A 113,618-nucleotide genomic window follows, 5' to 3' on the forward strand; every position below is an offset into this window, starting at 1 on the left:
TAGGCGGCGCCGTACTCCCGGCGGGCGAAGCCGCCCAGTTCGATGCGCGACAGGTAGTCGCCGCTTTCGGCGTCGCGGCTGAACCAAAAATCGGGATGAGACGCCATCTGCTCCAGCCGCTGCTCAATGCCGAGCCGGCGGAAAATCTTCAGGACGTTCGGCCCCATGTGAATGCCGGCGCCGAGGCGCGAGAACGCCGGGCTCTGTTCATACAGATCGACGGTAAAGCCGGCTTTTTGCAGCAGCCCGGCGGCGGCGGCGCCCCCCAGCCCGGCGCCGACGACGGCGATGCGTGGTTGTTTGCTCATCATGTTTCCCCTGTCTGTTGGCTTTTTCAGCGTAGGTCCAACGCATGGCTGGACGATCGATTTATAGTGTATGCACTAGATAACGCAAAGTTGCAAAAGTGTTAAATCAGATCTTGCTCACGCTAATTGACAGCGCTTTACTGTTAAACTCATGTTAATCACAGGATTGACAAGGGATGAAATAGGACTTTCTTATGGTGGATATTCGCAGCTTGCTTTCCTTTGATTTTTTGACTTAGATAAAAATGAGTGTGTTCGCTTTAAATTGTTTGAAAAATCACCGCCGCCTTGCGGGCGTCGGACACCCTTGACGAGACAGGAGACAGGCCATGGCGGTCAATGAAACCCAGTTGGTACAGCTGTTCGAGCAGGTGCTTACGCTGTCGAAGGTCGATGCTTCGCAGAGCGTGGCGATTTTGAAAAGCCATTATTCCGATGCGCGCACGGTGCGCGCCGCGACCGACGCGGCGCTGCGGCTGGGCGCCAGGGTGTATGCCGTCGAGCTGCCGGCGTTCAACCATCCGCGGGCGATGGGCAACGACATGACCGCCTATTGCGGCGATACCGCGCTGACCGGCAACCTGGCGGCGCAGCGTGCGCTGGAAGCCGCCGACCTGATCGTCGATACCATGATGCTGCTGCATTCGCCGGAGCAGGAGCAGATCCTGAAAACCGGCACCCGCATCCTGCTGGCGGTGGAGCCGCCGGAGGTGCTGGCGCGCATGTTGCCTAACGCGGAAGACAAGGCGCGGGTGCTGGCCGCCGCCGCCGTGCTGGAGCATGCGAAGCTGATGCAGGTGACCTCCGCCGCCGGCAGCGATTTCCGCGCGCCGCTCGGGCAATACCCGACGGTGACCGAGTACGGCTATGCCGATGAACCGGGGCGCTGGGATCACTGGCCGAGCGGTTTCCTGTTCACCTGGCCGAATGAGGAGCAGGCGGAAGGGGTGCTGGTGCTGGAGGTCGGCGATATCTTGCTGCCGTTTAAAAGCTACGCGCGCGAACGCATCACGCTGGAGATCGAACAAGGCTTCGTCACCCGCATTCACGGCGGCTTCGAGGCGGAATACCTGCGCGAATACATGAAATACTTCGACGATCCGGAGGTGTACGGCATCTCGCATATCGGCTGGGGCCTGCAGCCGCGCGCCCAGTGGACGGCGATGGGCCTGCACGACAAGAACGACGGCATGTGCATGGACGCGCGCGCGTTCTACGGCAACTTCCTGTTCTCCACCGGGCCGAATACCGAAGTGGGCGGCACGCGCAAAACGCCTTGCCATATGGACATCGCGCTGCGCCGCTGCGACATCCGCCTCGACGGGCAAACGGTGGTGGCGGATGGGGAAGTGGTGGCGCCGGAGGCCTCGCGCGCGCGTCGGGCTTAATCGTTGCTGCCAACGGCGGGGGTTTGTACTATTCTCGTGAATTCCATAGATGGTGAGAGTAACGCAATGACGCCCCCCGAATACCCGTCAGCCGTGAGCGGCCAACCCGAAAATTATCATTTTACCGAGCAAGTCGGGCACCTGTTGCGCAAGGTTTATCAGCGCCACCTGGCGATTTTTCAGCAAAACGTCGGCGATTCGCAGCTGACGGCGGTGCAGTTCATCACCCTGTGCGCGGTGCGCGATATGGGGCCGAGCTCGCTGACCGAGCTGGTGCAGGTGACGGCGGTGGATCAGGCCACCATACGCGGCATCGTCGAGCGGCTAAAGGCGCGCGATCTGATCACGGTGACGCCGGATCCGGTGGATCGGCGCAAGGTGGTGGTCGGCCTGACCGACGCCGGCGCCGTGCTGCTGACGGAAACGGTGCCGCAGGCGGCGAAAATCACAGAGCTGACGTTCGGCACGCTCAACCCGGCCGAACGGATAGCGCTGATATTCCTGCTGAATAAAATGCTGGAAGATCCGCCCACCGGCTGATTCGCCCGCGCAACGTCGGTTGCCTGGTGGTCGGTGGCGAGAGGCCAGCCCATAAGACCATCAAGTGCAGGCGGAGACGCGAACAATGGCGATATCTGAAGTGCAGTCGCCCAGGGAAGGCGCGAAAACCACGCTGACGGAGCATCCGCTGATGCTGTCGGTGAACGGCGAACAGCTTCATGCGCAGGTGATGGCGGATACGCCGCTCTTGCTGGTACTGCGCAACGATCTGGCGCTCAACGGCCCGAAATACGGCTGCGGCCTGGGCGAATGCGGCGCCTGTACCGTGTTGATCGACGGCGTGGCGGCGCGCTCCTGCGTGATCCCGGCGCTCGGCGTGTCCGGCCGGGCGATCGTGACTCTGGAAGGCCTTGGCGATCGCCAGCGCCTGCATCCGGTGCAGCGCGCCTTTATCGAAGAGCAGGCGGCGCAATGCGGCTACTGCCTCAACGGCATGATCATGACCACCAAAGCCCTGTTGGATCGCAATCCCGCCCCGAGCGAGGCGGAGATCCGTCAGGCGCTGTCCGGCAACCTGTGCCGCTGCGGCACCCATCTCGAAATCCTGCGTGCGGTTCAGCGCGCCATCATTCTCTGCCGCGATGAGGGCGCCCACGCTTATGACTGATTCCCGTCCCTCATCGCCGAGCCAGGCCGAATTGCTGCAGCGCGACGGCGTGCTGCTGATCGTCGACAGCGTGCAACCGCCTTCGGGGCCGGTGCCCAAAGGGCAAACGCCGGTGCTGAAGCCCAGGGAGCAAGGGCTGTTTATCGCCCTGTGCGACAGCGGCGAAATCTATGCCTTTAACGGCCATGTCGATCTCGGCACCGGCGTGCGCACCGCGCTCGGCCAGATCGTCGCCGAAGAGCTGTACCTGCGCATGGATCAGGTGCGCATGGTGTTGGGCGATACCGAGCGCGCGCCGAATCAGGGCGCCACCATCGCCAGCGCCACGCTGCAGATCTCCGCCGTGCCGCTGCGCAACGCCGCCGCCGAAGCGCGCCGTTGGCTGTTGCGCCAGGCGGCGCAGCGCTTCGATGCGCCGGTGGAACAGCTGACGCTGGAGGAGGGCGTGATCCGCAGCCCGCAGGGGCAGGCGCTGAGCTACGCCGAGCTGGTGGCCGGCGGTCATGTCGAGCTGTCGATTTCCGGCGACGCGCCGCTCAAACCGCAGGCGGAGTATCGCCTGGTGGGCACCAGCGCCGCGCGCGTCGATATTCCGGCCAAGGCGACCGGCGAAACCACCTATGTACACGATATGCGCCTGCCGAATATGCTGCACGGCCGGGTGGTGCGGCCGCCCTATGCCGGGTATGACAGCGGCGAATTTGTCGGCACCAGCCTGCTGGCGGTGGATGAAACCTCGATCGCGCATATTCCCGGCATCGTCAAACTGGTGGTGATCGGCGATTTCATCGGCATTGTCGCCGAGCGCGAAGAGCAGGCGATCAAGGCGGCGCAGGCACTGCAGGTCAGCTGGAAAGACTGGCGGCGCAATTTGCCGCAGATGACCGACGTGGCGCAGGCGCTGCGCGACAACCCGCACTCGACCCGGGTGGTGCACGATACCGGCGATGTGGACGCGGCGCTGGCGACGGCTGACAGGCGTTTCACCCGCAGCTACCTGTGGCCGTATCAGCTGCATGCCTCGATTGGCCCTTCCTGCGCGCTGGCGGACTACCGGCCGGAGCGCCTGCAGGTCTGGTCGGGCAGCCAGAACCCGCACCTGCTGCGCGCCGATCTGGCCTGGCTGCTGGAATACCCGGAAGCGCAGATCGAGATCGTTCGCATGGAGGCGGCTGGTTGCTATGGCCGCAATTGCGCCGATGACGTCTGCGCCGACGCGGCGCTGCTGTCGCGCGCGGTGGGCAGGCCGGTGCGGGTGCAGCTGACCCGCGAGCAAGAGCATGTGTGGGAACCGAAGGGTACCGCGCAGCTGATGGAGGTGGACGGCGGGCTGGACGCCGCCGGGCATCCGGTCGCCTATGATTTTCGCACCTATTATCCTTCAAACGGCGCGCCGACGCTGGCGCTGCTGCTGACCGGCCGGGTTGAACCGCTGCCGGTGGCCTATGAAATGGGCGACCGCACCTCGGTACCGCCTTACGAATATCCGGCGCTGCGCGTCAGCATCGAGGACATGGCGCCGATCGTGCGCGCCTCCTGGATGCGCGGTGTTTCCGCCTTGCCGAACACCTTCGCCCACGAATCTTATATCGATGAGCTGGCCCACGCCGCCGGCGTCGATCCGCTGGAATATCGGCTGCGCTATATCGATGATGAACGCGCCAGTGAACTGATGCGCAGCACGGCAGAACGCGCCGGCTGGACGCCGCATACCGAACCGATGCAGACCCCGGCGGAAGACGGCGTGCTGCGCGGGCGCGGCTTTGCCTACGCCCGTTACATCCACAGCAAGTTTCCCGGCTTTGGCGCGGCCTGGGCCGCCTGGGTGGCCGACGTGGCGATCGACAAAGCCAGCGGCGAAGTGGCGGTGACGCGTATCGTGGTCGGCCACGACGCGGGCATGATGGTCAACCCGGACGGCGTGCGCCACCAAATTCACGGCAACGTGTTGCAATCGACCAGCCGGGTATTGAAAGAGCGCGTGACCTTTGAGGAATCGACGGTCTCCGCCAAAGAATGGGGAGCTTACCCGATCCTGACCTTCCCGGAGGTGCCGGAAGTGGACGTGGTGATGATGCCGCGCCCTTACGATCCGCCGCTGGGCGCCGGGGAATCGGCGTCGGTGCCCAGCGCGGCGGCCATCGCCAACGCGGTATTCGACGCTACCGGCATTCGTTTTCGCGAGCTGCCGATCACCTCGGACAAACTGCGCGAGGCGCTGAACGGGCCGGACGCCGAGCGGCAGACCGCCCCGCCCAAGAAAAAGAAGCGCGGCAAATGGTGGTTCGGCGGCGCGGCGGGGCTGTTCGGCGCGGTGCTGGGCATCGCCGGCAGCGCCTTGCCGTGGCGGGCGGAGATCGCGCCGGTGGCGACGCCCGGCGCCGGCACCTGGTCGGCGGCCACGCTGGAGCGCGGCCGCCAGTTGGCCGCCGCCGGAGACTGCGCGGTTTGCCATACCGCGTCGGAAGGGGCGACCAACGCCGGCGGGCTGGCGATGGCGACGCCGTTCGGCACGCTCTACAGCACCAACATTACCCCGGACGTGGTAACCGGCATCGGCAACTGGTCGTTTACCGCGTTCGATCGGGCGATGCGCCAGGGCATCGCCCGCGACGGCCGCCATCTGTATCCGGCATTTCCTTACACCGCCTTCAGCAAAATGACCGACGGCGACATGCAGGCGCTGTACGCTTATCTGATGTCGCAACCGGCGGTGCGCCAGAGCAATCCGGCCAATCAGATGCGCTTCCCGTTTAACCTGCGGCCGCTGATGGCCGGATGGAACGCGCTGTTCCTGCGCCAGGGGGAATATCAACCCGATCCGCAACAAAGCGCGCAGTGGAACCGCGGCGCCTATCTGGTCAACGGGCTCGGCCACTGCGCCGCCTGCCATTCGCCGCGCAATCTGCTGGGGGCGGAAAAGGGCGGCGCGGCTTTCCTGGCGGGGGGAATGGTGGACGGGTGGGAAGCGCCGGCGCTGAATCAATTGGCCAATGCGGACAAGCCCTGGACCGAGGAACAGCTGTTTCAGTACTTCCGCAGCGGGCATTCCGCCGAGCACGGCGTGGCGGCCGGGCCGATGGGGCCGGTGGTCAGCGAACTGGCGACGTTGCCGCAGAGCGATCTGCGGGCGATGGCCAACTATGTGATGTCGCTGAGCACCAAGGCGACGCTGAATGTGGAACCGCAGGCGCAGTTGGCGGCCCGCGCCTTGCCGGCGGTAGGGCAACTGGCCGGCGAGCGGTTATTTCAGGGCGCTTGCCAGGCCTGCCACAGCGCCGCCGCCGGCGGGCCGCAGCTGTTCGGCGTCAGTCCCGATCTGGCCAATAACACCAATATCTTCAGCGATCGCCCCGATAACCTGATCAAGGTGATCCTGCAAGGGATCCCCAAACCGGCTACCGCCGAATTGGGCTTTATGCCGGGCTTTAAGGACAGCTTTTCCGATCGGCAGGTGACGGCGCTGGTGAATTATCTGCGTCAACGCTATGCCGGCGACAAACCGGCCTGGCGCGACGTGGAGGCGCAGGTGGCGCGGCTGCGCGCGGAGCCGGGGAATCATTAACATTGTAAATTGTTACATTGGGTTATTGACTGGCGGCGCTCATTTGGTGATTAATGTTAGCCTGATTTTTACCTTACCTATAAAAAACAGGAAGTTAACATGGCATTAACCACGCATAAAATGGAAAGCGGCCTGGCCGTAACAGTTCGTTTACCTGAGAATCAGGCCAAGGTTCCGGCGATTATTCTGTGTCACGGCTTCTGCGGCATTCAGGAGCTGTTGCTGCCGGCCTTTGCCGAGGCCTTCGTCAACGCCGGTTTTGCGGCGGTGACGTTTGACTATCGCGGCTTCGGCGCCAGCGAGGGTGAACGCGGGCGGCTGGTGCCGGCGCTGCAGATTGAGGACATTCTGGCGGTGAGCCGTTGGGTGCAAACGCAGCCGCAGATCGACAGTGAGCGCATCGGCCTGTGGGGCACATCGTTTGGCGGTTGCCACGTGTTCGGCGCTGCCGCGGCCGATCCGGCCATCAAGTGCATCGTTAGCCAGCTGGCCTTCGCCGACGGGGAAACCATCGTGACGGGGAAAATGGCCGCCGACGAAAAACAGGCGTTCATCGCCACGCTGGACAAAATGGCGGAGAAGAAACAGGCCACCGGCAAAGAGATGTTTGTCGCCGTCACCCGGGTGTTGAGCGATGACGAGTCGAAAGCGTTCTTCGAGGAGAACAAGGCGCGCTACCCGGCGATGGACATCAAGATCCCGTTCCTGACCGTGCGCGAAACGCTGCGCTATCAGCCGCGCGACAATGCGGCGCGCGTCACATGCCCGGTGCTGGTGGTGGTGGCGGGCAACGATACCGTCAACCCGCCGGAGCAGGGCATCGCGCTGTATGAGGCGGTAGGCAGCGCGAAAAAGGCGCTGCACGTCGAGCAGAATGCGAAGCACTACGACATGTACACCGGCCCGCATTTCGCCGGCATCATCGGCCGTCAGATCGCCTGGTTCAACGAGCACCTGTAATACCGTCCTCCTCCTGGCGCAGAAATGCCACCAGCCGCTGCGCCGGCAATGGCAGCTGCGCCCGTTCGCGCACCACGATCGACAGACGGCGGATCGCCCAGTCGTCCGTCAGCGGCAGGGCGTTGCGCAGGATCTCGGGCAGCCGCCGGGCGCTCTCTTCCGGCACCACCGCCAGCCCGGCGCCGCGCAGCACCATGCGGCAGATGGCGTCGAAATTGGCGGCGCGCGCCCGCAGCCGCATCGGGCCGCCGCTGCGTATCGCCAACTGCTCCAAATGCTGTTGCAGCGCGCTCTGTTCCGGCAGGCCGATAAAGTCGAAAGGCAGGGCGTCCGCAAAGCTGAGCTGGCGGCGGCCGCTGAGCGCATGCCCCGGCGGCAGCGCCAGCACCAGACGATCCTGCCGGAAGGGGTAGCTTGCCAGCCCGCGCAGATCGGCATGATCCGCCACGATGCCGATATCCGCCGCCCGTTCGGCGATCGCCTGCGCGATGGCTGGGCTGGGCAGCTCCTCCAGCGCGATGTCGGTGTACGGGTGCAGCACCAGAAAATCGGCCAGCAGTTCCGGCAGAAAAGCGTCGGCGGCGACGGTATTGGCGACGATGCGCAGCTGGCTGCGCTGGCCCGGTGCGAACTCGGCCATGTCGCCGCGCAGCCGGTCGCGCTGCTGCAGCAGCACGCGCGCGTGTTGCAACAGGCGTTCACCGGCGGGCGTCGCCTGGACGCCGCGCGGATTGCGCGTCAGCAGCGCCACGCCAGCCTGTTGCTCCAGCCCGCGCATGCGTGCGCTGGCGGCGGCCAGCGACAGCCCGACGCGCTCGGCGCCGGCGGTGATGCTGCCGGTCTCGAGCACCGCCGCCAACAGCCGCAGATCGATAAAGTCAAAATGCATGCATTCTTCCTCTGTCTTTGCCGCAGGCAGGCTCTGCCATTGCCGCATTGTGCCGCGGCGCGGCGCCGGCCACAATCGGGCCGTTGATTCGCCATAAGGATAGACGCATGTCGCTGACGTTACTCGAAATTGTCGCCCTGACGGGCATTTTTACGCTGGCCGGCACGGTCAAAGGGGCGATCGGTTTGGGATTACCGACGGTGTCGATGGGGCTGCTCAGCCTGATGATGCCGCCGGGGCAGGCCGCCGCGCTGCTGCTGTTGCCCTCATTGATCACCAACCTGTGGCAACTGCTGTGCGGGCCGCGGTTGGGGGCGCTGTGCCGTCGGCTCTGGCCGATGATGCTGTGCGTCACGCTGGGCACCTTGCTGAGCGCCGGCACGCTCACCGCCATCGACGGCCGCCTGGCGCCGCTGGCGCTGGGCATTTGCCTGACCGGCTATGCGCTGTTGGGTTTTACCCGTTTCGACTGGCGCGTTTCCGCTGCGGCGGAGCCTTGGCTGGGGCCGCTGTGCGGCCTGTTGACCGGCGTGCTGACCGGCGCCACCGGCGTGTTCGTCATACCGGCGGTGCCCTATCTGAACGCATTGGGCCTGGCGCGTGACGATCTGGTGCAGGCGCTGGGGCTGTCGTTCACCGTCTCGACGCTGGCGCTGGCCGCCGGATTAGCCTGGCATCAGGCGCTGCCCGGCGCGCTGCTCGGCGTTTCGCTGTTGGCGCTGCTGCCGGCGTTGGCCGGCATGTGGCTGGGCGGGATCGCGCGTCGTCACAGCAGCCCGCTGATTTTTCGTCGCCTTTTCTTTATTGGCTTATTCATCTTGGGCGTTGAGATTATTTGGCGTTCAATTAATTGAATCGATAGCATCTACGTGTAATCAGGTTCGGTATATTATTCTGGGTTTTATTCTAATATGATGGTTTTCGATATTTAAAATACACTTTGCTTATTGGTTTGTTTATGAAATACAGAGTAGTTATGGATTGTTATTAGTGTATTTTACTTTTGCAACTACAACCCGTTTTAAACAGGGTAACCCCAGTGAATCCATAGGAGAATATTGATGAAGGAAATTTTAAGCAGCCAACTCGATGCGGTGTCGGGTGGATGGCAGGATCGAGATGGGAGTGGAAAAAGATCGTCTGATAACGGAGGCTCCGGTTCTTCAAGTCGCGGCGGAAATAACGGCGGTGACCGCGGGCTTCAGTCATTCCTGTCAAAAAATAGCCCGTATGGCAGTGGTTCCGGCGCCAGTGGTTTCTGGGGGAATGGCGGTTCTGCAAGAAATGGGTATGGCGGCAATGGCACTGGGCCGAGAGAAGCCAGAGAATTCGGAACCAAACGCTAATTAACTGATGCAATCCCAGCACAGAAGTAAAATTCTGTGCTTTTATGGGGTATATGATGAATAGATATGTTGTTTTTATAAAGAGTGATGAATCAAGAGTGCTAAGGAAGGACGTGGTTACACGCGAAATCATTAAGGATATGAAGCTGAAGGGCTTCAGAAAGCATCATGTCGAAGTAGAGGCTGATAACGAAAGCGATGCCATTAACAAATTAAATAAGAACAGCAATGACTATTTGGATTCATTGAAAAATTTTTCCGGTGATTTATTGCTCTGTTCTATTTGTGTTATTGTGATGGCGATCGTCTATTTTTTTTAGCTAAGCCATAATCCAGCATTGAATCATTCAAGTTTTCCATACTATAGTTTTCGTGGTGATTTAAATGAGCCATCAGGCATTGGGTATTGATTTATCAAAGGTAGAAAGGTCATCCGTTCCAAATATCCTGCATTTTGTATGGATTGGTGACTTAAATGAAGTAAATACGCATTATATCGACATATGGAAAAAAACAAACAAAGATAAGCAGATATTCTTTTGGTATGACCAAGACTCTTCACTGTGCCATTTGCTAAACAATGCCATACGCGATTTCGTCAGCGTCAAAAAAATTAAAAATAAAGTTAAGGCTGAATTAAAAATAAAAAATCAAGCCTTCAAATATATATATCCAAAAATAAAGGCAGGTTTTTCTTTTGATGAGCTCGTTATTGAATTCTTAACCAAGCATAAAATCCCTTATCAGAGACCGCCAAAAGCGATTGAAGACGCATGGTTTGGCAACAGAGGTTTTATAAAAAAGTCTATAACGGAGCTTTTTTGCAATGATTTCGATGATTTTATGAGGTATTATCACTATGAGATTATACTAAGGCATAACATTGCCAGTGCAAGTGACATTGTCAGGCTTTTAATTATCTATCAGTATGGCGGTACTTATATAGATGTTGATACGCTCCCATACATTGACAATATATATCATAAATTAAATGAATATATAAGAAAAGAGGGCATTGTCGAGAGTGACTCGTTTCTATTGTTTAAAACCGTATGTTTTTTAAAAAAGATAAATTCAGAAGGGGGGCTGCCTGAAGCCGTGATCGGCTGCGATGAAAATGAGTTAGGGCTAGATGCTGTTGGATTTGAAGAAATAAAAAGGCTTATCGAACTGGACCTCACTGATTTTTCTCTGGATATGATATTGCCATTGGGGGAGACATACGTTCATAAAAATTTATTGGCGCTAGGATCACTCAGAAGATTTAAAGGTGTTTATTTTAATAACTTCATATCCTCTCACCAAAAATCCAAGGCGGTAAGGATCATTCTTAGAGTAATGAAAAAAAGATACCGCTTTTTAGAAAGAAACAATTGCATATTTGACTGTTATATTGATGATGGGTCAAGGTGTTATCTGACCAGGATATTACCATGGAGGAGCGAGTTAACAACAAGGAACTATTGCGTTACCTCGGTCTTAACGGGGCCGGGTTTAATTGTTGAGGTTTTATTGGGGTTGGCTTATAAGGCCTTTAATATTGGGTGTCTGATAGAGCCCTCCAGCATTGCGGAATATATGCAAAATCCTGATTTTGGAATTGCATTGTTTCAACACACCATAGATACCCCTGATGGCGCCTATTCCACGTGGCGCAAATAAAAAGGGATGGTTTGTAATGCAGATTAACTGACGTTCCGCTTGTTTGATTACCAATGCAATAGCCTGTGAATTTGAATATTAGCTTTCAATAAGGGACGCTGATCATGTTTCGCCAGGAAGCGATCGATAATCAGAAAATGAAATGGCGTGGTCGGGCCATCCTGCTACCCGGTATTCCCTTTTGGCTCACGGCAGGGCTCTGCCTGTTTTTTCTCATTGCTTTTCTCACCTTCGCAATCGCCGGCACCTATACCCGGCGGGTCAACGTGACCGGCGAAATCAGCACCTATCCCCGGGCCGCCAACGTCTATTCCGCCGTCCAGGGGGTGGTGGTCAAACAATTCGTCACTGAAGGGCAGGTGATCGCCGCCGGCGCGCCCATTTACCAGATTGACGTCAGCAAAAGCACCCGCAGCGGTGTAGTCAGCGATAACCAGCAGCGGGATATCGACGGCCAGCTGGCGCGCATTGCGCAAATCATCAGCCGGCTGGAAAGCAGCAAGCAGGCCACGCTTACCATGCTGGAACAGCAGAAGGCGCAGTATACCGCCGCGTTCACCCGTTCAACCGACATCCTCAAACGCGCCCAGGAAGGGATACGCATCATGAAGGAAAATATGGAGAATTACCGGCACTATCAAACCAAGGGATTGATCACTAAGGATCAGCTCACCAACCAGGTGGCGCTGTATTACCAGCAGCAGAACAACCTGCTGGGCCTGTCCGGCCAGAACGAACAGAATGCGCTGCAGATCACCGCGCTGGAAAGCCAGATCCATATCCAGGCCGCCAACTTCGACAACCAGATTTACCAGATGGAGCTGCAGCGCCACGAGCTGCAGAAGGAGCGGCTCAACATTGATGCCGGCGGGGCGATCATCGTTCGCGCGCTGGCCGACGGCCGCATCGATTCGCTGAGCGTCACGGTTGGCCAGATGGTCAACGTCGGTGACAGTCTGCTGCAAGTGATCCCTCACAATATCGCTCACTACGCCCTGGTGCTATGGGTGCCCAACGACGCCATCCCCTACATCGCCGCCGGTGACAAAGTCAATGTGCGTTATGACGCCTTTCCGGCGGAGAAATTCGGCCAGTTTGCCGCTACGGTATCCGTCATCTCCAAAGCCCCGGCCTCACCGCAGGAAATGCTGACCTACCAGGGAGCGCCCAAAGCGGCGCTGACCGCCGCCGTGCCGTACTACAAGACGATCGTCATTCCGGAAAAACAGGTCATTGCCTATGACGGTAAACGTCTGAGCCTGGAAAACGGCATGAAAGCGCAAAGCACCCTGTTTTTGGAAAAAAGGCAGATTTATCAGTGGATGTTGTCACCGTTCTACGACATGAAACACAGCGCGACGGGGCCGATCAATGAGTAAGCCCACGTTCAAACAGCGGATCAGCCAGCTGGATCTGCGGCTGCGCCACCGGGTTCCGATGGTGCACCAGACCGAGTCGTCAGAATGCGGGCTGGCCTGCCTGGCGATGATCTGCGGTTACTATGGTAAAAACGTCGACCTGATCGCGCTGCGTCGGCAGTTCAGCCTGTCGACCCGCGGCGCCACGCTGGCCGGGTTAACCGGTATAGCCGAACAGCTGGGCCTGGCCACTCGCCCTCTATCACTTGATATTGACGAGCTCAGCGCGCTGAAACTCCCCTGTATTTTGCACTGGGAGTTCAACCATTTCGTGGTGCTGGTCAGTATCAAGGGGCACCGCGCGGTGCTGCATGATCCGGCGCGCGGGCGCCGGGCCGTCAGCCTGACGGAACTGTCGCACAGTTTTACCGGCGTGGCGCTGGAGGCCTGGCCCGGCAGCGCCTTCACCGCCGACAGCGTCCGCCACCGCATTCACCTGCGCACGCTGATTGGCAGCGTACACGGTCTTAAGGGGGCCCTCGGCAAAATCTTTTGCCTGTCTCTGGTGTTCGAAACCATCAACCTGGTGATGCCCATCGGCACGCAGCTGGTGATGGATCATGCTATTCCCGCCGGCGATCGCGGGTTACTGACGCTCATCTGCGTTGGTCTGATGCTGTTCATCCTGCTGCGGGCAGCTGTCGGCATGGTGCGCGCCTGGTCCGGGCTGGTCATGTCGACGCTCATCAACGTGCAGTGGCAATCCGGGTTGTTTACCTACCTGTTGCGCCTGCCGCTGGGCTACTTTGAACGACGCAAGCTGGGTGACATTCAGTCGCGTTTCGGCTCGCTGGATACGCTGCGCAGCACCTTCACCACGAGCATTGTCGGGGCCATCATGGACGGCATCATGGTGATCGGCGTGCTGGTGATGATGGTGCTGTATGGCGGCTGGTTGACCTGGGTGGTGATTGCGTTCACCGCGCTCTACGTGCTGATGCGGCTGCTGACCTACGGCTATTATCGCCAGCTGTCCGAAGAAGCGCTGGTCAGGGAGGCCCGCGCCGGCTCGTATTTTATGGAGACGCTGTACGGTATCGCCACCGTCAAGATGCAGGGCATGGCGGAACGTCGCATTGCCCATTGGCTCAACCTTGAAATCGACACCATCAATACCGGTATCCGGGTCACCCGCATGGACATGCTGTTTGGCGGGATCAACACCTTCATTGCCGCCTGCGATCAGGTCGTTATTCTTTGGCTGGGAGCCAGCCTGGTGATCGATAACCAGATGACACTCGGCATGTTTGTGGCGTTCGGCGCCTTTCGCGGGCAGTTTTCCGACCGCATCGGGTCGCTGACGGAATTTCTGTTGCAGCTGCGTATGATGAGCCTGCATAACGAGCGCATCGCCGATATCGCCTTGCACCCACGAGAAAACCGTAAACCGGACCTTCCTTACGCGGCGGGCCTGCAACCTTTGGGATTGTCGACCCATGCCCTGAGCTATCGTTACGACAGCCAGTCACCGGCGGTCTTCGATGCCTTGGACATCAGTGTTGCGCCGGGCGAGAGCGTGGCCATCGTGGGCCCGTCGGGCGCCGGCAAGACCACGCTGATGAAGGTGCTGTGCGGGTTGTTTCCCCCGGACTCAGGGCGGGTTGAGGTGAACGGCGTCGATATCCGGCAGCTTGGCATCAACAACTACCACAAGATGATCGCCTGTGTGATGCAGGACGACAAACTGTTCTCCGGCTCGATCCGGGAAAATATCTGCGGGTTCGCGGACGAGGTGGACGACGCCTGGATGGAAGCCTGTGCCCGTGCCAGCTATCTGCACGACGTGCTCATGCGTATGCCGATGGGATATGAAACTCCGATCGGCGAGCTGGGGGAAGGATTGTCCGGCGGGCAGAAGCAACGCCTGTTCATTGCCCGGGCGATTTACAAGAAGCCGGCGATTTTGTTCCTGGATGAGGCCACCAGTGCGCTGGATAAGGAGAGCGAAGCTGTGGTGAATCAGGCCATCAAGAGACTCAATATCACGAAGGTGATCATTGCCCACCGTGAAACGACCATTGCGTCGGCAGATCGGGTCATCCATTTTGGATAAGGGGGGATATCACCCGCGGCACCGGCCGTTAACCCTGTTTTGCCCCCTAAAAACCCAATATGCTCAGGCCTGCGGGCCGCCCAAAATGGTCCCCCACATGCCGGCGAGTTGGTCCGAACGGCGATGGGGCAAGGCTATTTTTTCTGCCCGCTCCGGTTTTCAATTTACTGGGCGCTTACATTGCGCGATATTCTGGTTTTCTGATGGGCTAAGGCGGATGAGGGAACCATGACGGACAGCCAGGCGTTTGAACAACAAAGCCTCGACAATCTGCTGAGCTATTGGCGGCGCCATCGCCGCCTGCCGGGCGCGCGCTATCCGGCCGGCCCGACCGACACCCTGTGCGACGTGCCGGGCGTCAGCGTCGGGCATCACACCTTGGCCGACGGCGAATGCCAGACCGGCGTTACCGCCATCGTGCCGCCGGGCGATCTGTTCAACCAGCCGTTGCCGTGCGGCAGCGCGGTGCTCAACGGCTTCGCCAAACCGCTGGGGCTGGTGCAGCTGAACGAGCTGGGGGTGCTGCAAACGCCGATCCTGCTGAGCAACACTTTCGCCGTCGGCACGCTGTTCAATGCCATGGTGCGGCGCAGCTGTCTGCGCTACCCGCAGATCGGCCGCGGCAGCGCCACCATCAACCCGCTGGTGCTGGAGTGCAACGACGGCTACCTCAACGATATTCAGGCGATGGCGGTGCGTGAGGAGCACGTCTTCAGCGCGCTGGATAACCATTCCACCCGCTTTGCGCGCGGCAGCGTCGGCGCCGGGCGCGGCATGAGCAGCTTCGGCCTGAAAGGCGGCATCGGCACCGCCTCGCGCTATTGCCCGGGGCTTGGCACCACGCTCGGCGTGCTGGTGCTGGCCAACTTCGGCACCCTCGACTCGTTGACGCTGAGCGGCGTGCGCGTTGGCCAGGCGCTGGGCAGGCTGCTGGCGGATCCGCCGCCGCAGGTGGACGCCGGTTCGGTCATTATCATCATCGCCTGCGATCGGGCGCTGGACAGCCGCCAGTTGAACCGCATCGCCCGCCGAGCGGGCGCGGGCCTGGGGCGAGTGGGCAGCCATTGGGGGCACGGCTCCGGCGATATCGCGCTGGCGTTTTCCACCCGGTTGCTGGGGGCGACGCTGCCGGACGAACGGCTGGAGCCGCTGTTTGCGGCGGCGGCGGACGCCACCGAATACGCGGTGTTGGATGCGTTGCTGAGCGCCGAGGGCGTCAGCGGTTTCCAGCGGCACGATCGCATGGCGCTGGGGCCGCTGCTCGATCGGCTGGCGGAAAATTAAATAACGGGAGCGTGACGTGAAAGTCTTTATCTCTGCGGATATCGAAGGTATCGCCGGCGTAATGCGGCCGGAGCAATGCAACCCGGCCCATGCCGACTATGCGGCGGCGCGCGAGCTGATGGAGCAGGAGGTCAACGCGGCCATCGACGGCGCTTTCGCCGGCGGGGCCACCGCGGTGACGGTGGCCGACAGCCACGCCATGATGCAGAATCTGCGCGCCGATCGCCTCGATGGGCGCGCGCGCCTGGTGCAGGGTAAACCGCGTGGGCTGTCGATGGTGGAAGGGCTGCAACACCAACGTTACGACGGCCTGATGTTCATCGGCTACCACAGCGCCGCCGGCGAGCATGGCGTGCTGGCGCATACCATCAACGGCCGGGCCTTTTACCGCGTCAGCCTGAACGGCGAAGCGGTGGGCGAAAGCGATCTGTACGCGGCGGCGGCGGCCGAGTTGAACGTGCCGCTGTGGCTGGTGAGCGGCGACGACGAGCTGCAACGCTGGGTAGCGGAACGTTACCCGCACGTCGGCTATGCCTGCGTCAAGCGTGCGATCTCGCAAACCGCCGCCGAATCGCTCAGCCCGCAGCGGGCGCGCGCCGAGATCCGCGAACGGGCAATGCAGCAGGTGCGCCAGGGCGGGAAGCTGCCGGTGGAGCGCCGCTTCATGCCGCCTTACCGGCTGACGCTGATGGCGGCCAAACCGGTATTGGCGGATCTGTTCAGCCTGGTGCCCGGCGTGGAGCGCCAGGACGCGCTCACCGTGGCCTTCGACAGCGACAACATGGCGGCGCCAATCCGCCTGCTCAGCGTCTTTTCGTATCTGGCGACGACGCAGAATTGATGCACGATGTGCGGGCTACCCGCCCGCAGCGCACGATTCCTCAACGAAAAAATCCCTTATCAAGATTAGGCCTGCTGGATAATAGGCTACGCTAATTATTGCTCTGTTGCGCTATGTCACCCGACGGGCGCAACAACCCATTCCCATAACAAGATTTGTTTCGCCGAAGGCAGTGACGCCTTCGGCTTTTTTGGAGTCATGAGCAATGAGCATATCCCAAGTTCCGCTTTCGCGGCGGCGGTTTATCGTCGGTGCCGGGGCGTTGGTGATCGGCGCCTATCTGCCGTCCACCGGCGCGCTGGCGCGGTCGAATGCCCCGGCCGCCTCCGGCGCGGCGGCGTTTGACGCCAACGCCTTCGTTCAGATCGGCGCCGACGGCGTCGTCACCGTCATCAGTAAACACACCGAAGTGGGCCAGGGGGTCTATACCGGCATGGCGACGCTGGTTGCCGAAGAGCTCGATGCCGACTGGGCGCAGGTGCGGGTCGTCGCCGCGCCGGTGGACACCAATATCTACAAAAACCTGGCCTTCGGATTCCAGGGCACCGGCGGTTCCAGCTCGGTGGCCAATGCCTATGAGCAAATGCGCCGCATGGGCGCCATGGCGCGTGCGCTGCTGGTGCAGGCCGCCGCGCAGAGCTGGAAAACCTCGGCGCAGGAAATTACCGTGCAGGCGGGCAAGATTCGCCATGCCGCCAGCGGACGCGAAGCGGGCTTCGGCGAATTCGCCGCGCTGGCCGCCACGCTGCCGCCGCCCGATCCCGCCAGCCTGACGCTGAAGGAACCGGCTAATTTCACCCTGATCGGCAAAACGCGCGGCCTGCATCGCGTCGATTCGCTGGCGAAAACCAACGGCAGCGCGCAGTTCTCGCAGGATATCCATGAGCCGGACATGCTGACCGTCACCATCAAGAAACCGCCGCGTTTCGGCGGCAAGGTGGCGGCCTTCGACGCCGAACGGGCGCTGGCGGTGCCGGGGGTGGTAGCGGTGAAGCAAATCGCCACCGGCGTGGCGGTTTACGCCAAAAATACCTGGGCGGCGATCCAGGGGCGGGAGCGGCTGAAGGTGACGTGGGACGATGCGCAGGCCGAACGGCGCAACACCGAGGAGATCTACGCCGAATTCCGCCAGGTGGCGCAGAAAACCGGCGTGGTGGCGAAGAGCCACGGCAAGCCGGACGAGGTGTTCGACAAGGCCGACAAGGTGATCGAGGCCGAATACACCTTCCCGTACGTCGCCCACGCGCCGATGGAGCCGCTGGACGGCTATCTGTTCTGGGACGGCGAGAGCGTCAAGGCGCGCTACGGTTGCCAAATTCAAACGCTCGATCACAAGCAGCTGTGCGATCTGTTCGAGTTGCCGCCGGACAAGGTGCAGATTGAAACCATTCTGGCGGGCGGCAGCTTCGGCCGGCGCATCGATTTAGGCAACCCGACGCTGGGGCCGGATCTGGCGGCCGACATGGCGGCGGCGGCCAAGGGCATCGGCCCCGGCCACGGTGTGAAGGTGGTATGGACGCGCGAGGACGACATCCGCAACGGCTGGTATCGCCCGATGATCCTGCACCGCCTGCGCGGCGCCATCCGCGGCGGCAAGGTGGTGGGCTGGACCGATACCGTGGTCGGCCACTCCTGGACGCGGCACAGCGCGATGGATGCGCTGGTGGTCAACGGCCTCGATCAGATGATGGTCGAGGGCGCCAGCGAGGTGTCATACAGCTTTGAAGCCTTCCGCTGCGATGCGCACATCGTGCCGGGCAAGGTGCCGACCACCTCGCTGCGGTCGGTCGCCAGCACCCACACCGGCCACGCGGTGGAGAGCTTTATCGATCAACTGCTGCAGGAAACCGGCCAGGATCCGATCGAAGGGCGGCTGGCGCTGATGGGCGACGCGCCGCGCGCGGCGGGCGCGCTGCGGGCGGTAGCGAAAGCCGCTGACTGGCAGGGCGCCAAGGTGGTGGACGGGCGCGCGCGCGGCGTGGGCGTCGCCAAGGCGTTCGATACCTATGTGGCGCAGGTGGCCGAGGTGTCGATCGGCGAAGGCGGCATCCCGAAAGTGCACAAGGTGTGGTGCGCGGTGGACTGCGGCGTGGCGGTGAACCCCGATGTGATCCGCGCGCAGATCGAGGGCGGCATCGGCTACGGCCTCAGCATGGCGCTGTACGGCAATATCACGCTGAAAGACGGCGTGGTCGAACAGTCCAACTTCAATAACTTCCGCCCGCTGCGCATCGATGAGATGCCGGAGATCGAAGTGATCATCGTGCCCTCGAGCGAGAAACCGACCGGCGTGGGCGAGCTGGGGGTGCCGACCATCGCCCCGGCGGTCGGCAATGCGCTGGCGCTGCTCGGGCGGCCGCGCACCTCGCTGAGCCTGCCGCTGCATAATCCCACCGCGAACCCGGCGTCTGACAAGGAGAGAACCTGATGATTCAATTAACCGTAAACGAGCAGCCGCTGACCTTCGAGGGCGATCCGCACATGCCGCTGCTGTGGTTCTTGCGTGACGAAGCCGGCCTGACCGGCACCAAGTTCGGCTGCGGCATCGCCATGTGCGGCGCCTGCACCGTGCATCTGGACGGGGTGCCGGTGCGGTCGTGCATGACGCCGATTTCGGCCGCCGTCGGCAAAAAAATCACCACCATCGAAGCCGTGGGCGCCACGCCGGAAGGCAAGGCGGTGCAGGAGGCCTGGCTTGATCTGGACGTGGTGCAGTGCGGCTACTGCCAGTCCGGCCAGATCATGAGCGCCAGCGCGCTGCTGGCGCAAAGTAAAAATCCGAGCGATGCGGACATCGACGCGGCGATGGGCGGCAACGTCTGCCGCTGCGCCACCTATGTGCGCATTCGCGCCGCCATCCACCAGGCCGCCAAGGCGTTGGGTTAGGGAGAGATGCGATGAGCAACGCCTTGAAAGGGCTGTTATGGCTGATTATCGTCGTGGTGGTGTTGGCGGGAGGATACGCGCTGTACACGCTGCTGCGGCCCACCGGCGCGGAGCCTGCGGCGCCGATCGCCGGAGCGCCGGCCGGCATCACCGATAAACTGGCGCGCGGCGAGTACCTGGCACGCGCCGCCGACTGTGTGGCGTGCCACACCGCGCCGGGCGGCACGCCTTATGCGGGTGGCTTCGCCTTCAAGCTGCCGTTCGGCACCATTTACGGCACCAACATCACCGCCGACAAGGAGACCGGCATCGGCAACTGGAGCGACGATCAGTTCGTGCGCGCGGTGCGTGAGGGCATCGGCCCGCAGGGCAACCTGTATCCGGCGATGCCGTACACCTCCTACACCGGGCTGAGCCGCGACGACGTGCTGGCGATAAAAGCCTATCTGTTCAGCCTGCCGCCGGTGAAGCAGGCCAACCCGCAAAACGATCTGTCGTTCCCGTTCAATCAGCGTTGGGGCATGAAATTCTGGAACCTGGTGTTCTTCCATGAGCAACGCTTTACGCCGGATCTCAACAAGGACGAGCAGTGGAACCGCGGCGCCTATCTGGCGACCGCGCTGGGCCACTGCGGCGAGTGCCACACACCGCGCAATCTGGGGTTCGGCCTCAACCAGAGCAAGCACCTGAGCGGTGAAGTGGTGCAGGGCTGGTTCGCCGCCAACATCACGCCGGACAAACAGACCGGCATCGGCGGCTGGAGCGACCAACAGCTGTCGCAATATCTGGCCACCGGCCATGCGCCGGGGCGCAGCAGCGCCGCCGGCCCGATGGCGGAAGCGGTGGAAAACAGCCTGCAGTTCCTGACGCCGGAAGATAATCTGGCGCTGGTGAAATACCTGCGCGATATCGAACCGATCGCCGGCGACGCCGCTGCGGCGGTGAATCTGCAGCCGAAGGGCGCGGGGGCTTCCACCCCGATCCTGCCGGGCGGGCAAGAGCAGTCGCTCGGGCGGCGGGTGTTCGCCAACGACTGCAGCGGCTGCCACCAGTGGAACGGGCCGGGCCGCCAGAGTGAGTACGCCTCGCTGGTGGGCAGCACGGCGGTGAACGATCCGCAGGGGCGCAGCGTGGTGCAGGCCATCCTGAAGGGGACGAGCATCAGCATCGGCGATCGGCATGAAATGATGCCGGCGTTCGGCAGCGCCTATTCCGACGAGGAAGTGGCGGCGGTCGCCAACTTCGTGGTCGGCCATTTCGGCGATAAGCAGGGCAAAGTCACCGCCAAACAGGTGGCGGAGCAGCGCAAGCAGTAGCGCATCGCGGCCGCCACGGTGGCGTGCAGGGTAAAGGCGGCGATATCGGTGATGTCGCCGCTTTTTTTATAAAACAGGACAGAGCAGTTTATTCCTTCTGCATAGAAGGATCGACGTCATACGCGAAGGCGCAATTTCATTCTATCTCTCCCTCTCGCTTTCTGTTTTTCTCATCATGAACGTTGTGCGCATTTATGCACGTGCGATTGCGATAAAGACAATAACCGAACGCAAAGAGGCGGGTATGACAGGGAATATGATTGATTTGGTTTCATACACTTTTGCAACTGCCTTCACGCCTGGCCCCAACAATATCGTTGCGTTGGCATCGGTCATGGCGCTCGGCCTTAGGCGCAGTGTCCCCTTTTTATTGGGAATAGGCGCCGGAATGGGCGTGACCATGTTGGTCACGGGTACATTGACCTCTTGGATCTTGCTCACCTTTCCGGCGGCTGTCGTTTATTTAAGAGGGCTGGGTTTTATTTATCTGGTCTGGCTTGCGTATAAAATTGCCACCAGCCGCCGTTTTGACGAGGAACAACGTGAAGGCGGTTATGGTTTCCTCAGCGGTTTTGTTCTTCAGGTTATCAATGCAAAAATCATACTGTTCACCATAACGGCCATTTCCGCTTTTATCATTCCGGTCGGTAGCGGCCTGTTGTTCATTTTAGGGGCATGCCTGGTCACTGCATTGATAGCGTGTTTGGGCACGCTGACCTGGGCGGTCGCAGGGGCGTTTCTCAAAAAAGCTTATCTGAGGCACTTTAGAGCGGTAAATATCACCATGGCCGCCGTACTGATCTATTTCGCCTGCAAAATGATTATTTAAGCCGCTTGGGGCCTGTAGGTGAGCCGCGGTTAATCGCCCTGGCTTAATTGATTGAAAAGATAGTCAAAGACTACGCGCACGCGCGCCGGGCAGGCATGCTGATGCGTATGATAGAGGTTGACCGGCCAGGGCGGCGGAGCGTCGCCCGGCAGAACGGCCACCAGCTCACCCGCGGCGAGGTGTTTTTCAACCAAATACCCGGCCAGTTGGCCAAAGCCTAAACCGGCGAGCACCGCTTTACGCTCTATATCGGGCGTATCGGTGACGAAGGCGGCGGACTTCGGGTAGAAATAACGTTTTTGGCTAAACTCCCAGGGCCAGTAGCGCCCGGTTTTGCGGTTCACCAGCGCGACAATCGGCAGATGGGCAAGCTGGTCTACCTGCTCCGGCGGCGGCAGGCGATCAAGCAACGCCGGCGAAGCAACCAGATGGAAAGGCATGGTTCTGGGTTGGCGAACGATGCAGGTTTGGTCGTGCAGAAAACCGATGCGAATGCCGATATCAATTCTTTCTTCGACGAGATCGCTGTGGATATTCGACAGGTGGAACTCGATCGTGATCGCGGGATACTGGCGCGCGAATTCCGCCAGTATCGGCATGACGACCTCGCTGCCATAGGTATGCGGCGCCGTAATGCGCACCACGCCGCCGAGATCTTCCGCCGCTTTCCCCTGCGGCTGAAACAGCCTGTTCAACTGATCCATCGCCGCTTTAGCCTGCTCAAGAAAGCCGAGGCCGAAATCCGTGATTCTCACGCTGCGGGTATTGCGGTGGAACAGCTGCTCACCGAGCACCGACTCGAGCTCTTTGATGGCTCGGGTGACTTTTTGCGGGGAAATGCCGAGCCTGGTCGCCGTGTGTTTAAAGTTCATCTCCTCGGCGGCGGCGCAGAAAATGCGCAAGGCTTCTTGTCTGTTTTGCACGTTGACCTCTTTGTTCCAAAAGATGGAATTCTCAAAGCATAACACTTCCATTTACCGGGCGAAAACGGTGGGTAAAGTATTCGCACTGACCCTAACAAAAGGAACGAGAGATGAACCGTATTTCAGGCAAAGTGGTGGTGATTACCGGCGCCAGCAGCGGGCTGGGCGAGGCGACCGCAATACATCTGGCCGCGCAGGGGGCAACGATGGTGGTGGCGGCGCGCAGGAAAGATCGTCTTGACGCACTGGTTCGGAAAATCGTTGGCGACGGCGGCACCGCGTTGGCGCTGCAGGCGGATGTGACGAAGCGTCAGGAGGTCGAAGCGATGATCGCCCAGGCCGTCAGGCAGTTTGGCAAGATTGATGTCTTGGTCAACAACGCGGGGCTGATGGCGATCGCACCGCTGAGTGCCGTGAAGGTCGATGAATGGGAACGGATGATCGATATCAATGTGAAAGGCGTACTGTACGGCATCGCGGCAACCTTGCCGCTGTTCGAAAAGCAGCAATTCGGTCATTACATCACCATTTCCTCCATTGCCGGCAAGAAGGTGTTCAGCCCCGGCGGCACGGTCTATAGCGGCACGAAATTCGCGGTCAGCGCGATCGCCGAAGGTTTGCGTCACGAAGTCGGCGGGAAGATCCGAACCACGACGATCGCCCCCGGCCTGATCGACACCGAACTGAAACAAGGCAGTTCGCACGCGGAAAGTTTGCAGGCCGTCGGCGAACTCTACCAGAGCCAGGCAATTTCCGCCGATGCCATCGCGCGCGCTATCGCCTATGCGATCGAGCAGCCTTCGGACGTGGACGTGAGTGAGATTGTCATCAGGCCGACCGTGCAGGAGTTTTAAATCGCCAGGGGCATTCCCGGAATTTTTAGCCGTATTTTCTTACCGTTACGAGGTTTTCTATGCGTATGCGTCGCAATCTGCTTATTGGCGCCTTTTTCGCCGCTTTTTCTGCCGCTGCAATGGCCGCGGCGCCTTTTTCTGCAATAGACAATCCCGGGTTCTACCGGATCATGCTGGGCGATGTGGAAGTGACGGCCCTGTCTGACGGCATCAGCCCGATGCCCGCCGATAAAATCTTGATCAACACCCGGCCGCAGCAGCTTGAAAAGGCGATGGCGGCCAACAACCTGTCGCTGCCGTTGCCGACCTCGGTGAACGCCTACCTGATCAATACCGGAAACAAGCTGGTTCTGGTCGATGCCGGCACCGGCGCGCTGCATGGCGAAACGCTGGGCAAAATGATGAAAAACCTGAACGCTTCCGGCTATCAGGCGGAGCAGGTGGATGAGATTTATTTGACGCACCTGCATCCCGATCATGTGGGCGGGTTGATGGCGGACAAGCGTCTCGCCTTCCCGAACGCCACCGTCTGGGTGGAAAAAGACGAAGTCGCCTTTTGGCTGAGCGAAGAGAAAAAACGGCAGGCGGAAGAGAAAGATAAACGTTTCTTCGATGCCGCCATCGCCTCACTGCAGCCTTACGTCACGGCGGGGAAACTGAAAACGTTCGAAGGCAATCAGGCGCTCACCCCGGGGATTTCGGCTATCGATACGCGTGGGCACACGCCAGGGCACAGCGTGTTCGCCGTCGAAAGCAAAGGGAAAAAGATGGTGATTCTGGGGGATATAATCCACGTCGCCTCCGTGCAGTTTCCCGATCCGAATGTCGCCATCGCCTATGATATCGACGTCCCCGCCGCCGTTGTGCAGCGCAAGCGGCTGTTCGATGACCTCGCGCAGCAAAGGGCGCTAGTCGCAGGGGCGCATTTGTCCTTCCCGGGCCTTGGCTACATCAATAAACAGAGGAAAGGTTACGACTGGCAGCCGTTGAACTATGGCGCGATGAGTCCTCATTAATCGGCATGAGAGCAAGGCAAGAAGGCAAATAAACAATGTGAAGGGGCCAGGCGGCCCCTTTTTTCTGACGTTCAGAAAGCCGCTTCCGTGCAGAGCGCAGGGCTTTCACGCCGTACGTTGTGTGTTATTTTGGCCGCTGTGGATAACCGGCAATCGGGTAAAAGAGGATGGGCAATTCGGCATTTATGCATCGTTTTGACGCATTGGGCGGGCTTGAACTGCTCGTCGCGGACTTTTCAGACCATCGGTTTGACGTGCATTGGCATGATACCTGGTCGATTGGCGTTGTCCTGCGCGGCGCCAATAACAACAGCGCTAAAGGCGATGCCGACGGTATCGTCAGCCGTGGGCAAGTCAGCCTCATCGCGCCGGGGCAGATGCATGCCGGGACGGTGCTGGGTGAAGAAGGATGCCATTATTTCATGTTTTATCCCAGCCACGAGATGCTGCTGGACGCGGCGGAAAACATGGAGATGCCTCTGCCGCCGGCAGTGAAGGGGAAGCGCATCGACCATGCGCCTTTCGCCACCCGGTTGTGTGAGGCCGCGACGGTATTGACCGCGGCGCAATCCAGCCGTTTCGACCGGGAGGTGGTCTGGAGCCACTGTGTGGCGGATCTGCTGGCGGTGTGCTCCCCGCGGCGCGCGTCATTGGCAGGCCCCGGCATCGCGCCGGGCTTGCGCAGGGCGAAAGAGTATCTGCACGATAACCCGGCGCGGGAAGTGCGTCTGGAGAGGCTGGCGCAGGCCGCCGGTCTGTCCAGGTTTCACCTTTGCCGCCAGTTCTCGGCAACATTCGGCTTGTCGCCGAGCCGCTATCAGCGGCAGCTTAGGCTGCAGCAGGCGAAGGCCTTGCTATCCCGGGGCGGCGACATCGCGGAAATTGCCGTCGCCTGCGGGTTCGCCGATCAGTCGCACCTGGGCAGGGCGTTCAAGTCGAGTTACGGCGTGACGCCGCGCGGCTATCGCGATCGTTGCCTGTGAGCAATATCGTTCTATCTCGCCGACTTACGGGGGCCGACAATACGCCTATTTACGACGCGAGAAAATCATGGTCATCGAATTATCCACGCTGGGTTTATTTGCCCTTTCGGCCGCCGTCTTAACGCTTATTCCCGGCGCCGATATGCTTTGCGCACTGTCCAACGCCGTCAGCCAGGGAACGAAAGCGGGGCTGATTACCGTATTGGGGGCGGTGACCGGGGTGATATGCCATATCTGTTTTGCGATTGTCGGCGTCACGGCGCTGATCGCCTCTTCGCCGCTGCTGTATCAGCTTTTCGTTATCGGCGGCGCGCTGTACATCATGTGGGTCGGGTTGGGCATTTTTACCCAGGCAAATGCGATTGGCCTGGAAAGCCACGGCGAGCGCAAAAGCCGCAAAAGGCTCTATTCGCAAGGATTCCTGACCAATCTGCTTAACCCCAAGGCCATTATTTTCATGCTGGCGTTTATTCCGCAGTTTATTCGGGTGGAGGCGGGCAGGCCGGGAATGCAGATGCTGATATTAGGCATTGAACTCATCGTCATCATGTTTCTGATTGAAATTCCCCTGGTATTTCTGGCGGGAAAGATCGCGCTGAGGATAAAACGGCGTCCGGTCATCGGGATTTATATCAATAAATGCTTCGGTAGCGTCATTCTGTTATTAGCCTGCGCCATTTTGGCCGCGCGGTTATGCTAAAAAATTAAATTCGCTTTTGGGCAAGGTTGTTCGATCGATAAGGTTTTATGTTCGCCCCGCTATGCTGCACGGCGAGCATTTACCGTAATCTTCTCTCGAGTTTCACAAACACTGAGGAGAATGACTAATGAAACGCTTTGAAAATAAAGTTGCCCTGGTGACGGGCAGTTCAAAGGGAATTGGCGCAGCCATTGCTAAACGCCTGGCGGCGGAAGGCGCCGTGGTTTTCATTAACTATTCCCGCGGGCGTGAAGATGCCAACCGGTTGGTTAAAGAGATCAATGAGCAGGGCGGCGTCGCTTTTCCGCTGCAGGCCAATGTCGGCATTGAGGCCGAAGTCAACGGCCTGATGCAAAACATTGTCGAGCAGTATGGTCGCCTGGACGTGCTGGTCAATAACGCCGGGGTTTATGCCACCAATAGCCTGGAAGCCTTCAGCGACGCGGAATATGAAAGGCACTTCAATTTAAATGTCAAAGGGCTGATTTATTGCTGCAAGGCGGCGGTCGCCGCTATGCCTGAATCGGGCGGCAGCATTGTCAATATCAGCTCCAGCGTGACCTCGTTTACGCCGGCCAATTCGCTGGTTTATACCGCTTCCAAAGCCGCGGTGGACTCGATCACCAAGACGCTGGCCAACGAGCTTGGCGGGCGCAAGATCCGGGTCAATGCGGTCAATCCTGGCTTGGTCATCACGGAAGGCGTACATGACAGCGGCTTTTTCGATACCGATTTCAAAACGCACATTGAATCCATCACCCCGCTGGGGCGCATCGGCACACCGGAGGATATCGCCCCGGCCGTGGCCTATCTCGCCTCTGACGAGGCGGGTTGGGTGACCGGTGAGAGCCTGATCGTCGGCGGCGGTTTGCATTAATTTAGCGAAGAATGGAACAGAAATGACATTAGACAAAGCCTACGGGCCACTGATTAACGGCGTATTCGAACTGGATGGCACGGACATTCATCCCGTTATTTCCCCCTCGAGCGGGGAGCGCCTGGCGGATTTGCACTACTGCAACGAACGGGACGTCGAGCGCGCCGTGTTGGCGGCGGAAGCGGCTTTCCCCGCCTGGAAGGCATTAGGGCAGCAGGCCCGCGCTCGCCTGGTGGCGCAGCTGGCGGATGTGCTGGAAAGCGATCTGGAAAGAATGGCGCAAATCGACGCGCGGGATGTGGGCCGCTGTATCAGCGAAGTGCGCCGCGATTATCAAACGGCGGTCAGACACTATCGCTATTTCGCCGCGGTTGTCATGGGGCACGAAGACAGCGGCAGAAGCATCGCGGACGGCTACAGCCTGGCGAAACGCGAGCCGCTCGGCGTCTGCGGGCAAATTATTCCCTGGAATGCGCCGGCGATCATGGCGGCGTTCAAGCTGGCACCGGCGCTGGTGACCGGCAACACTGTGGTGCTGAAGGCCGATGAAAACGCCTCGCTCTCCACGCTGGAGCTGGGCAAGATGATCGCCAATATTTTCCCTGCCGGCGTCGTCAACATCATTACCGGGCTCGGGAGCGTGGCGGGGGCGGCACTGACCGGCAACCGCAAGGTGCGCAAGCTTTCGTTCACCGGCAGCACGGAGGTGGGCAAGCGGGTGGCCAAGGCCGCCGCGGAGCGGCTGGTGCCCGTCACGCTGGAGCTGGGCGGGAAGAGCCCCAATATTGTGTTCCCGGACATCGAAGACCTGGACGCGGTGGTGGACAACGTGACCTTTGCCGCCATCCACAATAACGGTCAGTCCTGCCTGGCGGGCACCCGGCTGTTCGTTCACGCGGACATTTACGACCGTTTCAGCGCCAAACTGGTGACGGCTTTCGAACGGGTGCGCGTCGGTTCACCGCTGGCCGAGCAATCCCGGGTCAGCTGCCTGGTTTCTGAGAAGCAGGGCGAGCGGGTGCTGGCTTATATTCGGACCGGCCTCGAGGAGGGCGCTACCCTGCTGACCGGCGGCAAACGCCGCGCCGTTGCCGGCTGCGAGCACGGCTACTTCATTGAGCCGACGATTTTTGCTGCGGAAAATGGCATGCGCATTTGTCAGGAAGAAATTTTCGGGCCGGTGCTGACGCTGATCAAATGGTCAGACTACGACGAGATGATCGCCCAGGCTAACGACAGCGAATATGGGCTGGCGTCGGGGATTTACACCCGCAGCCTGAAAAACGCCCTGGCGACCGCAGACCGGCTGGAGGCCGGGTCCGTGTGGATCAACCGCTATTCAAACATTACCGATGGCACCGCGTTTGGCGGTTACAAGAACAGCGGGATCGGCCGCGAGTTCTGCAAAGAAACGCTCAATGCCTACACGCAAATAAAAACCATCACGCTGCAGACGGATCTGCCCGCGGCCTGGTTTGCAGAATAAGGACAAGACCGGCACAGGGATGAGCCGCCGTCGGCCGCTTCAGGAAATATGGCTGCCGATATAACTCCTTGGCGACGCGCCCATGCTTTTTTTGAACGCGGTGCTGAAGGCGCTTTCCGATTCATATCCCAGGTCAAAGGCGATCTGGGATATTTTTTCTTTATTGGCGACCATTCGCTCAATGGCCAGGCTAAAACGCCAGATGCGAATGTATTCGTTGACGCTGTAGCCGGCCAGCTTTCTGAAGCGGGTGGTGAAGGCGGTGCGCGACATGCCGGCCACGCCGGCGAGCTCGTCCAGGCGCCATTTCCTGCCCGGCTGGTCGTGTATGCGGGTCAGCGCCAGGCCGATATGTTTGTCCGCCATCGCGTAAAACCAGCCCTCGCCGCGGACGAGCGCGCCGGAAGAGAGCAGCATGCGCAGCGCCTGCGTCAAAATGATCTGCAGCAGATGCTCGGTGATGAGCTCACTGCCCGGGCCGGGATTTTCTATCTCCGACGAGAGACGGCTCAGGAAATCCTTGATGCCGGCGTTCTCCTCCCGCTGCGTTTTGATCACGATGGGTTCGGGCAGGCTGGTGATAAAGCGGAAGGTATCGTTGATCTGAAAGACGAAGCGGCAACCCACAAAGGAGAAATCGCACCCGCCGTTGCTGAAGCAGGAAGAGCGGTCTTTCATCACGTGAATTTTTGTTATATCGATGGCCGGCGCATTAGGGTTATCAAAAATGCTGAATTCGCGCCCGCTGGATAAGATCAGCACATCGCCTTGTTCAATCGGGTAACTATTGGCGTCGCCCGCCAATTTAATGAAAAAAGATCCGCGCTTGGCGATATAAATTTTCATCCCGGAATAGTCGGGAAACAGCGCTTTGGTATTGGCGCTCATGTCAAACGTCACAATTTTCTGGCTGCTGATTTTTAGCCTGGAAACAATATCGGATAACGGATCCATTATTACCTGCTTGTTTGATGCGTTTACTGTTGAGCATAGTCGCTATTGCGCCAGCGTTATGCACGATCCCGACAGTGCGGCGAGATGAACGCATTATGGGTGAGGCGCCAGCCGGTGTACAGGCTAACCCGCCGTCCTGTCCGAATGATAAGAAAAAAAGTGCGAACGCGAAAGTTCGCGATCCGGCCGGGTGCTACGATCGGTATTTTCCATGATGGTGGCATAATGACTTCTGACCAGACAAACCGCAGCCAGGTGAGCCTATTGGCGGCGTTGACGATCGCTTTATTTTTTATCTTGTTGAACAGCGGCTCCCCCACGCCGTTATATCCCCTCTATCAAGAAACCCTTGATCTGAGCAATATTGACCTGACCTTCATTTTCTCTTCCTACGGGTTTGGCGTATTGCTGGCCTTGTTTTTATCACGCAGGCTCACCATCACCGATAAAAATGCCCGGTTGCTGGTGGTGGTGTCGCTGATGGTGGTGGTGGTGCCAACGCTGTGTTTTTCCTTTGCTCGTTCTTTGCAGGCGCTGTGCCTGTTCAGGTTTATTTCCGGGTTAGGGGCCGGTACGGCCACGGCCATCATCAACATCCTGTTGATTAACGTCAGCCGCGGCGACAGCGCCAAACGCGCCGCGCTGTTGGGCAGCTTGGCTTTGGTGACCGGCCTGGCGCTGGGCCCGGTGATCAGCAGCGTTTACGCCCAGTTGGCGTTTTACCCGCTCACTTCGCCGGCGGTGACCATCGCCGCGTTGGTTTTCCTCTCCGCGATCGCCATCGTCCTGCTTTGGCCGAAGAAGGGATTGCCTACCCTCGGCGTTGCGGACACGAAAACGGCAGAAAAGGGCGCCGGTTTTAGCCAACCGCTGTTCTATCTGCTTGCGCTGTGCGTGTTTATCTCCTGGTCATACGCCGCGCTGATCCTGTCGTTGGGGCCGACGGCCGCGATCCAGGTCTTCGGGCTTCAGTCACCCGCGGGCTTTGGCTATATCGCCACCGGTTATTTACTGGTGGCCGGCGTGGTGCAGTTCACGATCCCGCGTTTTCTGAAGCCTGAGTTTTCTTTGGTGTTAGGGCTGATTGCGCAGGTTTTCTCCATGGTGATGATGACCATGGCGCTCGAAAGCAGTTCTGTGGCCAGCGCGGCGGTGAGTCTGGTGCTGTCCGGCTTCTCGTACGGCGCGGTTTTTGTGGGCGGTGCCATCCTGGTCAATAAGCTCTCTCTTGCGGCGCCAGGGTGGAACGCGGTGTCGAAGTTTTACTTTATCGTCTATTTGTTCAATATCATGCCGCCGGCCGCAGGTTGGCTGGCGGATAAAATAGGGGTAGTGAGCGCCTTGTTCGCCGCCATTGTCCTTTTTATGGCGATATACATCGCCTTTGCCGTGCTGGCGCTGTGGGTGCTGTTGCTGAGAAAGGCCTGACGTTCCCAGCGTTGGGGAAGGGCTTTACAAGCCCCCCTGGCTTCCATAAGCTTGGCGGCGTGTTTTGGCGCTGATTGCTGGCGATTACCGCGCATAACAGCGGCTGCCCGGCGACTCTGCTTTAACACGCCATGTTTTACATAGGTTCAGGTAAGAGAACGGCCCCATCGATGATTGCCGGCGCCCACGGAAATCGGGCGTTGCAGTGAGGATGGGGTGATGCCGTGTCGGCTTCGGTGATGAGAGGTGTGTCCGCCTTCACCGGTTGCCGCATGCATAGGTTACTGACCTGTTGATGAATTTTTGGATGGCCTGCCGTCTGACTCATTACAGGATTAACATATTGTGATGCTTACCCTAGATCATTCCTCGTCTCACCGCGTTTTTTACCGCATTCACTCCTCCTTCAACGAGGCCTTCGCACCCATGCCGTCACTCACGGTGCGCGAAAACGTGCTCGTTGGCCTGCATAAATAACCCTTGGGAGCCATTTTATGGAATGGAATGTAAACCAAACCACGCTCTCTCGAGCGCAGATGGTTTCCCTGCCGAAGGCGGAAGTGCATGTGCATCTGGAGGGCTGCTTTGAGCCGGAACAGCTCTCGGCCTGGGCGTTATCCTCGGGGATACCGATGCCCAGAAAGCAGGACGAGCTGCTGAATTTTAACGGGCTTGCCGACTTTCTCGATTTCCTCGATTGGTCCTGCAGCCTGGTGAGCAGCCGTGAACGCCTGGCGCAGTTAAGCTACTCCTATGCACAACGGCTGTCGCGGGATGGTGGGCTGTACGCCGATCTGATTTTCAACCCGACCCATTGGAAAGCGTGGCGCGGCAGGCTCGGTGACATGATCGACGCGATTGACGCCGGTTTGCGCGCGGCCGAAGAAGATGGATTGGCGTCCGTTGGGCTGTGCGTCAGTTTGCTCTGCCGGCAAACCGCCGCCGAGGCGAGTGAGCTGGTGGATTTTTTAACCGCGCTGCGGCACCCCAGAGTGGTCGCGCTGTCCGTCGATGGCAATGAGGCCGTCACCAAAGGCAGCGGTGCGCGTTTCGCGCAGGCTTTCGCCCAGGCGGGCAGGGCCGGGTTGAAGCGAACCGTGCATGCCGGGGAGTCGAGCGGCGCAGAGGGCGTGCGCGACGCCATCTTGCTGCTGGGGGCCGACCGCATCGATCACGGCGTTCGGGCGATAGACGACCCGGCCGTCGTGGAACTGTTGGCTGAACGGCGTATCCCCATCGGCGTATGCCTGACCTCGAACATCAAACTGGGCGTCTATCCCGGCTACGCGGAGCATCCGCTGCGCCGGCTGCGGGATGCCGGGGTCATCGCGACCATCAATACCGACGACCCGGTCTTATTGCACACCACGTTGGTGGATGAATATCTGATCTGTCAGAGCGAATTTGCATTTTCCACCCAGGATATCGTCGATGTGGCCCTGAATGCTTTTGCCGCCAGTTTCGCCGGCGACGAGGCAAAAAAGGAGTATCGAAAGAAAATGGCCCCTTGGGTTGCTTCTCTTAATACAGAAAATGGAGACAAGCGGTGAGCGAGAAGAAAATAAAATTATATTTTGATTGCGATACCGGCATCGATGATGCGATGGCGCTGGGCTATTTGCTCGCAGAAAGCGACAAGGTGGATATTCTGGCGATCGGCACGGTTTGCGGCAACGTCGCCGCCGATGCCGGGGCCAGAAATACGCTGGAGCTTGCCCGCCTGGCCGGTTTTCCCGCGATCCCCGTCGCCGTGGGGGAACGGGATTACCTGCGCCAGGCGTATCTTTGCGATGTGCAGCATATACACGGTGACAACGGCATCGGCGACATCGCGCTGGAAGCCTCACACGCCAAGCTGGCGCCGCTGTCGGCCCCCGACCTGTTGGTTGAGCTGGCCAGAGCGCACCCGGGGGAGCTGGACATCTTGGCGACCGGCCCGCTGACCAACATCGCCAAAGCCTTGCAGCTTGAGCCCGCGTTAGGGGAGCTTATCGGCACGCTGACGATCATGGGCGGTGCGGCACTGGCGCCCGGCAACCGAACGCCCGTTGCGGAGGCGAATATTGCCTGCGATCCGGAGGCGGCGGCCATGGTGTTTAAGGCGATGAAGAATATCGTGATGGTGCCGCTTGATGTCACCATGTCGCATACTTTTGAAGAGGCGGATCGGCTCAAACTGCTGTCGGCCGAGAGCCGGTTTGCGCAGGCGATAGGGCAAATGCTGGAGCGGTATATCCAGTTTTATATCAATACCTACGGCCGCAAAGCCTGCGCGCTGCACGATCCGGTGGCTGCGGTGTTGGCGGTGCAGGGCATCGGCGCCTGCCTTGCGCCTAACGTGAAGGTGACGATCGATGATTCTGACGGGCCAGGCCGCGGGCAAACTCTGTGCGATATGCGGGGACGATATATGAACTATCCGCCGCAGCGCGATGCCAACTGCCATGTGGTATTAAGCACCGAGCTTAATATGTCGGAGTTGCTGCTCGCGAAGCTGCTGTCGTTGGCGTAATTCGTCTCTATCGACAACGTCTGAGTGTATAAGAGGCCTTTCCGGAGGCCTCTGAATGAGCACTGAAGAAGGGGGAAAGAGATCTGGCTGGATTTATCGATCCGCAGGCGTGCGAATCCAAATCGATAGATGTGTTTGCTGTTTGTTTAGCGAATATTGAGTACAGTGTTTCCCCTGTGCAGCCTGATTATTGATGCGTTTTGCCGAATTCAGCCGGGCCATAAAGTATTAACCAATCCTCCTTTTTTATTTTATATATGCGGAACACGTTGTGGAAAATGAAAATTTAACGTTGCATTATGACAATGATGCACGCTCCTTTCTGGAGGGCCAGCTCGATAGATTTAATTCAAAGTTCATGGGGTTAAATGCTCACGAGTATGGTGTTTATTATAAAGACGGCGATGAGAAAATAATCGCGGGACTTTATGCAGAGTCTTACGGGGCCGTTTTTTACATCCATTATCTTTGGATTGATGAAGCGCAGCGCGGCCGTCGTTTAGGCCACCGTCTGCTGGAAGCTGCAGAGGCTCATGCCAGACAGTTGGGATTCGCCAGCGTCTCCGTGGACACGTTTAGCTTTCAGGCGCCCAATTTCTACCTGAAACAGGGTTTTCAAATGATTGGCGAGTTGGATTGCGGCAATGAAATAACACGCTCCTATCTGAACAAACAACTGTAATATCTGTTTTTTATAAAAGGAATTCGGTTAACTCACTGAGATCAATGTATTGTTCTTAATATGAAATATGACGCTTTGGCCGATGTGACGGAGGCGAGGGAGTCTCTCCCTCGCCGTGGCGTCAGCGGCTGCGGCGCGACATCACCCGTTTGTCTTTCGGTCTATCCTGCCAGTCCTCAATCTGATTATTGAAGTTGTCCGCCAGCAGGTAGGCCGGGGTTTTCGCCAGCCAGTCGGATAGCGAAATGTCCTGATAAATGCCGTTGTCCATCACGATCAATACCTTCAAATCCTCATCGCCGATGTTCTCGATGTAATGGCCGAAGCCCTGCGGCACGTAACCGACGTCCGAAGGGGCGTACTCTTCCGTCTGCGCGTGGCCGTGTGAGCTGAACACCGTCATCCGGCCTTTGCCGGCAATATAGTATTGCCATTCGTTGGCATTGGGGTGCCAGTGCAATTCCCGGATCGCGCCGGGTTTCACGATCTCGATGATGCCGGTCATGGTGGTGGAAATGGGAAATTCTTTCGATGACACCAAATGGACGCTGCCGGCGTCATTTTCAAAGAACGGTTTTTGCTTCATTAATTCATAGCGGTGGGTCAGCGGGGTGTTATTTAATCCGCCGTCGTTTTTCGGCAATGGCAAGGTGGGCGGAACGGCGCCGTCGACAATATAAGCCTCGCCCTGTTTGGCCTTGGAAAATACCGCCGCCGGCATGTTGACGCTTTTTTCCAATACCTCTTTCGGCATATGCGCCACCCAATCGGTAATGCTGAAGGTGCCGAACTCGGAGAAATGGCCGTTATCGAACGCCAGAATAAAATGCGCGCCATCTGCCAGCGCCTGAATGGAATGGCCATAGCCTTTCGGGAAATACCACACGTCACCGGGGCCGAAATCCGCCACTTCGCATTTGCCCTCGGGATCGAGGATGGTGATGCGCGCATGGCCTTCCAGCATAAACGCCCATTCGGCGGCGATGGCGTGCCAGTGCAGCTCGCGCACGCCGCCCGGCTCCAGCGTCATGTCCACGCCCGCCACGCCTTCGGAGATCGGGAATTGCTCGACGGTGGCTTCGCGCGCCCAGCCGCTGGGCAGGCTGCGTTTCTTGCTGTCGGTGAATTTGTATTTATAGAGATGCTGCGCATCGGCAGGCGGCTGATAGCTGCTGGGGGGGACGATATTGCGATGATCGTCGGCAGCGGCATTTTTTACGATGCCGCCGATCATGCCGGCGGCGGCCGCGCTGACGGCGGAGACTTTCAATATATCACGACGCGATAGCATAGCATTTTCTCCAATATAAAACCGCGCGTCTGAATAGGCAGGCGCAGGGAAGGCATAATTGCTCTTGAAAGGTGTTTTGTCATCGGCGAAATAGGCGGCGACCCTTAAATCCTAGCGGCTGGAATGTATTGGGTAGGCGTTTATTTGTTTGCGTTTGTTACTAAGTGAGTGCAGGTTTAATTAATTTATCTGAAGTTGAATAGTCATTAAGTGGAATTAAATTTAGTCGCCGAATAGTTTAAATAAATAATAAACGAACTTCATTTATTATTGGCCGTTCGGGCTTTTTATGACTGCGCCACGGTCTCCAGCACCAGCTGACGAAAGCGTTCGACGAGGCTGAACGGTGACAACAGCCTGAAAACCCGTTTCAAGTCATTACGTAATGCATTAATTTGTGTAAAATCAGAGTTAACCCAATACCGTTGAGAACTTTGCTATGGCTGGCGTAAACAAAACACATCTGACCGAAACGGACATCATCACCAAATTTATTCTGCCTGCGGTCAAGGAAGCCGGTTGGGATGTGATGTCACAGATTCGGCAGGAAGTGAAACTCCGGGATGGTAAGATCGTGGTGCGCGGAAAACTAGCTTCCCGTATCAAAGTCAAATCCGCCGATATCGTTCTCTACCACAAGCCAAACTTGCCATTGGCGGTGATCGAGGCAAAAGCCAATCAGCACGCCATCGGCAAAGGGATGCAACAGGGGCTAGATTACGCCGGTCTGCTTGACGTTCCCTTCGTGTTTACTTCCAACGGCGACGGTTTTATCTTCCATGACAAAACCAATCCGCAGCAGTTGGAGTCCGAAATTGCACTTAGCGATTTTCCGACGCCTGAACAGCTATGGCAGAAGTACTGTGTCTGGAAAGGGTTCACGCAGGAGCAATTGCCGGTCATCAGCCAGGATTATTACGATGACGGCAGCGGCAAGTCCCCCCGTTACTATCAGATGCAGGCGGTGAACCGGACGGTCGATGCTGTATCTGCGGGGAAAAATCGCGTTTTGTTGGTGATGGCGACCGGTACGGGCAAAACCTATACCGCGTTTCAGATCATCTGGCGGCTGTGGAAAGCGAAAAACAAAAAACGCATTCTGTTCCTGGCGGATCGCAACATTCTGGTCGATCAGACCAAAAATAACGATTTCCAGCCGTTTGGCAACGCCATGACCAAAATCACCGGGCGCACCATCGATCCGGCCTATGAGGTTCATCTGGCATTGTACCAAGCGATAACCGGCCCCGACGAGTATCAAAAAGCCTACAAACAGGTGGCACCCGACTTCTTCGACCTGATCGTGATCGACGAATGCCACCGTGGCAGCGCCTCCGAAGACTCCGCGTGGCGTGAAATTCTGGAGTATTTCGGCAGCGCCACCCAGATTGGCCTGACGGCGACGCCGAAAGAAACCGAAGACGTCTCCAACATCGACTACTTCGGTGATCCGGTGTACACCTACTCGCTGAAAGAGGGCATTGAAGACGGCTTCCTCGCCCCGTACAAAGTGGTGCGTGTGGATATCGACGTTGACGTACAGGGATGGCGACCGCTTAAAGGACAGTTGGATAAATACGGCGCAGAAATTGAAGATCGTATTTATAACCTGAAAGATTTTGACCGCACGCTGGTAATTGATGAGCGTACCATGCTGGTGGCGCAGACCATCACAGATTACCTTAAACGCACCAACCCGATGGATAAAACCATCGTCTTCTGCAACGACATCGATCATGCCGATCGCATGCGCCACGCGTTGGTGGTGCTGAATCCGGAACAGGTCCTGAAGAACGAAAAGTATGTGATGAAAATCACCGGCGATGATGACGCAGGCAAGGCGCAGCTGGATAACTTTATCAATCCTAAGAAAGCCTACCCGGTTATCGCGACGACCTCCGAGTTGATGACTACCGGCGTGGATGCCCAAACCTGTAAATTGGTCGTGCTGGATCAGAACATCCAGTCGATGACCAAGTTCAAACAGATTATCGGGCGCGGCACGCGCATTAACGAAAAGTACGGCAAACTGTGGTTCACCATTCTCGATTTCAAAAAAGCGACCGAGCTGTTTGCGGATGAGCGCTTTGACGGCGTGCCGGAAAAAGTGCTGGTTGTGAAGCCTGACGATATTTCAGACGCGGAGTCTGATTTTAATGAACGGTTGGATGCCGAAGAGAACACAGAAGAGACCTACGGCGCTGCGCATGAAGAACCGGCGGAATACCAGGCCAACCCGGATAAACCTGCGGGGAACGGTGAATTCCATCAGGATGACGACGGCAAAACCCGTAAATTTTATGTCAATGGCGTGACCGTCAGCGTGCTGGCCAAACGCGTTCAGTATTACGATGCCGATGGCAAGCTGGTCACTGAGTCCTTCCAGGATTACACCCGTAAAACCTTGCTCAAAGACGGTGAGTTCGCCTCGCTTGATGGCTTTGTGCGTAAATGGCAGGCGGCACCGCGCAAACAGGTCATTATCGAAGAGCTGGAACAATTGGGTATCCTGTGGGATGTGCTGGCCGAAGAGGTGGGGAAAGATCTCGACCCGTTTGATTTGCTTTGCCATGTGGTGTACGGTCAGCCGCCGTTGACGCGCCAGGAGCGCGCCGCCAACGTGCGTAAGCGTGACTATTTCACCAAATACGCCGAACCGGCGCAGCAGGTGCTCAGCACGCTGCTGGATAAATATGCCGATGAAGGGGTACGGGAAATCGAGGACGTTCAGGTCTTGAAACTGAAGCCGTTCGATACGCTGGGGCGCCCGCTGGAAATCATCAAAACCCGCTTCGGTGACAAGCAGGCTTACGAACAGGCGGTTAACGAACTGGAAAACGAAATCTATCGGTTACCGCCGCGTTTCGCCTGATAGCGCATAAACATTTTGCCACGGGTTGCTCCCGCAGCCGGTGGCATCCTTTTTTTAGTATGGAAAGAAAACATGTCGATTAGCTCAGTGATTAAATCCCTTCAGGACATTATGCGTAAAGACGCCGGCGTAGACGGCGACGCGCAGCGCCTTGGCCAGCTTTCGTGGCTGCTGTTTCTGAAAATTTTCGATACCCAGGAAGAAGAGCTGGAACTGGAGCAGGATGATTACCAGTTCCCGATCCCGCAGCGCTATTTATGGCGCAGCTGGGCGGCGAAAAGCGAAGGGATCACTGGGGATGCGCTGCTCGAGTTCGTCAACGACGATCTGTTCCCGACGCTGAAGAACCTCACCGCGCCGATCGACAAAAATCCGCGCGGTTTTGTGGTCAAACAGGCGTTCAGCGATGCCTATAACTACATGAAAAACGGCACGTTACTGCGCCAGGTGATCAATAAGCTCAACGAAATCGATTTCAGCAGCAGCCAGGAACGGCATCTGTTCGGCGATATCTACGAACAGATCCTGCGTGACTTGCAAAGTGCCGGCAATGCGGGCGAGTTCTACACCCCGCGCGCCGTGACGCGTTTTATGGTCAACCGAATTGACCCGAAACTGGGCGAGTCGATCATGGATCCGGCCTGCGGCACCGGTGGTTTTCTCGCCTGCGCGTTTGACCATGTGAAAGAGCATTACGTCAAAACGACCGAAGACCACAAAACGCTGCAAACGCAGATTCACGGCGTAGAGAAGAAACAGCTGCCGCACCTGCTGTGCACCACCAATATGTTGTTGCACGGCATTGAGGTTCCGGTACAAATTCGCCACGACAATACGCTCAATAAACCGCTTTCCTCCTGGGATGAGCAGATTGACGTGATCGTCACCAACCCGCCGTTTGGCGGTACCGAAGAAGACGGCATCGAGAAAAACTTCCCGGCCGAGATGCAAACCCGTGAAACCGCAGATCTGTTCCTGCAGTTGATTATCGAAGTGCTGGCCGATAAAGGTCGTGCGGCGGTGGTGTTGCCGGACGGCACGCTGTTTGGCGAAGGCGTAAAAACCAAAATCAAAAAGCTGCTCACCGAAGAGTGTAACCTGCACACCATCGTGCGTTTGCCGAACGGCGTGTTTAACCCGTACACCGGTATTAAAACCAATATTCTGTTCTTCACCAAAGGTCAGCCGACTAAACAGGTGTGGTTCTACGAGCATCCGTACCCGGACGGCGTGAAGAACTACAGCAAAACCAAACCGATGAAGTTCGAAGAGTTCCAGGCCGAAATCGACTGGTGGGGCAACGAAGCAGATGGTTTTGCCGGCCGCGAAGAAAACAACCAGGCGTGGCAAGTCAGCATCGACGACATCATCGCCCGCAACTTCAACCTCGATATCAAAAACCCGTATCAGGGTGAAGCCGTTAGCCACGATCCGGATGAACTGCTGGCGCAGTACCAGGCGCAGCAGGCGGAAATCAGCGATCTGCGTAATCAGCTTCGCGACATCCTCGGCGCTGCGCTGGCCAGCAACAAGGGGGCTAACTGATGAGCGTTGAGAAACTGATTACCGATCATATCGATATCTGGTCCTCGGCCCTGCAAACCCGCTCCACCGCCGGGCGTGGTAGCAATGGCAAAATCGACCTGTATGGCATTAAGAAACTGCGCGAGCTGATTCTGGAACTGGCGGTGCGCGGCAAACTGGTAGCTCAGGATCCGAATGATGAACCGGCGTCTGAGCTGCTAAAACGTATTGCTGCTGAAAAAGCGGAGCTGGTAAAGCAGGGGAAGATGAAAAAGCAGAAGCCGCTGCCGGAAATTAACGAGGATGAAAAGCCGTTTGAGTTGCCGGAGGGTTGGGAGTGGTGTCGATTCGGTTCGCTATCGACTATGTATTCCACGGGACTTGACAGAGGAAAGAGTCAGCAATCATCAGAGAACCAGTTTAAATACTTCAAAATGAATAATATTTTAAATAATGGTGGTTTTGATTTAACTGATGTGACTCGAGTTAATGCAACTCAACATGAAGTTGTGCAATATTCTCTTCGAGAAAATGATTTTCTATTTAATACTAGAAATAGCAAAGAGCTTGTTGGGAAAACATGTGTTTTCAATTCAACTAGCAAAGAGACCGTTCTTTATAATAATAATATGTTAAGGGCTGTGTTTTTAGAAGGGGTTTTATCTTACCAAATTGACATTTGGATGAGGAGCTCTAGTGGGAAAACCGAGCTTGAAAAAATAAAATCAGGGACAACTAATGTTTGGGCTATATATCAAGGGAAATTAGAGTTGTTGTGTTGTTTGGTTCCACCTCTTGCAGAACAATATCGGATCGTTGCCAAAGTTGATGAGTTGATGCATCTCTGCGACCAACTGGAACAGCAATCTCTGTCCAGTCTGGATGCGCATCAGCAACTGATTGAAACCCTGCTGGCAACGCTGACAGACAGTCAAAATGCCGAAGAATTCGCCGAAAGCTGGGCGCGAATCAGCCAACATTTCGACACGCTGTTTATCACCGAAGCGAGTATCGACGCACTTAAGCAAACCATTCTGCAACTGGCGGTGATGGGCAAGCTGGTGCCGCAGGATCCTAACGACGAACCGGCTTCTGAACTGCTTAAACGTATTGAGCAGGAAAAAGCGCAACTGGTGAAAGAAGGCAAAATTAAAAAGCAAAAACCGTTGCCGCCAGTGAGTGATGAAGAAAAACCGTTTGAGTTGCCGAAGGGATGGGCGTGGTGTCGTTTGGGGCATTGTATCCATTTAATATCTGGACAACATCTAAAACCAAATGAGTACTCAGAAAGTATAGTGGAAGGAGCAATCCCCTACATAACTGGGCCGGCTGAGTTCGGTGATTCAAATCCGACGTATTCAAAATTTACACTCGAAAAAAGAGCTGTAGCAAAGCCTAAAGACATTCTCATTACCTGTAAAGGTGCAGGTTTAGGGAAATTAAACGTTGCCAATGTTGAGATAGCAATTAGTCGACAGCTTATGTCTATTAGAGCGATTAGCACCAGCTTTGACTATTTTAAATTGTTGCTATCAAGCATGTATAACTATTTTCAAGGGAAAGGCATTGGGATAGCTATACCGGGAATATCAAGGGAAGATGTCACCGAACCTGTTATATTACTACCGCCTTTGAATGAGCAAGAGAGGATAGTGCTAAATGTTAATAGCTTATTTGGTCTTTGCGATACTCTCAAATCGCGCCTGCAATCCGCCCAGCAAACCCAGCTGCACCTGGCGGATGCGCTTACCGACGCCGCGTTAAACTAAGGAACGGACGATGCCGCTTCATCATGCAATCTGGCGAGTGGGGGATGCCCCCCAGCCGCTGGCCATCAGCAAGCTCCCGAGCGAACAACTGCTGGAGAAAATGATCTTAAGCGATCCGACCATCCTCTCCGACCAGTGGATGCTGATCGGCCATCAGGAAAATACCCTCGATAAGGGACGTATCGATCTGCTGGCTATCGCGCCGGATGCCTCGTTGATTCTGATTGAATTGAAGCGCGATCGCACGCCGCGCGAGGTGGTGGCACAGGCTTTGGACTATGCCTCCTGGGTGGATGATCTCACCGCCGATCGCCTGTCGCAGATTTACGAAAAATTCTCCGGCGGCGGCAATCTGGGGGAGGCGTTTAAGCAACGCTTCAACACCGAGCTGGAAGAGGACTCCCTGAATCAGTCACACCAAATTATCATCGTGGCGGCAGAGCTGGATCCCTCGACCGAGCGCATCGTGGACTATCTCAGCAAGAATGGCATCTCGATTAACGTGCTGTTCTTTAAAGTGTTCCAGCACGGTGACGATCAGTTCTTAAGCCGCGCCTGGCTTATCGATCCGAGCGAGACGCAAACCAATGCCGCGCAGGCCACCGCGGGAACCAGCGCCAAAACCAAAGATCCCTGGAACGGGGAGTTCTATGTTTCATTTGGCGATCCGTTAAGCCGGAGCTGGGAAGAGGCGCGTCGCTACGGGTTTATCAGCGCCGGTGGTGGTAGCTGGTATAGCCAGACTCTAAAACAACTTCAGCCCGGCGACCGCGTGTGGGTAAAGATCCCGGCAACGGGCTATGTGGGCGTCGGTTTGGTCCAGAGCGCTGTGGAGCCTGTCAGCAGTTTTACGGTTAACACCGAAGACGGTGAAAAATCGGCGATGGAAGTGCTTAAGTATCGCGATCTGTATCGCCGCAATGCCGATGATCCGGACAAGTCAGAGTATTTTGTCCCGGTGAAATGGCTGGAAACCCGCAGTGAAGAAGATGCGGTCAATGAAGTGGGCTTCTTCGGCAATCAGAATACGGTATGTAAACCGACGGCGCCGAAGTGGCGGCATACCATTGAGAAGTTGAAACGCTATTTCCGCCACTGGGATGCGGACGCGTAATGGGGCTGGGCGATGGGAGCGTCATCATCAACTCTCCCCCACGGTCTCCAGCACCAGCTGACGGAACCGCTCGACGATCGGCGAAGCCGGGCTGCGGCGCAGCGCCAGGTAAAGCGGGGCGCTGAGCTGCGCCTCTTCAGCGAGGGTGCGGTAGACGATGCCGTCGCCGCCCAGCCGCCGCATCGAGCCGGGCACCACTGACAACCCCAGGCCTGCGCCCACCAGGCTGAGGGTGGCCGGCAGGCGCGGCGCTTCCTGCACGATGCGCGGGCTGAAGCCGGCGCGGTGGCAGGCGGCCAGGATGGCGTCGTACAGCCCCTGGCCGGCCGGGCGGCGATAGAGAATAAACGCCTCGTGGGCCAGTTCGGCCAACGGCAGCGGTTGCTGCGTCTCATGCGCCAGCCGGTGGCCCAGCGGCAGGGCGACGATCATCGGCTCGCTGAGCACCGGCTCCACGCTCAGGCCGGGAATGCCGCTGGCCGGCGAGCGCACGAAGGCGGCGTCGAGGCGCTGTTCCAGCAACGCCTCCATCAGTTCGCCGCTGCCGGCCTCTTCCAACTGAGTGGTGATGCCCGGCAGGATGTCGCGGTAGCGGCGCAGCAGGTTGGGCACGAACGGGTGCAGCGCGGCGGAACTGGTGAAGCCGATGGCGATGTGGCCCTGCTCGCCGCGGGCGGCGCGCTGCACCGCTTCGCGCAGGCGTTCGGCGCGCGCCAGCAGGGCGCGGGCCTCTTCGAACAGCACGCCGCCCGCCTCGGTGACGCGCACGCCGCGCGGCAGACGCTGCAGCAAGGTTACGCCCAGCTCATCTTCCAGCCCCTGCAGCAGGCGGGTCAGCGGTGGCTGTTGGATAAACAGCCGCTCGGCGGCGCGGGTGATGTTGCCTTCTTCCACCACGGTGACGAACGCCCGCAGGCGACGCAGTTCGATCATTGCCATACCTCAAAGGTATCTTTAGTTGTTTAGGAATGCATTAGACATCATGGCACGGCGGCGCGCATGATACCAGACATCAAAACAAGCGATGTGGAATGGCAATGTCATGTCAGATATCAATACGTTAAAACCGCACCCGGCGGCAGCGCCGGGCAACGCGGAGCTGTTTGTGGGCTTTCTGTGGCTGGGGCTGATCGGCTTCGGCGGCGTGCTGCCGCTGGCGCGCAGCATGTTGGTAGAGCGCCGGCGCTGGTTGAGCGGCGAACAGTTCACCGAGCTGCTCGGGCTGTGCCAGTTCCTGCCCGGCGGCAACGTCATCAACCTGTCGGTGGCGGTGGGCATGGAATTTCGCGGGTTGCGCGGCGCGCTGTGCGCCTTGCTGGGCCTCATCAGCGCGCCGACGGCGATCGTGGTGGGGTTGGGCGTGGTCTACGCCCGCTTCCAAAACGATCCGCATGTGCAGCATGTATTCGCCGGGCTGGCCGCCGCTGCCGCCGGGCTGCTGCTGTCGACCGGGATCAAGATGCTGCTGCCGCTGCGCGGTAAATGGCCGGCGCTGGCGATCGTCGCGCTGGCATTGATCGCCATCGCCTGGCTGCGCCTGCCGCTGTTGCCGACCATGCTGGTGCTGGCGCCGCTGAGCATTCTGCTGATGTGGCGGTGGCCGTCATGAGCGGGGTTTTAATTGCGCTGGCGGTGATCTTTACCGAGCTTTCTCTGCTGGCGTTTGGCGGCGGCATGACCATTCTGCCGGAGATGCAGCGGCAGGTGGTGGAGGTGCATCGGTGGATGAGCGCCCAGGAGTTCAGCGCGCTGTTCGCCATGGCGCAGGCCGCGCCGGGGCCGAACATGATGATCGTGCCGCTGGTCGGCTGGCACGTGGCCGGTTGGGCGGGGCTGCTGGTTTCTTCGGTCGCCAAGTTCGGGCCGTCTTCCATCGTTACGTTGCTGGTGATGGGCGCCTGGCGGCGCTTTAAGGATCGCCCGTGGCGCCGCATCGTGCAGGCCGGTCTGGTGCCGCTGACTGTGGGGCTGGTGGCGGCCAGCGGCATCTTGATCGCCGAGGCTTCTGCGCCCAGCTGGCGGTTGGCGGCGATCGTGGCGCTGGCGACGGGATTGAGCATGAGCAAGCGCCTCCATCCGCTGTGGGTGCTGGCGGGCGGCGCGCTGCTCGGGTTGCTGTTCGCCTGAGGGATTAGCGCGGGATCAGCATAAAGCGTGAAGGGCCGTTGCGATCGATCAGCTCATAGCGCTTCGGCGCGGTCAGGGCCAGAAACGCCACCATGCCGCCTTCGGCGTCGGTCAGCGTCATGCCGTCCGGCGTCGGCCGCCAGGCGACCGGCAACGTTTGCAGCGCCAGCGGCTGCAGGCACTGGGCGGAGGCGCTGAAGCGGAAGGCGTTGGTGTTGGCCACCGCTTCGTCGCTCAGCTGCACCTCGCAGACGGCTTTACCGTCGCCGATGGCGGCGAGCTGCCAGTCGCCCTTCAGCGCGGCGGGTTCCAGCAACGGCAGTGAACTGCCCAGGGCACTGCTGCACAATACGCTCATAACGACTCCCGTCAGGCTGGCGCGGCGCAAGGCGCGCATAAGAAAAAAGGTTGGCATCGGGTCACTCCTTTCGGCTGTCCGTTCACACTTTAGCACGTATCCCCGTGATGATGAGGGAAGGATTAGGTTTTTTAATCCTCGATTATTCTGATCTAACCGGCGATAAAATGCGCAAAAAGACGAATGATTAACCCGTTAATGCACTTATTTTTCTCATTAATATAGTGAGAATACAAATTGTTACGAGTATCTCCATCTCAATGCCCGGCACGGTGAAGCCAGGCGGGGCGGGCTCGCGCCGCCGGGGTGAGTCACTATACTGGTCATTCCTAAGTCTTGGCTTAGATTAGAACGACTGATGAATAGTCTTACAAAGCGAGTGGATTCCTACTGTGTAAAAGGAGAATGCAATGAGCAGTCGCCACAACGATATTTTGCAAGATGACGATGAGTTCACCAGCCTGTCCGCCACATCCCCCAACGATCATAACTATCAGTTTTACTATCACCAGCCCGGCAGCCTCTATGACGGATTGGGCTACGGCGCGCTGTTTACGCTGGACAACACCAACCTGTACAGCAACCAGCGCGGCGGAGCAGCCATTAACAACCTGGGTAAAATCCGCGATAACTTCAGCTTCGATCGCGCCGCCGATCAGCTGACGCGGCCGGGCCTGACGCACAACGGCGATCAGGTCTATCACCAGCCGGTGGCGCTGACCTATTCCTTCCTGACGCAGAGCGCGCTGAACCGCATCGGCCAGACCGGTGACGGTGACAAGGGGCTGCAACCGTTGACTCAGGCGGCGCAGGCACAGGCACTGAAATCGATGCAGGCGTGGGCCGACGTGGCGAACGTGACCTTTACCGAGGCGGCGTCCACCGATATCAACCACCGCGCGGACATCACCTTCGCATACTTCACCCAGCGCGCCGACGGCAGCGCCGCTGAGGGCAGCGGCCCGAATGCCATTAACGCGTACGCCTATTACCCGCCGAGCTCCAAACCGGACAGCGATAACGCCTTTGCCGGCACGGTGTGGTTCAACAAAAACTTCGCCACCCATCAGGCGCCGGTTAGCGGTGACTTCAGCAGCCAGACCTTCACCCACGAGCTGGGGCATGCCCTGGGGCTGGCGCACCCGGGATCTTATGACGCGTCGTTGGGCAACCCGAGCTACCAGAACGATGCCGCTTACTATCAGGATTCGTTGCAATACTCGATCATGAGCTATTTCAACGCTGGTTACACCGGCGCCGACACCAAAGGGGTGTATGGCTATGGCCCGATGGTGGATGACATCGCCGCGATCCAAAAATTGTACGGCGCCAATATGAGCACCCGCACCGGCGATACGGTGTACGGCTTCAACTCCAACACCGGGCGCGATTTCCTGACCGCCACGGCGGACAACGGCAAACCGGTCAACTTCGCGGTGTGGGACGCCGGCGGCAACGACACGCTGGACTTCTCCGGCTACAGCCAGCAGCAGATGATCAACCTGAACGACGGCGCGTTCTCCAGCGTCGGCGGCGGCACGCAGAACGTCGCCATCGCGCGCGGGGCGATCATCGAGAACGCCATCGGCGGCAGCGGGCGCGATGTGATCATCGGCAACGATCAGGACAACCTGCTGGCGGGCAACGCCGGTTCGGACATCCTGTACGGCGGCCTGGGGGCGGATCATCTGTGGGGCGGCAAAGATGCCAACAACTTCACCGACTATTTCGTCTATCTCAATGCCAAAGAGTCCACGGTGGCGGCGTTCGACGTGATTGAAGACTTCGAGCACGGCATCGACAAGATCGATCTCTCCGGCCTGCGCTTCAACAACAGCCTGAGCGAGCTGCGATTTATCGACAGCGGCAGCGCCTTCAGCGGCCAGAAAGGCGAGATCCAGCTCAACTTCGACGCCTTCAACGGCACCACAGATCTGCTGATGAACACCCAGAGCAACAGCTACGCCGCCGACTTCAAGATCCATGTGATCGGGCAGGTGGAGCAGAGCGATATTCTGTTTGCCTGAGGGCGATGAAGGGGAAAGAGAAAAGGGCCGAACGGCCCTTTTTTTACGGCTGGGCCGCCGCCGCGCTTTCCACCACGAAGGAGCCGGTCGTCACCGCGCCGGCGCGGCGGTAGTGGGCCACGATCACGCCGCCGGGCGAGACCATCGATTGGGCCAGCGTGAAGGCCGCCGGCGCCGCGTTATCATCAAACAGCCGCTTGCCGCCGCCAAGCAGCACCGGGTAGGTGAGCAGGCGCAGTTCGTCCACCAGGTCGTTGGCCAGCAGCTGTTGCATCAGCGTGCTGCTGCCCTGCACCAGCAGCACCGGCCCCTGGGTGCGCTTCAGCTCGCGCAGCCGGGCGATGATGTCCCGCCCCAGCCACTGGCTGTTCTGCCACGCCAGCGTCTCGCCGTGGTGGGTGGCGACGTATTTGGTGGCCTGATTGAATACGCGGGCGATATCGGCGGAAAACGGATCGGCCTCGTCGGTGATCTGCGGCCAGTAGCCGGCGAAAATGTCGTAGGTGCGCCGCCCCAGCAGCAGATCGAACGGCGCGGAGAAAAGATCGCCCATCGTTTCCGCAATGGCTTCATCCCAGTAGGGGGCTGTCCAGCCGCCGAAGCGAAAGCCGCCGCTGCGGTCTTCGTCCTGCCCGCCGGGCGCCTGCATCACGCCGTCGAGGCTGACGAAGGCGCTGGCAATAATCTGTCGCATGGCTGTCTCCTGCCGTTGAGTGCCAGCTGAAAGTTTAGCCGCCGCGCGGCGGCTGCGCCAACCGGCCGCTCAGGGCTGCAGCGCCTTGAGCAACGCCTGATGGAAACGCTCTGGTTCCTCCATTTGCGGCGCATGGCCCAGCCCGGCGAACTCGATCAGCGTGGCGTGCGGGATCAGCTTCGCCGCCTGTTTGCCCAGCTCCGCATAGTGGCCGATCCTGGCCTTGACCGCCGGCGGGGCGATATCGCTGCCGATGGCGGTGGTGTCGGCGGTGCCGATCATCAGCGTAGTGGGGGTTTGCAGATCCTTGAACTCGTAGTACACCGGCTGGGTGAAGATCATGTCGTAGATCAACGCCGAGTTCCACGCCACCAGGCGATGGCCCGGCCCGTTGTTCAGCCCGGCCAGCATATCCACCCAACGATCGTACTCCGGCTTCCAGCGGCCGCCGTAGTAGGTGCGCTGCTCATAGTTGCGGATACCCTCGGCGGTGGTGTTCAGCTCGCGCGCGAACCATTGATCGACGCTGCGCCACGGCACGCCTTTGGCCTTCCAGTCCTCGAGGCCGATCGGGTTGACCATGACCAATTGCTCCACTGCCTGCGGATACATCAGGCTGTAGCGCGTGGCCAGCATGCCGCCGGTGGAGTGGCCGATGACGATGGCCTTACTGATTTTCAGGTTCTGCAGCAGGCCGTGGGTGTTTTGCGCCAGCTGCTGGAAGCTGTACTGGTAATGCGCCGGCTTGGTGGAGGAGCAAAAGCCGATTTGATCCGGCGCGATGACGCGGTAACCGGCCTTGCTCAGCGCCTTGATGGTGTCCTGCCAGGTGGCGGCGCAGAAGTTTTTACCGTGCAGCAACAGCGCGGTGCGGCCGTTGGCGGCACCTTCCGGCGGCACGTCCATATAGCCCATTTTTAACGGCTGGCCCTGCGAGGTGAAGCTGAACTGCTGCAACGGGTAAGGGTAGTGAAAGCCCTGCAGCTCCGGGCCGAACTTAGGCGTTTCGGCGGCGGCGGGGAACGCGGCCAGCGTGGCGCACAGCAGCGCGCGACGGGTGAATCTCAGCATCCTGATCTCCTGAAAAACGGACGATAGCCGAGTATAGCCACAATCAGGGCGTCGGCGCGCCAGCAGTTTCAGATAATTCTGTAATGTTACGGCCCGATCCCAGGCAAGGTTCCGGCCACGGCCTTGTACACAGTGAACGCGGTCACGCCGCGCAATATTGGCGGAGCCTGAAGGTTTTATTTCAAGGCTAAGTTATGCGATGCTTAAGCATTATTTATGCAAAAGGATCCTCGCATGTCCGCTTTATCCCGCTGCGCTTTCAGCGAAGGCAGCGTCGCTTTGCCGGAAGGCTATGCCGATCGCACCGTCAACGTGCTGTTGGCCGGCGATGATGTTTCCCCCTCAATCAATATTTCTCGCGATGGGCTGCAGCCGGCGGAGAACCTGGAAGGCTACGTCACCCGCCAGCTCGATGCGCTGGCGCAGGGGCTGAAAGGCTGGGCGTTCAAAAGCCGCGAGCCGGCGACGCTGGGCGATGGATTAACCGCCGGTGAATGGGTGCGCGCCAGCTACCTGCGCGACGGCAAGCGCATCTGGCAAAACCAGGCGGTGTTCGCGCTGGCGGAGGGCCGGGTGCTGGTGTTCACCCTGGCGATGGCGCGCAAGCTGACGCCGCAAGACGACGCGCTGCTGCAGCAGGTGCTGAGCAGCTACCGGGCGGCCTAACGATGAACTCTTTGCGTAAAAGGACCTTACGATGACCGAAGCGGCTCGCGTCGGCGATACCATCGGGCATTCCCATGCCCTGGCCGGCATGATTGCCGGCACGATTGTCGGCGGCCTGATCGCCGCCGCAGGCGCGGTGGCGGCGGGTGCGCTGTTCGTCGCCGGCCTGGCGGCTTCCTGTATCGGCGTCGGCGTGCTGCTCATCGGCGCCAGTCTGGCGGTGGGGTATCTCACCGGGGAGGCGGCCACCGCGGCGCGCGACGGCATTGCCGACGCCGGCGCCGGTAGCCTGACCCCCAAAGGCAATATCGTCACCGGCTCCCCCAACGTCTTCATCAACGGCAAACCCGCCGCGCTCGCCACCAACAGCCAGGTGGCCTGCAGCGACGACGGCCCGAGCATGCAGATGGCGCAGGGCTCCGACAAGGTCAGCATCAACGGCCAGCCCGCCTCGCGCGTGGGGGACAAAACCAACTGCGACGCGCAGGTGATGGAAGGTTCGCCCAACGTGTTTATCGGCGGCGGCACCGTCACCACCTTGCCGATCAAGCCCGAAGTGCCGGATTGGCTGTACAAGGTCTCTGACCTGACGCTGCTGTTCGCCGGCCTGGTGGGCGGCGTGGGCGGCGCCGCCGGCAAGCTGGGGGCGCTGGGCAAACTGCTGGGCAAGCTGCCCGGCATCAACAAACTGGCGCGCATCGCCTGCCGCGCCGGCACCCTGATGACCGCCACCGCCGCCGTCGGCATTATCGCCCGGCCGGTGGATATCGTCAGCGGCCAGAAATTCCTCGACGGCGAAGACGATCTCGATTTCGTGCTGCCTTCGCGCCTGCCGGTCGCCTGGCAGCGCTATTGGCGCAGCGGCAACCCCGGCGACGGCGTACTGGGCCGCGGCTGGAACCTGTTCTGGGAGAGCAGCCTGCAGCCGTATCAGGACGGCCTGGTGTGGCGCGCCCCTTCCGGAGACTTCGTCGCTTTCCCGCAGGTGCCGCGCGGCCACAAAACCTACTGCGAAGCCGAAAAATGCTGGCTGATGCACAACGACGACGGCAGCTGGCAGCTGTTTGACGTCGGCGAACAGATTTTCCACTACCCGCCGCTGGCGGGCGATCAGCCGAGCCGGCTCAGCATGATCACCGACGCGATCGGCAACGCCACCTCGCTGTTTTACGACGACGAGGGGCTGCTGAGCGAACTGGTGGACAGCGCCGGGCAGCGCCTGATGTGCCGCTATGCGCAGGGCCGCCTGCGCGAAGTGGCGCTGCAAACCGCCGAAGGCGAACGGACGCTGGCGCGCTACGGCTACGATGAGCAGGGCCAACTGACGACGGTGAGCAACCGCGCCGGTGAGGTAACGCGCCGCTTCGGCTGGCGCGACGGCCTGATGATCAGCCACCAGGACGCCTCCGGGCTGCTGAACGAATACCAATGGCAAGAGATCGACGGCGTGCCGCGCGTGACGGCCTACCGCAACAGCGCCGGAGAATCGCTGGAGTTCGGTTATGACTTCGCCGGTGGGCGCCGCAGTGCGGTGCGCGGCGACGGCAAGCGCGCGGAGTGGCGGCTGGATGACGACGACAACGTGGCGCAGTACACCGACTTCGACCAGCGCCGCTACGGTTTTATCTACCAACGCGGCGAACTGTGCAGCGTGCTGCTGCCCGGCGGCGCGCAGCGCCAGAGCGAATGGGATCCTTACGGCCGCCTGCTGTCGGAGACCGATCCGCTCGGCCGCGTGACGCGCTATCAATATTCGCGCAACAGCGGCCGGCTGTTCGCCGTCGCGTACCCGGACGGTAGCAGCGAGGCGCAGCACTGGGATACGCTGGGGCGCCCGACGCGCTATGTCGATGCGCTGGGCAATGCCACGCTGTACCGCTATCCGGATGACGAAGAGAGCCTGCCGGCCGGCGTGATCGACGCGCTGGGCGGGGAAGTGAAGCTGGAGTGGGACGCCCGCGGCCAACTGACGCGCTACACCGACTGTTCCGGCAGCGTGACGGCTTATACCTACGATGCGCTGGGGCAACTGACGGCGCAGACCGATGCCGAAGGCCACCAGACGCGCTACCTATGGGATAACGGCGGGCGCCTGCACACCCTGATCCACCCGGACGGCGGCGAAGAGCGCTTTAACTGGAATGCACACGGCCAACTGGCCGAGCATCAGGACGCGCTGGGCAGCCTGACCCGCTGGCAGTACAACGCCCTGGGGCTGCCGGTCAGAATCACCGATCGCATCAACCGCACCCGGCGCTATCACTACAGCCCGCAGGGCTGGCTGACGCGGCTGGAGAACGGCAACGGCGGCGAATACCGCTTCAGCTACGATGCGGTGGGCCGCGTGCTGGCCGAAGAGCGCCCGGACGACACCCGCCACTATTATCGCTACGGCGCGGCCGGGCTGCTGGAGGAGCACCGCGAGGTCGGCCTGCCGGGCAGCGCGGGCGAGCTGACGCAGCGCGAACAGCGCTTCCGTTTCGACGAGGCGGGGCAGTTGGTCTGGCGCGGCAACGCCAGCGCGGAATGGCATTACCGCTTCGACGCCATGGGGCGGCTGCGCGAGCTGAACCGCCTGCCGACGGTGAGCGGCGCGGCGCTGGGCATCGAGCCGGACAGCGTGCAGATGCGCTATGACGCCGCCGGGCGGCTGCTCGGCGAGCAGGGCGTGAACGGCGAGCTGCAATACCAGTGGGATGCGCTGGCCAACCTGCAGGCGCTGACGCTGCCGCAGGGCGATCGCCTGCAGTGGCTGTATTACGGCTCCGGCCACGCCAGCGCCATCAAATTCAACCAGCAGGTGGTGAGCGAGTTCACCCGCGATCGCCTGCACCGGGAAACCGGCCGCAGCCAGGGCGCGCTGCAGCAGCAGCGGCGTTACGACGCCATGGGCCGCCGCAGCTGGCAGAGCAGCGCCTTCGGCCACGACAAACTGACCCGGCCGGAAGACGGCGTGCTGTGGCGCGCCTATCGCTACACCGGCCGCGGCGAGCTGGCCGGGGTGAGCGACGCGCTGCGCGGCGAAGTGCACTACGGTTACGACGCCGAAGGCCGCCTGCTGCAACACCGCGAACCTAATCAGGGCAAACCGGGGGCGCGGCTGGTGTACGATCTGGCGGATAACCTGCTGGGCGAGCGCAGCCCGCAGAGCGACATTGACGCGCACCTGCCGCTGGCGCCGATCGCCGATAACCGGCTGACGCACTGGCAAAAACTGTTTTACCGTTACGACGCCTGGGGCAACCTGATCAGCCGGCGCAACGGCCTGTATGAACAGCACTACCGCTACGACGCTGACAATCGGCTGGTGCAGGCGCATGGCCGCGGCCCGCAGGGCGAGTTCGAAGCGCAGTACCATTACGATGCGCTGGGCCGCCGCAGCCGCAAGGCGGTGCGCTACAAGGGCAAAACCGAACAGACGACCCGTTTCCTGTGGCAGGGTTACCGGTTGCTGCAGGAGCAGCGCGACGACGGCAGCCGCCGCAGCTGGAGCTACGATCCGGCCAGCCCGTGGAGCCCGCTGGCGGCGCTGGAGCAGGCGGGCGACAGCCGCTCGGCAGATATCTACTGGTATCACACCGATCTGAACAGCGCGCCGCTGGAAGTGACCGACGCGGCGGGCAACCTGTGTTGGTCCGGGCAATACGATACCTTCGGCAAGCTGCAGGGCCAGACGGTGGCCGGCGCGGCGAAGCGGCAGGGCGCGCAGTATCAGCAGCCGCTGCGCTACGCCGGGCAATATCAGGACGACGAAAGCGGCCTGCACTACAACCTGTTCCGCTACTACGAACCCGAGGTGGGGCGTTTCACCACGCAGGATCCGATAGGGTTGGAAGGCGGGCTGAATTTATATGCATACGCGAAAAATCCGCTCATTTGGGTTGACCCGTTAGGCCTTACTAGTTGTAGCATTCAACCTGGTAAAAACTTTAAAGATCACTTTATTCGGCATAAAGGTATACTAGAAGGCTATTTAGGGAAAAAATATCCAAAATGGAAAGTGGATGAAGGTGCTGAGTTCTTGAGAGATGTTGAAAAGTTACGAGATAGCGGGAAACTGGTCCATGTAGGACAAGGGACAATTAAAAAAGGTCAGCCTGTGATGGAGATATATAGAGGCGAAGGGATGACCTATATTTCTAAAAAGCTGTCTGATGGTAGGGAGGAATTTGTAACTCTTATTGAGTCTGGCAAAGGCATGGATCTTGGGATTGTTTTTTCACCATAGGAGTGCATATGAAAGAATTTATTGAGCATGTAACTAGGAGTAGCGTCAGTGATATAATTGTCACGGGTTATATAGATGGGGAAACAGTACCAGTGTTTCATCCGATGTATGACAGAGTTTACTTTATATCAGATGAAACTATATTTGAACTGTATATTGATGATGATGGGATTGTTAATTCACGTTTAGTTGAAAACATCGTTCCATGGTTTGAGGTGGATGAGGATGATAAGTTTTCCATGATGTCAATTTATTCCCAGTCATTTAAAACTGAGCAGGAGGTTAGCATAGTTGGAGTAAATTATAGTGACGATCCGTTCTCAGGGGTTTTCTTAAAATATAAGGCAGGTGACGATGAGCGGCTATTGTCTTTAGAATCAAATAATTTTTTCGGTTTTCTTATTTCATAGTTAAAAGGATTTCGAGATTATTGAATGCTAGTAGTTAATTGAAGCTTTGAGTTTTTTGATAGTGGTATTGAAAATTAGAGGGTTATTGTAAGTAACATGGTGATTGACAGTTATAAATAACTTATTCCATCTGTCGTAGGGGGAGGAAAGAACTGTGGAGTCCGATAAGAATTATTATAAAGGTACATGTGAACTCATTTCTGGCGAAGGGAGGATCTATACCGAGTTTAATGGCGATGCTGCAACAAGACAAATAACTATAATAAATGATTTGTATTATTCATCCTCATCTTTGGAAGATTGGCACGAAGATATAGGTTTTTTACTTTATGATGGTAAGAAAAGTGAGCTTGATCTTTCTGAGTCAAAGTTGATAACTAGTCTTGAGTTTGAAAGTGAATGGAATAAGACGATCACCTCTGATGTTTTGAATGATTATGTCAGTTTTAGCTATGGTGATGCATCTATTCCTTCGTCAAAATCTAAAATGATCATTCATATTGTGAATAACAAGGGTAAGTGGGGAAAAGGCTTTGTTGTTCCTCTATCAAAACGCTATCCAGCAGTAAAGGAAGAATATTTAAAGTGGTTCTCTGAAAAAAAGGATTTTTTTCTCGGGAATGTACAATTCATCTGTGTGAGCGAAAATGAGCGGATATATGTTGCAAATATGTTGGCTCAGGATGGACTAAAGAAAAGTAAAGATGATAATGCTCAGTATGTTTCATATGAAGCACTTAAAGAATGTCTAAGTCTGGTTTCTGATTATGCATTAAAAGAAAGGCTTAGTATACAATTGCCTATGATTGGTGCAGGATTGGGAGGTGGTGATTGGGATGCTATTTTTTCTCTAATCAAAGAGCGCTTAGCAAGAAAGAAAATAAAATGCAACATCGTTAAGTTAAGTTGAATGAGAGTGACATGAACTTCTATACTTTCAATAGCTTTACATTTGGCGATAACTTGATTTGTTTTCCCGATCCGAAATCAAGATTGTCCAGCTTTTTTATTTGGAATGAAGGTGATGGTAATTTCCTATCCTACTCACTGCCAAAAGGGAAAATGCCAAGCGCTTCGAGTAGCGATATTTTTAATTTGCATGACTATTTTCCTGCCAGTCTCGGAATTCCAATCTTTTCAAAAAGAGCTAAGGCTGTATTTGAACGCAAGGTTTCGTCTGAGATGTTATTCTATGAATGTGCGGTAGAAAACGTAACTGAAACAATTTTTCTGTGTAAAGTGAATAATTATTTTCAAATTATTGATGAGGAAGCCTCGACGTTCAGAGAACTTGAAGATGGAAGCAAGCTCATTGATGTGCCTGCTTACAAGTGTGACAGGGAGTTCTTTATTGCTAGGGATAGCATCTATTGTGAAAGAATAATTGTCTCTCAGCAGTTTGTTGACCTATGTAATGAAGAACAGCTAAACATAGGCTTTGAGCGTTGCTAATTGACGTTCCCAAAAGATGCTCACTATCCTCTTATCCCCCAAACTAAATACCCAATGTGCCATCAATCAGGGTGCGGCACTGCCCGCCGATCCAGGGTTCGCCGTCAATAAAGCGCACGCTCACGCGGCCATCTCGATTCAGTTGGGTGCCCTGGCGCACCTGGTAACCCTGTGCGGTCTGGCTGCCGTCGGGAAAGTGGTTGGCCTTCAATAAGCGCGCCAGGCAGGCGTTGGCGCTGCCGGTCACCGGATCTTCAATCAAGGCGCCGCATTCCACCATAAACGCGCGCATTTCGTAATCGGCCGGTTCGGTTGCGGAGCAGGCGCCATAAATCACCACGCCATCCACATTGCAAGACGTTTGCAGGCGTTTAATCGTGGCCTGATCCGGCGTCACCGCCAGGCAGGATTGTGCGTCCGGCAGGCGCACCATCAGCCAGCGAATGCCCATCTCGGCAATCACCGGCAGAGGGCTTGCTGCCATCACCGCGGGCCGTAAAGCGGCCATCAGCCGTTCTGTTTCCTCAGCGGCCATTGGGCGGAACTCAACTTCGGGCGCGGCGAACGCCAATGTGCCTTCCGGCTGGATATCGACCGCCACCAGGCCGACGCCGCATTCCTGCATCACCGTCCCAGGCCGTTTAGGCGTCAAACCGGCTTCCAGCAGGGCGTGGGCGGTGCCCAGCGTCGGGTGGCCGGCGAAGGGCAGCTCTTTTTCGGTGGTGAAAATGCGCACCTTATAATCCGCCGCCGGGTGCGTCGGTTTAAGCACAAAGGTGGTTTCCGAAAGGTTGGTCCAACGGGCCAATGCCAGCATTTGCGCGCTGCTCAGCCCCTCGGCCTCCAGCACCACCGCCACGGGGTTGCCCTGCAGCGGCGTGCGGGTAAACACGTCCACCTGTTTGTAGGCGCGGGGTGTCACATCATCACTTCTGAGCATTGGCCATCATCCGTTATCAACAAAACCTGATGATAACGATATTCGCCAATGGCTTCAAAGGGTTGAGTTTTGTTTCGCGATACCTGGCCGTCGCCATTTTAGCCCCGGCTTGGCGAACATCACCAGGTTGCCCAGTAGGATCAGGCACAGGCCCAGCACGGCGTTGAAGTGCCACTGATAGCCTTCGTAGATCGTTGAGATGGTCAGCGCTACCAGCGGGAACAGCAGGGTGCTGTAAGCCGCCGCGCCGGCGCCGATGCGGCCGAGCAGGCTGAAGTAGGCGGCGAAGGCGATCACCGATCCGAAAATCGCCAGGTACAGCAGGGAGCCGATATAGCGGCTGCTGAATTCGATCTGGAACGATGCGCCCTGCGCCAGGGCGATCAGCGCCATCAGCAGCGCGCCGTAGGTCATGGCGTAAGTGTTGGTGGAAAAGATATCCAGCCCGCGGCGCTGATGGCGCGTGCTGATCATGTTGCCCAGCGAGAAGCCGTAGGTGCCGAGCGCGCTCAGGCCGATGCCTTTGAGCAGCTCCGGCGCCATGCGGGTGGCGGCCAGATCTTGCCAAAACAGCGCCACGATGCCGGTCAAACCCAGCAGCGCCGCCGGCAGCAGGTTGGGGCTGGGGCGCTGGCGGAAAAACAGCAGGCTGTTGAGGGCGTTGAACAGCACCGCCATCGAGAAGATCACCGATTCCAGCCCGCTGCTGATGTAGGCCGCCGCGTGGTAGAAGCAGAAGAAGTTGAAGCCGAACACGCAGCAGCCCTGCAGCACGCAGAACAGATGATCGCGCGGGGCGAGGCGGCGCAGGCGGCGTGTTAGCAACAGCACGGCGAACATCACCGCGGCGGAAATGGCGAAGCGGTAAGCGATCGAGACGGGAATGGCCACCGGGCCTTCCTGTTGCAGGGTGATCGCAATCCAGGTGGTGCCCCAAATCAGCACTACGGTGAGGTACAACAGCGCATTCATTCTATTTGTTACTCCGAAAAAACCGATGGCGCAGTATCCGCTTTGGCGCGCGGCGGCGCTTGCAGCGCTTTGCGCCCAGTTGCATATTCTTGCGCTTTTTTGCCAAAAGCGCGGGGCGGCGGCTGGTATGCGGCGGCGCCACTCTTTACACTGTCTGCATGTCGAACAACGGGGCCGGCGATGTCCAACTATCAGGCGTTTGAAACACTGCGTGAGCACAAGGCGCGGCTGCACGGCAGCGTGCTGCTGGGCACCGGCGTGGAGCTGGCCGCCTGGTCCAACTGCAACGATCGCGTCACGCAGGAAAGCGCCGACCACCATACCCTGAGCCTGTACGTCGCCGACGGCTATGAGTGCTACCAGCAGGTGCCGGGCGGCTGGCGCAACGGCGGCGGGCCGGATCGGTTCTGCATCATGCCGCGCCAATACGCCTCCACCTGGGACGTGCGCAGCGATCTGTCGTTCGTGCACCTGTATTGCACCGACGGGCATCTGCGGCAGCTGGCGGAGCAGACCTGGGATCGCAGCCCGGCGGCGATCAACGTAGAGCCGCGCAGCTTCGGCGAAGATCCGCAGATCACGCTGCTGTATCGCCAGTTTTTGCTCAACTGCGACTGGCGGGACAGCGCCAATCTGCTGGCGCTCAGCAGCGCGTCGAACCTGCTGATGTCGCATCTGATCCAGCGTTACAGTCAGCTGCAGTGGAAGCTGCCGCAGGCGCGCGGCGGCCTGGCGCCTGCGGTGGCCAGGCGGGTGCGGGAATATATCGAAAACCACCTCGATCGGCCTTTGCTGTTGGCGGATCTGGCGGCGCAGGCCGGGTTGAGCGAATACCATTTCGCCCGCATGTTCAAGCACGCCACCGGGCTGGCGCCGCACCAGTTTGTGATGCGCGCCCGGCTGCAGCGGGCGGAACGGCTGCTGCGGCACAGCCAACAGCCGATCACCGAGATCGCGCTGGCGTGCGGCTTCAGTTCCGCCAGCCACTTCAGCAACCGCTTCAAGGCGGCCTATGGATTTGCTCCGCTGCAGGTGCGGCAGGGGCGCTAACCGAAAGGGAGTGCAGCATGGATCAACAGTTTGCCGGGCTGGGCGTGTTGTTTGTCGCCGGATTCGGGCCCATCACGCGTGAGAGCGACGAGAGCCAGGCGTTTTATGTCGAGGCGCTGGGGCTGCCGCTCAAGCCGATGCCGGGCAACGAAACCTATCTGCTGTCGGAGCAAGGCGCGCTGGACGGCGTGAAGCATTTCGCCCTGTGGCCGCTGGCGCAGGCGGCGCAGTCCTGCTTTGGCGACGATCGCTGGCCGGCGGATCTCGCGCTGCCGCAGGCGTGGATCGAGTTCGACGTGGCCGACATGGCGGCCGCCACCCAGGGGCTGGTCGATCGCGGTTATCGGCTGTTGGTCGCCAACCGCGAAGAGCCGTGGGGGCAGAGCGTTACCCGTTTGCTCAGCCCGGAAGGGTTGCTGGTCGGTGTCACCCATACGCCCTGGCTGCGTTAAATGCCACGCCGTTCGCCGCCGCCTTTCGGGGGTGGGCGGCTTAAGAACAAATACGCATTAGCTTAAAGCGATCTGCGCTATAGACCCATCAAATCTCCGAGCAGTTTCCCTTCATGAAAGCAGAAATTCCGTTCATTGCGTAAAAACCAATGGCCAGAACGCGCTATTGCCATGCCATTCCGCGGCGATTTTTCGCCGTCTTTTTTCGCCGCCAGGTGCCTGATAGGAATAGAGATTATTCTTATATTTCTGCCCATTGCCAAGTGATGATAATGATTCTCGTTTTCAACCACGGAAAGGAGAAGGAACGATGAAAACAGTGAAGAGAAGGGGCATCGCGCTGGCGATAGCCCTGACTTTCCCCCTCGCATTACCCGCCGCTACGGCGGCGCAACCCTCCCTGACAAACAGTAAGGCGGCAACGATGACGGAAAAACACGGGCAGTTCATTGCGGTCGGTAAAGTGGTGCAGGTGACCTTCGGCGATTTCGCCTTCAAGCTGGATTTTACCGATGACAAGACCATGACCTTCACCGGTATCGGCGAGGCGTCGCAGGGCATCACCGACACCGTGCAGTACACCGCGGTGGAGATCCGGCCAAAGGTCTATATGGTCTATTGGCATGAGCCGCAGTCCGGCGACAACGTGACGCATATCGAGGACTTTGAGCGCGGCGAGGTGTACACCAACATCGCCGCCAAGGACGGTAGCTTCACCCATCTGAAAGGGCAGCTGAAAATCGTAGGTCACTCAGGAAAATAAGGAGCAGTTATGAAAAAGGCATTGATCACCTGTGCGATCGTCGGCGGCTTGCTGGCGAGTTACCCGGCGCTGTCAACGGATCAGGCGGCGTCTGACAAATCGGCCGGCAAAGGCGGTTATCATCATGCTCAGCAGAAGCTGAAGGTGGTGGAAGATCTGTACGCGGGCTTTTTCAATCGCCACGACATCGGCGTGGCGCAGAAGCTGATTGTGGAAAACTACAAGCAGCATAACCCGTTCGTCGGCGACGGCATCAAGCCGTTCCTGGATTTCTTCAGCCAGACCTTTAAAGACAATCCGCAGTACAGCGCCAAAATATACCGCAGCGCGGTCAACGGCGATTTGGTCTATGTTCACGTCAAATACCAAAATAACCCGCAGGATCGCGGTACCGCCAGCGTGGATATTTACCGGGTGAACGATCAGGGGAAAATCACCGAGCATTGGGACGTCAATCAGGATGTGCCGGAAAAATCGGCCAACGACAATACCATGTTCTGATCCGCAAGGGCCGCTGCGGCGGCCCTCAACACGCCCGCAACACTTTATTTACTTACATAAATACCAAACGATCGCCGCGTCGAGTAGGCTACGGCCGCCTTTGGCAGTGGTGGCACGGTTGATGGGCGTCATTGTCCCGCCACTGCTTGAGGCGTTTCCCCGCATTCCCCGTTATCCCGCGCGTTGGCTCTCCACTTTTTTGAACTGATGGCGCAGCTGCAGCGCATTGCAAAGCACCAACACCGCCGTCACGGCGAACACCCAGCGGAATCCCATCATCGCCGAAATGCCCGACCCCAGCAGCGGGCCAACCACGTTGCCCAAGTACATAAAGGATTGGTTATAGCCGAAGATGCGCCCGGTTACCTGATCTGAGGAATACTTCAGCAGCAGTGCCTGCACCGCCGGCATCAGCGCGCCGTCGGCGAAGCCGAGCAGGAAACGCAGAATGCCCAGCTGCAGCGGCGTATTGACCCAGGCCATCACGGCGAACAGGCCGGTGGTGAACAGCAGCGCGGCGATCAGGATGCGCGCGGTGCCGATGCGATCGCCGAGCCGCCCGAGGCGCGGCGCCGAGATCAGCGCTGCAATGCCGGGCACGGCGGCGATCATGCCGCTGACAAAGGCGATATTGCTGACGTCGCCGGACAGCTCGCGAATGAACAACGTCAGGATCGGGCTGATGGACGAGTTGGCCAGCTGGATCATCAGGGTGCAAACGAACAGGGTGAGGATCAGCGTCGGATAGGGCAGCGAACGGAACACCGCCTTGCCGCTCAGCTGATCCGCTTTTTTCACCGTGATGCGCCGCTCTTTAATCAGGAACAGCGTCACCAGGAAGCTGACGAACATCAGCCCGGCGGTGACGAAAAACACTACCCGCAGCCCCAGATGGTCGGCCATCAGCCCGCCCAGCAGCGGCCCGGCGATCACGCCGGAGATCTGCCCGGTAGAAAGCGTGCCCAGCGCCCAGCCGCTTTTATCGCGCGGCACCTGCGAGGCGACCAGCGCCATGGCGTTGGGAATATAGCCGGACGTCAGCCCCATCAGGGCGCGCAGTGCGAACAGCTGCCAGACGTTGGTGGCCAGCCCCTGCAGCGCGATGACGATCGCCATGCCCAGCGAGGCGCGCAGCAGCATCAGTTTGCGGCCTTTGCGGTCGGCCAGGCTGCCCCACAGCGGCGACACCACCGCCGAGACCAAAAAGGTGCCGCTGAACACCAGCCCGGACCACAGGCTGAGGGATTGGTGATCGCTGACGCCGAGCTGTTCGACGTACAGCGGCAGAAAAGGGAGGATTTGGCTCATCGCCAGCCCGGTGAAGAAACACCCGAGCCAGACCGAGATCAGATTGACTTTCCACGCTTCCATCGGCTTACCGTACCACGTTGAATAAGGAGGGATTTATTGAGCAAAATAATAATAACACTGCAAATTAATCGGCGAGAGGCAATGCGTGAGCAAACGTAACCCTGCCGACGCAGTGTCTTTTTGCTATATATTAATAGCTATATTATCATAGGTAATTGGGTTAAGCCAGAGCCGCGCGATCCGGCGGTGTGAAAGCAGAGATAAACTGAACGCTAGATTGATGCCAATGAAAAAAGATCACCCTGAAGACGTGACGCTGCTGCGCACGCAGTTAATGTCGCTGGTGCGCCGTATGCGGCGCGAATCGCGCAGCGACGAAAAATCCTGGGCCCAGCTGATGCTGTTGGGGGCTATCGATCGCCACGGCGGCGAGGCGACGCCGTCGCTGCTGGCGGAATCGGAGCGCATGCGTTCCTCAAATCTGGCGGCCGCGTTGCGTGAGCTGGAGGCCGATGGGCTGCTGGTGCGCACGCCGGATGCCGAAGACAAACGCCGGGTGCGGGTGCGCCTGACGCCCGCCGGGCTGGGCCTGCTGCAGGAGAGCCGTACCCGGCGCGAGGCGTGGCTGCTGGCGGCGATGGAGAGCTGTTTAACGGAGCGGGAGCAGGCGCTGTTGATTGAGGCGGGGGCCTTGATGGCGCGGCTGGCGGCGGCGCCGTCAACGGAAACGGAATAATCGGCGGGGCGGCCGGTGCGCCGCCCCCGCGGCGAGGTTACGGCATCGGCCAATCGACCGGCATGGTGCTGACCACGTCCACATAGCGATCCCAGGCCGATGACCAGAATTGGGTGAAAGCTTCCAGGGTGAGGTGGATGCCCATCAGGCCCATCACGAACCAGCAGGCGGTAAACAGGCCCAGGCTGCTGAACATGAACGCCATGCCGTTACGGCTGGTTTTACGGCAAACGACGTTTAACTGGCTGGCGAAGAACATCATCACGGCGCTCAGCAACTCCCAGCGCATCATGACTAAACCGGTGGCAATGGTACTCATCGAACTCGATCCTATGTAACAAAAAGCCGCATCCGGCAGGGCGCCGACAGGGAAATGCGGGGGAATATCGGGAATATTGTGATTCAGATCACATTGTAGCATTGGGGCGAACGGCGGCTCAATGGGAAGCGCGGTGAAAAAAACGCCGCCGGTAACATTCCAATATGCTGAAACAGTTATGCCATTTCATTAGCAACCTTTTCATGGGGCGGTGCGCCCGATAACGCTATGCTTGCCGGCTTTTCAGTTCCCTGATTTTGCGGGGAAATGTGACGCAAAAGGTATTGGCACCGCATGGCCCTGTTAAAAGAAACAATTCGCGACCACTCTGCGGAAGAGAGGCTGTTTATCCACCGGGCAGGCGTGGCGCTGGCGCTGGTGGTGGTCTGTTTTGGCGCGCTGATCGTCAACCTCTACCGGCTGCAAATCCGCCAGCACGGCTTTTACCAGACGCGCTCCAACCAGAACGACATCAAAATGCTGCCGATCGCCCCCAGCCGGGGGCTGATCTTCGATCGCAACGGCACGCCTTTAGTGCGAAACGTGACACTGTATCGTATCGAGATCACGCCCAGCAAAATCAGCGACATGGCGGCACTGCTGCAGGCGCTGACGCCGATCGTCGACCTGACGCCGGAGGACATCAGCGCGTTTCGCGACGACATGCACCACAACAGCCGCTACAAACCGGTGACGCTCAAAGCCGGGCTGAGCGACACCGAGGTGGCGCGCTTTGCCGTCAATCAATACCGTTTCGACGGAGTGACGATCGATACCTATCAACAGCGTGAATATCCTTACGGCGCCCAACTGGCGCACGTGCTGGGCTATGTGTCGAAGATCAACGACAGCGATCTCAAACGCCTGGACAAGGCCGGGCTGAGCGAGAACTATGCCGCCGACCGCAACATCGGCAAACAGGGCATCGAGGCCTATTACGAGGCCGAACTGCACGGCACCACCGGCTATCAGGAGGTGGAGGTGGATAATCACGGTCGCGTGATCCGCCTGCTGAAAGAGCAGCCGCCGAAGGCCGGCAAGAACATCTACCTGACGCTGGATCTGCCGCTGCAGCAGTACATTGAATCGGTGCTGAAGGGGCAGCGCGCCGCGGTGGTGGTGGAAGATCCGCGCGACGGCGGCATCCTGGCGATGGTTTCCAGCCCCAGCTACGATCCCAATCCTTTCGTCAAAGGCATCGGCTATCAGGCCTATAAGGCGCTGCTGACCAACCCGGATTTGCCGCTGATCAACCGCGTCACCCAGGGCTTATACCCGCCGGCGTCGACGGTGAAGCCCTACATGGCCGTTTCGGCGCTGTTCGCCGGCGTGATCACGCCCACCACCACCTTTTTCGGCGCCCCGACCTGGACGCTGCCCGGTACCGAGCGCCGCTACCGCGACTGGCTGAAAACCGGCCACGGCATGCTCAACGTCACCAAAGCGATCGAGGAATCCGCCGACACTTTCTTTTATCAGGTGGCGTATGAGATGGGCATCGATCGTATCCACCACTGGCTGAGCCAGTTCGGCTACGGCCAGTCCACCGGCATCGATCTGAACGAAGAGTACCGCGGCGTGCTGCCGAGCCGCGACTGGAAGCTGAAGGTGCACAAAAAAGGCTGGTATCAGGGGGATACGGTTTCGGTGGGCATCGGCCAGGGGTATTGGGTGGCGACGCCGATCCAGATGGTGAAAGCGCTGACCACGCTGATCAACAACGGCCAGGTGAAAACGCCGCACCTGCTGTATTCGCTGCAGCAGGGCAACCGGGTGACGCGCTACCCGCCGCCGGCGAAAACGGCGCAGATCGGCGATCCCCATTCGCCTTACTGGGGCATCGTGCGCAATGGCATGTACGGCATGGCCAATCTGCCGAACGGCACCGGGTACAAGCTGTTCCACACCGCGCCGTATCAGATCGCCGCCAAATCCGGCACTTCGCAGGTATTCAGCCTGAAGCAAAACCAGACCTACAACGCCAAAATGATCCCGGTGCGGCTGCGCGATCACATCTTCTATACGCTGTTCGCGCCTTACAAAAACCCACGGGTGGCGATGGCTCTGATCCTGGAAAACGGCGGCGGCGACGGCGTGGTGGCGGGGCCGACCGCGCGCGCCATCCTCGACCATATTTTTGACCCGGCCAACGCGCCGCAGCCCGGCGATGCGGGGCAAAGTAAACCGCAGTTAAACGACAGTGCCGATGTGCAACGGTGAGGCGGTTTGTTTTTACTTTCTTACAAACTGCAATCTCCTGACCATTTCCGGCAAGGTAGACTGAAATAACACCATAAACCGAATAAAAACGCAGGGTTAACACAACAGTGGCGCCATCGACCAAAAAAAGCGGTAAAACCTATTCCACAGTTCGTTTCGGCTGGATTTGCGCCGGTATGCTGGTCTGTTTTTTTCTGTTGGCGTTCAGGGTCGGTTACCTGCAGCTGCTGGAGCACCAGCAGCTGGCGGATCAGGCCGACCAGCGTTCGATCCGCACCCAGGTGGTGCCGACCAACCGCGCCATGATCACCGATCGCAACGATGAGGCGCTGGCGGTCAGCGTGTCGTCCAAAGACATCGTGCTGGATCCGAAGCATATTCTCGATTCCCAGACCGACACCGGCAACGAGCGCTGGCAGAGCATGGCCAACGTGCTGAAGATCCCGCTGGCGGACGTGCAGCATCTGATCCAGAGCAACGCGCACAAGCGTTTCGTCTATCTGGCGCGCAAGGTGGAGGACGACAACGCTGCCTACATCAGCAAACTGCACCTGACCGGCGTCAGCACCGAGCAGGATTTCAGCCGCTTTTATCCGATGGGCCAGGACGCCGCCGGGCTGATCGGCATCGTCGGCCAGGACAACCAGGGGCTGGAGGGCATCGAGCTGGGCTTCAACCCGCTGTTGCAGGGCAAAAACGGCCTGCGGGTCTATCAGAAGGACGGCAGCGGCGCGGTGATCGGCGTGCTTAAAAGCGTGGATCCGGTGCCGCCGCCGAACGTGACGCTCAGCATCGACAAATTTATCCAGTACGTGCTCTATGCGCAGATCCGCGACGGCGTGGTGGCCAACCAGGCCGACTCCGGCTGTGCGGTGCTGGTCAAGATCGACACCGGCGAGATCCTCGGCATGGCCAGCTACCCGTCGTTCAACCCCAACAACTATGCCGGCACCCCGGCGAAAGACATTCGCAACGTGTGCAGCAGCGACAGCTTCGAGCCGGGCTCGACGGTGAAACCGGTGGTGGTGATGGTGGGGCTGGAGCATAAGCTGATCCGGCCGGATACGGTGCTGGACACCACGCCGTATCGGGTGAACGGTCACCTGATCAAAGACGTCGGCCACTGGTCGAAGCTGACCATCACCGGCGTGCTGCAAAAATCGAGCGACATCGCGGTATCGCACATTGCGCTGGCGCTGCCGGCCACGGTGCTGCCGGCGGTCTACCGCAGCTTTGGCCTGGGGCGGCCGACCGAGCTCGGCATCGGCAACGAGAGCAGTGGTTATCTGCCGCAGCATCGTGAACGCTGGGCCGATATCGAACGCGCTACCTTCTCCTTCGGCTATGGGCTGCGCGTGACGCCGCTGCAGATGGCGCGCGAGTACGCTGCGATCGGTTCCTTCGGCATTTATCGGCCGCTGTCGATCACCAAGGTGACGCCGCCGGTGATGGGGCAACGCATTTTGCCGGCGGATACGGTACGCTCCGTGGTGCATATGATGGAGAGCGACGCCTTGCCGGGCGGCAGCGGGGTGAGCGCCGCGGTGCCGGGCTACCGGCTGGCGATCAAAACCGGTACCGCCGAGAAAATGGGCCCGAGCGGCAAATACGACGGCGGCTACATCAACTACACCGCCGGCGTGGCGCCGGCCAGCGATCCGCAGGTGGCGCTGGTGGTGATGGTCAACAACCCGAAAGCCGGCAAGCACTTCGGCGGTTCGGTGGCCGGGCCGGTGTTCGGCAAGATCATGGCCCAGGTGCTGGAGCACATGAATATTCTGCCGGACGCCCAGCCGCTTAACGTGGTGTCGTCGGTCAAGGGGTAACCGAGGGCGAGCGAGATTCCAGCAGGCGCTTCAGCGCCTGCAGATCGGCGTTCACCAGCCCGGCGTCGCGGGCGAACAGCGCGTCGACCATGCCCGGCTGGCGGCAATGCTTCAGTGTAGATCCCGCCGCGTTCAGAAGTAGTAACCGATGTTTACGTTGGTGCGAAAATACCATTTATTGCTGCCGGAGGATTGGGTGCCGGTCCAGCCGGTGGCGTTTTCCACGCCGCCCCACGGGTTGGCGTTCTGCGCCCAGGTCAGATCCACCCACAGCATCACCGGCATGGCGAACACCTGAACCCCCAGCGTGTTCATTTTGGAATCTGAGCCGCCGTGCCTGTCTTTCCATAGCACGCTGTAGTCGTTGTAGAACCGCAGCTTTTTCACCGGCCCCCAGGGCACGTCGACGTCGCGCGCCAGGTTGATGGCGGCGGTGGTGGCCTGCGACGGGATCAGATAGGCCGGCGTCAGGCCGTTGCCCCCCATCAGGATCACCGAATTGTTGGCCCCGGCCGGGCCTTTGGCGTCGTAACCGTAGCGGATCACCTGGCCGGACAGATGCCAGGGATCGTAATTCACCAGCGTATGTAAACCCGCCGCCCAGAAGCTGCCGTTATCGCCGGTCGCCTGGTTATAGAGCCGCGAGGCCGCCAGCGAACCGCCGAGCTCATTGTCCCAGCCGCCCTGATGGAAAGCGCGCGTCAGCCGCAGGTTTACCTGATCGCGTTTTTCGTTGCGCTGCAGGTGCTGTGACGCATAGTTGGTGTTTTTCAGATCGTCGTAGCTGGCGACGTCGGGGGCGTAACGCACGCCGGTCGGCATCATGCGCGGGTAGTAGGCGGCGTCGAAGGCCCAATCGTCATGTTGATATTGGTATTTGGCGCCCAGCCCGGTGTTGACGCCAAAGCCGAGGTAAAACGGAATGCCGTACGACCAGCCGAACTGCGGGTAGGGCATCAGGCCGAACGGTTTGAACGGCGCGCCAAGCTGCACGGCGGAACGTTCAGACAGGTGGTAACCGACATAGGCGCGGTCGATGGCGTATTTGCGCCGATCCTGAAACCAGAATCCGCTATCGAAAAACGCGTCGTTTATCTGGCCGGCGGCATCGATGCGAAAGGCGTCAAAGCGTAAATGCGGCGGATTCCGATAATTGCTGCTGTGCCAGTCTTCATAGCGATAATTGGCACGCAGCGCGCCGCCGATATCAATATTCTTTTTATTATCCTCGCTTTGCCAATGAATATGCGGCAATGCCGGACGGCTTTTTTTTACCGGTGCCGCGGTGGCGGCAGCGTCGTTGGGCAATGCGACGGTGGCCGCATAACTCACTGGTGAAACAAGCAAAAAACAAAGCGTGATCGTGCGCATGCCTGGCCCCTGATGAAAGTAGACTGTTTATTAAGGCGAGCGAGTTTCACCTGTGAACAGGGCATTTACGCTCATTGGTTTTATATTTGAGACGATTTTATTGTGCGTTTCATATATTAAATTCAGCGTCGGTTAATATATGAAACTTTGTTTCTTGTTTAATGGAAAAACTATAAATCCGGTATTAAACAAGTCAAGAAATAAAAATGAGAGTTGACGGGCAATACCGATTATTGGGCGCCTTGGCCTGCGGGGGCGACGCAAAGCAGGCTGAAATATTAGTGTCATCAATGCCCGTTAGACTCGCGGCATCCTGGTATTACTGACTAAAAATCATGAACATAAAACTGACGCTGGGCCGCAGGGTAAAATCTGCGGCAGCGCTGCCGCGCGCGTTTGGCTTCGGCAAGAGCATGGGCCTATTAAGCGGCGTAATTTGCGTTATCGCGCTATTTTCTCTGCTGCAATTGTTTTCCACCGTATTTATTTCCAATATTTTGCGCGACGCCAAGGTTAACCTGGTGACGGGCGACGCCTTGCATCGCCAGCAGGCGACGATGGATCGCGCCAGGCTGTCGCTACTGACGGCCAGCGACACCCTGAACCGTGCGGGCATCTATTATCTGCAGGACAAAGCCACCGGCTCCGACGGCAGCTGGCACAGCCTGCTGGATGAGTCGTTGGCGGCGCTGCAGGCTTCAGAGCAGGCCTTTGCCCGGTTCGAGCGCTTGAGCGCGGATGCGCCGGAAGCGCCGGGCGCCCTGCAAGACAGCTATCGCCTGTTCTATGACGGCCTGAAAGAGCAGGCGCAAGGATTGCAGGGCAACAGCATCGATGCGTTTTTCGCCGTGCCGATCCAGGCGTTTCAGGCGGATTTCAACGAGAAGTATCTCGCTTACCAGGCGCTGAATGAACGGCGTGGCGATGACGTCAACGTGCGGCAGTTGGCGGCGCTGGAGCAGGCCAGAACCTTTGCGCTCGGCGCGTTGGCCGCGCTGGCGCTGATCGCCGTGGGCGTTTGGTTCGGCGTCTCTCGCTGGGTGATCGCACCGCTGCGGCAGGCGATCGCGCACCTCAACGTACTGGCCGCCGGCGATCTTTCGCGGCCGCTGCCGCCTGGGCGCGCGTTCAACCGTGAGATGCGTCAGCTGCAGACCAGCATTGGCCATATGCAGGGCGGCCTGCAGCGCCTGGTGAGCGAGGTGCGCGATGCGGCGGGCGGGATCCTGAACGGCGTCGGGCGGCTGGCGGACGGCAATCGACAGTTGACGGCGCAGTCGGCGAAGCAGGACGGCGAATTGCAGTTGGCGACCGAGCACGTGCGGCAACTGGCGGCGCGGGTGGAAGAAAACGGCCAATATGCGCAGCAGGCCAGCCAACGAACCGAACAGGCCCGGCAGTGCGCGGGCGCCGGTGAGCGGATGATGCAAACCGTCAATGTTTCGATGCAAGGGATCGTCAACCAATCGGCCGAGATGCGCGGCATCGTCGCGCTGATCGACAGCGTGGCGTTCCAGACCAATATTCTGGCGCTGAATGCGGCGATCGAGGCCGCGCACGCCGGGGGGCACGGCCGCGGCTTTGCCATCGTGGCCAAAGAGGTGGGCCTGTTGGCGCAAAAGAGCAGCCATTCGACGCGCGATATTCAGCAGTTGATCAACCGTTCGCTGCAGCAAATCGATCAAGGCTCGCAGGCGGTGGATCTACTGACGGGCAACCTGCGCCAGATTATCGATCTGGTGAACAAATGCAGTGCGCTGATGGGGGACATTTCCCTGGCGTCGCTCAATCAGGGGGAGAGCATTCAGGACGTGACGGCGCGCATCGCGGCGCTGAATCAGGTAGCGCGGCAAACCGGCACGGTGGTGAACGCGGTGACCGAGGCTTCGCAGCGGTTACAGGGCGAGTCGGAACGGTTAGAAAAAGCGATGGCGCGCTTCAGGCTGCCGGCGCAATAAATAACCACGCCGCAGATTAATGAATAATAAAGCTGCGTTTAACGTTATTTATTATTTTCCCTCACTGAGGGAATTTATCTCGATAAAAAAAACAGGCCGGCGCTTATGGGTTAAAAAAGCGCCGGCCTGCAGAGATTATTTTAACCGGATGATTAACGGCCGGTCTGGTGGCCGATAATGCCGCCCAGCGCTGCGCCGCCCAGGGTGCCCAGCGTACTGCCGTCGGTCAGCACAGCGCCGCCGACGGCGCCCACGCCCGCGCCGATCGCCGTGTTGCGATCGCGCTTGGACATATGCCCGCATGCGGTAACGGAAAGCGTTGCCATGACCACCACCAACACACCTGCGGCACGTTTAATATTCATAATGAGTTCCTGGTAAATTGGCTGATTAATGGATTAAAAATAATCCGATTAACCTGCCGGTAGAAGTTGAGATGAATGTATTCCTCCGTAAGAAAATCGAACAGGTAAAAATTCTTAATTTTGCGGCGCTGAAAAGTAATTGCTCGCCGAATGCGCGGCCGCCGGCAAAACCGCTGGTCTATACTGGGAAGACGCCTCGCGGCGGGGCGCACACTCTGGAGGCCGCCATGTCCGATCTCGTTTCCGCATCCGGCAAACCGGTGAAAATCCCCGGCCCTGATCACCCGATCACCTTGACCCGCCATCCGACGCGGGTCGTGGTGCGTGCCGGCGGTCAGACCCTGGCCGACAGCCGCCATGCGCTCATTCTGCAGGAAGCCAGCTATCCGCCGGTGTTTTACTTTCCGCGTGAGGACGTGAATATGGCGCTGTTGCAGAAAAACGAGCACGTCAGCTACTGCCCTTATAAGGGCGACTGCAGTTATTTCTCCCTGGCGCTTAACGGCGAGCAGGAGGCCAATGTGGCCTGGAGCTATGAAATGCCCTACAACGCCGTGGTGGCGATCAAGGATCATCTGGCATTTTATTCCGACAAAGTGGCGGAAATCCGTGCCGAAGCCTGAGCCCCGCCGCATCCGGGCGTGGGCAGGTTGACATTCTTCTTATCCCTACTCATTATGTGTATTATCGGAAATTGATACGTTTTCCTTATGTTTTAATCCGACATAAACGAAACTCTGAGCAGGTGCCAAGGTGTCTACCTCTACGCGATTTGCCGTTGCCATCCATATTCTGACCAATATCACGCTGTGCCGTGGCCAGACGGTGCGTTCCGAAGATATCGCGCGCAGCGTCAACACCAACCCGACGGTGGTGCGGCGCATCCTCGGCGCGCTGGCGGAGGCCGGGCTGACCTATTCACAGATGGGGCAAGGCGGCGGGGCGCTGCTGGCGCGGCCGGCGGAAGCGATCTCGTTGCTGGACGTGTATCGCGCGGTGGAAGATCAACCGTATTTCATGCTGCACCGTACCCGGCCTAACGATGCGTGCTATATCGGCCACGCCATTACCCCGGTGCTGGAGCAAGAGTTTGCGCGCGTCGGTCTCGCGCTGGAAGCCAGCCTGGCGCAAACCAGCATCGCCGAAATGGCCGGGCAGGTCGAGCGGCGCGCAGGCTATCCTTTTGTCCCTTGTTCGCCGCAATATCAAGCGGATACGCAATAAAAACCCGTGCCAATTCCTTCTTCGCGCAGAGCATTTTTTGCATTGCGTTAATGTAATTGTGTAAGTTACATTAGCTCGCATCAAGTGTGATGTAGCTCACGTTTTAGACTGCCTCCCCACGATACTCAACCGATTGGCCGGAAACCTTTTCTTCCGGCACAGATTCGCTGTGCTTATAAACCAGGAGAGAACGATGTTAGAAATGATTGAAAGCTTGGCCACCGTGGTGGTCCTGGTGCCGGTAATGGTGGCCGTTTTGCTCGGCGCGATTTACGGCCTGGGTGAAGTGTTCAACGTCTTTTCCGCTATTGGCCGCAAAAACGGCTGATGGCACGCCAGGGGGCGCTCAGCCCCCGGCTCTTTTATCTCCTTTCCTCTCTAAGATTGCGCTGTGGCGTCAATCATCGCCATCACCTGCCGAAACATCGCGCTTTCCGCATCGGCCAGTTCGTTGACCAGCGTAAAGTGATTGCAGTGGCGATCGGCCAGCAGCTGGACGTCGAGGCCGCGCGCCAGGCAGGCGTGATAATAGGCCTGCGTCTGGTTTTTGAAGGCTTGGGTTTCCCGCTGGCCGACGTCGAGCAATATCTGCGGCGCATGTTCTTTCGCCGGCAGCAAAAACAGCGGGCTGAGGGCTTGCGCCTGTTCGGGCGTCAGGTGCAGCCAGTCGTTGATATAGATATCGCACAGCGGCCGCAGATCGTAGAGGCCGCTCAGCGCCAGCGCGCCTTTGATCGCGTCGGGCGGCAGGCGATAGCGTGGTTGCCAGCCGTCGGCGATCAGCATGCCGCACAGATGGCCGCCGGCCGAACTGCCGCTGACGAAAATGCGCGCCGGATCGATGCCGAAGGGCGCCCCGTGATGATAGAGCCAGGCGACGGCGCTGCGCACCTCGTGCACGATCTCCGCCAGCGTCGCTTCCGGCGCCAGCGTGTATTCCAGCGTGGCGACCGCCACGCCGCGGCGGGCAAACGCGGCGGCCATCGAACAGGCTTCCTCTTTGCGCTGCGAATGCCAGTAGCCGCCATGAATAAAGATCAGCAGCGGGGCGGGCTGCGTGCAGGCCGGGAACAGATCGAGGCGCTCTGCGGCGCTCATGCCGTAGCGCAGATCGTAAATGCCCGGCGTCTGCGCCCTGGCGCGCTGGGCCAGCGCGGCGTATTCCGCCATGCAGGCGTCAAAATCTTCCACCGAAGCGCGGGCGTTGTATTGCACGGCGCGCGCGCTCAGGTCTGTAAACGTCAGATCGATGCTCATCACCTCTCCTGATTGTTATGCGTTATGCCCTCATCGTCGTCCCGCAGGCGAAAAGATGTTTGATCTTCGGTGCGCATCATTGCGGCTTCTCTGATGCTGTTTTCTGCTGTATATTGCTGTTTTATGCTTTTTACTGCGGAATAAACCCATGCACAAAGCGGCACGACAGCGCCATTTACTGGATTTGCTCAGCGAACGCGGGCAGGCGGCGGTGGCGGAATTGGCTGGCGCCATCGGCGTTTCGGTCGATACCGTGCGCCGCGATCTGGCCGATCTCGAGCGGCAAGGGTTGGCGCAGAAACATCACGGCGGGGCGATCGCGCTCGAACCGTCCGGCATGCCGCGCCAGGCGCGCGCGGCGCTGTTGCCGCAGGTCAAGCAGCGGCTCGGCCGCGCGGTGGCCGCGCAGATCCCGCCCGGCAGCACCCTGATGTTGGATGCGGGCAGCACGCTGCTGGCGGTGGCACAGGCGCTGCGCGGGCCGGCTACGGTGATCACCGCTTCGCTGGATATCGCGCAGTGCCTGAGCGACAGGCCGGAGATCAACCTGATTCTGCTCGGCGGCCAGTGGGATGCGCGCCAGCGGCTGTTCGCCGGCAGCGCCACCCTGGCGTTGCTGGAACGCTACCGCGCGGATATCGCCTTGCTGGGCGCCTGCGCGGTGCATGCGCAGCTGGGGCTGAGCGCCGGCGAGGAGGCCGATGCAGAGGTCAAACGCGCCATGCTGGCCAACAGCGGCGAGCGCTGGCTGGTGGCCGACCATATGAAGCTGGATCGCTGCGAACCGCATCACGTTGCGGATCTGGCGCAGATCCAACGGCTGTTTACCGATCGCCCGTGGGACAAACTGGACGAACAGTCACTGATTGAACTTTGTGTCGTCGCCGACGACCGCTAGAGGAGAACACTGATGAACGATACCGCTCGACCGTTGCAGGTGGCGCTGATTGGCTACGGCTTTGTCGGCAAGGCGTTTCACGCGCCGCTGATTAACGCGGTGCCGGGGCTGGAACTGAGCGTGGTGGCTTCGCGCGATGCCGCCAAGGTGCATGCCGATCTGCCGCACGCGCAGGTGATAGCCGATCCGCTGGAGGCCATCCGCCGGCCGGAGGTGGATTTGGTGGTGATCGCGTCGCCGAATGACACCCATGCGCCGCTGGCGCTGGCCGCGCTGGAGGCGGGCAAGCACGTGGTGGTGGATAAGCCCTTTACGCTGGACTTGGCGCAGGCGCGCACGCTGATTGCGGCGGCGGAAAAACACGAACGCCTGCTGTCGGTGTTCCAGAACCGCCGCTGGGACAGCGACTACCTAGGGGTGAAGCAGGTGATCGAACAGGGGCTGATCGGCAAGGTGACGCACTTTGAGTCGCACATCGATCGTTACCGCCCCGAAGTGCGGGTGCGCTGGCGTGAGCAGAACCTGCCGGGCAGCGGGCTGTGGTTTGATCTGGGGCCGCACATGGTCGATCAGGCGCTGCAGCTGTTCGGTTTGCCGCACAGCGTGCAGGCCAACATCGCAACGCTGCGCCCCAACGCGCAGGTTAACGACTGGGCCCACGTGGTGCTCAACTACCCGACGCACCGCGTGATCCTGCACGGCAGCATGCTGGTGGCGGGCGGCGTGTCGCGCTTTACCGTGCACGGCGAGAAAGGCAGCGTGGTCAAAACGCGCGCCGACGGGCAGGAGAGCCAACTGCTGGCCGGCGTGACGCCGGGCTCGGCGGAGTGGGGCAAAGACGACGACGCGATGAGCCTGTTTATCGGCACGGAGTCGGTGCGCACGCTGCCGACGCCGGATGGCGATCAGCGCCAGTATTACTTCCAGGTACGCGACGCCCTGCGCGGCGCCGGCAGCAATCCGGTTACCGCTGCGCAGGCGCTGGCGGTGATGGCGGTGCTGGAGGCGGCCACCCTGGCGGCGGAAACCGGCGTTACCCAAACCCTGCCGCTCACCGAGGCGGAGATCGCCGCCTGGTAACGGCTCGCGTCAGATAAGGCGTCAGACGCATGGATACAGTGCATACCGTGCGTCTTCCGCCATCCCAACCCCTGGCATAGGCTAATCCTCAGTCTATGTCAGGAGTGTTTACCATGTTATCCCATCCTTCGCCGCAGGGCGTCCGCGGCATATTGGCCGCACTGTCTCTGAGCATGCTGCTGTCATCGCTCGGCATCAGCATCGCCAACGTTGGGCTACCGGCGCTCGCCGCCGCGTTCCATGCTTCGTTCCAGGCGGTGCAGTGGGTATTGCTCTGTTATTTACTGGCCGTCACCACCTGCATCATCGGCATCGGCCGCCTCGGCGACAGCCTTAATCGCCGCCGCCTGCTGCTGGCGGGCATCGCGCTGTTTACCGCCGCTTCGCTCGCTTGTGCGCTGGCTCCGCAGCTTTGGCTGCTGCTGGCGGCGCGCATGGCGCAGGGGCTGGGGGACGCGGTCATGATGTCGATCGCCATGGCGCTGGTGGGCGAGGCGCTGGGCACGGATAAAATCGGCCGCGCGATGGGTCTGCTCGGCACGATGTCGGCAGTGGGCACTGCGCTGGGGCCGTCGTTGGGCGGCGCGTTGATCGCCGGTTTCGGCTGGCGGGCGATGTTTCTTATCAATCTGCCGCTGGGCCTGTTGGCGCTGTGGCTTGCCTGGCGATACCTGCCGAATGGGCCGTGCGCGGCAGCGCGCCAGGAAACGTTCGATCGCGCCGGTACGCTGCTGCTGGGCGGCGCATTGCTCTGCTATTCGCTGGCGATGACCCTTGGGCGCGGCAACTTCGGTGCGCTCAACCTGGCGTTGATGCTGGGGGCGCTGTTGGCGGGGGCGCTGTTCATCGGCGTGGAACGCCGCGCCGCATCGCCGCTGTTGGCGCCGGCGATGTTCCGCCATCCGGCCCTGACGGCGGGGCTGGCGGCCAGCGCGCTGGTGATGACGGTCATGACCGCCACGCTGGTGGTCGGGCCGTTCTACCTGTCGCGCGCGCTGGGGCTAAGCGCAGCGCAGGTCGGGCTGGTGATGTCGGCGGGGCCGGCGGTGGCGATCCTGACCGGCATTCCGGCCGGTTATCTGGTGGATCGTTTTGGATCGCAGCGCATTGGCCAGTTTGGGCTGGCGGCGGTGGCCGCCGGGGCTGCGTTGCTGTCGCTGCTTAACCGCTGGGGCGTGCTCGGCTATGTTGGCCCCATCGCGCTGCTGACCGCCGGCTATGCGCTGTTTCAGGTGGCAAACAACACCATGCTGATGAAGGATCTGTTTCCCGAACGGCGCGGGCTGATCGCCAGCATGGTGAACCTGGCGCGCAATCTTGGGGCGATCACTGGCGCTTCGGCGATGGGGGCGCTGTTTTATCTGGCTTCGCAGCGGGTGGCGGGCGCGGGCGCCGCCGCGGCTTACGGCATGCAGGTGACCTACGGCGTGGCGGCGCTGTTGGCGTTAGCGGCGCTGCTCATCGCCTTCGGCGGCCGCCGCCCGCGTCGGCGATGAATCCGTCTACGCCGGTGGCGATATGAACCGAACATTTCATCAGGCGAGATCGCCCCGGTACACCACATGGACCTTGTTGCCGTCGGGGTCGCGCAGGTAAGCGCCGAAATAGCCCTTGCCGTAATGCGCGCGTTCGCCGGGCTCGCCTTCACCGCTGCCGCCCGCCAGCAGGCCGGCGGCGTAAGCGCGTTTGACCTCCAGCTCATCGGCGGCGAGAAACGCCAGCATGCTGCCGTTGCCGGCGCTGGCGGGTTGCCCGTCGAAGGGTTGGTAAGCATAGAAACGCGGCAGCGTTTGGCCCGGCATCACCCAGCAGCGGGCGGCGGGGCCGCCGTCCGGCGTCACTTCCCGCCGCTGTAATCCCAGCGGCAACAGGATGGCGTCGTAGAAGGCGGCGGCGGCGTCCAGATCGCTGACGCCGACGGTAATATGGCTGAACATGGCGCTTCCTTTCCGAAGAGAGAGTATGAACGCATAAAACAGTAGCAGCGATATTGCCGAATGGACAGACCGCAACGGAGGATTCGGATTAGAGACGCGCGCAGGGGCAAAGCGCGCTTCACGGTGTGCGGGGCAGGCCACCGCTCAATTGCTTTCGACGCGAGGATTGGCGTGAGTCGGTTGGCTGGGATAGTCCACCTGATGCTTGTGCAGATAATCGCGGATCAGCTGGCGCACCACCTGGGAAGGGGTGACGTCCTGTTGCAGGCACAGTTCCTCCAGGGCTTTCTTCTTGTCCGGGTCAATCAGCACCGTTAGCCGCGCCGTTTTCTTTTCCATCAGGATCCTCCAGAGAATGATAACTGAATGATAATACCATGTGGGTGAAGCGGCCAGCCAGACCGCGTCGCCGCCCGTCTTTAGCGGAAATGCAACCGCTCTATTTTGCGTGACAGGTAGCCGAGTTCGCAGTTGAACAGCTCGCCGCTGCTGGCGGCCAGGCTGCGCAGCGCGCTCAGCGGCAGCGTCACCTGGGCCGGCGTGGCGTAAATGATCACGTTGCCGCTGGGGGCGACGCAAAACATTACGGTGCCGAATATTCGCTGCAGGCTGTGGTACAGCAGGCTGTTTTCGTCAGGCAGATCGTGGTAATTGAGCACCAGCCAGCCCCCGTCGTTCAGCCGCGCGGCGCAGTTTTCCAGGAAGGTCTGGGTGCCTTGCTGCGGATCCATGGCGAACGCCGAATAGAGATCGGAGAAGATCAGATCGTAGCGCGTCTCGACGGGCGGGCGCACGAAGTCCATGGCGTCGGCGGTGCGCAGGCTGATGGTGTCGGTGGCCGGCAGCGTAAAATAGCGGCGCGCGACGGCGATCACCGCAGCGCGCAGCTCGACGACGTCGAGGCGCATGGCCGGATCGAGCGCGTGCAGCGCGCGCAGCAGACTGCCGCCGCCCAACCCCAAAATCAACGCCGAGCTCGGCGGTTGCCAGGCTACCGCCATCAGCATCGCTTTGATGTAGTTGTGGATCGGCTGCGCGGGGTTGCTGAGGCTCATCTTGCTCTGTTCGCAGATGCCGTCAAACCGCAGCGTGCGGTAGTCCTTGTGATCGGAAACGATGATTTCGCCCCAGGCGTCGGCTTCGCGAGCGATCACCTGGCCGCGCGGAGAGAAATCGAGGGTTCTGAGTAAGCTGTCAACCAGAGACATGGTATTCGCAGGGCTCCTTTGGCAAGCGGCCTATTTACGGGCGCACATGAAATCGGCGGTGCAAATGCGCCGGCCATCGATGCTGGCGCGGCCGGTAAAGCGAGCGATCGCCCCGCGCCGACGAACAAAAGCGACCTCCATCAGCACCTGGTCTCCGGGGCGGGCAGCGCGATAAAACCGCGCGCGCTGAATGGCGGCGAAATAGTAATGCTCCCCCTCATTCAGCGCCCCGAGATAGTAGTGGGCCAGCAGACCGGTGCTTTGCGCCAGCGCTTCCACCAACAGCACGCCGGGAAATCCGGCGAAGTGCGCGTGGCCGTTCCAGAACGTCGGCTCATTGGCGGTGATGTTCTTGATGGCGCTCAGCCGCCCTTCGGCAATGCAGGTGCCGGCGGGCAGTACGCGATCGACCAGCAGGCAGGGATAACGATGAGGCAAAATCGCCTGAATATCGTTGAATTGCAGGGGGTGACCAGTCAATGGCATGAGAGAGCGTGATCCTGTCTGCGGCGAAACCGGTGCGAGGGCCGGCGTTCAGTCCATGATGAGTGTAATAACATTATAATAAAATTATCATCAGATGTGCCAGATGAAAAAAACGACGGCGCAGAAACAGGCGAAGAGAGGAGCGAGAGGGAGGCACCCGATCCTGGCGATCGGGTGTGGCAGCGCGTTTAGTGCTTGGAGCGGGTCACTTTATCCAGGTAGCCCATCACGAAGGCGGACAGCACAAAGGTAAGGTGGATGATCACATACCACATCAGCTTGTTGTCCGGCACGTTCTTGGCGTCCATAAACACCCGCAGCAGGTGAATGGAGGAGATGGCGACGATAGACGCAGCAACTTTGTTTTTCAGCGAGGTGGCATCCATTTTGCCCAGCCAGCTCAGCTTTTCTTTCCCTTCGGTGATATCCAATTGCGAGACGAAGTTTTCATACCCGGAGAACATCACCATCACCAACAGCCCGCCCACCAGCGCCATGTCGACCAGCGACAGCAGGGTCAGGATCAGATCGGCTTCGGCGATAGAAAAAATGTTGGGCAGGACGTGCAGGATCTCCTGAAAAAATTTGATCGACAGGGCGACCAGAGCCAGTGAAAGGCCGACATAAACCGGTGCGAGCAGCCAACGGGAGGCGTACATCGTGTTTTCGAGCAAGCGTTCAATCATAAAAATTTATTAATTACGTGGCTAAAAGAGCGCTCAGTATAACTCAGGAGACCCGGGCGAAATCAACCGCGTGCCAATGGCTTGGAGAAATTTGCGAATGGACGTTCGCTTCGAACGGGTTCATGACAATGATATCGCATGGGGATAAACTGCCGCGATATCTTGCCTTGCTACTGTTCCGTCAATCGCTGCTCAAAACTAAGGATGGTTATATGGTCGACAATGCGTTTATCGCGAGAACGCGAGCCGTCAACGGCTGCTTTTCCATGTTTTTGCTGATGTTCCTGATTACGTTTATTCCGCTGTTCCTTGAGAACAGAGCCGCCTTGATGCGACAAGGGCTATTGCTGCCGCTGCTGTATGGAATGGAATTCGTCGCTATCTTTTCGTTATACCTGCTCTTTTTCCGCCGCAGAGAAGGATTGGGCAAAGGCGAGGTTAAACGCAGCGATTTTGCACTGCTGCTGTTCGCGCTGTTGGTGATTCAGTTTATTTTCCCGCGTTTGATGGGCGTGGAGAAAACGGAAACCTGGGTGACGGAGCAGGTGGCATTGCCCGGCGAGATTTTGGCGCTCAATGCCGCTTTGTTGGTTTTCGTCGTCCCCGTCTATGAAGAGATCGTATTTCGCGGCTGTCTGTTTAACGCGCTGATGTATTGGTTTAACGACAAGGTGCTTTGGGCCGCGTTAACGGTGTCTGTCATCTTTGCCGTTTTGCATACCCAGTACACCGATTGGCGCACATTAGCAGCTCTGGTGCTCATCTCGCTGGTGTTGACGGCCGCACGAGTCAAATCCAAAGGGATCTATTTGCCCATCGGGCTGCATATGACCATGAACGGCGTCGTGATGGCGGCCAGCTATGCGTTAAGCTGAAGCCGTGCTTACCGCCCGATTTTCAGTGCCGGGCTTTTTTACCGTCGCTGTGGCCGAGAGAGCGATCGGGGAAGCTGTGATCGCGCAGCCGTTGCTTTAACTGCGCCGCATCGGGGAAACCGCCGTCAATCTTGCGATCCCAAATCATTACGCCATCGACGCTGATTTGATAGACCCCGCCGGTGCCCGGCATCAGGGTGACGGAGGCGAGATCGTCGCCGAAGGTGTTCAGCAGCTCTTGCGCCATCCAGCCGGCGCGCAGCAGCCAGTTGCATTGTGAACAGTAGTGGATCGTAACGGCGGGGGCATTTTTCATCGATGATCGACCGGTAGTGGTAACGGCTTGCAATCAGCCTGAGGAACCTGCAAACGATGGTGGCCTCGTCTCGCCAAATAGTCAAGCGTCTGCAGCGGCAGGAACGAGAGGGGGGTCGAGCGCGCGTCACGGCCGCTTGCTGCCGGCAAACCATTCAACCCCACGCAGCATGCCCGCCCAATAAAACCGGGGTAAAAACCAGGCTTTCAGCCACCAGGCCAGACGGCTGGGCTGGGTGGCGTCGAGCAGCGGAAACGTGGGCAGCAATTTACCGTCATAGCCAAACTCCGCCAGCACAACTTTGCCTTTCTCAACCGTCAATGGACAGGAACCATAACCATCATAATGGGCAGTGAGAGGCGCGCCTTGAATCAGCGCCGCGACGTTTTCCGCCGCCACTACCACCTGCTTTCGGGCTGCCGCCAGGGTTTTGGCATTTGGCGTCGAGCAACAGTCGCCTACCGCAAAAATATCCGACCAATGCTTATGCTGCAGCGTCAATTTATCCACATCGCACCAGCCGGATCCCTCAGCGAGCCCGCTTTGCGAAATAAACGCCGGGGCCGATTGAGGCGGCACCACGTGGAGCATATCGAAGGGCAGGGTTAACTCGCGTTTTCCCTCTTCATTTGTCTCTACGGCAAATGTTGCTTGCCGATTCGGGCCATCAACACGAATTAAATGATGATTGAAATTGACCTTTGCACGGTATTTTTGTAAATACTCGCTCAGCGGGGGGACAAATTGCGGAATGCCGAAAATCGCCGTGCCCGCAAGGCAGAAATTGACGCTAATATTATTCAGGATGCCTTGGCGGCGCCAGTGGTCGCATGAAAGATACAGGGCTTTTTGCGGTGCGCCGGCGCATTTTATGGGTAGTGCCGGTTGAGAAAATATCGCCTGGCCGCCTTTCATTTCCTGAACCAGTTGCCAGGTGTATTCGGCAAGATCAAATCGATAATTAGAGGTGACGCCGTTTAATCCCAGGGTTTCTTCAAGGCCCTCTATTTTATCCCAGCGTAAAATCAGTCCGCATGCAACAATAAGAAAGTCATAGTTTATTTTCCGCCCCTGGCGGGTCTTGATGTATTTTTGACTGGGCTCAACCCTGACCACGCTATCCTGTATCCATGCGGTGCCTGAGGGCAGAACGGCATGCATGGAGCGCCGTGTTTTCGTGATATCAAAGAGCCCGCCACCCACCAGAGTCCATGCCGGTTGATAATAATGACAATCGTTAGGCTCCACTATCGTTATATCGATGTCTTTAACTCGCTTCCTTATGCTTGCCGCGATACCTATTCCGGATGAGCCGCCGCCAATAATAACGACGCTTTTCTGGGGGTTTATTTTTTCTGGTTTCATGCAGGCCTCCTTTCATAAGAAAGTAGGGGGTTGTCGCCCAGATTAAAAGCGAATTCATAGAACTTGTGGTTATATAAAAAATCACATATTCCATTTAGCTATATGTAATAACAAATCGAAATAATTTATTTGACATTGCCGGTGAACTGATCGTTAATAAATGGAATGAGCATCATTAAGGGATTAACGCAGTGGATTTTTTCCATTTCAGTTTTTATATCGTGATGCTGTTAGTGGTCACCGGGGGAATTGTGGGATTTCTCCTGGCCCTGACCGGCGGCGGCGGCTCAATCGTCTGCGTGCCATTATTGCTGTATATGGTGAAAGTGCCGGATACGCATTTGATTATAGGGACCAGCGCCATGTCTGTGGCCATTAACGCGCTGATCAACCTGGCCGCGCACGCCTCCAAAGGCAACGTCAGGTGGCAGACCGGGCTTGTCGTTTCGCTGCTCGCCGTCATGGGGGCTCTGGCCGGCTCTCAGATGGGAAAAATCACGGACGGACACTACATAACCCTGCCTTTCTCCCTGTTGATGCTGGTGGTCGCCGGATTGACGCTGAAAAGAAATCCCCTTGCCGGCAACCCCTTGCCGTCCTCCCATTCTGCCGTTCATCCCGCCATCGTATGGCCCAGCGTTCTCGCGCTGGGCGGGCTGGCGGGCTTTCTGGGCATTGGCGGCGGATTTTTGGTTGTGCCGGCGCTGGTCTGGTTTTTTCGCTTCTCGATGGTTGAGGCGGTGGCAACCTCACTGGTGGTCGTGGCGGCCATGGGGCTGTCGACCAGCGCCAGCTACGCCATGTCCGGAAAGGTGTCGCTCGCCATTACGTGCTGGCTCATCGTCGGCGGCGTTCTGGGGGGCGTGGTGGGGGTGGCACTCGCCGAGCGCCTGAAAAAACGCGAGGGCATTATCAACGTGCTCTATGCCCTCATGCTCCTGGCGCTGGCCCTGTATATGTTATTTAAAAGCCTATGAAACGGAAGGAAAAAAACATGCGCATCCGCACTTACCACCCTCAGCTCTCCTTTTCGGGCGCGCCCGAAGCGAGTGATTTCAAGGCGCTGTCTCATCAGGGCTACCGCCTTATCGTCAACAATCGGCCGGACGAGGAGCCGGGGGAGTATCTTGACCATCAGCAAGAGAAAGCGTTGGCTGAACAAGGGGGGATGCGCTACGTCTATCTCCCTTATACGTTCGATACGCTGACCTGGGAGACCGTTTACACCTTCCAGTTTCTGTTGCGGCAAGGCAAGAAAACCCTGGCGCACTGCAGAAGCGGGGCTCGCTCTGCCTGCCTTTCCCTGCTGTATGCGTTGCGCGAAGGTCAGATAGATGAAGCGCAGTTTCGCCGCCAATGCGACGAATACGGCGCGGACGCCGATAAGGCGCTCAGCTGGTACGGCAAGCATCGGTCCGTGCGGGCCACGGCGGAAGTTCACGCGTTTTATGAGCCGGAAAGCGGCAGCCTGCAGTATGTGGTTGCCGATCCCGAGGCGCGCCGCTGTGCGATTATCGACCCGGTGCTGGATTTTGACCGCCGATCGGGCACGGTCTCACATCAACAGGCCAACGATATCCTGAATTTTATCCATCAACGGGGGTGGGGAGTGGCCTGGGTGCTGGATACGCACCCGCACGCCGATCATTTTTCGGCCGCCACCTGGCTGGCGCAGAAAACCGGCGCCTTCACCGGCATCGGTGAAAAAATTACCGCCGTTCAGGGGCTGTGGGAAGAGATCTATAATTTAAAAGACCTGCCTGCGGCCAATACCGTCTGGGATGCGCTGTTCGCGGACGGCGACGTCTTTTTTATCGGCAACCTGCGCGCTGAAGTCCTGCTGTCTCCCGGGCACACGCTGGCGTCCGTCACTTATTACATTGCGGATGCGGCGTTTATCCACGATACGTTCTTCATGCCGGACAGCGGTACCGCAAGGGCCGATTTTCCTGGCGGCAATGCGGAAGCCTTGTGGGACTCATTGCTGCGGATCCTGAGCCTGCCGGCGGATACCCGCCTGTTTACCGGCCATGATTACCGCCCGGCGGGGCGTGAGGCCCGCTGGGAAAGCACCGTGAGAGAGCAGCGCGAGAACAATCCCTGGGTGGTCAACATGGATAAATCCCGCTTTATTGCGCAAAGAAAGCAGCGGGACGCCACGCTGCCGCACCCGGAACTCATGCTGATGGCGCTGCAGGTCAATATTCGCGGCGGCGTGTTGCCTGACTGCGAAGACGATGGGCAACGCTACCTGAAAATTCCCGTGAATCGATTTAAGCGCTGAATCAAGCCAGAGGTGCGCGATCGTTCGCCGCCGCTGCGGTCAATGCGAATGAGATCGCGCCCGTCTGTTAATTGTTTTTTATGAAATAATCATGCTGGTTCATATTTAATTATTTGTTTTTACACAAATCATGCGGCGCTTGCCCTCACCGAATACAGTCACTACATTAACAACTGTACTTCCCACTCTGCTAAGGAAAACACCATGAAAGCTGCCGTAGTGACGAAAAACCATACCGTAGACATTCAGGATAAAGTGCTGCGCCCGCTGAAGCACGGCGAAGCGGCGTTGAAAATGGAGTGTTGCGGGGTGTGCCACACCGATTTGCACGTGAAAAACGGCGATTTCGGCGAGGTGCCGGGCATTACGTTGGGGCATGAGGGCATCGGCGTGGTCTCCGCCGTCGGTGAGGGCGTCACCTCGCTAAAAGTGGGTGACCGCGCCAGCGTCGCCTGGTTTTACCAGGGTTGCGGCCATTGCGAATACTGCGTCAGCGGCAACGAAACCCTGTGCCGTTCGGTGAAAAACGCCGGCTACAGCGTTGACGGCGGCATGGCGGAAGAGTGCATCGTGGTGGCGGACTACGCGGTGAAAGTGCCGGACGGGCTCGATTCTTTCGCCGCCAGCAGCATCACCTGCGCCGGCGTCACCACCTACAAGGCGGTGAAAATTTCCGATATCAAGCCGGGGCAGTGGATCGCCATCTATGGCCTGGGCGGGCTGGGCAACCTGGCGCTGCAGTACGCCAAGAACGTGTTTAACGCCAAAGTGATCGCCATCGACGTCAACGACGGCCAGCTGGAGTTCGCCAAACAGATCGGCGCCGATCTGGCCATCAATTCCAAAACGCAAAACGCCGAGGAGATCATTCAACAGCAAACCGGCGGCGCTCACGCGGCGGTGGTGACGGCGGTGGCGAAAGCGGCCTTCAACTCGGCGGTCAATGCGGTGCGCGCCGGCGGTAAAGTGGTGGCGGTGGGGCTGCCGCCGGAGAGCATGGATCTGAGCATTCCGCGCCTGGTGCTGGACGGCATTCAGGTGGTGGGTTCGCTGGTGGGCACGCGCGAAGATCTGAAAGAGGCGTTCCAGTTCGCCGCCGAAGGCAAAGTGACGCCGAAAGTGACCAAACGGCCATTGGGCGACATCAACGCCATCTTCGACGAGATGAAGGCGGGCACCATTCGCGGTCGCATGGTGATCGATCTCGGCATGGCGAAGTAAGCGTTGCTAAACTAAAAAGGAAGGCCACCTGCGGGTGGCCTTCTGGTTGTTACGTCCGGCTCAGAACAGGCCCAGCGGTTTAGCGTCGTAGCTGACCAGCAGGTTTTTCACCTGTTGATAGTGCGACAGCGCCGCCTTGTGGGTCTCGCGCCCGATGCCGGAGTTCTTGTAGCCGCCGAACGCGGCGTGCGCCGGATACAGGTGGTAACAGTTGGTCCACACGCGCCCGGCCTTGATCGCGCGGCCCATGCGATAGGCGCGGTTGATGTCACGGGTCCACAACCCGGCGCCCAGCCCGAACTCGGTGTCGTTGGCCAGCGCCAGCGCTTCGGCTTCATCTTTAAAGGTGGTGACGCCGATCACCGGCCCGAAGATCTCCTCGCGGAAGAAGCGCATGCTGTTGTTGCCGGTAATCAACGTCGGCTGCAGGTAGAAACCGTTTTGCAATTCATCCCCATGCTGCGTGCGTTTGCCGCCGGCGAGGATGTTGCCGCCCTCATTCTTGGCGATGTCGATGTAGGACAGGATCTTATCGTACTGTTCTTGCGACGCCTGCGCGCCGAGCATGGTGTCGGTGTCGAAGGGATCGCCCTGGCGGATGGTGGCGATGCGCGCCAGCACTTTCTCCATAAACTGCGGATAGATAGATTCTTCAATCAGCGCGCGTGAAGGGCAGGTGCAGACCTCCCCCTGGTTGAAGAAACCGAGCACCAGCCCCTCAACCGCCTTGTCTATGAACTCCGGCTCCGCCTGCATGATGTCGGCGAAATAGATGTTGGGCGATTTACCGCCCAGCTCGACGGTGCTGGGGATGATGTTTTCCGCCGCGCAGGCGAGGATGTGGCGGCCGATCGGCGTGGAGCCGGTGAACGCGATCTTCTCGATGCGTTTGCTGCGCGCCAGCGCTTCGCCGGCCTCGGCGCCGAAGCCTTGCACCACGTTGAGCACGCCCGGCGGCAGCAGATCGCCGATCTCTTCCATCAGCACGCTGATGCCGAGCGGGGTCTGTTCCGCCGGTTTCAGCACCACGCAGTTACCGCCCGCCAGCGCCGGCGCCAGTTTCCAGGCGGCCATCAGCAGCGGGAAATTCCACGGGATGATCTGGCCGACCACGCCCAGCGGTTCATAGATATGGTAGGCCACGGTGTTCTGGTCGATCTCCGCCGCGGTGCCTTCCTGCGCGCGCAGGCAGCCGGCGAAGTAACGGAAATGGTCGACCGCCAGCGGCAGATCGGCATTCAGGGTTTCGCGGATCGGTTTGCCGTTGTCCCAGGTTTCGGTCAGCGCCAGCATCTCCAGCCGCGATTCGATGCGATCGGCGATCGCCAACAGCACGTTGGAACGCGCCTGCACGCTGGTTTTGCCCCAGGCGTCCGCCGCCGCGTGCGCCGCGTCGAGCGCCAGCTCGATGTCCTTGGCGTCGGAACGCGGGAATTCGGCGATCGGCTGGCCGGTCACCGGCGAGGTGTTGGTGAAGTAGTTGCCGGATACCGGTTCGACGAATTTGCCGCCAATGTAGTTGCCATAGCGTTTGCGGAACGAAACCAGCGAGCCAGGCAAACCGGGGTGGACATATTTCATGTTAAGCACCTCTCTGCAGATGAAAATCAGCGCTATTGGGCTGCGCCTGTGAATGCGGCATGCCGCCGCAGCACAGAGAAGCACGGCGCGTGCCAGATTAACGAAAGGCGAGAATGCTGATTAAAAGGGCTTATTTATTAGCGTGTTAAAAAATGATGTGGCTTAGCGAATCGGGCGATTCCGCCGCCGTCGGTGTTTTTTTGTGTCCCGTGTCGCAACGCTTGGTACACATCTGTGATACATATTTGCAACACTCGCGAACGGGGGAGAAACGCATGTTGCCTGACGACCGCTTGCCCACCGAGGGCGCCAGTCCGCTGGCGGAATCCTGGCAGCGCAGCCGGGGCTACGGCCTGACGCGCGCCGATCGCCATATCCCGTTTATCAAAGCCGGACTGCTCGAAGAGCTGCGCAGCCGCAACGACTGGGTGCCGCAACGGGTACAGCCGCTGATCGAGCAGCTGGGCGCGCAAATTACGCGCCAGCCCGCCATTGTGGTGATCGCGGACGCCGACGGGCTGGTGCTGGAAACCCGCGGCAATACCGACTTTTTGCACAAGGCGTCGCGCTTTGCGCTGGCGCCGGGCAACCAGTGGGGAGAAGCGGAGCGGGGCACCAACGCCATCGGCACCGCGCTGGCGCTGGGCGCGTTCTGCGAAGTGCGCGGCGACCAGCATTTCCTCAACCAAAACGCCGGGTTGAACTGCACCGCCGCGCCGATCTATCGGCCGGATGGCCGCATTGCCGGCATACTGGATCTCTCCGCCCCCGCGCAGCGGCCGTATCGCGATGCGCAGCGCCTGATCATGCAGGCGGTGCGGCATATTGAACACCGCTGGGCCAGAAGCGCGATCGCCGATCGTCACTGGACGCTGCGCCTGCACGCCGATGCCGGTCGTCTGGGCAGCGCGCAGGAGCTGCTGCTGGTGTTTCACGACGAAGTGCTGGTCGCCGCCAATCGGCTGGCGATGATGGAGTTTCAGCTCTCGCCGGCCGCATTCGGCTCCGTCGAGTTCGCCCAGCTGTTCCCCGATCTGTTGCGACAGCCCTCCGGCGCGCCGCGTCAGACGCTGGCCGGCAATCAACGGCACTATTATTCTCTGCTCGAGGCGCCGCAGCGCCGCGTCAGCGCCCTGCGTTCCACGCCGCCGGCGGAATGGCATGACGAGCAGCATCAGAAAGCGCTGCGGATCCTCAACGCCGGCCTTTCGCTGTGCGTGACCGGCGAAACCGGCTGCGGTAAAGAGCACTTCAGCCGACGCCTGTTTCAAGAGAGCCGCTGGCGCAACGGCAACTTCGTGGCGATCAACTGCGCGGCGCTGCCCGAGCCGCTGATCGAATCCGAGCTGTTCGGCTATGCGCCGGGGGCGTTTACCGGCGCCAACCCGAAAGGCTATATCGGCAAGATCCGCGAGGCGGACGGCGGCGTGCTGTTCCTCGATGAAATCGGCGACATGCCGGCGGGCCTGCAAACGCGGCTGCTGCGGGTGTTACAGGAAAAAACGGTCACGCCGCTCGGCAGCCGCAGCGCTTATCCGGTCGATTTTGCGCTGGTCTGCGCCACGCACCACGATCTGCATCGGCAGGTTGAGGCGGGGGCGTTTCGCGAGGATTTGCTGTACCGCATACAGGAATACAGCCTGCTCATTCCGCCGCTCCGAGAGCGGGCGCAGCTGGAGGCCTTTATTATGCAGCTGTGGCGAGAGTTGGGCGGTGAGCGGCGCGACATTCGCCTGCTGCCGGAAGCGCTGGCGATGCTGGCGCGCTACCCGTGGCCCGGCAACGTGCGGCAGCTGTTGAGTACGCTCAAGGTGCTGCTGGCGCTGGCGGACGATCATGCGGTGCTCACTCTGGACGATCTGCCGCAGTCCATCGCGGTGCTGGCGCCGCGCCAGGAGAGCGCCGATACCGGCTTGGAGGCGCTGCAGGCGGCGATCGACAGGGCGGGCGGCAACCTCAGCCGGGCGGCCAAGGCGCTCGGCGTTTCGCGCAGCACGCTGTACCGCAAGCTGGGAAGGCAGAAAGCGGCGGCGGAATGACACTTCTCGATTGAGCGGCGATAAGGCCCCGCTGCGCGGAGCCTGTTGCTCTCTCAATCCCCCAGCCCCGGCGGGTTAATCTCCGAATGGGTGATCTTCTCGTCGCTCTCCGCCCAGCGATCCAGCACCTGCAGATAGCTGCCGTTGGCGATGGCGCTGTTGAGCGATGCCTGCACCGCATCCACCAGGCCATTGCCTTTCTTCAGCGTGACGGCGATGTTGGCGGTCTTCGGCCAGCCGCCGGGCACGATGCCTACCAGCCGGGTTTTGCCGGTCAGCCGCGCCTGATAAGCGCCGGAGACGTTGGGGCCGAAGGTGGCGTCGGCGCGGCCGGACTGAATGGCCAGCGTGGAGGCGGCCTTGTCGGTGACATACACCGGCTGCAGCGGCGCCAGCCCCTTGGCGCGGTTCTCCTTGTCCCAGGCCAGCAGCACCGCTTCCTGATTGGTGCCGGAATCGACGATGATCTTTTTACCGGCGATATCCGGCGCGGTGTTGATCTGGGTGATTTTACTGTCGGATTTGACGTAGAACCCCAGCGTATCCTGGCGATAGGTGGCGAAATCGAATTTGGTCTTGCGTTCGTTGGTTACGGTGATGTTGTAAACCGCGGCGTCATATTTGCCGGAGGCCACCCCCAGCGGCCAGTCTTCCCACGAGGTGGGCACCAGTTTGAGTTTCAATCCCAAGCCGTCGGCCACCAGGCGCGCGATGTCCGCCTCGCTGCCGATCACCGTTTTATTGTCGCGGGCGTACAGGCCGAACGGCGGGCCGCTGCCCAGCAGGGAAATGGCCACCGTCAGCGTGCCGGGTTCCACGAACTTGAAATCGGCGGGGATTTTGGCCACGGCTTCGGCGCTCTTCACCGTGTGGATCGGCGTTTCGTTGGCGACGAGATCCACCCCTGGCGCGGCCGCGGCGGAAAAGCTCAGCAGCGCCGCCATCACAATCATCTTTTTGCTATATATCATTATGTTAATTACCTTCATTATTATGGGTGTCACAAGGTCGTTGCACTATCTCTAAAGGCGGCAGATCTGTGAACGAACAAAATCAACTATCCAATCTTGGAAATGTCATGAAGCGCCGCCGGTGGCGCTGAATCTCTCGAGGATGAACCATGCTGTCGCGTTTCGCTACGTTGGGCCGCATACCGCGCGGCGTGTGGGTGTTGGGTGGGGTGAGCCTGCTGATGGACGTCTCCTCGGAAATGATCCACAGCCTGCTGCCGCTGTTTATGGCGACGACGCTCGGCGCCAGCGTGATCGTCATCGGGCTGATCGAAGGGCTGGCGGAGGCGACGGCATTGATCGTCAAGGTGTTCTCCGGCGTGCTGAGCGACTATCTCGGCAAGCGCAAAGGGTTGGCGCTGCTGGGCTACGGGCTGGGCGCCATCAGCAAACCGTTTTTCGCCATCGCGTCGTCGTCCGGCATGGTGATGAGCGCGCGCCTGCTGGATCGCGTGGGCAAAGGCATCCGCGGGGCGCCGCGCGATGCCCTGGTGGCCGACGTGACGCCGCCGGAGATTCGCGGTGCGGCCTTCGGGCTGCGCCAGTCGCTGGATACCGTCGGTGCCTTTTTAGGGCCGCTGCTGGCCGTCGGCCTGATGCTGCTGTGGCACAACGATTTTCGCGCCATCTTTTGGGTGGCGGCGATCCCGGCGGCGCTGGCGATTGCGCTGCTGTTTTTTGGCCTGAAAGAGCCGGCCGCCGCGATAACCCACAAGCGCACCAACCCGATCACCCGCGCCAATCTGCGGCTGCTGGGGCGCGGCTATTGGTGGGTAGTGGGTATCGGTGCCGTCTTCACGCTGGCGCGCTTCAGCGAAGCGTTCCTGGTGCTGAAGGCGCAGCAGGGCGGCACGCCGCTGGCGTTGATCCCGCTGGTGATGGTCGCCATGAATCTGGTCTACGCCTGCTCGGCCTATCCGTTCGGTAAACTGTCCGATCGCATGAGCCATGAAGGATTGCTGAAAGCCGGGCTGCTGGTGCTGATCGCCGCCGATGTGGTGTTGGCGCTGAGCGATCATTGGGGCGGGGTGCTGTTTGGCGTGGCGCTGTGGGGCGTGCACATGGGCATGACGCAGGGACTGTTGGCGGCGATGGTGGCGCATACCGCGCCGGCGCACCTGCGCGGCACCGCGTTCGGCATGTTCAATCTGATCAGCGGCGTGGCGCTGCTGCTGGCGAGTCTCGGGGCCGGAACCCTGTGGGAGCTGTTCGGTTCCGCCTCCACCTTCTACGCCGGGGCGCTCATCTGCGTGGTGACGCTGGTTGGCATGCAGCTGGCGCCGTTCGGCGAACGGCGGGGCGCTTAACGGCCGTCGACAAGTTGCGGCATCGCCTGCAGCAGCTCGGGCACCCGCTGGGATTCCACAGCCCGGCTGAACAAATAACCCTGGCCGATATGGAAACCGGCTTCGCACAGCGTTTGCCGCTGCTGTTCGGTTTCCACGCCCTCGGCGATGATATCGATCGACAGTTTTTGGCCGAGGATGCCGATGCTTTCCACGATCGCCAGGATCGCCGGTTCGGTATTCATCCGTTGAACGAAGTCGCAGTCCAGCTTAATGCAGTCCAGCGGGTAATCCATGATATGGCTGAAGGAGGAGTGGCCGGTGCCGAAATCGTCCAGCGCGATGCGGATGCCCATCTCCTTGAGCATTTGCAGCGCGCGCAGCACGTACTTCGAGCCGTGCTTGTTGAACGCGTGTTCGGTCACTTCCAGTTCGATCAGGTGGTGGGGAATGTGGAACTTCAGCAGGCGCTGCAGGAAGGTTTCGGCGTAGTTGTCGCGTAAAAACTCGATCGGCGACACGTTCAGCGAGATGGGCCGCACCGCCACGCCGGCCGCGCGCCAACGGGCGATATCGGCGAAGACCTTCAGCTGCATGGCCTCGCTGATCTTGGTCGCCAGCTCGTAGTCGTTGAACGCCTCGCTTACCGTTGCCGGCAGCTGCACGCCGTTGATCGGGCAGTGCCAGCGCAGCAGCGCTTCAAAGCCGACGATGCTGCCGTCGGTCAGGCAGACCTTCGGCTGGTAGCTGGGACGGATGCAGTTGTCGCGCACGATCTGGCGCGCGTAGTTGAGTTGGCTGGCGCGGGCGCGCGCCTTGTCCATCATCTTGCTGTCGAACATATAGACACCGCCGCGGCCGCCGTCTTTCAGCTCATACAGCGCGGTATCGGCGCATTTCATCAGCTCTGAAGCGTCGCGAGCGTCTTTGGGATAGATGGCGCCGCCGAGGCTCATACCGCAATGCAGCGTCTTGCCGCCGTGGGTGATCGGCGTCTCCAGCTGCAGCAGAAACTTGTTGGCGATGCGGAAAATATCCTGCTCGTTTTCGACGTCGCTAATCACCACGGCAAACTCGTCGCCGCCGAGGCGGGAGACAAACGAGTGCGCATTCATACAGGCGCTGAGCCTTTTACCCAAGATCCGCAGCAGATGGTCGCCCGCCGCGTGGCCCAGCGTGTCGTTCACCAGCTTGAAGTGGTCAAGATCCAACAGCATCAGCCCGAGGGACTTGTTGCCGTGCAGGGCGCGCTTCATCTCTTGCTTCAGCTTTTTCTTGAAGAGGCGTCGGTTGGGCAGGCCGGTCAATTCGTCATATTCGCTGGCGAGCAACAGACGTTGTTCCATCACGCGCTGTGAAGTCACGTCGCGCGAGACGCACAAGATCTCGGCCACGGCGCCGTGTTCGTCGCTGACCGGCGTGAGAATGTTGTCCCAGTGCTGTTTTTTACCCTGCGGCGTCACGCTCAATCCGGTGAAGCGCGCATTCTTTCCGGCTCTGACGCTGCGCAGCGCCTTACTGCCGCGGCGCCGGATCTCGGGCGACAGCAGCCCCAGCCAGGGCATGCCAAACTCTTTTTGCGCCGGATCAAGGCCAAGGGCCAGGCTGCCGGAGCGGTTCATGTGGCGCAGCGTGCCGTCGTGATTGATCACTTTGATGCAGTCGACGCTGGCGTCCAGCATGTCTTGCTGGATAGAGAGCGCCTGAACGTTTTGCTGGCGCTGCAGCATTTGCGGATGGATGTCGGTCGCCGTGAGGTACCAGCTGAGCTCCAGCGCCATGCCGTCCTGCCGGGCGTTGAACGCCAGCATAAACCAACGGTAGGCGCCGCTGCGATCGCGCAGGCGGGCTTCGCCGGCGAACGAGGAAAGGGCCACGATCGCCTGGCGCCATTGCGCGGCCAGCCGCTCGCGATCGTCGGGGTGCAGGGCATCGAGCCAGTCGGCGGCGCCGTGTGCACCGGCGATGGCGCCGGTATAGTCGCGCCACTGTTTATTGAAGTAACCGCCAAGGCGGTTGCCGAAGCAAATCAGGCCGGGCAAGTCGTCTACGATTTCGCCATAGAGATCAATCGGATTTTTGTTATTGCTCTGCTTGGGCAACAGGGTCATGCGGTATTTCCTCGGAAAATTACCCATATTCTCGCTCTAGGGCAGAGCTTCTTTCAATATAGTCTTGCCAATTAAAATGGGAATAGCCAGCGGGCGCGGCTAAAAATCGGCCCGCCAGCATGGAATACATCCCGCGTGAACGCATTAGGAATACTCCTGTTATTTATAAGCATCCCTTATATTGCAGCGAAAAATAAGTAATCGGACCACGCCGCGTTATTGCCGTGAAAATTAATCATTCCTGATGTTTCTCTGTGGCCAAATGTTCAGTCGCCATGATGTACTTCCGAACGGTATTCTGCCTGCTCTATGCGGTAACACTGGCAAAAACCGCAGTCCAGACGGTGATAAACGCCATTTTATGCACTCTGCAACGCCCGTCATCGCCCGTTCACTGGGGCTTGGCGAAAAAATCATGATGCAAATCAAGAAATGTTTTGTTTCATCTGTTGACACTTTGCTTACGTGTGAGATAGCCTCGCGAATGATAATCATTAGCAAAACTGGATGGTGGCGCAAATGCATTCACGTAATTTTCTTCGGGTAACGGTTCGGATAACCGGCAACGGTCACAACACGAGACCACGTCTGCTGTGGTCTCTGGCAACGAGACAAGGTATCGAACGGCCGTTGTCATCCGCCCCTTTGAGCGGCATCTCAACCTAGCCTCAACGCGCAAACTCTGGAATCAAACCCTTGCCGGATCAATGCGCCTATTATTTCCGTGCATTTTGCACGGAAATATCGCGATCTCACGCAGTTGCATCAGTTCTCAATCATGGGTAAGGAGGCATCGGGTAGTTAAAAGTCAATTGTAAAGGGATAGGCAAAAAGAGTGGGGCGTATCGGGTGATCGCTATTCTCAGGATCTTGATTATCCCCAAGGGACATTTCGGATGTCATAGCAATACTAGCTACTTTGTGGAGAAAGTTATGGGTAATACCATGAATGGAAACGAAACGGGTTGGGACAGCGTTAACGATCTTATTCACTACCATGAGCGCGGAAATGGTCTGACGATAAATAACAAACCGTCTTATGACATAAATCAGGCGGGGTTGCAGATCGCGCGCGGCGATAAAACCTGGAATGGCGTTCACGTCACGGGAAAAGAGGCGACGGTGACCTATTCCTTCCCGGATTGGGATTATAACGAACTGAACCTGGGCCACCGCTCCCCGGAACGTGATACGGGGCTGAGCGCGTTCACGCAACAGCAACAAGAACAGGCGAAGCTGTCTTTGCAATCCTGGGCCGATGTTGCCAACATCAAATTTGTCGAAGTTGCCGCAGGCCAACCCTCCAATATTACCTTTGGCAATTATGAGGGGACAGGACAAGCGTATGCCTTGAAACCGTTCTCATATAATGGCAATGATTACAGGGGGTTCAATTCTGATGGGCAAAGTTGGTACAACATTAAGAATCACTCCGAAAATTTGCATCCTGAGCTAGGTAATTACGGCCGCTTAACCATTACCCATGAGGTTGGCCATACTCTCGGGTTAGATCACCCGGGCACTTATAATGCGGGGCAAGGCAGCCCAAATTATACCAAGGCAGTTTACGCCGAGGATACCCGGCAGTTTAGCGTAATGAGTTACTGGAATGAATCCATTACCAATGCGGATCATGGCCATTACTATGCCGCTGCGCCGCTGGTTGATGATATCGCGGCCATCCAGCATCTTTACGGCGCCAATATGACCACCCGAACCGGCGACACCGTTTACGGGTTTAATTCAAATACAGGCCGAGACTTCTATACGCTCAACGACAGCCACGACAAACTGGTGATGTCTGTTTGGGATGCAGGCGGTAATGACACCCTTGATTTCTCGGGGTATAGCCAAAATCAACGTATCAACTTGAACGAAGGCGCTTTCTCCGACGTCGGGGGATTAAAAGGGAATGTTTCCATCGCCGCTGGCGTCACCATCGAAAACGCGATAGGGGGCTCAGGTAATGACGTCATTGTTGGGAATCACGCAGACAATACGCTCAAAGGCGGCGCCGGCAACGATGTCATTTACGGTGGAGCGGGCCAGGATCAATTATGGGGAGGGCAAGGCAACGACATTTTTGTCTTCTCTGATGTGAATGACTCGCCTGTTCGGGCTCCTGATACCATTTGGGACTTTGAGTCAGGCAAGGACAAGATCGATCTGTCCTTCTTCAACCAGGGCGCTAAAGGCAGTGATTTCATTCAGTTTGTCGATCATTTCAGCGGGCAGGCCGGTGAGGCGCTGGTATCCTATGATACCCAGAGCAATCTGAGTGAATTGGCCTTCAATATCCATGGCGGTGCAAATCCAGACTTCCTGGTGCACATCGTCGGGCAGGCCGACGTCGCTGTTGACTTTATCGTGTAAAACGGCAACGGTGGGCGATGATGCCCACCGTTTCGCATGGGCCAGCTATGTGCAAATTTATTCTTGTCGGAATAATTTTCTTGTTTTCAGGAGCCTCTATGGCAAGCAGTCTGGTGTTACCTTCCGCCGAAACGCTATCCGGGCAGTGGACGGTCAGTGATAAATCAAAGTCTTGTGTTGTGCAGCTCAACGCGGAGAGTGTGGAATCGGCCGGCGGCTATAGCCTGAAATTTTTATCTGATTGCACGCCCGACGTCTTGCCGCAAGAGCCTGTGGCGTGGCGTCCTGCTCCCGATGGCATTGCGCTGTTGGACAAGGATGGGCTGACCGTACTTTTCTTCTCTCAGGAAGACGATCATTATCGCAGCCAGATCTGGGCTGAAACTGGGAAGATCCTGAAGAGAAATAACTAGCGGAAAACGCCGGCTTGACCCGGCGCTTCTGAACGCGGTTATCACGCCTCACATCACCCAGCCTCCGCCGTAACGGCGGGGGCTTTTTAATGGGCGGGCGGCAAGCCGTCGACGATGGTAATCATGGCTTCCGCCACGTAGCGCCGCTGTTGTTTCGCCAACTGATAGGCCGGCGAATGGTAGCAGGCCAACGCGGTGGCGTAGTCGTCGAATTCGATCAGCACATGTTTCACAAACGATGGGCCTTCCAGCGTTTGCGCCTGTTCGCCGCGGGCGAGAAAACGGGCGTTGAACTGGCGAAACGCCTGGGGCGCCAAATCCATGTAATGCTGATATTGCTGCGGATCTTTCACGGTAACATGGGCGATCCAGTAAGCGGGCATCTCAGGACTCCTGTTGCAGAATGCGCTTGGCCAGCGCGGCAGCCTCGGTCAGGTGATCGATGACTTCTTGCCTGGCCTGCGTCGGATTGTTTTGTTCGATGGCGTGATAAATGCGCGTCATGCGCTCGAAGCCGGCCAGCTGGCGCTCCGGGGTTTTCAGGGTCAGGGCGCGCAGGCGGCTGATGCGGCTGTTCAGGCGTTGAACGATTTCCCAGGCGATGGCGTGATGGGCCACTTGGAAAATGGTTTCATAAAAGGCCTGCGAGGCTTCAACGCGCTGAATATCGTCCTGCCCGGCCGACGCCTGATTAATCGCAATTAATTTTTCATGCAGTTTCTTTTTATCTTCCGGCCCGGCTTTCAGGGCGCAGTCGTGAGCGGCATCCTGTTCAAGCAGCAGGCGAATAGTATAGATCTGCTCGGCAATTTCCCAGGTCAGAATAGCGACAATCGGCCCTTTCTTGCCGAGCGTTTCAATGAGCCCCTCCGCTTCGAGATAACGGATCACCTCGCGCACCACGCTGCGGCTGACGCCCAGCTCCTCGCACAGGCTGCGTTCCACCAAACGATCGCCGGCCTGAAAATACCCTGAGATAATCGCCTGCCTAATTTTCGCCAATGCCAATTCGCGCAAGGTGACCGGTGCATTCTCAATTTTCAATGACGCCTGAACCATAATTGTCTCTATTTTTTGTGGATCATCATTAATCCGGATAACGACGCGAATTCCCGTTTGCCCGGTACTATTAACATCTTTCCAACCTGCAAAGCAACGGCGGCCGATTTCGCGCCGCATCGCCAAAACGGTGAATGTTGCAGCAGCTCACAAAATCGAAAGATAGCCTAAAAAAACCGCTTTTCGGTGCTGATAGCCGCTGGCTCAACGGCTGCGGCACGGGCACAGGGTGCTGAGCGGACGCGGTCGTGGCCGGTGTTTCACTCCCTGCCAAAGCCCACGCAAATTTACTAATGCATTGATTAACCGGTGTTATTTTCAAATTTGCTCTACCTCCCCAAGTGAAAACAAGAATACCGTATTATGGTATACCAAATTTTGACATGCCAATCTGCCCGATGCTATACCCTCGACTCGCGACATCTGATTAACATTTGATTTACTTTTCGAGGTCCCTTATGCATCAAGACATCCGCAAGACCCTGGTTTCCACAGAAACCCTCTACGCCGACGGCGGCAAATCGGCCGGCAAACCGCTGGTGATGATCGCGGCGGCGGCGGTGATCAAAAACCCCTGGGCCGGGCAAGGCTTTGTCGAGGATTTGGCGCCAAAGATTCGAGAAATGGCGCCGGTGCTGGGCGAGCTGCTGACCGGTTTGATCCTCAAAGAAGCCGGCTCCGGCGAGCGTGTGGAAGCCTTCGGCAAAAGCGCGGTGGTGGGGCTGGGCGGCGAGTTGGAACATGCCTCGGCGCTGATCCACACGCTGCATTTCGGCAACCACTACCGTTCGGCGGTCAACGGCAAGAGCTATCTGGCGTTCAACAATACCCGCGGGCCGGCCAACGCGCCGATCCTGATCCCGATGATGGGGAAAAACGACGAAGGCAGCCGCGAGCACTACCTGACATTTCAGTTCAACATCAACGACGCGCCCTTCGACGATGAAATCGTCATCGCACTGGGCGCGGCGCTGGGGGGGCGGCCGCACCACCGCATCGGCAACCGTTATCTGGATCTGAAAGAGCTGGGCCATGATCAGAACAATCCGGCAGCTGTCTGAACCCGCTCTGCGGGTGGGGTATTTGGAGGCCGGGCGTGGCGAGCCGCTGGTATTGATCCACGGCGTAGGCATGAACGCGGAGGCCTGGTATCCCCAGCTCGATGCGCTCAGCGCGCACTTTCGGGTCATCGCCGTCGATATGCCGGGCCACGGAGAAAGCGAAGGCTTCGCCCACGCCGCGACGCTGGAGGATTACGTGCGCTGGATGGCGGCCTTCTTAAACACCCTGGGCGCGCCGAGCGCGGCGGTGGCGGGGCACTCGATGGGGGCGTTGATCACCGCCGGTCTGGCGATCGATTATCCGGAGCGGGTCAATCGCGCGGTGGTGATGAGCGGCGTGTTTCAGCGCTCAGCAAAGGCCAGCGCCGAGGTCGCGCAACGCGCCAGCGCGTTGGCCAGCGGCCAGACGCAGCTCGACTCGCCGCTGAGCCGGTGGTTTGGCGCCGATCCCGCCGAACAGGGTCTGCGCCGGCAGGTGGGCGGCTGGTTGCAACAGGTGGACGTAGCGGGTTATGCCCGCGCCTATCAGGCGTTTGCTACCGGCGATCGGGTGTATGCCCCGCGTTGGCACCTTATCCGCTGCCCGGTGTTGGTGCTGACCGGCGAGCACGACGCCAATTCCAGCCCGGAGATGGCGCGGCAAATGGCGCAGGCCGCACCGAACGGGCGCGCGGTAATCATTGAGAACGCCAAACACATGGTCAGTCTGACCGATGCGCAACGCGTCAACGCGCTGATGCTTGATTTTCTGACCTCAGAGCAACCTTTGACTTTAGGAGCAGCAAATGGACGCGGATAAACGCAGGCAGTTGCGCGACGCTTTCGGCGCCTTTATGACCGGCGTCACCATTGTGACCTCGGTAGACAAACAGGGGCGGCCGATTGGCTTCACCGCCAATTCGTTTTCGTCGGTGTCGCTGGATCCGGCGCTGCTGTTGGTGAGCATCGATAAACGTTCGGCGAATCTGGCGCATTTTACCCAGTGCAGCCATTTCGCCATCAATATTCTGGCGGAACAGCAAAAAGAGGCTTCAACCATTTTTGCGCAAAAGAACGAAGACCGCTTTGCGCTGATCGATTGGCGCTGGAGCGCGTCACGGGTGCCGCTGATCGATAACAGTTCGGCGTGGTTCGACTGCTCGCTGCATCAGGTGGTGGACGCCGGCGACCATGCCATTCTGATCGGCCAGGTCGAAGGGTTCGAGTCCAACGCCACCGCCGGTCTGGGGTATTACCGCGGCGCTTATTTCACGCCTTATCAAAACGCGCAGTCGCTGATTGGCGGGCCGCAGGTGGTGGTAAGCGCGTTGATCGAGTTTGAAGGGCACGCCGTGATGGTGCGGCAAAATGACGGCGGCTATCAACTGCCGTCCAGCGCGGTGGAGAAACGCAGCGTCAGCGAAACGTTGGGAGATTTACTGCAGCAGTTGGGCATCAACGCCCATCCGGGCTTCGTCTATTCCGTCTATGACGACCGCCAGAAGCACCAGCAACACATCGTTTTCCTGTGCGCGCTGCCGACCGACGCCGGCAGCCTGACGCCGCAGCTGGGCGCGGCGGAATGGTTCGACATGCCGACGCTGGCGCGGCTGCCGATCAAGGATCCGGCGCTGCGATCGATGCTGGGCCGGTTCGTCAAAGAAAACGCCGTGGGCAATTACGGTATCTATTATGGCGATGAGCACAGCGGTGCCATCAAGCAATTCGCCGGTTGAGGCTGAACGGGAGAGTGTGATGAAACTGTCTTTATTCGTGCATATGGAACGAACGTTACCCGACGAACCGCAGGAAAAACTCTACCAGGAGATGATCGAGCTGTGTGAAATCGCCGATCGCGGCGGCATGCACGCCATCTGGACCGGCGAGCACCACGGCATGAATTTCACCATTGCGCCGAATCCGTTCATCAATCTGGCGGACATTGCCCGGCGCACCTCCAGGGTGCGGCTCGGCACCGGCACCATCATTGCGCCGTTCAACCACCCGATCCGTCTGGCGGGCGAGGCGGCGATGACCGACATCATCACCGGCGGCAGGCTGGAGCTGGGCATCGCGCGCGGCGCCTATTCCTATGAATACGAACGGCTGATGCCCGGTTTGACCGCCTGGGATGCCGGGCAGCGCATGCGCGAGCTGATCCCGGCGGTGAAAAAACTGTGGCAGGGCGACTATGCCCATCAGGGGGAATACTGGTCGTTCCCGGCGACCACCTCGTCGCCGCTGCCGAAACAGCAGCCGCATCCGCCGATTTGGGTGGCGGCGCGCGATCCCAACAGCCACGAATTTGCGGTGCAAAACGGCTGCAACGTTCAGGTTACGCCGCTGCATCAAGGGGAAGAGGAGATCGTGCGGCTGGTGACCTGTTTCAACGAGGCGCGTGCACGCTTCGCCGCCGAGCAGCCGCTGAAGATCATGCTGTTGCAGCATGGCTACGTAGCGGAAGATGAGGCGGACGCCCGCCTGGCGGCGGAAGAGCTCAACCGTTTCTACCACTACTTCGGCGCCTGGTTCAAGAACCAGCGGCCGGTGCGGCAAGGGCTGATTCAGCCGCTGAGCGACGAAGAGATCGCCGCCAATACCTATTACTCCGCCGAGATGATGCGCACCAACCTGGCTATCGGCACCGCCAATGAGGTCATTACGCGGCTGAAAAAATATGAGGCGCTGGGGTATGACGAGTTTGCGTTGTGGATCGACAGCGGCATGAGCTTTGCGCGTAAAAAGGCCTCTCTGGAGCGGTTCATTCGCTGCGTGATGCCGGAATTTCACTGACGGAGGCGCTGATGGAATCGTTCAAACTCTACATCGATGGCCGGTTTGACGCCGGTTCGGCCACCTTCGACTCGATCAACCCGGCGAGCGGCGAACCCTGGGCGCAGGTGGCGGAAGCCCGCGCGCAGGATGTGGATCGCGCCGTTGCGGCGGCGCACCGGGCTTTCCAGGGGGCCGAGTGGCGCGATATGACCGCCGGCGCGCGCGGCAAGCTGTTGTTGCGGCTGGCCGACTTGCTGGAGCAGCACGCCCCCGAGCTGGCGCGGCTGGAAACGTTGGATACCGGCAAGATCATCCGGGAAACCCAGGCGCAGATCGCTTATGTGGCGGAATACTACCGGTACTACGCCGGCCTGGCCGACAAGATGGAAGGCAGCGTGCTGGCGATCGACAAAGCCGACATGGAAACCTGGGTACGTCGCGAACCGATCGGGGTAGTGGCGGCGATCGTGCCCTGGAACAGCCAGCTGTTTCTTGCGGCGGTGAAAATCGGCCCGGCGATCGCCGCCGGCTGCACGCTGGTGGTCAAAGCGGCGGAAACCGCGCCGGCGCCGCTGCTGGCGTTCGCCAGACTGATAGACGAGGCCGGTTTTCCACGCGGCGTATGCAATGTGATCACCGGCTTTGCCGCCGAATGCGGTGCGGTGCTGACGGCGCATCCGCAGGTAGACCACATCGCCTTTACCGGCGGCGCGGAAACCGCGAAGCACATCGTTCGCGGCAGTGCGGAAAACCTCGCCAGCACCTCGCTGGAGCTGGGCGGAAAATCGCCGTTTATCGTTTTCGATGATGCGGATCTGACCAGCGCGGCGAATGCGCAGGTGGCGGCCATTTTCGCCGCGTCGGGCCAGAGCTGCGTAGCCGGCTCGCGCCTGCTGGTGGCGGAAAGCATCAAGGACACGTTTTTGGCCCGGCTGACGGAGAAGGTGCGCAGCATCCGCATCGGGCCGCCGGATCGCCCGGACACCCAGTTCGGGCCGCTTTGCACCAGGCAGCAGCAAGAGCGGATCGCCGCCATCGTCAGCCGTTCGCTGGAGCAGGGGGCAAAACTGGTGATTGGCCACGCGGCGATCGACTCACCGGGCTTTTACTACCCGCCGACGATTGTCGATTGCAGCGCGCAACCCGACGCCGAGTGCGTGAAGCAAGAGCTGTTCGGCCCGGTGCTGTCGGTGTTGACCTTCAGGGACGAAGCGGAGGCCATTCAGCTTGCCAATGATTCTGCCTATGGCCTGGCGGCCGGCATTTTCACGCAGAACCTGACGCGCGCGCATCGGGTGACCCGTCGCCTGCGGGTGGGGGTGGTGTGGCTGAATACCTATCGAGCGGTATCGCCGCTGGCGCCGTTTGGCGGCTACGGCCAGTCGGGGTTTGGCCGCGAGGGCGGGATTGACGCCGCGCTGGAATACACCACCAGCAAAACGGTGTGGCTGCGCACCAGCGACGATCCGATAGACGATCCTTTTGTCATGCGCTGAGTCAGCGCAATCAGGCGCGATTTCAGATCGCGCCGGCAGCCCCGTTTTCATCGCATTGATACAGGCGACCGCAATGTCGCCGGGGCAGACGCACGCTTTTTTCGACCTATTCGCACGCTAACACGCTGTAAAAAATAATAATCCACGTTAACCGGGGGATATATGAACTCTCAGCCAGAGCAGACCGCGTTTATTGAAGACAAGTCGATCGATTTTGTTCCCGCCGGGGAGCGCCATGGCCATGCCCGCAGCCTGTTTACCCTGTGGTTTTGCACCAATATTGCGCCGCTGGCGGTCGTGACCGGGGCCATCTCCACACAAACGTTTCATCTCAATATTCTCTCGGCGCTGAGCGCGATTATCGCCGGCCACCTGTTCGGCGGTATTTTTCTGGCGCTGACCTCTGCCCAGGGACCACAGGTCGGAATACCGCAAATGGTGCAGAGCCGGGCGCAGTTTGGCCGCTACGGCTCGCTGTTGGTGATCGTGTTCGCCACGGTGATCTATCTGGGGTTCTTTATTTCCAACATCACGCTTTCCGGCAAGGTCATCCATAACGTCATCCCGTCATTGAACATGGGCGTGGCGACGGTGATTGGCGCGGTGTTGGCAACGTTGATCGGGGTGGTGGGCTACCGTTTCATCCATAAGATCAACAAAATCGGCGCCTGGGTGATGGGCAGCGCGCTGATTCTCGGATTGGTATTGATGTTTTCTCAACCGCTGCCGGCGGATTTTTGGCAGCGGGGATCGTTCAGCATTGCCGGTTGGTTCGCCACGTTCTGCATCGGCGCCGTCTGGCAAATCAGCTTCTCGCCCTACACGTCAGACTATTCGCGTTACCTGCCGGCGGAAGTCGGCATTGCCAAACCCTTCCTGTATACCTACCTGGGCGCCTGCAGCGGCACCATTTTGGCCTTCGTGTTCGGCGTGGTGGCGGTCAATCTGGTCGCCGGCAGCGACGATGCCATGGAGGCGGTGCGCCAGGCGACGGGAGGGCTGGGGCCGGTGTTGATGGTGCTGTTTCTGATCAACATCATCTGCCATAACTCGATGAATTTGTACGGCGCGGTGCTTTCACTCATCACTGCGGTACAAACCTTCTTACCGCAGTGGATGCCGAATGCGCGTATACGCACGCTGTTCTCGGCGCTGATTTTGCTGGGGGCGGTGTGGGTGGCGCTGGTTGCCTCGGCCAACTTCGTTCATCTGTTCCTGAACCTGATTTTTGCCTTGATTTCGGTGCTGATCCCCTGGTGCATGATCAACCTGATTGATTTTTACCTGCTTAACCGCCAACGCTATGACATTTCGGCCATTTTCAGCGCCGACGGCGGGCGCTACGGCCTGCTAAACACCCGCGCGCTCGGCGTTTATTTCGGCGGTATTGCGGTGCAGGTGCCTTTCGTCGAGAACGCATTCTTCTCCGGCCCTTACGCCAATCTGATCCCGGGCGCAGACATTTCCTGGGTGATCAGCATGGTGCTGACCGGTATCGCCTACCCATTGTGTTGTTCGCGACGGGCTAACTGGGCGGTGCAATTATAATTCTCCTGCATCCCGGCCAGCATAAAAGGCCGGTTTGAGTGATATGATAAAGTAATTTTTAGAACAGGATGTTTCTAATTTTTTAATTTATTAAATTAGATAATAATCGTATGAAATGGCTAAATGGATTTGGGCTAACTTATGATTGTTATATTAATGTTGCTGCTCATGGTGTTTTATATATCGCTAGCTTATGAGTTTAAAAGAATGAAAAAGCGAAGAATATATGCCTGCCATAAAAGGAAAAGGAGGGCGTCGGTTAGGCGATTAATCAACATGCTGTTATTCAAGTAATTTCCCGAAGTAGTTCTTACAGGAGGGAGCACGATTATTGAGATATATCTCCCTCTGGTTATTAGTTGTTTCGCTACGTTTATATTGCGTCGGGTTGGCTCCGACGCAACATCAGCCTGCGGCGAATAGCCGCTGCTGCCAATAGGCCAGTTGCGTCAATGTCATGGGCTCGGCGGCAATGATTGCGTGATTTTCCAGGGCGATTTCGCGTGCGCGTTGCAATGGCTCGGCGCTGAGGCGCTGCACGCTTTGCCGCAGCGCCTGTTGCGTTTGCGCCAGCTCGTTTGCGCCCACGTGCGCCAGCTCATGACGCATTTGCAGTAAGAATTCGTCGGTTAACTGCCGCAGCTGTTCAACGTTGAACGTTGGGGATTGCAGCGCGAACAGCAGGCCTTCGGCATCGGCGCAGCGGTGGAAGGCGCATTGCACCACGTAGCCCACGTTGCGATCCACGCGCAACCGCTGAAAATAGCGCGGCGCGTAAAGCTGGGCCAGCACGCGCAGCGCCCAACGGCCTTCGGCTTCGCCGTTCGGCAGCGGGTAAAACTGCAGCAAGGCGTGTTCGGCGCCGCTTTCCGTCAGCGTGACGGGGCGATGATGCTGATATATCGGCAGCGGCGGCTCGGCGGCCACGGGATAGGGGAAGTCGTACAGCAGGTGCGACAGCTGCCGTTTTAACTCGCCATCGCCGCCGGCTAAGGTGGCATGCCACTGCACCGCTGTTGCTGTCGGCGCGCTGAGCGCTGCGGGCAATTGGGCCAGCAGGCGACGAATGGCGATGTCGTTTTGCTCTTGCAACTGCGTATGGCGCAGGTTTCTCGCCGCCTCGTTGAGAATGGCCGACGGCAACGCCGCCAGCGCCCGGTTCACCTCGCTCAGCCCGTGGCAAAGCAGCGCGGGGCTGCCCGCCAGCTGCAGCAGCCACGCACCCTGGTGGCGTTCGAAGCTTAAATGTCCTTCCCGATGCGCCAGTTCGGCCGCCCCGGCGCGCAGCGCCGCCTGTAAGCCGTAGGCCTGTGCATCACTGAAGGGGCTGGACGGCGTCGGCCGCAGCAGCAGCACCGGCTGCGCTTCGTCGGGGCGCAGATGCCGCAGCGGCGCCAGGCCGGCAGGCAATGTCGGGGGCGGCAGCGCCGCCGAGGAGGAGAAAAAGCGGAAGGGTTCAGCCGTAGCCGTCAGCGCGGCGCCGGCGAAGGGGCCAAGCGCTAGCGGCAGCCCTTGAATTTCACGGGTTTCACCGCCGCCTTCGGGCCGCACGGCCAGGCGACGGCGCGGCGCGCTAATCAACGCCGCAATATGCCGTGGCCAATCGTCGTTCGGCTCCGCCGGCGGCAGCCCAAACGCTCTGGCACGCAGCTGGTCGAGCGGTGCCAAACGGTGGAAATCGCGATTTGCCAGCCGCTCGTAATGCGCAAGCTGGGCCGGTGTCAGCACCTGCAGCGCCTGCAGCCACGCCAGCAGGGCGCTTTCGATGCAGGCAGCCTCAGCGGCTGAACCGTGATTGACGGTAAAGGTAAAACTCAGCAGCGCGTTGTTCTCGCTGCAGCGCGAATAATCGAGCCGAACCGCATCGCACCACGCCTGAGCGCGCAGCCGGGCCAGCAGCCCGCCGGGGGCTTCGTCCAGCAGCATGCGCTCCAGCCGCCGCAGCCAGCCGCGCGAATGGGAGCGCGGCAGGGCAAACACCAGTCTCAGCTGCGGCGTGCCGGGCAGCGTCAGGGTGTAATCTTCCGCAGCGGTCAGCGGCGGTGAGCTCTCGTGCGGTGAGCCGTTGCCCGCCGGCAGCCGGCTGCCGTAGCGCTGGGCCAGCGCATGCAGCTGGGCCAGCGATTGCGGGCCTTGCAGCCACAGCGTCAGGTTTGGCGCGCGAAAATAGCGCTGATGAAACTGCCGCAGCGCCAGCTGCAACGCGGAAATATCGCTGCCGAAGGCGGCGCGGCTGCCGATATGAAAGCGATGCATTGCGTCAAGGCCGCTGAACATCTGCCGCTGCGCGGCTTCGCAGCGGGTTTCCACATCGGCGCGCAGCAGGCGATATTCAGCGTCGATGACCTCAATCTCCTGAGCGATCGCCTCGGACGCCAGCTGCGGGGCGGCGAGCATATCGCTCAGCCGCGCCAGCCCCGGCGCCAAATGGTCTGCGCTTACTTCGAAGAAGAAGGCGGTTTGCGTGGCTTGGGTGGTGGCGTTCAGCCGGCCTCCCACCGAGGCGACCCAGGCCATCAGACCATCTTGCGCGCCGTAGTTCGCGCTGCCGCGAAACAACATATGCTCCAGCAGATGCGCCAGGCCCGGCCAGGCGGTGGGCGCCTGAAAACTGCCCGCTTCAATGCGCACCAGCGCGGCGGCGCTAGCGGCGGCAGGATCGCTTATCGCCTTGACGGCCAAACCGTTGTCGAGCTGCCAGGAAGCGCCGGCGAGTGCCATCGTCAACCCTTGAAAATCAGACGAGAGTTGGTTTGATTGCGAAAACGCAGCTGATCGATACCGATCTGCGAGCGATTCGCCGCTTCCCGCGCCGCCAGAATGGTGCCGTGGTGGGGCGATTTGCCGCACACCGGGTCGGCGTTGTCGGCGTTGCCGGTCAGCATGAACGCCTGGCAGCGGCAGCCGCCGTAGTCTTGCTCTTTCTCCGAGCAGGAACGGCACGGCTCCGGCATCCAGTCATAGCCGCGATAGCGGTTAAACCCGAACGAGTGGTACCAGATATGCTGCAGATCGTGCTCCAGCACCGACGGGAAGGCGATCGGTAACTGACGGGCGCTGTGACAGGGTAACGCCATGCCTTCCGGCGTCACGCTCATGAAGATGGCGCCCCAGCCGCCCATGCAGCCTTTGGGGCGCTCCTCGTAGTAGTCCGGCGTGACGAACAGCAGGTTGGCCAGCTTGCCGTCGGTGACCATGCGTTCGCGGTAGCGTTTCACCACCGCTTCCGCGTCGGCGATCTGCTCGCGGGTCGGCAGCAGGCCCTCGCGGTTGAGGTGCGCCCAGCCGTAGAACTGGCAGGTCGCCAGCTCGACGTCGTCGGCGTCCAGCTGGATCGCCAGTTCGATAATGCGGTCGATCTGGCCGATATTATGGCGATGCAGCACGAAGTTGAGCACCATCGGATAGCCGAGCGCCTTGACCGCCTTAGCCATGGCCAGCTTCTGCTGAAACGCCTTGGCGGAGCCCGCCAGCGCGGCGTTCAGCGTTTCATCGCTGGCCTGAAAACTGATCTGGATATGATCCAGCCCGGCGTCGGCGAAGGTCTGCAGCTTCTTCTCGGTCAGGCCGATGCCGGAGGTGATCAGGTTGGTGTAAAAGCCGAGCGCGCGCGCGGCGGCGATCAGCTCGGGCAGGTCTTTACGCACCAGCGGCTCGCCGCCGGAAAAACCGAGCTGCACACTGCCCATCGCCCGCGCCTGGCGAAACACCTCGATCCACTGCGCGGTGGTCAGCTCTTTTTCCTGCGCGGCGAAATCGAGCGGGTTGGAGCAATACGGACACTGCAGCGGGCAGCGGTAGGTCAGCTCCGCCAGCAGCCAGAGCGGCGGGTTCACCGCCGGCGCGCGAGCTTCAGTCACGGAAGGTCACCCATTTTTGTTCGTAGGCGCGCTGGAAAAACTCCAGCACGTCTTCCGCCAGCCCTTCGGCGCCGGGGAAGCGGGCGTTCAACTGGGCGATGATGCCGTTCAGCGTGGTGTGGCCGTCGACCAGCTGCAAGATGGCGGCGGCGCTGTCGTTCAGCTTGGCCATGCCTTCCGGGTAGAGGATCACGTGGCTGTTTTGCACTTGCTCCCATTGCAGGCGGTAGCCGCGACGGAAGACGGGGGTGTGTTCAGGGTTCAGCGTCATTACACCAGCCTCTGGTTGTGCCATACCCGCGCGGTGGTCACGCTGTGGTAAGGCGGGCGGTTCAGGGTATAGGCCATGCTCATGGCGTCCAGCATGCTCCACAGAATGTCCAGCTTGAACTGCAGGATCTCCAGCATGCGCTGCTGTTTTTCTACGGTGTCGCAATAGTCCAGCGCCAGCGCCAGGCCGTGTTCCACATCGCGGTTGGCCTGGCCGAGGCGGCTGCGGAAATAGTCGTAGCCGGCGGCGTCGATCCACGGGTAGTGCTGCGGCCAGCTGTCGAGGCGCGATTGGTGGATTTGCGGCGCGAACAGTTCGGTCAGCGAGCTGCAGGCCGCTTCCTGCCAGCAGGCGCGGCGCGTGAAATTGACGTAGGCGTCCACCGCGAAGCGCACGCCCGGCAGCACCAATTCTTCAGAGAGCAGGGCGTCGCGCTGCAGCCCGACGGCTTCGCCCAGGCGCAGCCAGGCTTCGATGCCGCCTTCACTGCCGCCGTAGCCATCGTGATCCAGGATGCGCTGCACCCATTTGCGGCGGGTTTCCGGCTGTGGGCAGTTGGCCATGATCGCCGCGTCTTTGATCGGAATGCTGGTCTGGTAGTAGAACCGGTTGGCCACCCAGCCCTGGATCTGTTCGCGGGTCGCTTCGCCGTTGTGCATCGCGATGTGGTACGGGTGGTGAATATGGTAATAAGCGCCTTTGGCGCGCAGCGCCGCTTCAAATACCGGCGGAGTCAGGGGCAGTGGTTGCGTCATGGCGGTTCCCTACAGTTCGATATTCATGCCGTCCCAGCTCACTTCAATGCCGGCGGCGGTCAGGCTTTGCCGCTCTACCGAGTCTTCATTGAGGATAGGGTTGGTATTGTTAATGTGGATCAGGATTTTGCGCCTGGCGGGCAAGGTGGCGAGCAGGGCCGCCAGCCCGTGTTCTTCCGCCAGCGCCAGATGCCCCATGTCCTTGCCGGTATTGCGGCCCACGCCGGCGTTGGCCAGCTCGTTGTCGCGCCACAGCGTGCCGTCGATCAGCAGGCAGTCCGCGCGGCGCAGCCACGGCAGCAGCGCCTCGTCCGGCTCACCCAGGCCCGGCGCGTACAGCAGCCCGACCCCGCGCGCGGTATCTTCGATAAACAGCGCCACGTTGTGGCCCGGCAGCGGGCGATCGCGGAACGGCGAATAGGGCGGCGCGTTGCTGAGCAGCGGAATGGCGGTAAAGCGCACGTTCGGGCAGACCATCGTGCGGAACGGCTCGCCGGGCGTCAGCGGGTGGTGAATCAGGCCGCCGTTCCAGTGTGAGAGCATGGGAAACACCGGGAAACCGGTGCTGAGATCGTCATGCACTTCAGGGGTGCACCAGACGTGATGCGGGCAGCCCTCGCGCAAATTGAGCAAGCCCGCGCTGTGATCGATCTGGCTGTCGGTCAACACGATCGCGCCGATGCCGGTGCCGCGCAGCACCTCGGGATTATTCAATTCGGGCGAGGCCAGCAACTGATGGCAAATGTCCGGGGAAACGTTGCACAGCACCCAGTTTTTACCGTCGTCGCTGACGGCGATGGAGGACTGCGTGCGGCGCGTGGCGCTGATGCTGTGGTCGCGAACGCCCCGACAGTTGTCGCAGTTGCAATTCCACTGGGGAAAGCCGCCGCCCGCCGCCGAGCCGAGAACTTTTATCTGCATGTCTAAACCAGAAAAGAAGGAAAGAAATGCCCGCGCGAAAGGCGGGCAGACGGGCGATTAACGGTTGGAAATGTACAGCGTCACTTCCAGCCCCAGACGCAGATCAACAAACTCAGGTTTAGTCCAGGTAGTCATAGCGGTGCTCCTTTGCATGCATCGTAATAAGTCGAACCCAATGAGAAACGTTCGCATTCGGCCGGCCCAATGTTGGCGAAATGTGACGGAGATCGCAACCTTTAAAGCGTAACCGGGTTATTCACCCCAGGCGGCGGTGAGCGCGTTCAGCCAGTTGCGCCAGGTCAGCTTCTCCAGCAACCGGTTATCGAACCCGGCCTGCGCCAGCGCTTGCGTCAGGCGCGGCAGGCCAGCGGCGTCCTCCAGCGGTTGCGGTACGTTGACCCCGTCAAAATCAGAGCCAAATCCCACGCGATCTTCACCAAGTTTAGCGATCAAATACTCAACGTGTTTAACAATTTCTGTTAAGCCGGTTGTTGCACTGTCACGTTTACCGTCCGCACGCAGGAAGGCGGTGCCGAAATTGACGCCGACCATCCCGCCGCTCTGGGCGATGGCGCCCAGCTGTGCGTCGGTCAGGTTGCGCGGCTGGGGGCAGAGGGCGTGGGCGTTGGAGTGGGTGGCGACCAGCGGCGCGTTGCTCAGCGCGGCGGTTTGCCAGAAGGTTTTCTCGTTCATGTGCGAGACGTCGATCATGATGCGGCGGCGGTTGCAGGCGCGGATCAGCGCCTCGCCGGCCGGCGTCAGGCCGGGGCCGGTATCGGGTGAGCCCGGGAACGGCCCGCTGACGCCGGTGCCGAAGGCGTTCGGCAGATTCCAGAATGGCCCGATGCTGCGCACGCCCAGCCGGTAGAAGGCCTCCAGCTGCGTCAGCTCCGCGTCGATCATGCCGGCGCCTTCGATATGCAGCACCGCGGCAATTTGCCGGTTGAGGCGGCACTGTTCTATCTCGGTGGCGGTGCGGCAGATGCGCAGCCGCCCCTGAGAAGCCTGTTCCAACTGCTGCAGGATGGCGATCTGCCGTTCGGCGATCGCCAGCGGATCGAAGGTGGCCTGCGCCTCGTCCTGCGTTTGGTTGCGCATCTGGGCGATATAGCTGACCGGGGGAATAAATACCGCGAACAGTCCGCCGAAAAATCCGCCGCGCCGCATGCGGGAGAAATCGAGGTGGCCCGGCGTGACGCGGGAATAGAAGGCGGCGGCTGGATCGTCGTCGTGCTGCAGCCACAGGTTGAGCAGCAGGTCGTTATGGCCGTCGAATACCGGCCAGAGAGGGGGAAGCGTCATGAGCGTTTCACTGAGTCAGGCATCGTGAACGCTATGTTCTCCCATCGCGCGAGGGGGAACAACCCCCCGCAGCGGGGAGATTCTGAATGCAGTGGACATACGGAGATTAACCTGAACGAAATTATTTTCGGCCAGTGGCCAAGGAAGTTTAAACGTGCGAATCAGCGTTGATTAGGCCAATTAAATTGATGATTCTGTAATATTTTAGACATTGATTCTTGAATCAAATTTTATTTATGGCAATATCGTCATCGCGTGTGTGTTGGGCGCGATTCCTACCCTAACTAACTGTTTTAAAATGAATTTATCCACCATCAATATAATAACTGTTAGTTATTTTTAATGTGATAATTAAATGTTCACAGTGTATTAAGCGTTGTTCCTTGCTTCATTTTTATACCGAAGGATTTTTCATGACCAAAAGACTACTCCTCTGCGCCTCACTGGCGAGCGCATTATTGTTAAGCGGGTGTGCAAGCATCCCCCTCGCAACAGATCAAGAATCAGCGCACGCTAAAAGCTTCCCGGCGCTGGATGAAAACAAAGCGGGCCTCTATATTTATCGTGACAGCTTTGTCGGCAAGGCGCTGAAGAAAGATGTTTATCTTGACGGCAAATGCGTGGGGAAGACCGCGGATAAAACGTTTTTCTATACCCAGGTTGACGGCGGACAACAGCATAAAATCTCTACCGAATCTGAATTTTCTCCTAACGATCTTTCCATCTATACCGAAGCGGGGAAGAATTACTTCGTAAGACAATACATTAAGATGGGTGTATTCGTCGGTGGTGCCGGTCTGAGTCAATCGACAGAAGACGAAGGCAAACGTGTTATTTCTAAAGCTGCGGTAAAACTTGCCAAGGGCGGCCATTGCGATAACTAATGCGCAGTGACCGTGGAGTTTCAGGGATATTCCTCCTGAAATTCCCATTATCTGTTTAAACCTTCGCTGTTTACTTTACGATTATGAACGGAGTGACGATGTCACTCCGTTTTTCTTTAACGACAAACGCCCAACACCAATTGCCGCAGCCAGCGGTGATCCGCCTCGGCGTCCAGGCGCGGGTGCCACATTTGCGACACGGTGATAGGCGGCGTTTTCACCGGCAGCTCGAAGACGCGCAGCGGGCCGTCGGCCGGTTGAGCGTGCAGGAAGGAGGCGGGCAACAGCGCCAGCAGATTCGAGGCCTGCGCCACCGCCAGCGCGGCCGGAAAACTCGGCACCACGGCGGCAATCTGGCGCGTCAGCCCCAGCTCCGCCAGCGCGGCGTCTACCGGCCCGAGAATGCGCCCGCTGCGCGAGGCCACCACGTGGCCGCAGGCGGCGTAGTCGGCGGCGCCGATCTCCGGCTGCTGCGCAAGCGGGTGCGAGGTTCTCATCACGCCGACGAAGCGATCGCGAAACAGCGCCTGCAGGCGGATTTCCGGGCCCATGTCACCCAGCACGCCTATCTCCAGATCGACCAGCCCTTCACGCAGCGGGCGGTCGCTTTTCTCCGGCTTGGGCGCAAAGCGCAGCCGCACCCGCGGCGCCTGTTCGGCAGCGGCGGCGATCAGCGCCGGGCCGAAGGCTTCGACGAAGCCGTCGTTGGCGCGCAGCGTGAAGGTACGATCCAGTTCGGCGGGATCTAATGCTCCCTGCGCCGGGCGCAGCAGCGCACGGGCTTCAAATGCCGTATTTCGCGTCCGCTCGCGCAGCGTTTCGGCATAGGGCGTAAGCACCATATGACGGCCGGCGCGCACGAGCAGGGGATCTCCGGTGGCCGCGCGCAGCCGGTTGAGGGTGCGGCTCATCGCCGAAGCGCTTAAACCGAGACGCCGCGCCGCGCCGACGACGCTGCCCGCCGTCAGCAGCGCATCGAGCGCGATCAACAGGTTGAAATCAGGGTCGGTCATGCGTGCGTATCCTGTGGCGCTGGAATGAGAGAAGGCGTTTGATGCAGTATATCAGCGTAAACGCTGCGTCTCCTGCGATCTGATGAGCAATAAAAAAGCCGATAACGCAAGTTATCGGCTTGAGTGGCACACTGCGCGGCGTTACGCCGGCAGCTGCTGCGCGGTTTTCTCGACCAGCGCCAGCAACAGCTTGATGTCTTCCAGCGTCACGATCGGGTTCAGCAGCGTCATCTTCAGGCAGGTTACGCCATCGAACTCGGTCACGCCGACGTTGGCGCGGCCCGATTCCAGCAGGGCGTCGCCGATGCGCTGGTTGAACAGCGCGACGG

106 protein-coding genes (2 of these 106 cut by a window edge) are annotated in these 113,618 nt (G+C 59.3%); 68 read left to right on the forward strand and 38 right to left on the reverse strand.

Annotation, left to right across the window (positions count from 1 at the left end):
- Positions 1-311: the 5' end (the start) of an FAD-dependent monooxygenase gene (locus SSARUM_RS11170; protein ID WP_060430007.1), read on the reverse strand. 841 nt of this gene lie to the left of the window's left edge; 311 of the gene's 1,152 nt are visible here — the first part of the coding sequence; its start codon is at positions 309-311; its stop codon lies off the left edge, out of view.
- 326 nt (positions 312-637) lie between these two features.
- Here SSARUM_RS11170 and SSARUM_RS11175 point away from each other — a divergent pair, with 326 nt between their 5' ends.
- The 5 genes from SSARUM_RS11175 to uilS all read left to right on the forward strand — a co-directional run bounded on the left by SSARUM_RS11175 (position 638) and on the right by uilS (position 7,389).
- Positions 638-1,696 (forward strand): 2,5-dihydroxypyridine 5,6-dioxygenase, encoded by a 1,059-nt coding sequence (locus SSARUM_RS11175; RefSeq protein WP_060418535.1) that lies wholly within the window; start codon positions 638-640, stop codon positions 1,694-1,696.
- 66 nt (positions 1,697-1,762) lie between these two features.
- Entirely contained in the window at positions 1,763-2,236 is a 474-nt protein-coding gene (locus tag SSARUM_RS11180) for a MarR family winged helix-turn-helix transcriptional regulator (RefSeq protein ID WP_033634451.1), read from the forward strand.
- Positions 2,237-2,321: 85 nt separating this feature from the next.
- Complete coding sequence (locus SSARUM_RS11185) at positions 2,322-2,864, forward strand: (2Fe-2S)-binding protein (RefSeq protein ID WP_033634452.1); 543 nt, start codon at positions 2,322-2,324, stop codon at positions 2,862-2,864.
- Positions 2,857-6,429: a molybdopterin cofactor-binding domain-containing protein gene (locus SSARUM_RS11190; protein WP_060430009.1), complete on the forward strand. Its 3,573-nt coding sequence runs from the start codon at positions 2,857-2,859 to the stop codon at positions 6,427-6,429. The genes SSARUM_RS11185 and SSARUM_RS11190 overlap by 8 nt, the downstream gene beginning before the upstream one ends.
- Before the next feature lie 99 nt (positions 6,430-6,528).
- On the forward strand, positions 6,529-7,389 hold the full coding sequence (uilS, locus tag SSARUM_RS11195; RefSeq protein ID WP_060418542.1) for a UilS family quorum-quenching N-acyl-homoserine lactonase: 861 nt from the start codon (positions 6,529-6,531) through the stop codon (positions 7,387-7,389).
- Here uilS and SSARUM_RS11200 read toward each other — a convergent pair.
- A complete protein-coding gene (locus SSARUM_RS11200) occupies positions 7,373-8,278 on the reverse strand; it encodes a LysR family transcriptional regulator (RefSeq protein WP_039566275.1) in 906 nt (301 codons plus the stop codon). The two genes, uilS and SSARUM_RS11200, sit on opposite strands and share 17 nt — an antisense overlap.
- A 107-nt stretch (positions 8,279-8,385) precedes the next feature.
- Between SSARUM_RS11200 and SSARUM_RS11205 the strand changes: the two genes are divergently transcribed.
- The 12 genes from SSARUM_RS11205 to SSARUM_RS11260 all read left to right on the forward strand — a co-directional run bounded on the left by SSARUM_RS11205 (position 8,386) and on the right by SSARUM_RS11260 (position 21,913).
- The gene (locus SSARUM_RS11205; protein ID WP_033655282.1) at positions 8,386-9,132 is read left to right on the forward strand and encodes a sulfite exporter TauE/SafE family protein; all 747 of its coding nucleotides are present in this window, start codon (positions 8,386-8,388) and stop codon (positions 9,130-9,132) included.
- A gap of 207 nt (positions 9,133-9,339) precedes the next feature.
- Complete coding sequence (locus tag SSARUM_RS11210) at positions 9,340-9,624, forward strand: hypothetical protein (protein WP_154611270.1); 285 nt, start codon at positions 9,340-9,342, stop codon at positions 9,622-9,624.
- A 56-nt stretch (positions 9,625-9,680) separates the two neighbouring features.
- Positions 9,681-9,944 carry a hypothetical protein gene (locus tag SSARUM_RS11215; RefSeq protein ID WP_060418766.1) on the forward strand — a complete coding sequence of 88 codons (264 nt, stop codon included), beginning with the start codon at positions 9,681-9,683 and terminating at the stop codon, positions 9,942-9,944.
- A 64-nt stretch (positions 9,945-10,008) separates the two neighbouring features.
- Complete coding sequence (locus SSARUM_RS11220; protein ID WP_060430011.1) at positions 10,009-11,286, forward strand: TcdA/TcdB catalytic glycosyltransferase domain-containing protein; 1,278 nt, start codon at positions 10,009-10,011, stop codon at positions 11,284-11,286.
- A 104-nt stretch (positions 11,287-11,390) separates the two neighbouring features.
- A complete protein-coding gene (locus SSARUM_RS11225) occupies positions 11,391-12,665 on the forward strand; it encodes an HlyD family secretion protein (protein ID WP_060418555.1) in 1,275 nt (424 codons plus the stop codon).
- Complete coding sequence (locus SSARUM_RS11230; RefSeq protein ID WP_060430013.1) at positions 12,658-14,757, forward strand: peptidase domain-containing ABC transporter; 2,100 nt, start codon at positions 12,658-12,660, stop codon at positions 14,755-14,757. Before SSARUM_RS11225 ends, SSARUM_RS11230 begins: the two co-directional genes overlap by 8 nt.
- A gap of 228 nt (positions 14,758-14,985) precedes the next feature.
- Positions 14,986-16,041 (forward strand): P1 family peptidase, encoded by a 1,056-nt coding sequence (locus tag SSARUM_RS11235; protein WP_033648254.1) that lies wholly within the window; start codon positions 14,986-14,988, stop codon positions 16,039-16,041.
- A 16-nt stretch (positions 16,042-16,057) separates the two neighbouring features.
- Positions 16,058-16,882, forward strand: a complete 825-nt coding sequence (locus tag SSARUM_RS11240; RefSeq protein WP_033648255.1) for a M55 family metallopeptidase — start codon at positions 16,058-16,060, stop codon at positions 16,880-16,882.
- 205 nt (positions 16,883-17,087) lie between these two features.
- A complete protein-coding gene (locus tag SSARUM_RS11245; RefSeq protein WP_060430015.1) occupies positions 17,088-19,310 on the forward strand; it encodes a xanthine dehydrogenase family protein molybdopterin-binding subunit in 2,223 nt (740 codons plus the stop codon).
- Positions 19,310-19,768 (forward strand): (2Fe-2S)-binding protein, encoded by a 459-nt coding sequence (locus SSARUM_RS11250; protein WP_033648257.1) that lies wholly within the window; start codon positions 19,310-19,312, stop codon positions 19,766-19,768. Before SSARUM_RS11245 ends, SSARUM_RS11250 begins: the two co-directional genes overlap by 1 nt.
- 11 nt (positions 19,769-19,779) lie before the next feature.
- Positions 19,780-21,084, forward strand: a complete 1,305-nt coding sequence (locus SSARUM_RS11255; protein WP_060430016.1) for a cytochrome c — start codon at positions 19,780-19,782, stop codon at positions 21,082-21,084.
- A gap of 244 nt (positions 21,085-21,328) precedes the next feature.
- Complete coding sequence (locus SSARUM_RS11260; RefSeq protein ID WP_039566257.1) at positions 21,329-21,913, forward strand: LysE family transporter; 585 nt, start codon at positions 21,329-21,331, stop codon at positions 21,911-21,913.
- A 29-nt stretch (positions 21,914-21,942) separates the two neighbouring features.
- Here the strand turns inward: SSARUM_RS11260 and SSARUM_RS11265 are convergent, their stop codons facing one another.
- Positions 21,943-22,836 (reverse strand): LysR family transcriptional regulator, encoded by an 894-nt coding sequence (locus tag SSARUM_RS11265; protein WP_039567103.1) that lies wholly within the window; start codon positions 22,834-22,836, stop codon positions 21,943-21,945.
- A 110-nt stretch (positions 22,837-22,946) separates the two neighbouring features.
- Between SSARUM_RS11265 and SSARUM_RS11270 the strand changes: the two genes are divergently transcribed.
- The 6 genes from SSARUM_RS11270 to SSARUM_RS11295 all read left to right on the forward strand — a co-directional run bounded on the left by SSARUM_RS11270 (position 22,947) and on the right by SSARUM_RS11295 (position 28,752).
- Positions 22,947-23,690 carry an SDR family oxidoreductase gene (locus SSARUM_RS11270; protein WP_039566256.1) on the forward strand — a complete coding sequence of 248 codons (744 nt, stop codon included), beginning with the start codon at positions 22,947-22,949 and terminating at the stop codon, positions 23,688-23,690.
- Positions 23,691-23,749: 59 nt separating this feature from the next.
- Entirely contained in the window at positions 23,750-24,706 is a 957-nt protein-coding gene (locus SSARUM_RS11275) for an MBL fold metallo-hydrolase (RefSeq protein WP_223181986.1), read from the forward strand.
- A 167-nt stretch (positions 24,707-24,873) separates the two neighbouring features.
- Positions 24,874-25,689 (forward strand): AraC family transcriptional regulator, encoded by an 816-nt coding sequence (locus tag SSARUM_RS11280; protein WP_043147435.1) that lies wholly within the window; start codon positions 24,874-24,876, stop codon positions 25,687-25,689.
- Positions 25,690-25,756: 67 nt separating this feature from the next.
- Positions 25,757-26,389, forward strand: a complete 633-nt coding sequence (locus SSARUM_RS11285) for a LysE family translocator (protein WP_060430018.1) — start codon at positions 25,757-25,759, stop codon at positions 26,387-26,389.
- A 127-nt stretch (positions 26,390-26,516) separates the two neighbouring features.
- Positions 26,517-27,266 carry an SDR family NAD(P)-dependent oxidoreductase gene (locus tag SSARUM_RS11290; RefSeq protein ID WP_033634470.1) on the forward strand — a complete coding sequence of 250 codons (750 nt, stop codon included), beginning with the start codon at positions 26,517-26,519 and terminating at the stop codon, positions 27,264-27,266.
- A gap of 22 nt (positions 27,267-27,288) precedes the next feature.
- On the forward strand, positions 27,289-28,752 hold the full coding sequence (locus tag SSARUM_RS11295) for an aldehyde dehydrogenase family protein (protein WP_039566246.1): 1,464 nt from the start codon (positions 27,289-27,291) through the stop codon (positions 28,750-28,752).
- Between the two features lie 39 nt (positions 28,753-28,791).
- Here SSARUM_RS11295 and SSARUM_RS11300 read toward each other — a convergent pair whose 3' ends face one another.
- Positions 28,792-29,706: an AraC family transcriptional regulator gene (locus SSARUM_RS11300; protein WP_060430020.1), complete on the reverse strand. Its 915-nt coding sequence runs from the start codon at positions 29,704-29,706 to the stop codon at positions 28,792-28,794.
- Positions 29,707-29,790: 84 nt separating this feature from the next.
- On the opposite strand from SSARUM_RS11300, the gene SSARUM_RS11305 reads away from it, so the two are divergent.
- The 4 genes from SSARUM_RS11305 to SSARUM_RS11320 all read left to right on the forward strand — a co-directional run bounded on the left by SSARUM_RS11305 (position 29,791) and on the right by SSARUM_RS11320 (position 34,328).
- On the forward strand, positions 29,791-31,134 hold the full coding sequence (locus SSARUM_RS11305) for an MFS transporter (RefSeq protein WP_080430336.1): 1,344 nt from the start codon (positions 29,791-29,793) through the stop codon (positions 31,132-31,134).
- Positions 31,135-31,628: 494 nt separating this feature from the next.
- Positions 31,629-32,684: an adenosine deaminase gene (gene add, locus SSARUM_RS11310; RefSeq protein ID WP_039566242.1), complete on the forward strand. Its 1,056-nt coding sequence runs from the start codon at positions 31,629-31,631 to the stop codon at positions 32,682-32,684.
- Positions 32,681-33,646, forward strand: a complete 966-nt coding sequence (locus tag SSARUM_RS11315) for a nucleoside hydrolase (protein WP_072264903.1) — start codon at positions 32,681-32,683, stop codon at positions 33,644-33,646. The genes add and SSARUM_RS11315 overlap by 4 nt, the downstream gene beginning before the upstream one ends.
- 271 nt (positions 33,647-33,917) lie before the next feature.
- Positions 33,918-34,328, forward strand: a complete 411-nt coding sequence (locus tag SSARUM_RS11320; RefSeq protein ID WP_060430026.1) for a GNAT family N-acetyltransferase — start codon at positions 33,918-33,920, stop codon at positions 34,326-34,328.
- 121 nt (positions 34,329-34,449) lie between these two features.
- Here SSARUM_RS11320 and SSARUM_RS11325 read toward each other — a convergent pair whose 3' ends face one another.
- Entirely contained in the window at positions 34,450-35,619 is a 1,170-nt protein-coding gene (locus SSARUM_RS11325; protein WP_039566237.1) for a cupin domain-containing protein, read from the reverse strand.
- A 439-nt stretch (positions 35,620-36,058) separates the two neighbouring features.
- Here SSARUM_RS11325 and hsdR point away from each other — a divergent pair, with 439 nt between their 5' ends.
- From hsdR to SSARUM_RS11345, 4 genes are all read left to right on the forward strand, one after another.
- Complete coding sequence (gene hsdR, locus SSARUM_RS11330; protein WP_060430028.1) at positions 36,059-38,491, forward strand: EcoAI/FtnUII family type I restriction enzme subunit R; 2,433 nt, start codon at positions 36,059-36,061, stop codon at positions 38,489-38,491.
- Positions 38,492-38,563: 72 nt separating this feature from the next.
- Positions 38,564-40,036, forward strand: coding sequence for an N-6 DNA methylase (locus tag SSARUM_RS11335; protein ID WP_060430030.1), 1,473 nt, complete (start codon positions 38,564-38,566; stop codon positions 40,034-40,036).
- Positions 40,036-41,784, forward strand: coding sequence for a restriction endonuclease subunit S (locus tag SSARUM_RS11340; RefSeq protein WP_060430032.1), 1,749 nt, complete (start codon positions 40,036-40,038; stop codon positions 41,782-41,784). The genes SSARUM_RS11335 and SSARUM_RS11340 overlap by 1 nt, the downstream gene beginning before the upstream one ends.
- A gap of 10 nt (positions 41,785-41,794) precedes the next feature.
- The gene (locus tag SSARUM_RS11345; protein WP_060430034.1) at positions 41,795-42,898 is read left to right on the forward strand and encodes a PDDEXK family nuclease; all 1,104 of its coding nucleotides are present in this window, start codon (positions 41,795-41,797) and stop codon (positions 42,896-42,898) included.
- Between the two features lie 27 nt (positions 42,899-42,925).
- On the opposite strand, the gene SSARUM_RS11350 is transcribed toward SSARUM_RS11345, so the two are convergent.
- Complete coding sequence (locus SSARUM_RS11350) at positions 42,926-43,837, reverse strand: LysR family transcriptional regulator (RefSeq protein ID WP_049196763.1); 912 nt, start codon at positions 43,835-43,837, stop codon at positions 42,926-42,928.
- Positions 43,838-43,940: 103 nt separating this feature from the next.
- On the opposite strand from SSARUM_RS11350, the gene SSARUM_RS11355 reads away from it, so the two are divergent.
- Both SSARUM_RS11355 and SSARUM_RS11360 read left to right on the forward strand, forming a co-directional pair.
- Positions 43,941-44,507 (forward strand): chromate transporter, encoded by a 567-nt coding sequence (locus SSARUM_RS11355; protein WP_033634481.1) that lies wholly within the window; start codon positions 43,941-43,943, stop codon positions 44,505-44,507.
- The gene (locus SSARUM_RS11360; protein WP_039567100.1) at positions 44,504-45,025 is read left to right on the forward strand and encodes a chromate transporter; all 522 of its coding nucleotides are present in this window, start codon (positions 44,504-44,506) and stop codon (positions 45,023-45,025) included. The genes SSARUM_RS11355 and SSARUM_RS11360 overlap by 4 nt, the downstream gene beginning before the upstream one ends.
- Positions 45,026-45,029: 4 nt before the next feature.
- Here the strand turns inward: SSARUM_RS11360 and SSARUM_RS11365 are convergent, their stop codons facing one another.
- The gene (locus tag SSARUM_RS11365; RefSeq protein WP_033648487.1) at positions 45,030-45,383 is read right to left on the reverse strand and encodes an AprI/Inh family metalloprotease inhibitor; all 354 of its coding nucleotides are present in this window, start codon (positions 45,381-45,383) and stop codon (positions 45,030-45,032) included.
- 410 nt (positions 45,384-45,793) lie between these two features.
- Between SSARUM_RS11365 and SSARUM_RS11370 the strand changes: the two genes are divergently transcribed.
- On the forward strand, positions 45,794-47,410 hold the full coding sequence (locus tag SSARUM_RS11370; RefSeq protein WP_060430036.1) for a serralysin family metalloprotease: 1,617 nt from the start codon (positions 45,794-45,796) through the stop codon (positions 47,408-47,410).
- Positions 47,411-47,453: 43 nt separating this feature from the next.
- Here the strand turns inward: SSARUM_RS11370 and SSARUM_RS11375 are convergent, their stop codons facing one another.
- Complete coding sequence (locus tag SSARUM_RS11375; RefSeq protein WP_060430038.1) at positions 47,454-48,104, reverse strand: dihydrofolate reductase family protein; 651 nt, start codon at positions 48,102-48,104, stop codon at positions 47,454-47,456.
- A gap of 69 nt (positions 48,105-48,173) precedes the next feature.
- On the reverse strand, positions 48,174-49,175 hold the full coding sequence (locus tag SSARUM_RS11380) for an alpha/beta fold hydrolase (protein WP_060430040.1): 1,002 nt from the start codon (positions 49,173-49,175) through the stop codon (positions 48,174-48,176).
- Between the two features lie 234 nt (positions 49,176-49,409).
- Between SSARUM_RS11380 and SSARUM_RS11385 the strand changes: the two genes are divergently transcribed.
- From SSARUM_RS11385 to SSARUM_RS11405, 5 genes are all read left to right on the forward strand, one after another.
- Positions 49,410-49,841 carry a DcrB-related protein gene (locus tag SSARUM_RS11385; RefSeq protein WP_060430042.1) on the forward strand — a complete coding sequence of 144 codons (432 nt, stop codon included), beginning with the start codon at positions 49,410-49,412 and terminating at the stop codon, positions 49,839-49,841.
- 31 nt (positions 49,842-49,872) lie between these two features.
- Positions 49,873-54,069: an RHS repeat-associated core domain-containing protein gene (locus tag SSARUM_RS11390; protein WP_223181987.1), complete on the forward strand. Its 4,197-nt coding sequence runs from the start codon at positions 49,873-49,875 to the stop codon at positions 54,067-54,069.
- Between the two features lie 8 nt (positions 54,070-54,077).
- Positions 54,078-54,479, forward strand: a complete 402-nt coding sequence (locus SSARUM_RS11395) for a hypothetical protein (protein WP_039566212.1) — start codon at positions 54,078-54,080, stop codon at positions 54,477-54,479.
- A gap of 154 nt (positions 54,480-54,633) precedes the next feature.
- Complete coding sequence (locus SSARUM_RS11400; protein WP_079656494.1) at positions 54,634-55,389, forward strand: macro domain-containing protein; 756 nt, start codon at positions 54,634-54,636, stop codon at positions 55,387-55,389.
- 11 nt (positions 55,390-55,400) lie between these two features.
- On the forward strand, positions 55,401-55,931 hold the full coding sequence (locus tag SSARUM_RS11405; RefSeq protein WP_039566211.1) for an imm11 family protein: 531 nt from the start codon (positions 55,401-55,403) through the stop codon (positions 55,929-55,931).
- 43 nt (positions 55,932-55,974) lie between these two features.
- On the opposite strand, the gene SSARUM_RS11410 is transcribed toward SSARUM_RS11405, so the two are convergent.
- Both SSARUM_RS11410 and SSARUM_RS11415 read right to left on the reverse strand, forming a co-directional pair.
- The gene (locus SSARUM_RS11410) at positions 55,975-56,871 is read right to left on the reverse strand and encodes a PhzF family phenazine biosynthesis protein (protein ID WP_060430044.1); all 897 of its coding nucleotides are present in this window, start codon (positions 56,869-56,871) and stop codon (positions 55,975-55,977) included.
- A 54-nt stretch (positions 56,872-56,925) separates the two neighbouring features.
- Positions 56,926-57,843, reverse strand: coding sequence for a DMT family transporter (locus SSARUM_RS11415; protein ID WP_060430046.1), 918 nt, complete (start codon positions 57,841-57,843; stop codon positions 56,926-56,928).
- A gap of 180 nt (positions 57,844-58,023) precedes the next feature.
- Between SSARUM_RS11415 and SSARUM_RS11420 the strand changes: the two genes are divergently transcribed.
- The 4 genes from SSARUM_RS11420 to SSARUM_RS11435 all read left to right on the forward strand — a co-directional run bounded on the left by SSARUM_RS11420 (position 58,024) and on the right by SSARUM_RS11435 (position 60,609).
- Positions 58,024-58,893, forward strand: a complete 870-nt coding sequence (locus SSARUM_RS11420; protein ID WP_033634491.1) for a helix-turn-helix domain-containing protein — start codon at positions 58,024-58,026, stop codon at positions 58,891-58,893.
- 17 nt (positions 58,894-58,910) lie between these two features.
- Positions 58,911-59,345 (forward strand): VOC family protein, encoded by a 435-nt coding sequence (locus tag SSARUM_RS11425; RefSeq protein ID WP_060430048.1) that lies wholly within the window; start codon positions 58,911-58,913, stop codon positions 59,343-59,345.
- A gap of 424 nt (positions 59,346-59,769) precedes the next feature.
- Entirely contained in the window at positions 59,770-60,108 is a 339-nt protein-coding gene (locus SSARUM_RS11430; RefSeq protein WP_033634493.1) for a MoaF-related domain-containing protein, read from the forward strand.
- 9 nt (positions 60,109-60,117) lie between these two features.
- The gene (locus SSARUM_RS11435) at positions 60,118-60,609 is read left to right on the forward strand and encodes a nuclear transport factor 2 family protein (RefSeq protein WP_033648272.1); all 492 of its coding nucleotides are present in this window, start codon (positions 60,118-60,120) and stop codon (positions 60,607-60,609) included.
- Positions 60,610-60,780: 171 nt separating this feature from the next.
- On the opposite strand, the gene SSARUM_RS11440 is transcribed toward SSARUM_RS11435, so the two are convergent.
- On the reverse strand, positions 60,781-61,980 hold the full coding sequence (locus SSARUM_RS11440; RefSeq protein WP_039566203.1) for a multidrug efflux MFS transporter: 1,200 nt from the start codon (positions 61,978-61,980) through the stop codon (positions 60,781-60,783).
- Between the two features lie 226 nt (positions 61,981-62,206).
- On the opposite strand from SSARUM_RS11440, the gene SSARUM_RS11445 reads away from it, so the two are divergent.
- A complete protein-coding gene (locus SSARUM_RS11445; protein WP_039566201.1) occupies positions 62,207-62,656 on the forward strand; it encodes a MarR family winged helix-turn-helix transcriptional regulator in 450 nt (149 codons plus the stop codon).
- A gap of 37 nt (positions 62,657-62,693) precedes the next feature.
- Here SSARUM_RS11445 and SSARUM_RS11450 read toward each other — a convergent pair whose 3' ends face one another.
- Positions 62,694-62,975 carry a YjcB family protein gene (locus SSARUM_RS11450; RefSeq protein WP_033634498.1) on the reverse strand — a complete coding sequence of 94 codons (282 nt, stop codon included), beginning with the start codon at positions 62,973-62,975 and terminating at the stop codon, positions 62,694-62,696.
- A gap of 294 nt (positions 62,976-63,269) precedes the next feature.
- On the opposite strand from SSARUM_RS11450, the gene mrdA reads away from it, so the two are divergent.
- Together mrdA and SSARUM_RS11460 are read left to right on the forward strand one after the other, a co-directional pair.
- A complete protein-coding gene (gene mrdA, locus SSARUM_RS11455; protein ID WP_060425743.1) occupies positions 63,270-65,195 on the forward strand; it encodes a penicillin-binding protein 2 in 1,926 nt (641 codons plus the stop codon).
- Positions 65,196-65,302: 107 nt separating this feature from the next.
- Positions 65,303-67,021 carry a penicillin-binding transpeptidase domain-containing protein gene (locus SSARUM_RS11460; protein WP_033634500.1) on the forward strand — a complete coding sequence of 573 codons (1,719 nt, stop codon included), beginning with the start codon at positions 65,303-65,305 and terminating at the stop codon, positions 67,019-67,021.
- On the opposite strand, the gene SSARUM_RS11465 is transcribed toward SSARUM_RS11460, so the two are convergent.
- Positions 67,011-67,196 carry a hypothetical protein gene (locus tag SSARUM_RS11465; RefSeq protein ID WP_071883812.1) on the reverse strand — a complete coding sequence of 62 codons (186 nt, stop codon included), beginning with the start codon at positions 67,194-67,196 and terminating at the stop codon, positions 67,011-67,013. The genes SSARUM_RS11460 and SSARUM_RS11465 overlap by 11 nt on opposite strands.
- Positions 67,154-68,392 (reverse strand): hypothetical protein, encoded by a 1,239-nt coding sequence (locus SSARUM_RS11470; protein ID WP_033648275.1) that lies wholly within the window; start codon positions 68,390-68,392, stop codon positions 67,154-67,156. Before SSARUM_RS11470 ends, SSARUM_RS11465 begins: the two co-directional genes overlap by 43 nt.
- 413 nt (positions 68,393-68,805) lie before the next feature.
- Between SSARUM_RS11470 and SSARUM_RS11475 the strand changes: the two genes are divergently transcribed.
- Entirely contained in the window at positions 68,806-70,350 is a 1,545-nt protein-coding gene (locus tag SSARUM_RS11475) for a methyl-accepting chemotaxis protein (protein WP_170310553.1), read from the forward strand.
- A gap of 152 nt (positions 70,351-70,502) precedes the next feature.
- On the opposite strand, the gene osmB is transcribed toward SSARUM_RS11475, so the two are convergent.
- Complete coding sequence (gene osmB, locus SSARUM_RS11480; protein WP_033648276.1) at positions 70,503-70,715, reverse strand: osmotically-inducible lipoprotein OsmB; 213 nt, start codon at positions 70,713-70,715, stop codon at positions 70,503-70,505.
- Positions 70,716-70,942: 227 nt separating this feature from the next.
- Here osmB and SSARUM_RS11485 point away from each other — a divergent pair, with 227 nt between their 5' ends.
- From SSARUM_RS11485 to SSARUM_RS11495, 3 genes are all read left to right on the forward strand, one after another.
- A complete protein-coding gene (locus SSARUM_RS11485; protein ID WP_033648277.1) occupies positions 70,943-71,338 on the forward strand; it encodes a DUF427 domain-containing protein in 396 nt (131 codons plus the stop codon).
- Between the two features lie 130 nt (positions 71,339-71,468).
- Complete coding sequence (locus SSARUM_RS11490; protein WP_033648278.1) at positions 71,469-71,939, forward strand: Rrf2 family transcriptional regulator; 471 nt, start codon at positions 71,469-71,471, stop codon at positions 71,937-71,939.
- A gap of 193 nt (positions 71,940-72,132) precedes the next feature.
- Positions 72,133-72,267 (forward strand): AcrZ family multidrug efflux pump-associated protein, encoded by a 135-nt coding sequence (locus tag SSARUM_RS11495; protein ID WP_033643027.1) that lies wholly within the window; start codon positions 72,133-72,135, stop codon positions 72,265-72,267.
- Between the two features lie 50 nt (positions 72,268-72,317).
- On the opposite strand, the gene SSARUM_RS11500 is transcribed toward SSARUM_RS11495, so the two are convergent.
- Positions 72,318-73,196, reverse strand: a complete 879-nt coding sequence (locus SSARUM_RS11500; RefSeq protein ID WP_033648279.1) for an alpha/beta hydrolase — start codon at positions 73,194-73,196, stop codon at positions 72,318-72,320.
- 148 nt (positions 73,197-73,344) lie between these two features.
- Here SSARUM_RS11500 and SSARUM_RS11505 point away from each other — a divergent pair, with 148 nt between their 5' ends.
- The 3 genes from SSARUM_RS11505 (at position 73,345) to SSARUM_RS11515 (ending at position 76,670) form a co-directional block, all read left to right on the forward strand.
- Entirely contained in the window at positions 73,345-74,094 is a 750-nt protein-coding gene (locus tag SSARUM_RS11505; protein WP_039566192.1) for a DeoR/GlpR family DNA-binding transcription regulator, read from the forward strand.
- Positions 74,095-74,106: 12 nt separating this feature from the next.
- A complete protein-coding gene (locus SSARUM_RS11510) occupies positions 74,107-75,174 on the forward strand; it encodes an oxidoreductase (protein WP_039566191.1) in 1,068 nt (355 codons plus the stop codon).
- Positions 75,175-75,287: 113 nt separating this feature from the next.
- Positions 75,288-76,670 (forward strand): MFS transporter, encoded by a 1,383-nt coding sequence (locus SSARUM_RS11515; protein ID WP_060430052.1) that lies wholly within the window; start codon positions 75,288-75,290, stop codon positions 76,668-76,670.
- A gap of 39 nt (positions 76,671-76,709) precedes the next feature.
- Here SSARUM_RS11515 and SSARUM_RS11520 read toward each other — a convergent pair whose 3' ends face one another.
- From SSARUM_RS11520 to SSARUM_RS11540, 5 genes are all read right to left on the reverse strand, one after another.
- On the reverse strand, positions 76,710-77,111 hold the full coding sequence (locus tag SSARUM_RS11520) for a VOC family protein (protein ID WP_033634513.1): 402 nt from the start codon (positions 77,109-77,111) through the stop codon (positions 76,710-76,712).
- 144 nt (positions 77,112-77,255) lie between these two features.
- Positions 77,256-77,450, reverse strand: coding sequence for a ribbon-helix-helix protein, CopG family (locus SSARUM_RS11525; RefSeq protein ID WP_004928567.1), 195 nt, complete (start codon positions 77,448-77,450; stop codon positions 77,256-77,258).
- 80 nt (positions 77,451-77,530) lie between these two features.
- Positions 77,531-78,319 (reverse strand): spermidine synthase, encoded by a 789-nt coding sequence (locus tag SSARUM_RS11530; protein WP_043147451.1) that lies wholly within the window; start codon positions 78,317-78,319, stop codon positions 77,531-77,533.
- A 30-nt stretch (positions 78,320-78,349) separates the two neighbouring features.
- Positions 78,350-78,805, reverse strand: coding sequence for a 3-hydroxyacyl-ACP dehydratase FabZ (gene fabZ / locus SSARUM_RS11535; RefSeq protein WP_033648284.1), 456 nt, complete (start codon positions 78,803-78,805; stop codon positions 78,350-78,352).
- Positions 78,806-78,993: 188 nt separating this feature from the next.
- Positions 78,994-79,488, reverse strand: coding sequence for a TIGR00645 family protein (locus SSARUM_RS11540; RefSeq protein ID WP_033648490.1), 495 nt, complete (start codon positions 79,486-79,488; stop codon positions 78,994-78,996).
- A 215-nt stretch (positions 79,489-79,703) separates the two neighbouring features.
- Here SSARUM_RS11540 and SSARUM_RS11545 point away from each other — a divergent pair, with 215 nt between their 5' ends.
- A complete protein-coding gene (locus SSARUM_RS11545; RefSeq protein WP_060418608.1) occupies positions 79,704-80,366 on the forward strand; it encodes a CPBP family intramembrane glutamic endopeptidase in 663 nt (220 codons plus the stop codon).
- 22 nt (positions 80,367-80,388) lie between these two features.
- Here the strand turns inward: SSARUM_RS11545 and SSARUM_RS11550 are convergent, their stop codons facing one another.
- Positions 80,389-80,682 carry an Rdx family protein gene (locus tag SSARUM_RS11550; RefSeq protein WP_004928553.1) on the reverse strand — a complete coding sequence of 98 codons (294 nt, stop codon included), beginning with the start codon at positions 80,680-80,682 and terminating at the stop codon, positions 80,389-80,391.
- Between the two features lie 126 nt (positions 80,683-80,808).
- Complete coding sequence (locus SSARUM_RS11555) at positions 80,809-82,047, reverse strand: NAD(P)/FAD-dependent oxidoreductase (RefSeq protein WP_060430055.1); 1,239 nt, start codon at positions 82,045-82,047, stop codon at positions 80,809-80,811.
- 191 nt (positions 82,048-82,238) lie between these two features.
- Between SSARUM_RS11555 and SSARUM_RS11560 the strand changes: the two genes are divergently transcribed.
- The 3 genes from SSARUM_RS11560 to adhP all read left to right on the forward strand — a co-directional run bounded on the left by SSARUM_RS11560 (position 82,239) and on the right by adhP (position 85,552).
- Positions 82,239-83,024 (forward strand): sulfite exporter TauE/SafE family protein, encoded by a 786-nt coding sequence (locus SSARUM_RS11560; protein WP_077791463.1) that lies wholly within the window; start codon positions 82,239-82,241, stop codon positions 83,022-83,024.
- 17 nt (positions 83,025-83,041) lie between these two features.
- Entirely contained in the window at positions 83,042-84,331 is a 1,290-nt protein-coding gene (gene blh / locus SSARUM_RS11565) for a bifunctional sulfur transferase/dioxygenase Blh (RefSeq protein WP_089185390.1), read from the forward strand.
- Positions 84,332-84,535: 204 nt separating this feature from the next.
- A complete protein-coding gene (adhP, locus tag SSARUM_RS11570) occupies positions 84,536-85,552 on the forward strand; it encodes an alcohol dehydrogenase AdhP (protein ID WP_033634519.1) in 1,017 nt (338 codons plus the stop codon).
- A gap of 60 nt (positions 85,553-85,612) precedes the next feature.
- Here adhP and exaC read toward each other — a convergent pair whose 3' ends face one another.
- Entirely contained in the window at positions 85,613-87,133 is a 1,521-nt protein-coding gene (exaC, locus tag SSARUM_RS11575; protein ID WP_033648288.1) for an acetaldehyde dehydrogenase ExaC, read from the reverse strand.
- A gap of 275 nt (positions 87,134-87,408) precedes the next feature.
- Here exaC and SSARUM_RS11580 point away from each other — a divergent pair, with 275 nt between their 5' ends.
- Complete coding sequence (locus tag SSARUM_RS11580) at positions 87,409-89,172, forward strand: sigma-54-dependent Fis family transcriptional regulator (protein ID WP_060430061.1); 1,764 nt, start codon at positions 87,409-87,411, stop codon at positions 89,170-89,172.
- Between the two features lie 53 nt (positions 89,173-89,225).
- Here SSARUM_RS11580 and SSARUM_RS11585 read toward each other — a convergent pair whose 3' ends face one another.
- Positions 89,226-90,143 carry an ABC transporter substrate-binding protein gene (locus SSARUM_RS11585; RefSeq protein ID WP_089185391.1) on the reverse strand — a complete coding sequence of 306 codons (918 nt, stop codon included), beginning with the start codon at positions 90,141-90,143 and terminating at the stop codon, positions 89,226-89,228.
- 149 nt (positions 90,144-90,292) lie between these two features.
- Here SSARUM_RS11585 and SSARUM_RS11590 point away from each other — a divergent pair, with 149 nt between their 5' ends.
- Positions 90,293-91,489 carry an MFS transporter gene (locus SSARUM_RS11590; RefSeq protein ID WP_048321558.1) on the forward strand — a complete coding sequence of 399 codons (1,197 nt, stop codon included), beginning with the start codon at positions 90,293-90,295 and terminating at the stop codon, positions 91,487-91,489.
- Here SSARUM_RS11590 and SSARUM_RS11595 read toward each other — a convergent pair.
- A complete protein-coding gene (locus SSARUM_RS11595; RefSeq protein WP_033648292.1) occupies positions 91,486-93,579 on the reverse strand; it encodes a putative bifunctional diguanylate cyclase/phosphodiesterase in 2,094 nt (697 codons plus the stop codon). The two genes, SSARUM_RS11590 and SSARUM_RS11595, sit on opposite strands and share 4 nt — an antisense overlap.
- Before the next feature lie 933 nt (positions 93,580-94,512).
- On the opposite strand from SSARUM_RS11595, the gene SSARUM_RS11600 reads away from it, so the two are divergent.
- On the forward strand, positions 94,513-95,952 hold the full coding sequence (locus SSARUM_RS11600) for a serralysin family metalloprotease (protein WP_033648293.1): 1,440 nt from the start codon (positions 94,513-94,515) through the stop codon (positions 95,950-95,952).
- Between the two features lie 98 nt (positions 95,953-96,050).
- Complete coding sequence (locus SSARUM_RS11605) at positions 96,051-96,365, forward strand: AprI/Inh family metalloprotease inhibitor (protein WP_033648294.1); 315 nt, start codon at positions 96,051-96,053, stop codon at positions 96,363-96,365.
- Positions 96,366-96,451: 86 nt separating this feature from the next.
- On the opposite strand, the gene SSARUM_RS11610 is transcribed toward SSARUM_RS11605, so the two are convergent.
- Positions 96,452-96,748, reverse strand: a complete 297-nt coding sequence (locus SSARUM_RS11610) for a DUF1330 domain-containing protein (protein WP_033648295.1) — start codon at positions 96,746-96,748, stop codon at positions 96,452-96,454.
- Between the two features lies 1 nt (position 96,749).
- The gene (locus SSARUM_RS11615; protein WP_223181988.1) at positions 96,750-97,544 is read right to left on the reverse strand and encodes a GntR family transcriptional regulator; all 795 of its coding nucleotides are present in this window, start codon (positions 97,542-97,544) and stop codon (positions 96,750-96,752) included.
- A 338-nt stretch (positions 97,545-97,882) separates the two neighbouring features.
- On the opposite strand from SSARUM_RS11615, the gene SSARUM_RS11620 reads away from it, so the two are divergent.
- The 6 genes from SSARUM_RS11620 to SSARUM_RS11645 all read left to right on the forward strand — a co-directional run bounded on the left by SSARUM_RS11620 (position 97,883) and on the right by SSARUM_RS11645 (position 104,283).
- Positions 97,883-98,485, forward strand: a complete 603-nt coding sequence (locus SSARUM_RS11620) for an amino acid synthesis family protein (protein ID WP_033648297.1) — start codon at positions 97,883-97,885, stop codon at positions 98,483-98,485.
- On the forward strand, positions 98,457-99,284 hold the full coding sequence (locus SSARUM_RS11625) for an alpha/beta fold hydrolase (RefSeq protein WP_033648298.1): 828 nt from the start codon (positions 98,457-98,459) through the stop codon (positions 99,282-99,284). The genes SSARUM_RS11620 and SSARUM_RS11625 overlap by 29 nt, the downstream gene beginning before the upstream one ends.
- Positions 99,271-100,200, forward strand: a complete 930-nt coding sequence (locus SSARUM_RS11630) for a flavin reductase family protein (RefSeq protein WP_039566161.1) — start codon at positions 99,271-99,273, stop codon at positions 100,198-100,200. The genes SSARUM_RS11625 and SSARUM_RS11630 overlap by 14 nt, the downstream gene beginning before the upstream one ends.
- 19 nt (positions 100,201-100,219) lie before the next feature.
- Positions 100,220-101,257, forward strand: a complete 1,038-nt coding sequence (locus SSARUM_RS11635; protein WP_033648300.1) for an LLM class flavin-dependent oxidoreductase — start codon at positions 100,220-100,222, stop codon at positions 101,255-101,257.
- A gap of 11 nt (positions 101,258-101,268) precedes the next feature.
- Positions 101,269-102,735, forward strand: a complete 1,467-nt coding sequence (locus tag SSARUM_RS11640; protein WP_047567503.1) for an aldehyde dehydrogenase — start codon at positions 101,269-101,271, stop codon at positions 102,733-102,735.
- A gap of 162 nt (positions 102,736-102,897) precedes the next feature.
- Positions 102,898-104,283 (forward strand): purine-cytosine permease family protein, encoded by a 1,386-nt coding sequence (locus tag SSARUM_RS11645; protein WP_033648302.1) that lies wholly within the window; start codon positions 102,898-102,900, stop codon positions 104,281-104,283.
- Positions 104,284-104,688: 405 nt separating this feature from the next.
- Here SSARUM_RS11645 and pqqF read toward each other — a convergent pair whose 3' ends face one another.
- From pqqF to SSARUM_RS11680, 7 genes are all read right to left on the reverse strand, one after another.
- Positions 104,689-107,004 (reverse strand): pyrroloquinoline quinone biosynthesis protein PqqF, encoded by a 2,316-nt coding sequence (gene pqqF, locus SSARUM_RS11650; protein WP_060430063.1) that lies wholly within the window; start codon positions 107,002-107,004, stop codon positions 104,689-104,691.
- 2 nt (positions 107,005-107,006) lie between these two features.
- On the reverse strand, positions 107,007-108,143 hold the full coding sequence (gene pqqE / locus SSARUM_RS11655) for a pyrroloquinoline quinone biosynthesis protein PqqE (protein WP_060428092.1): 1,137 nt from the start codon (positions 108,141-108,143) through the stop codon (positions 107,007-107,009).
- Positions 108,136-108,414, reverse strand: a complete 279-nt coding sequence (gene pqqD, locus SSARUM_RS11660) for a pyrroloquinoline quinone biosynthesis peptide chaperone PqqD (protein ID WP_039566152.1) — start codon at positions 108,412-108,414, stop codon at positions 108,136-108,138. Before pqqD ends, pqqE begins: the two co-directional genes overlap by 8 nt.
- Entirely contained in the window at positions 108,414-109,169 is a 756-nt protein-coding gene (pqqC, locus tag SSARUM_RS11665; protein WP_060430064.1) for a pyrroloquinoline-quinone synthase PqqC, read from the reverse strand. Before pqqC ends, pqqD begins: the two co-directional genes overlap by 1 nt.
- Before the next feature lie 9 nt (positions 109,170-109,178).
- Positions 109,179-110,090 (reverse strand): pyrroloquinoline quinone biosynthesis protein PqqB, encoded by a 912-nt coding sequence (pqqB, locus tag SSARUM_RS11670; RefSeq protein ID WP_039566147.1) that lies wholly within the window; start codon positions 110,088-110,090, stop codon positions 109,179-109,181.
- 57 nt (positions 110,091-110,147) lie between these two features.
- Positions 110,148-110,225: a pyrroloquinoline quinone precursor peptide PqqA gene (gene pqqA, locus SSARUM_RS11675; RefSeq protein WP_004937827.1), complete on the reverse strand. Its 78-nt coding sequence runs from the start codon at positions 110,223-110,225 to the stop codon at positions 110,148-110,150.
- Between the two features lie 117 nt (positions 110,226-110,342).
- Positions 110,343-111,392, reverse strand: coding sequence for a dipeptidase (locus SSARUM_RS11680; protein WP_060428090.1), 1,050 nt, complete (start codon positions 111,390-111,392; stop codon positions 110,343-110,345).
- A gap of 413 nt (positions 111,393-111,805) precedes the next feature.
- Here SSARUM_RS11680 and SSARUM_RS11685 point away from each other — a divergent pair, with 413 nt between their 5' ends.
- Positions 111,806-112,276, forward strand: coding sequence for a DUF2846 domain-containing protein (locus SSARUM_RS11685; RefSeq protein WP_060430066.1), 471 nt, complete (start codon positions 111,806-111,808; stop codon positions 112,274-112,276).
- Between the two features lie 116 nt (positions 112,277-112,392).
- On the opposite strand, the gene SSARUM_RS11690 is transcribed toward SSARUM_RS11685, so the two are convergent.
- Entirely contained in the window at positions 112,393-113,289 is an 897-nt protein-coding gene (locus SSARUM_RS11690; RefSeq protein ID WP_060430068.1) for a LysR family transcriptional regulator, read from the reverse strand.
- Between the two features lie 141 nt (positions 113,290-113,430).
- Positions 113,431-113,618 carry the 3' portion of a pyridoxal phosphate-dependent decarboxylase family protein gene (locus tag SSARUM_RS11695; protein WP_033638493.1) on the reverse strand. 1,282 nt of this gene lie beyond the right edge of the window, so 188 of the gene's 1,470 nt are visible here — the last part of the coding sequence; the start codon falls outside the window, past its right edge; the stop codon is at positions 113,431-113,433.

The sequence above is a fragment of the Serratia sarumanii genome (assembly GCF_029962605.1).
GTDB classification, from domain to species: domain Bacteria; phylum Pseudomonadota; class Gammaproteobacteria; order Enterobacterales; family Enterobacteriaceae; genus Serratia; species Serratia sarumanii.

Bases quoted from the DNA above. Each gene is read 5' to 3' on its own strand.
- SSARUM_RS11175 (WP_060418535.1), top strand. From the start codon at position 638: ATGGCGGTCAATGAAACCCAGTTGGTACAGCTGTTCGAGCAGGTGCTT.
- SSARUM_RS11180 (WP_033634451.1), top strand. From the start codon at position 1,763: ATGACGCCCCCCGAATACCCGTCAGCCGTGAGCGGCCAACCCGAAAAT.
- SSARUM_RS11185 (WP_033634452.1), top strand. From the start codon at position 2,322: ATGGCGATATCTGAAGTGCAGTCGCCCAGGGAAGGCGCGAAAACCACG.
- SSARUM_RS11190 (WP_060430009.1), top strand. From the start codon at position 2,857: ATGACTGATTCCCGTCCCTCATCGCCGAGCCAGGCCGAATTGCTGCAG.
- uilS (WP_060418542.1), top strand. From the start codon at position 6,529: ATGGCATTAACCACGCATAAAATGGAAAGCGGCCTGGCCGTAACAGTT.
- SSARUM_RS11200 (WP_039566275.1), bottom strand. From the start codon at position 8,278: ATGCATTTTGACTTTATCGATCTGCGGCTGTTGGCGGCGGTGCTCGAG.
- SSARUM_RS11205 (WP_033655282.1), top strand. From the start codon at position 8,386: ATGTCGCTGACGTTACTCGAAATTGTCGCCCTGACGGGCATTTTTACG.
- SSARUM_RS11210 (WP_154611270.1), top strand. From the start codon at position 9,340: ATGAAGGAAATTTTAAGCAGCCAACTCGATGCGGTGTCGGGTGGATGG.
- SSARUM_RS11215 (WP_060418766.1), top strand. From the start codon at position 9,681: ATGAATAGATATGTTGTTTTTATAAAGAGTGATGAATCAAGAGTGCTA.
- SSARUM_RS11220 (WP_060430011.1), top strand. From the start codon at position 10,009: ATGAGCCATCAGGCATTGGGTATTGATTTATCAAAGGTAGAAAGGTCA.
- SSARUM_RS11225 (WP_060418555.1), top strand. From the start codon at position 11,391: ATGTTTCGCCAGGAAGCGATCGATAATCAGAAAATGAAATGGCGTGGT.
- SSARUM_RS11230 (WP_060430013.1), top strand. From the start codon at position 12,658: ATGAGTAAGCCCACGTTCAAACAGCGGATCAGCCAGCTGGATCTGCGG.
- SSARUM_RS11235 (WP_033648254.1), top strand. From the start codon at position 14,986: ATGACGGACAGCCAGGCGTTTGAACAACAAAGCCTCGACAATCTGCTG.
- SSARUM_RS11245 (WP_060430015.1), top strand. From the start codon at position 17,088: ATGAGCATATCCCAAGTTCCGCTTTCGCGGCGGCGGTTTATCGTCGGT.
- SSARUM_RS11250 (WP_033648257.1), top strand. From the start codon at position 19,310: ATGATTCAATTAACCGTAAACGAGCAGCCGCTGACCTTCGAGGGCGAT.
- SSARUM_RS11255 (WP_060430016.1), top strand. From the start codon at position 19,780: ATGAGCAACGCCTTGAAAGGGCTGTTATGGCTGATTATCGTCGTGGTG.
- SSARUM_RS11260 (WP_039566257.1), top strand. From the start codon at position 21,329: ATGACAGGGAATATGATTGATTTGGTTTCATACACTTTTGCAACTGCC.
- SSARUM_RS11270 (WP_039566256.1), top strand. From the start codon at position 22,947: ATGAACCGTATTTCAGGCAAAGTGGTGGTGATTACCGGCGCCAGCAGC.
- SSARUM_RS11275 (WP_223181986.1), top strand. From the start codon at position 23,750: ATGCGTATGCGTCGCAATCTGCTTATTGGCGCCTTTTTCGCCGCTTTT.
- SSARUM_RS11280 (WP_043147435.1), top strand. From the start codon at position 24,874: ATGGGCAATTCGGCATTTATGCATCGTTTTGACGCATTGGGCGGGCTT.
- SSARUM_RS11285 (WP_060430018.1), top strand. From the start codon at position 25,757: ATGGTCATCGAATTATCCACGCTGGGTTTATTTGCCCTTTCGGCCGCC.
- SSARUM_RS11290 (WP_033634470.1), top strand. From the start codon at position 26,517: ATGAAACGCTTTGAAAATAAAGTTGCCCTGGTGACGGGCAGTTCAAAG.
- SSARUM_RS11295 (WP_039566246.1), top strand. From the start codon at position 27,289: ATGACATTAGACAAAGCCTACGGGCCACTGATTAACGGCGTATTCGAA.
- SSARUM_RS11300 (WP_060430020.1), bottom strand. From the start codon at position 29,706: ATGGATCCGTTATCCGATATTGTTTCCAGGCTAAAAATCAGCAGCCAG.
- SSARUM_RS11305 (WP_080430336.1), top strand. From the start codon at position 29,791: ATGAACGCATTATGGGTGAGGCGCCAGCCGGTGTACAGGCTAACCCGC.
- add (WP_039566242.1), top strand. From the start codon at position 31,629: ATGGAATGGAATGTAAACCAAACCACGCTCTCTCGAGCGCAGATGGTT.
- SSARUM_RS11325 (WP_039566237.1), bottom strand. From the start codon at position 35,619: ATGCTATCGCGTCGTGATATATTGAAAGTCTCCGCCGTCAGCGCGGCC.
- hsdR (WP_060430028.1), top strand. From the start codon at position 36,059: ATGGCTGGCGTAAACAAAACACATCTGACCGAAACGGACATCATCACC.
- SSARUM_RS11335 (WP_060430030.1), top strand. From the start codon at position 38,564: ATGTCGATTAGCTCAGTGATTAAATCCCTTCAGGACATTATGCGTAAA.
- SSARUM_RS11340 (WP_060430032.1), top strand. From the start codon at position 40,036: ATGAGCGTTGAGAAACTGATTACCGATCATATCGATATCTGGTCCTCG.
- SSARUM_RS11345 (WP_060430034.1), top strand. From the start codon at position 41,795: ATGCCGCTTCATCATGCAATCTGGCGAGTGGGGGATGCCCCCCAGCCG.
- SSARUM_RS11350 (WP_049196763.1), bottom strand. From the start codon at position 43,837: ATGGCAATGATCGAACTGCGTCGCCTGCGGGCGTTCGTCACCGTGGTG.
- SSARUM_RS11355 (WP_033634481.1), top strand. From the start codon at position 43,941: ATGTCAGATATCAATACGTTAAAACCGCACCCGGCGGCAGCGCCGGGC.
- SSARUM_RS11360 (WP_039567100.1), top strand. From the start codon at position 44,504: ATGAGCGGGGTTTTAATTGCGCTGGCGGTGATCTTTACCGAGCTTTCT.
- SSARUM_RS11365 (WP_033648487.1), bottom strand. From the start codon at position 45,383: ATGAGCGTATTGTGCAGCAGTGCCCTGGGCAGTTCACTGCCGTTGCTG.
- SSARUM_RS11370 (WP_060430036.1), top strand. From the start codon at position 45,794: ATGAGCAGTCGCCACAACGATATTTTGCAAGATGACGATGAGTTCACC.
- SSARUM_RS11375 (WP_060430038.1), bottom strand. From the start codon at position 48,104: ATGCGACAGATTATTGCCAGCGCCTTCGTCAGCCTCGACGGCGTGATG.
- SSARUM_RS11380 (WP_060430040.1), bottom strand. From the start codon at position 49,175: ATGCTGAGATTCACCCGTCGCGCGCTGCTGTGCGCCACGCTGGCCGCG.
- SSARUM_RS11385 (WP_060430042.1), top strand. From the start codon at position 49,410: ATGTCCGCTTTATCCCGCTGCGCTTTCAGCGAAGGCAGCGTCGCTTTG.
- SSARUM_RS11390 (WP_223181987.1), top strand. From the start codon at position 49,873: ATGACCGAAGCGGCTCGCGTCGGCGATACCATCGGGCATTCCCATGCC.
- SSARUM_RS11395 (WP_039566212.1), top strand. From the start codon at position 54,078: ATGAAAGAATTTATTGAGCATGTAACTAGGAGTAGCGTCAGTGATATA.
- SSARUM_RS11405 (WP_039566211.1), top strand. From the start codon at position 55,401: ATGAACTTCTATACTTTCAATAGCTTTACATTTGGCGATAACTTGATT.
- SSARUM_RS11410 (WP_060430044.1), bottom strand. From the start codon at position 56,871: ATGCTCAGAAGTGATGATGTGACACCCCGCGCCTACAAACAGGTGGAC.
- SSARUM_RS11415 (WP_060430046.1), bottom strand. From the start codon at position 57,843: ATGAATGCGCTGTTGTACCTCACCGTAGTGCTGATTTGGGGCACCACC.
- SSARUM_RS11420 (WP_033634491.1), top strand. From the start codon at position 58,024: ATGTCCAACTATCAGGCGTTTGAAACACTGCGTGAGCACAAGGCGCGG.
- SSARUM_RS11425 (WP_060430048.1), top strand. From the start codon at position 58,911: ATGGATCAACAGTTTGCCGGGCTGGGCGTGTTGTTTGTCGCCGGATTC.
- SSARUM_RS11430 (WP_033634493.1), top strand. From the start codon at position 59,770: ATGACGGAAAAACACGGGCAGTTCATTGCGGTCGGTAAAGTGGTGCAG.
- SSARUM_RS11435 (WP_033648272.1), top strand. From the start codon at position 60,118: ATGAAAAAGGCATTGATCACCTGTGCGATCGTCGGCGGCTTGCTGGCG.
- SSARUM_RS11440 (WP_039566203.1), bottom strand. From the start codon at position 61,980: ATGGAAGCGTGGAAAGTCAATCTGATCTCGGTCTGGCTCGGGTGTTTC.
- SSARUM_RS11445 (WP_039566201.1), top strand. From the start codon at position 62,207: ATGAAAAAAGATCACCCTGAAGACGTGACGCTGCTGCGCACGCAGTTA.
- SSARUM_RS11450 (WP_033634498.1), bottom strand. From the start codon at position 62,975: ATGAGTACCATTGCCACCGGTTTAGTCATGATGCGCTGGGAGTTGCTG.
- mrdA (WP_060425743.1), top strand. From the start codon at position 63,270: ATGGCCCTGTTAAAAGAAACAATTCGCGACCACTCTGCGGAAGAGAGG.
- SSARUM_RS11465 (WP_071883812.1), bottom strand. From the start codon at position 67,196: ATGGTATTTTCGCACCAACGTAAACATCGGTTACTACTTCTGAACGCG.
- SSARUM_RS11470 (WP_033648275.1), bottom strand. From the start codon at position 68,392: ATGCGCACGATCACGCTTTGTTTTTTGCTTGTTTCACCAGTGAGTTAT.
- SSARUM_RS11475 (WP_170310553.1), top strand. From the start codon at position 68,806: ATGGGCCTATTAAGCGGCGTAATTTGCGTTATCGCGCTATTTTCTCTG.
- osmB (WP_033648276.1), bottom strand. From the start codon at position 70,715: ATGAATATTAAACGTGCCGCAGGTGTGTTGGTGGTGGTCATGGCAACG.
- SSARUM_RS11485 (WP_033648277.1), top strand. From the start codon at position 70,943: ATGTCCGATCTCGTTTCCGCATCCGGCAAACCGGTGAAAATCCCCGGC.
- SSARUM_RS11495 (WP_033643027.1), top strand. From the start codon at position 72,133: ATGTTAGAAATGATTGAAAGCTTGGCCACCGTGGTGGTCCTGGTGCCG.
- SSARUM_RS11500 (WP_033648279.1), bottom strand. From the start codon at position 73,196: ATGAGCATCGATCTGACGTTTACAGACCTGAGCGCGCGCGCCGTGCAA.
- SSARUM_RS11505 (WP_039566192.1), top strand. From the start codon at position 73,345: ATGCACAAAGCGGCACGACAGCGCCATTTACTGGATTTGCTCAGCGAA.
- SSARUM_RS11510 (WP_039566191.1), top strand. From the start codon at position 74,107: ATGAACGATACCGCTCGACCGTTGCAGGTGGCGCTGATTGGCTACGGC.
- SSARUM_RS11515 (WP_060430052.1), top strand. From the start codon at position 75,288: ATGTTATCCCATCCTTCGCCGCAGGGCGTCCGCGGCATATTGGCCGCA.
- SSARUM_RS11520 (WP_033634513.1), bottom strand. From the start codon at position 77,111: ATGTTCAGCCATATTACCGTCGGCGTCAGCGATCTGGACGCCGCCGCC.
- SSARUM_RS11525 (WP_004928567.1), bottom strand. From the start codon at position 77,450: ATGGAAAAGAAAACGGCGCGGCTAACGGTGCTGATTGACCCGGACAAG.
- SSARUM_RS11530 (WP_043147451.1), bottom strand. From the start codon at position 78,319: ATGTCTCTGGTTGACAGCTTACTCAGAACCCTCGATTTCTCTCCGCGC.
- fabZ (WP_033648284.1), bottom strand. From the start codon at position 78,805: ATGCCATTGACTGGTCACCCCCTGCAATTCAACGATATTCAGGCGATT.
- SSARUM_RS11545 (WP_060418608.1), top strand. From the start codon at position 79,704: ATGGTCGACAATGCGTTTATCGCGAGAACGCGAGCCGTCAACGGCTGC.
- SSARUM_RS11550 (WP_004928553.1), bottom strand. From the start codon at position 80,682: ATGAAAAATGCCCCCGCCGTTACGATCCACTACTGTTCACAATGCAAC.
- SSARUM_RS11555 (WP_060430055.1), bottom strand. From the start codon at position 82,047: ATGAAACCAGAAAAAATAAACCCCCAGAAAAGCGTCGTTATTATTGGC.
- blh (WP_089185390.1), top strand. From the start codon at position 83,042: ATGCGCATCCGCACTTACCACCCTCAGCTCTCCTTTTCGGGCGCGCCC.
- adhP (WP_033634519.1), top strand. From the start codon at position 84,536: ATGAAAGCTGCCGTAGTGACGAAAAACCATACCGTAGACATTCAGGAT.
- exaC (WP_033648288.1), bottom strand. From the start codon at position 87,133: ATGAAATATGTCCACCCCGGTTTGCCTGGCTCGCTGGTTTCGTTCCGC.
- SSARUM_RS11580 (WP_060430061.1), top strand. From the start codon at position 87,409: ATGTTGCCTGACGACCGCTTGCCCACCGAGGGCGCCAGTCCGCTGGCG.
- SSARUM_RS11585 (WP_089185391.1), bottom strand. From the start codon at position 90,143: ATGATATATAGCAAAAAGATGATTGTGATGGCGGCGCTGCTGAGCTTT.
- SSARUM_RS11590 (WP_048321558.1), top strand. From the start codon at position 90,293: ATGCTGTCGCGTTTCGCTACGTTGGGCCGCATACCGCGCGGCGTGTGG.
- SSARUM_RS11595 (WP_033648292.1), bottom strand. From the start codon at position 93,579: ATGACCCTGTTGCCCAAGCAGAGCAATAACAAAAATCCGATTGATCTC.
- SSARUM_RS11600 (WP_033648293.1), top strand. From the start codon at position 94,513: ATGGGTAATACCATGAATGGAAACGAAACGGGTTGGGACAGCGTTAAC.
- SSARUM_RS11605 (WP_033648294.1), top strand. From the start codon at position 96,051: ATGGCAAGCAGTCTGGTGTTACCTTCCGCCGAAACGCTATCCGGGCAG.
- SSARUM_RS11610 (WP_033648295.1), bottom strand. From the start codon at position 96,748: ATGCCCGCTTACTGGATCGCCCATGTTACCGTGAAAGATCCGCAGCAA.
- SSARUM_RS11615 (WP_223181988.1), bottom strand. From the start codon at position 97,544: ATGCGGCGCGAAATCGGCCGCCGTTGCTTTGCAGGTTGGAAAGATGTT.
- SSARUM_RS11620 (WP_033648297.1), top strand. From the start codon at position 97,883: ATGCATCAAGACATCCGCAAGACCCTGGTTTCCACAGAAACCCTCTAC.
- SSARUM_RS11625 (WP_033648298.1), top strand. From the start codon at position 98,457: ATGATCAGAACAATCCGGCAGCTGTCTGAACCCGCTCTGCGGGTGGGG.
- SSARUM_RS11630 (WP_039566161.1), top strand. From the start codon at position 99,271: ATGGACGCGGATAAACGCAGGCAGTTGCGCGACGCTTTCGGCGCCTTT.
- SSARUM_RS11635 (WP_033648300.1), top strand. From the start codon at position 100,220: ATGAAACTGTCTTTATTCGTGCATATGGAACGAACGTTACCCGACGAA.
- SSARUM_RS11640 (WP_047567503.1), top strand. From the start codon at position 101,269: ATGGAATCGTTCAAACTCTACATCGATGGCCGGTTTGACGCCGGTTCG.
- SSARUM_RS11645 (WP_033648302.1), top strand. From the start codon at position 102,898: ATGAACTCTCAGCCAGAGCAGACCGCGTTTATTGAAGACAAGTCGATC.
- pqqF (WP_060430063.1), bottom strand. From the start codon at position 107,004: ATGGCACTCGCCGGCGCTTCCTGGCAGCTCGACAACGGTTTGGCCGTC.
- pqqD (WP_039566152.1), bottom strand. From the start codon at position 108,414: ATGACGCTGAACCCTGAACACACCCCCGTCTTCCGTCGCGGCTACCGC.
- pqqC (WP_060430064.1), bottom strand. From the start codon at position 109,169: ATGACGCAACCACTGCCCCTGACTCCGCCGGTATTTGAAGCGGCGCTG.
- pqqB (WP_039566147.1), bottom strand. From the start codon at position 110,090: ATGCAGATAAAAGTTCTCGGCTCGGCGGCGGGCGGCGGCTTTCCCCAG.
- pqqA (WP_004937827.1), bottom strand. From the start codon at position 110,225: ATGACTACCTGGACTAAACCTGAGTTTGTTGATCTGCGTCTGGGGCTG.
- SSARUM_RS11680 (WP_060428090.1), bottom strand. From the start codon at position 111,392: ATGACGCTTCCCCCTCTCTGGCCGGTATTCGACGGCCATAACGACCTG.
- SSARUM_RS11685 (WP_060430066.1), top strand. From the start codon at position 111,806: ATGACCAAAAGACTACTCCTCTGCGCCTCACTGGCGAGCGCATTATTG.
- SSARUM_RS11690 (WP_060430068.1), bottom strand. From the start codon at position 113,289: ATGACCGACCCTGATTTCAACCTGTTGATCGCGCTCGATGCGCTGCTG.